The sequence below is a fragment of the Burkholderia aenigmatica genome, from assembly GCF_048627025.1.
Taxonomy (GTDB): domain Bacteria; phylum Pseudomonadota; class Gammaproteobacteria; order Burkholderiales; family Burkholderiaceae; genus Burkholderia; species Burkholderia aenigmatica.
Genome location: NZ_CP184472.1, coordinates 54,903 through 161,663, shown reverse-complemented (window position 1 = coordinate 161,663; position 106,761 = coordinate 54,903). Strand labels below are relative to the sequence as shown.

Below are 106,761 nucleotides of genomic sequence, written 5' to 3'. Positions count from 1 at the left end.
AAAGCGACGTCCTTCCGTCCAGAGGCCTGTTTGAACAGGGCTTTCAGCGTCGGCTCAGGCATAGACGTCGAGATGAATACGATCGTCGTCATCCCAGCCATAGCGCTCGCGTCCGGATTCTCCTGCCCGGCCGAGAGATTCTGAACAACGTAGCGGCGTGACGGCTCCAACATGGCCTGCGCCGATTGAAGCAGCGTCTCGGGCACATCCTGCTTGAGCCGCGGAACATCCGTGAGCAGCCGTGCGTTACCGGAGAGTAGCGCGTCAGCCTGGCGATTCAAAACATCCGCAAGGCCGGAGTCGATGGTGCCGGGTGGCGTTGCCACACCCAACCCAGCACGAGTGCCATCGGGCGCCGAAGGCAACTGCGCCTGTGCTGTGATCGAAAAGATCACCGGCAACACGATCAAATACAACCTAGAAAAGAACGGAAAGCGTGCCATCGACTTGATCATCTCGAATGGGGCCCCAGTAACGGGAATCAAAGCTACGCGGCTCGGTGCCGAGCACGAAGAGCTCGCCAGGCGGGACAACGAAGTCCCGATCGAAATACCCGGCCGGCTTCTTGTAATAGAAGAGTCCGCGCGCTACGGACCCCCAGTACCGGTCGTTGATATAGAGCCGATCACGGCGGATCGTGATGTGGTCTCCTGGGAGACCGGCCGCGATCTTCGCCATCGGAGTGCCGTCTCGGAACATCGGCGCAATGCCACGCGCACGAAATCGAACGACATCCCCTCGCCTCACGACGTGGTGAGCATCGGTCACTGGGAGGTAGAAGTCCCACGGAAGGCACGCGACGGCCTGGGCCTCAAAGTACACACGCGGGATCGTCCCACTGGTGACCGCCCAATGCATACCGCCGCACACCCCGATGGCGACGGCACCGAGCACGAGGTTCCGCAAGGGCAGACTAGTCCAGCTTGCTAAGCGCCGAAGCATCGGAAGCTCCAGTGGCGGGCTGAGGTTGGGCAGATGCGCCACTCGCCGCGACTTGGGGGACGGCAGACGCAGGAAGAACCGACGCGACTTGCGGCGAGTCGGCAGCAACGCCCGACGCGCCAGCAATCTCCTGCTGGTATGCGGCCGCGCGGCTGGATAGGCGACCGGGCACCTGGGAGAGCTCCGCGTGCAACCCGAGCTTTTCGGCGACCCGCTGCGTGATGTCGATACCAGCGACCGGACTCAGCACCGCATCGGCCCGTATAACGACGATTCCTCTTTGCGAAAGCGACCGAATGATCTCGCGCGTATCGCCCATGAATTTCGCCATCGAAGCACCATACTGGGCAACGTCAGTCGTCTTTTCCTGCTGGATACGCTTCGCTTCGATCAAGGTGTCGACGTCGAGTGTGTAGAATGCCGGCGCTCCTGCATTCGGAGTGAGCGTCCGATACACGGCAAACGCCCCGAGCGCAATCGCGAGCAGGAGCGAGACGATCACCCATGTCGACGTCCCGATCATAGCCGGAGGTGTCGCAGCGGACTTCCCGGGCTCCTCTGCGGGTGCCACATTCGCTTCGACATCTTCAAATTGGTCTTTAGCCATGCTCATCCTCGTTCAGCGATAAATTCGTCGATTGCCTCAACGACGTTCTCTCCTCGATCGCACGCCGCGAGGATCTCCGTCCGCTCCGCGCCTTCCGAGCTGAAGAGCACCTGGTTGAAGCGCGACTCGATCAGGCGTGCGATCCCAAATCCGCCAGGCGTATGAAATGCAATTTCCGAGTAGCCATGCGGGCCTTTGACGGTCGTCACCGACTTGAGCAGGTCAAAGGCAGCGTCAGGCAAGTCCATCCAGCGCTTGGTGCGCGCGAGTTCGATCGCCTCACCCTGCTGCTGCATGATCAGCTTCGACGCGGCCGATGCAGCGATTTCTTCCCCAAAGGCGCTGTTGTAAAGCTGCGAAAGGTTCTGGAAGACCAGCCCGAGCGAGCCACGGTGCTTTCGAATCTTCGCGTTGAGCTCGGCGGCAAACTTCGAGAAGTAGTACTGCTTGAACAGGTCGCCACACTCCTCGGCGATCATCATCTTTTCGCGACCGTCGTCGCCTTTGAACATGCCTTGCTGCACTGTGATCATCACCTGAAGCAACACGACTTCCTGAAGAATTTCGTTATCCTCCAGGTCCTTCAGCTCGAGTGTGACGATAGGCGCATCCGGATCCAGATTGTTCCGACCGTTGAACCACGCGCCATACGGTCCAAGCTTCGAAAATGGAAAGAGGCGGTTCGCGAGATCGATCGCGACATCGTTATCTCGTTGGTTGAGGAGCCACTCGTAGACGTTATGGGGCGTCATATCGCAGCTCATGTTTGTCCACGTGCTCTGAATCGCCTGCATGATCATCGATTCCTCGCGGTCGCCCAACTGCGAGCGCGGGGCAATCATTTTCCCGATGATCGCCGTGAGCATCCCGATGTCTTCCTCGATCTCGACGACCTTCGTGAATGGGTTCAAGCAGATCTTCGAATCGCGGTTGAACGCAATGACCAGCCCGCCGTTGGCCTTCGTAACCTTCGTGTGCGTTCGCCCTTTATCGACGATCCAGATCTGCGCCCCACGCGCGAGATAGTCCTGGATGATCCGATCAGCGGCAAACGACTTGCCGGCGCCTGACTCTGCAAAGAGTAGCCAGTTGAAGTTCGGGTTGAAGCTGCTGAAAAAATCGTAGAAGAAGAGCGCCATCCGGCGCGTGTGCAAGACGATGCCGTCGCCGTACCCCTGCCAGTCACCGAGGACCGGCAACAGTTGCGCTGCATGCTCCGCCGCCATCGTGCGAAAGCGTCGCGAATTCTTGATCGACTCGGTCGACGGGTGAAACGGGAGCTGGTTGATGTACGTCGGCAGCGTCAAGTACTGCTCGCCGTATGCCTGTGCCTGCAGCGCGTTGTAGTAGGTGGTGATCTTCGACGCGCGCCGCTCGAGCTCCCGCGGTGAATGCCCATAGAGCATCAGGACCGTCGACGCCTGGACGATTTGCTGACGTCGATCTAGCGCGGCTCCAAGCACGTCATGACCTTCCTTCTTCGCCGCCAGAATTGGTACCCATCGCAGCATCGGCCCGAACGCCTGATTGTTGATGAGCGCATGCTTCGTGCGAAATCCATTGATTGCAGGCGACTGGTCGGGGATGTGGATCGTGGTCGTCAGAATGTACGGGATGCCAATCTGGGTACCGAGCCCCGTCAAATCACCCGCGAACATGTCGGTAAGACCGAGGTTCATCCGCTTCGGAAACCGATTCATCGCAATCTGCTTCACATACTGGTGACGTTTTCCGGGAATGGAGATTCGAATCTGCTTTCGGCTTGGAACAATCCGTGTACGCGGAGCCAGGACCTGTTCTCGCAAGACCTCGTTCTCGTCGTAGTGAGTGTCCCAGTCGCCAAACATGTCGAAATACCGCCGCATCACCGCAAGGTAGTCGGACGGCAAGATGATCGTGCTCGGGATACCCGCAGCTTCCAACGCCCCCCTGAATCGCTCGCGGAGATCCTTGAAGTCCTCAACTTCTTGATCGGTCGGATACGGCACACCGGCGAACGGAATCGCAATCGCAACATAGTGTCGAGAGTCGAGCGTGAGTGCTTCATTTACGCGCGGCCTCACGGGCCGCATCGCGGCCTCGTGGAGAAATTCAATCCGTCGAAAGCATAGGTCTCGAGACACCTCCGGCGCGGGGTTGTCCGAACGCTCCCGCGACAGGTGAAACCCCTCCAAGGACTCGCTCAGGTCTGGCACACCCATCTTGATGTTCTGAATCATCGTGCCCGGGGGATACGGTTGATTGACGAGGTTCCCGAGCATGTCTTGAGTACGACTGTCGGCTCCCGCAATTGGCACGTAGCGAAGCAACGTCGCGATTCGACCGTCATCGAGGAAGTAGATCCCGTCGGTCGCCGCCATTGGTAGAAGAAGGTCGGAAGGCTTTTGCCTCTCCATCATGGCTTGAATCTTGTCGATGACGCCCATATGGCCGCTCCGCGCTCGTGCAGTCGTGATTGCGTGAAGCGTCTCACGCAATACCGGAATGCAGAAACGAAACGACGCCCGATCCGGCCGAATGAAATGAAAAGGCCCCCGACGTAGAATCGGAGGCCTTCTCGTGTGAATACCGGCGCACGCCGGCGGGAAATTAGAACGTGGCGGTGAACAAACCCGTGAGGACGGTCGGGCCGTACGTAGCCGAGAGGGCGAGGCCGAGGCCGATCGCGACACCCATGATGCTGCCTCGCACCAGACCGGCACCCAGTGCGATCGCAAAGCCAACGAGCGCCAGCACCTGGCCGAGCGACCCGGTCAACCAGCCCTGCACCATCGTCACGATCGCGTTGAACGTCGTGTCGGTACCGGCCATCGCCGCCGACGACATGAAGACCAGCAGCAGCGAGAAGGCGACGACCGAAGCGAGCGCGAAGGGCGAAAAGCCGGCCATTGCGATGGCACCATCATCGCGGAGCATGGGCTGCTCCAGCTCGTCGCGCTTCCGCGCGATCGCGGCTGCGGCTTTCGAATAGAGTGCGGTTGCGCGACTCGCGCACGAGCGGACTGCAAATGCCAGAAGTTTGGTTTTCATGTATACCTCGAGAGAGTGATTGAACGACACCCGGACCCCCGAAACAACTCGATCTCGGAGTTTCGCCATCGTAGAAAGAACTCCCCCGGTAAGTATTGAGCTTTCAAAGCCCCCCTTTGTCATGCGGACATATTGATTCGCGCGCGGACAGAGGGTATCCAGCTTGGTTAATGAACCCGGGGCAAGAATCGCGCACGCTTCCCGCACTCGGTATCCCTTTCGGGCTTTTCGGATTAGCGTGTGGCTCGCTGCAAATCACTGGTGCGCCAGTATCGAATGCATGGCGCAGCTCTCGCGCTCGTTCTCGACCGTCGATGTCATCGGGGTCCGAACTGTCCGTACGTCGAATAGGTGTTGCGTCCTGAGGGGCGTTGGGACGAGAAGGAGGATCCACCCGAGAAATTCCGGGAGAAAGGAGAAGACGACGAGCTGCTCGAGTTCGTCGTCGTGCGGTCTGGAACCGGAAGGCCCGGGACGATCGGCCCCGATGACGCACCCGGTGACCCAGAGCTCGTCGAGTTCGAGTACGGCTGGACGACCGCTGCCGGCTGCGCGATCACCCCACCGGGCATGCTCGGGTCCCCATCAGGTGTTCCGGTATCACGTGCAGCCGGATCGTCAATCTGCACTGGCGCGAGCACCTGGCCCGACGACGTGCCTGCGATGTTGCCAACGGCCCACCGGCGCGGTGTGACTTCGGTGTAGACAAACCCCGGGTAATGCAGGTCGCCGTTCTGGTCGATCCAGGAGTTGATCCAGATCCGCATCACCTGCGCAGGTTCCAGGATCGGCATCGGCTGCTGGATTGGTTGGGGCAATGTGACCGATGCGCCTCCCTTCAGAGCGCCTCCGCCGCTGCCCGAATCGGCATCAGCCAACGCGGTCTGCTTCCCGTTGTCGTGCATGGTGATCAGTGCATCTCGATGATTTGTCATCTGGTACACCTCACGGGGGGTCTTGCAGATCACCCCTTGCGGAAGGCCGGGACAGTCGAAGTCAGACTGCCCCACGCTCCAGAACGAACTACAACCGGAGAGCGTCGCAGCGACGAGCATCGCGGCCCCGGAGGTGCGCATCGCGCGCGTGGCTACGTGTTTCAAGGCTTCCCCCATTCTCAATGTTGGCCCATCTTCAAGCTGACCCCGTGCACGAGAATGATGTCGGCTTGCCGGCCGGCGTCGATCTCAACCACCGGCACGATTTCCTTCGCAATGTCGAGGTAGAAATTTGCGACGCGATCCAGAGCGTTGCCAACCCCCTGGCCAGCGGCGTCGCGGATCACCGTCGACATCGGCATCTTCTGGCCGCCGGAAATGCTGAAGCCGCCGTACTGGGAGGCGCCGGACAGGCCGGTTGACAACCCCTGCCCGAAAGCACCGATAAAGCCCGCGGCGAGGGAGCGAGCAATCACCGCGCCCTCCTTCGACACAAGGCGTCCGCGCATCCCGACCTTCCCATCCTCACCCGTGATATACCCATCGAGCGCGACCTCGATGACACCCTTGTCCTTTCGAATGCACGTCAGCCGCTCGGTGCGCATATAGGCACGCTCGGTCGCCATGGATCCGTATCCACTCGCCAGAACAAAGCATTCCTTGACATCTGCGGTGTAGAAGTTCGGCAAGATCGCATCCTTCTTTACTCGAATCAATACGGGTGTCGGCTGGCGTTGAGATGCCTGCGACGCGGGCGCGTCCATACCGTTGATCAACACCCCCGAGAACATACCGCCCGCAGGCAGCCACGTTTGGTCCGAACTGTTCGCTTCTCCGTTGTTGACGCGATCGACCGACGGCGCATTCGGGTTGCCGCTGAAGCTCGTCTTGATAGGCGCTACAGCACCGCTTGCCCCGGTCGCCACGCCTGCCGCACCGCCTTTCCCGCCGGAGCCACCGGCCGGCGACTCGTCATCGGACGAGATACGCAGTCTCGGACGCGCAGGTTCTGTGGATGAGGCTCCGTCGGCACCAGCGGCAGGACCGAGTGGCAATGCCGGATAGCTTGGGTCTCCGCCGCCCGGCGCATTCAAGTTGGAACCGGGCGCGCCGGGAATTCCGACCATGCCCGGCGCGCCCATTGCCCGTTCCTTGTCCAACTTCGACTGCACCGCCTTGTCGATCGAATCGTCGATGTGGGCCTGCAGGTTCTTGTCAGTCAGCTTTCCGGTTGCAACTTCATTGATTCGATTCGCGAAGTTCTGCTGCAGCTGCGTCATCTGCTGGTCCGTCGTGCCAGCGTGAACATTCAGTTCTTGCAGTTGGCGCTGCACACCGGTAAGCGCTGCCGCGAGCGACTCGAGGTCGGTATTGCGCTTCGGCGGCGCCACCACCGAAACATCGAGCGTCGGATCGACAGCCGGAGCGGGCTTCTTAGACGCTTTCGTCATCAAGAAGAAGAGCAAGATGATCAAGACACCAGCACCTGTCACGATGTAGCGTCGCTTCTTCGTCGCGTCAGCGAGCTTCCATGTGCGGAGGACGTTGTCGATGAGCTTCATTGGCCACTCCCGTCCTCAACTGCCCGGTCATCGTCCGGCCGGTCTGCAATGATGAACACACGCGTGGATTGACCGGGCGCGAGCATCACCAGCGGGAAGAAAGAGACCGCCCGTACGCCCTTCGTCGCGAAAGCCTCCTCCGACAGCGTCACGGGGGTGGAGCCTCTATTGGTCAATGCGTACTCGTATATGTCGAAGCGCGAACCACCATACAGGCTGACCGGCTTCGCCTGGATCCCGTTCGAGATTGCCATCGGAACATCCAGGCGCTCAACACTGAAGCCCCGAGGGATGATGTGACGAGCGAGCGACCGCATCAATGTCCGCAGCTGAATCGAGTACTGCCCCTCCCGCCCAGTCTCTTCAGAATCAGGGCCGGCTGCAGGTGCCGCGGCGCCGGAAGGTCCCTCGAGCTGGAGAATCACGTTCTGGGCAGGGATATTCTGCGGAATCAACGTAAGCGAACACATGGGTGCATTCGGTTTGCTGTCCGTGATCCAGATCGCGATCGGCGTTTGCTTGCTTGGAAGGATAAATCGGGAGTTCCCGACGCGAAGATTCTCGTCATCGCCTTCCGTGTCGATCACCTTCGGCTCAGCAAAAGGTGTTTCGAAGCGGTTCATGAATCCGGAGGCGACCGGTACCATGGCATTCACTCCGGGCCGGCACCGAACCACCGTCGGTTTGACGGGCCGATCGGATCCCGGGACGAACCCAAGCACGGGCAGTGGCGCGTCAAGGGGAGTTGCCGGAATCGGGCGTGCAGATAGCGCTGCGGTCGTGTCGAGAGTCGAAGGAGCGACCTTTGATAGTCTCCGCATGCGGCTCTTCGTCTGCACCGCCGCAGCGACCGCCGGATTCGAGCCTGAGGAAGCCGTGCCGGCAGCCGCCGGCAACGGCGACGCCACAGCAGCGCTGGCCAGCTGGCCACCCTTTACCGGGCTCACCGGCTGCTTCTCGGGCAAAGGCGTACCACCGAGGCTACCGCTAGTCTGCACTGCACGCGTCGCCGGCCCGGCAGCCGGCGGTTGCACTGGAGATCCCTGGGTACCCGCGCGCACCGCGCTAGCAGCGAGCGGTATGGGAGGTACGGGGGCAGTTACAACGCCGCCCACCCGCGCGTCTGCTGGAACGGTCGGCGCCTGCGCATGCACACTAGCAGCAGCCGCGATACCCGCAAGTACGGCCAGCCGCAGCACCGATGCGAGACAATGGATCGGAGTGGACTTCACAACTGGCCTCCTGGGTTGGATGCTGCGCTCGCAGGCGCAGCCACATGCGCGTCTGGCATGGCGGCCGCAGACGGAACCGACGGCGCGCTGGCTCCACTAGCACCAACGGCACCGCTAGCGGCTGTGCCGGACGCCGCCTCGGCCGCAAGCGCCTCTTCACGGGCCCGCTCGATCTGCGCACGGAGATCCGACTCTTGCGGAATGATCGACGTCGCAGCGGACGGGTTCGGCTTCTTCGCAAGCGAAGGATCACCTTGATGATTCGAAAGCCACTTGAGTGTGCGCGGTGCACCCGTGTACGAATTGAAGTACGAAACCTTCGGCATCCCATTGACCATGTGGAACTTCATCTCATACGTGACGATAATCTCGGCCACGGGAAGCGAGGAGTTTCTGTACGCAGTGGTGCTAAGCATTCCAGAAACATAGACCTTTGACGTCGATGGCTCCCACATGACGTCCCGCGGCGTGAACACGTTCAGCATTCCGTTGCGGGCGTAGTTCGGATCCTCCGGAATCGACATGATCTGCACGGCGATCTTCGGCCAAAGCGCTGAGTCGAAGAATGGTTCAAGTTGTTGGGTGATGAACGCCGCGTTCCGCGGCGTGACAGAACCGAGGGTTGAGGCAATGTAAAGACCCCATCCCTTGTAGTATTCGGAATTCGCAGAATTCCAGCCGACCTCGGCCTTCTCGGTCAGGTGCGGGGGCACAAGCATCACCCGCTCGTGGTCGCTCACGATCTTCACCACCAAAAGAACGACGACAAGCGTAAGGACGGTGACCGAAAAGGCGAGCGCCTTTGCTACCGCTGTCGTGTCATCCCAGTTGAGGCGGAATTTGGTGATTTTCACTCGATCCACTCCCGCATGAGTCCATTCCTGAAGACCTTGTTCAAGCTCATAAAGCCCCACCAGAACAGCATGTGAAGCAACGACCCGTCGAGCGACGTCCGCTTGTGCTTCATGTAGAACCACGTGATCGCTGAGCCGATCGCAAGCATCGGTGACATCTGATGCAACATCGTGCCCGCGCCGAAGCACGCAACAAAGGGCATCACTTCGTCGATCTCAAACCACATCAACTGCGCATATGAGTCGATGTACTGGGGCATGTCGTAGGTTCTCATTGCATGACCTCTGTCACTTCCGCGCGCCGATTCTTGGCGCGCCCCACAGCGGTACGATTGGAAGCCACTGCCCCAGCGGCTCCATGGCCACGAGCGTTGATGCGCTCGCCGGGCACGCCGCGCGTCATCAGGTAGTGCTTAACGGTGTTCGCGCGGCGCTCGGACAATGTTCGGTTGTAGCGTTCCGCGCCGACGCTATCGGTGTACCCATCGACGTCGATACGCGATGCGTCAACTGGCAAGACGTTAAGGCGCGCCTGGGCCCTCGCGTCGAGCTGGGCGGAGTCGAAGTGGAAGTAGACCGTGCTCGATGCGGTTTCCGCTTCGTGCGGTGGCAAAGCGCTCTGCATAATTCCGGCGAGATCGGGCTGCGGGACCTCCCAACTGAACTGCATTGGCGCGTTCGAGACAGCCGCCCCCTTCCACACGAAGAAGCGCGGCGTTTCCTGCACGACAGCGATGTCTGAAACGACTGGAACGCTCATCACCTGAAAGTCGCCGCGCCGAGCGGCGTAGACAGGACGAGACGACGGCGGTTCGTGCACGCACCCTGCCATCAGCATCAATGCGACCGCAGCTGCAAGACCATGAATACCGGTCGACCAAGAGAGACGGGACATCGGGTTACCCTTTAGCGGATGACTGCGCGGATTGTCCCAAGCGTCGGCGAAATGCAGAAACGATCACAATCCCGACAACGCATCCCCAAAAGGAACGAAACCGTCGAAATGCTGGGTATGCCTTCGCGCGCAGCAACAGATACTGGTCCCAGGTCCAGCCATCCTGATACGGACCGACGGCCACGACGTCGCTTCCGAAATCCCGTGGCCAGACGCCGAACGTCAGTGCGCTCCCGAGGCCGGCCAACGCGACGTGTTTAACCTGGTAGGACCTGACCATGACCAGCCCAGGGCGTTCGGCTAGCGTCGAGCCGCTCGACGGCCCCGCTACCGTCTGTTTGGTGCCTTCAGGGCCGAGCGGTTGAATATCGGATAGCGGCGCGGTACGAATGGCCGAACCTCCGGCCAAGATGATCGCCGTCCCGATGATCATCGTGGCCAGGAGCTGCCTTAACCTGTTCATCTTCAATGTCCGAACGCCTCGACCCCACCCCAGCCCTCGATCCGACGGGCGGTAGTCGCCCCCTTGGGCTGCTCGTAGAAAGTCGGCGTACCGGTATCACCCAATTGCTGAAAGAGCGCCAGGTTCTGGGTCAACTTCTGCGTCGTCGGGTTCGCCTGCACGTCGAATGGTTTCGCGGGCGAAAAGATCTGCGCAACACGCGCCCGACCGTCGCCGGTCCCGCTCAGTGCGGAGATACCCTGCTGGGCCGCCTCGTCGGAGAACGCGAGCGGAATCCAACGGATCGTTGTCGACGACAGCGGTGTGCCCGGCGTCCGCTGAGCGGACATCATCGCGGGCGCTGCACGCTGACACCAACCGCAGTTGGGCTCAACGAACGCATAGACCGTGCTACCACCCGCCGACACGCCCTTCGTTTCGATGTAGGCCGAGCTCTCGAGCCTCGCGATCGTCTTGTTGTCGACCAGATCCGACTTCTGGGCGGTCGCCGCCTGGATTGCAGCGGGCGGCGCCCCGAAGTTGGCGCCACTCGCGCCGAACACGGTCTTCACGACGTCGGCGCCGAGGAGCGTATTCGACTTCAGATCGAAGCCCAGCCCGTACAGGACCATCCGTCCTTCCGGGTCAACAAACAGCATCACGGGGCGCGCAGCGCCCTGTTTGTCCGGCGCCTTGGCTACGACGCCGATCATCCCGTTCGGTGTGTTGAACGTCTTCACGGAGGTCATTCCCTTGGTGAGCCGGCTGATCAACGCGGAGGCGGGGCCCGCCGGTGCGTTGACGCCCCCTCCCGCAGTCGGAAGATCAGCCGCGAGCGCGCATGTAGAGGCCGTAGCGACGATGAGTGAAACCGCGAGATGTTTGAATCGCATCATGTTGTAGCTCTCCCAAACGAAGTGGTTGTGCGCGCACTACGCGCGGGTTTTTCCCTGTTCGATCTGCCGGGAGACAAGTCCGCTCAGAAGCTTCGCGAGCAGTACATAGTCTCCACCTGTAAAATTCGCGTTGGTCTCGTACTGCCCGCCGATACCGAAGCTCGGCGTGACTTCCACGCTGTAGCGCTGGGTTAGCTCTACAGCCCGGCGAACCCGATCGCGCACGTCATTCGAGCGGATGGCTTTGACGAGAACGTCGCGCGCGAATCCCATCGATCTGAGAATCGAACCGAACTGTGCTGCATTGGCCCGGCCGCCTTGGGCTGCGGAATACGCAAGGGTCTTGAACTCATCTAGACGCGCAGGTGCAAGCACCTTCACGGCATAGAACGACGCGGCGGCGGCCTTGCTGTCGGGAGTGTCGAAAATCACAGGCACGTCGATGAACCGAAACGCCTTCGGGAGCGTCGCGCCCCAAAGCGTCATCGCCCTCCAATTCGCCTGGCAGAAGTGGCAATTGAAGTCGAAGAACATGAACACCTTCCCTCGGTCCTCGGCGTAGTCCCCGACGACCAGGTAAGGGGTGAGCGTTTCCGGGAGCCCGTTGTTGCCGCCCCCGCTGTTGAGCTGCGCGAGCACGCGCATCGGGGATGTAATGCCCGCAGCCGCAAGTCCCAGCAACAAACGCCTGCGATGGGTCCGGGTCATTGCGCGTCTCCTTCCGACACTTCGATGGCTTCGTGGAAGTCCACAAGCCCCTCGGTGCACATGTCGAGTGCGGTCATGGGCAAGGATCTGTATTGCGGCTGTTCAAGGCAGGCCGCCATGATCGCGGGGTGGTCGGCGCGTTGGACCGCAGCGCGCAGCGCATTACTACCTCTTAATATCGCGATCGCGGGTATGCGCCCACGAAACCCAACGCCTAGCCGATGGGCGAGCGCGCGACGAACTTCGAGCGGATGCGCCTCGAGTTCCTTCGGACAACACTTTGAGCATCCTTCACGGTTTGCGCGATAAAACGGTCGATCGGCCGGATAGCGACGCTCTGCAAGCACGTGGCGCTCGTGCTCATTGGGCTGATAGAGCGAACGGCACTCGCAAAGCCTTTGCAGCAGCCGCTGCGAAAGAACGGCGACGATGGCCGACCCCAGTGCGTATGGTTCGACACCCAAATTCAACATACGCGTAAAGACGGACGGGGCGCTGTTGGTGTGGATCGTCGACACCATCATGTGGCCGGTATTGCTCGCCTCCACCGTAATTGCAGCTGTCTCCGGATCACGTATTTCGCCGATCAGCCCGGCGTCGAAGTCCTGCCGGAGAAATGCGCGCATCACCTTCGCGTAGCTGCGCTGCGGTGCTTCGATCTGCACTTGCGTTGTACCGGGAAGGTCGTACTCGATTGGATCCTCTGCGGTCACGATGTGCCGCTCGCGATGATTGAGGTGATTCAACCCGGCATAGAGCGTCGATGTCTTGCCTGACCCGGTGGGACCTGAGACGAGTGCAAGGCCCTCGCTTCGCGCGAGTGCCCAAACGAACACCTCGCGCACATCGTCCCTCATGTGGACCTGTTCGATCGAGCGTCCGGCATTCGCCTGGTCGAGGAGCCGGCAAACAATCGATTGCCCGTGCTTCGTCTGGAGCACATTCACCCGCACCTCGAGCATCCGGTCGCCGAGGTCGAACCAGAACTTGCCATCCAGTGGAGCAAGGCGCTCAGTCGGATCGAAACGGCACCGCGCCCGCATTTTTTCGTCGATTTCCTGACCGACCTCTCGGTGGAGAAAATAAGCGTCGCGCAACGTCCCATTGAGTCGATACCGAATCGTCGTGTAGCGGGCGCCGTCCTGAAAGTGGATGTCGGAAGCGCCCATGTGGACCGCTTCATCGATGACGTGATTGAGCAGCGAAATCAACGCTTCGTCACCACGTTTGGTATGCGCGAATCGGCGGCTTGCCAGGTTCGACAACGGGTTCGATGCAGTCGCTGGGTCGATGAGCAGATTGCCGAAGATCTCGGCGGGCTGAAGCGCGGCGTTCATAGCGAACCTGGATTGCCGAGATTCGGAATCGTCGACGGCGCCGGCGTCGAGGGCGTACCCGTAGCGCCGCTGGCTGCGGTTGCCGACGAGCTTCCGGCCGAAGCGGACGGGTACAGCGCGGGACTTGCGGCTTTCCGCGCAAGCTCCTCCCGGCCGGCCAGGTCGGAAGCTCCCTGCGTGAACCCGTAGATCATGGAAGCGCAGGTTTCGCGTGCCCCATCTCGTTGACCATAAATCAGGTCACCGACACTCGGCAGCGGCTCGTGGAGCATCGCGCCGACGCCGGCGACGATACGGTAGCAGCCGCCCGCGACTTGTTCGATGCGGTCGGCCTGATTGGGGACGAAGTAGCACCACGTGAAGTAGCCGCTCGCCGCGATCAGCAAGGTCAATAGCCATCGTTGCATCTCAATCTCCACTTACACGCAAGACGGGGCGCGGCACCACCGCTGGTGACGTGGCAGCCGTCATCGCACCCTGGCGGTCCGCCTGGGCTCGGTATGCACGCATCACTTTCGATATGTACTTTTGGCGCGCCGCGGTGCATGCATCGCCCTTCAGCCGCGAGCAGCCCGCGTTGTACGCACCGACCGCTTCCCATGTGGGTCCGACCTTCCGGATCTTGGTCTCGAGTATCCAGGCACCAACGTGAATGTTCATGCAAGGGTCACTGAGCAACTGCTCTTCCGTGATCCGATAGCGCTTCAGGAACGGGAAGATCGCCGAGTTAATCTGCATGCAGCCGATATCCCGGCTTCCGTTCTTGTTGGTATTTACAAGATTTCGGCATCCGGACGATTCGACGGTAGCTATCGCTGCATATAGACCCGGATCACGACCGTACCTCGCGGCCGCGTCTTCAAAACACGCGGTGTACGGACCGAGGTCATCCGCATACGCGGAAGAGGTTACGCAGATCGCTGCGGCCACGGCAACCATCGCCTGGCATCCGCGGCTTACCTTCCGAGGGTTTTCGATCATGCTCGAGAACAAATGATTTCTGAAATACGGGCCCGGGCGCAAATAATCGAATTGCGTCAATGCATCGGTTCGTTGCGGCCGGATGAACTTGAATTCATCGCGCTTCAGGGCGAAGTGTCCAAGATCGAAGCATTTTTCAGAAATCATTTTCGGCGCGAGGATCTCGGGTCCGGTCGGTCGCCGGACTGCGCCGTCATCTCAGTAGGTGGCTCGATGACCGTTCACAAAATCGGAGCAGTGGGCCGCGACGCCTGCAGTCAAATCGCGCCCATACTTCGCTGGGACTTCCCGCATGCGGGAAAAGCGGCTCACGCCGTGCTGACACTCGCGATTGCGTCGATGGCCGTGGCGAGCACGATCGCATCGGCGCAGCTCGTTTCGAGTACACAAGGGCCGGCTGCACGCGATCCCGCCTACTACGCCGGCAAGAACGATGGGTGGTTCTTCTATAACGACCCCAAGCCGAAGCACCCGCCCGTGGGTGCAGAGCCGGCAGTCGCGACGCCCCCCGAGACCTCACCGACGATTCCCCCTGAGAAGCCGAAGTTGTTTTCCGTGGAATGGTTGCGAGCCTCGATGCCGAAGCTCCTAGACAATGCGATGAACAACCCGACACCGGAGAATGTGGCCGCGTATCTCTGGTCTCAGCGGATGATGCTGGACATGACGGATGACTTTAAGTCGACCGCGGAGAAGGTGGTCGCGTCGGATCCTTACCTCAACGAATCGGTGCGCATTCCGTCTGCGACATTCGCCAAACGCGACATGCTGTTCGCCATCTCGAAGGCCAAGACACAGATCGTTGCTGACCTTGCAAAGTCCTCGGGGCTCTGGTTCTTTTTCGACAGTCAGTGTGCTTTCTGCCGCACCCAGTACGCGACCCTGCAGCGCGTTCAACAGAACGCCGGCTTCACCGTCAAGAATATCTCGCTCGACGGCGCGTCCCTGCCCGGCATGCGTGACTTCGTGACCGACAAGAGTCGTAAGGTATTCAAGTCGTTCGGTCTCGTGCTGACACCGGCCGTCGTCATGGCAGTTCCACCGAATCGATTTCTGGTCGTTGCTCAGGGTGCCATGGCCGAGTCTGACCTCATCGACAAGATCGTCGTAGCTGCGGCGGATCAACAGTTGATCCCGAAAGAGCTCACCGATCTAGTGAATCTCGAACGTCGCGGGATCCTGACACAGCAGGACTTTGCCGAACTCCGCGCCAACAATGCCGATGTCGACGACCCGAAGGTCCTCGTGAAGATGATGCGAAACGCCGTACAGGGCCGACTGCAATGAGGAAACTCTCTATGAAGCGAAGCTTTTCGTCTCGACCCATTCGGATCGCAGCGGCTGCGATCGCGGCGTTGATCACGTCCTTGGTCGCGGTCGGACCGGCAGTTGCCAGTGTCTCATCTCAGATGGATGTGATGTGGAACACGACAGCTGCGCGGGTCTACAACAGCAACACGAGTACAGGCGTGTACGGCGGAAACTTCTCGATGCGCGCGCCTATCAACACGTTCGCGATCGTTGCGTTTGATCCTCCGCACTTCAACGCTGGCTGCGGTGGGATCGATATGTATCTTGGTGCGTTCTCCTTTCTGAACGGGCAGCAGTTCAGCCAGATGATCCGGATGATTATCCAGAATGCGGCGGGCTACCTGGTTCACCTGGCGATCAAGGCGATCTGCGACCCGTGCGAATCGATCATGAGCAAGTTGGAAAAGATCATGCAGGAGATGAACTCGGCCCAAGTCAATACTTGCAAGGTCTCGAAGACGCTGATCGCGTCGGCCGTAAAGGCTGTGGGTATCGAGGACGTGATGAATTTTTCGGATAATGTGAAGTCCGATATCAACCAGAATGCCTTGACGATCGCGGGCGGCAACAATGACTGGTTGGGTTCACAGATGCAAGCCTTTTCGAGTGGAAGTGACCCGATCACCCAATCTCAGTCGAATAGCAGTACAGACTACGGCAACGTGGTGGTCAACGCCATCATGACGACGGGAGCGCTATCGACGTTCTCGAATCCCGGTATCTTCGGTGGTCGCCTCGGTACCGTGGAGCTCGTCATCAACATGTTCGGGACGAGTGTCCTCGAGACTGTCCCGGCCCCGGGACAGTCGTCTCAAGGGCCGAACAGCAGCCTAGCCACGCCGAAGTACCGTCCGACGCTCAAGTTCGTTGACCTCGTGAACGGATACGACGGAACGCCGAAGCTGATCAATACCTGTGTGGAGTGGGACGATGGCAACCCCCTGACGTGCCAGCATCTGGACAAGCGAAACGACTTCCGGTCACTGGGGTTCCCCGGGACGCTACGGTATGTCGTTCAGCAACTTGCGGGCGACCAGTCGTATTCGACGTACCTCGGAGCCGATGAAAACGCGGACAGGCTGGTCACGGTGATCATGCCGGGTAGCATCCTCTCAAATATGCGCACCGGGCAGCCATTGTCGGCCGAGCAACTTGCTTTCCTTCGCTCGATGCCGGTCGGCTACCAAAAACTGCTCCTTGACGCGTTCCGCAGCGGTACGCCGATGGCGATCTACAACCAGATTGCGCAGCTGATGGCAGAGGATTTGGCGGCATCCCTCGGTGAAGGGCTATTGACGATCCTCAATACCGCATTTGTGCCCGGTTCGATGACGAGCCAGGCGAATGGGAAGGCAAATGCTCCAATGCCTTCCGAGGTCGACGCGGCCCGGCTTACCTTTTCGAAGGACCTGGTTCAATTCGAGGGAGAGCATCAGCGCGATCGCCTGGCCCGCATTAGCCAGATCGTCAGTGCCATCAAGATCGAAGCGGAGTTCAACGGCCCGATGAAGGGAGGTTCGAAATGAGTCGACTCCGTTCACGCGCCGGGTTGGCGCTTGCAACGCTGGCCGCGGTGTGCGCACCGTCTGCATCTGTGGCAGGTCTCACGAATATGCAGGCGCCGGCCGTCGGGGGTTTCCCGACACTCTATGTCGCAGGCGACCCGGTCCCGATCGTGGCCGGCGTGAACGCTGTCGCGATGCTCTTTGGGCATGGCGACACGATGGATTCGGTCGTCGTCGGTGGAATGTCGTGCATGGCGCTCGTCGGGCTGATCGCCATTCTTGGCCAGTCGATCTTCCAGCAGCGTTTCCTGATCGGACAGTATTTCCTGATGCTGCTGGTTGCGATCATGCTCTTTGTGCCGACAACGTCCTTGCAGGTGGTCTCGTACTTTGGAGACTCCGGAGGGGCAATCAACGGTACGCCGCCGCGCTATGTGGACAACGTCCCAATCGGCATGGCGTACGCGGCAGGAATTGCGGGTCTGGTCGAGTATACGGTCACGACGAAGCTTGAGACCGCATTCTCGATGGCAAATGCCGATAGCAATTACATGTCACTTGGCACGGACGGTTTTGCGAAGCCGCTGAAGATTCTCCTGTCGATGCGGACCTTGTACGACCCCAACGTCCATCAAACCACGACTGAGAACATCCAGAAGTTCATCCACTACTGCCAGCGCGGTGGCATCGACGGCAGCAAGAGCCTGGATTTTTCCCAGCTCGATAATCCGAGTGCAGGTGCCGGGATACTGGGGCTGCTGGCCTCGCAACCGGGGGGCTACACCGAATACGTGGATCAATCGGTCGATCCACTTCCACCAGCTGCGCTTGTGCCCTGCTCGGTCGCAGCCAACGGCATCGCGGCGGTGATGCAAGCCTATGTCCAGAATCAACCTGTCCGTGAGCGTTTCGCAGCTCAACCGGTGACGATGGGAAAGGACTTGCAGATCGTTAGCGCTGCAACCGACAACACGATCGAGACACCGAACTCGACGTTCGGGGCAGGCGGATCGGCATACGACACTTACTCGACGTTTATCCAGAACATGGTGGCGAGAATAGGTGCGGACAGCAACACGTTCATGATCAATCACACATTTTCGCCGACAGTGCTCGCATCAATTCGTGCAGACGCGAGTCCGAATGCCGCTGCGCAGTTCTCGATGATCATGGGTGAGGGTGTGGAACGCGCCCACACGTCGATGGCGGCAAGCGGCTCGATGTTCGTCACTTTCATGACGAGCTCGATGAACGTGATGACGTTTCTGTTTGTCGCACTCACGCCGATCATCGCAATCATCGGTGTCGCGGTCGGCCTGGCGGCGTTCCGCATCTACCTTACCTACTTGCTGTTCGGTATGTGGACCCAGTCCTGGATGCCTTGCGCGGCGATTATCAGCTATTACATTCAGGTCAGCTGGCAGAACATGATCACTGGGTCGCGTATGCAGGGCGCGCTTTTTGCCCCAAGTCAAATCGACACACTGTACAACCAGACTGCGAACATGCTCGCGTCTGCTGGGTCCCTGATGGCCGAAGCCCCATTGATCATGCTGATTGTGATGACCGGATCGATGTTTGCTCTGACAAGCCTCGCGAACCGGGCGAACGGCTCTGACACCGCTGTGGATACGAAAGAAAGCGCGCCGTCGCTCGATGCGGCGACGAATGCGGCTGCGGTGTCCGGCGCCTATGCCATGAATACGGGCAAGGCCCTTGCAGGGCCGTCGTATCAAGGGATGTTGGCGAGCGGCTCTGCGCTAACCAATGCCGATGTGGCGTCGTCGCCGACACTCACGACTGGTGCGGGTTTCGCAGAGGGCTTGCGAACGAGTGCGGCGGCCACTGCGAGCGCACAGACATCGGTTGGTGCGTACGCCGACGCCATGTCAAGCATTGCTGCGCGATTTGGGCGGTCGGCCGCGACGTCGCTTAACTCAGCGATCACTCGGCAGGCAGGAATGGATCATCGGGTCTCCGACGCTGCTCAACAGGCGATCGCTCAATCAACGAGCTTGAATGATCAGGCGAGTGATTCGAGCAACCGAAAGACGAGCATCAATGCTGGCGTTGGGGTGAGCATTCCGAAATTTCTTTCGGCCTTCAAGAAGGATGACGGGGGTGGCAGTAGTGACGGTGGCGGTGGCGCTATGGGTGTCAATGTTGGTGCCGGTACGGCAAAAGAGATTGGACACAAGATTGACACGAGCACTGCTGCAGGGACTTCAATCTCTGACGCGTCTAACTCTTCGCAGGGGGACAGTGCCAACCACGGAACGTCGTCCACCGTGACGACCCAGGGACAAAGGACGACGCAGGCAAGCTTCGACCGGGCGGCACAAGAAGCGTTACGACTGGGAACCACTGCACAGGAATCGCTCCAGCGCGCCAATAGCGCGGAGCACTCTCTGCAAGCCCAAGCCCAGGCTTCTGCCCAGACTGCGATCAAGATGGGCGCGCTGACCCAGAACACTCAGATGGCGTCCCAAGATGTGCAGCAAGCGGCCGTGGGAAGTGCACTCATCGGCGCCCAAAACACTGCCCAGCAGGCCTTTGGCAGTGATATTGCCGGTGCTCGCGCGGTCATGTCCAAGCTGACGGAAGGGATGAGCACTGACGGGGGGTACTCACCGATGAATACTGCGCGGTTGATGCGCAATGCGACGCGTCTTCTTCGATCGAGCGATTTCGGTGAACAGGCAGTCGGCTATCGGGTCGCTGCAGCGGTGTCGAGTGCTACCGGATACGGTGACAGCGAGGGCCTGGGGCGGACAGCATCCGCCTACGCGGATTCGGCGCGAACGCTCAACCAAGTACGGACAGCACTTACTCCCGGGATGACGAGCGGGGAGCTCTCGAAAGCGTCTACGTTGAGCCAGGAAGTCCACGCGCAGATCCACGGCGCCGGGGGCAAACTGGGCGTCCGTGATCCGGAGAATCCTGCTTCGGTCGCCGGCCGCGTCTCGCCTGGAGGCCTACCTGGGATGATGGGTCAGTTTGGACATGTTGATAGCGCGGCCGCCGGAATAACCGACTCTGCAGAGGCTGTTCAGACCGCTGCGAAGGGCGATGAAAATCGCCTCGAGCGACAATCGCTCGAGCGTCAAATTAAACAACGCGAGACCTTGTCGGATAGTCCCAACAACCCCGCGAACGCATACCGGCAAGGCGATCACTACGACGAGCACGTGAGGTCCGGGAAGATTCGAAAGGAAGGGGAAAACTAGGTAGAGAACCGCAAAGCGGACGGTGAGCACGATGCATTTCGACGCAGGTGCTCGCCGGCGTGAGACATCACCATGCCGTGTAAACCAAAAAAGGGCGACAAACTGTCGCCCTTTTTCGCACCGGCTCCTGCTCGTTACCTGACGATCGGATTCCCCTCCTCGTCGAAGAAGCTAAAGGGCTGCACATATGCACCCGTCGTCGGGTTGTAGACCACCGAATCGTCGTGGCGGCCGTTGACATCGCGCAGGAGACGGCCCTTCGAACGGATGATGCTGACGACACACGCAAGCCCGCACACGGTCACCAGCAGCAGGACCGGGTCGGACATCAGGTTCGAGAGCACTTCATTCATGACTGCACCATCGCGTTCGTGGACCGCGACCCAATCGCGGCTTACGGATTCATTCCAGCACACGCGCCTGAAAAATGCAAGGACCCGACATGGCTTGTTGCGAAAAACGCGCCCTCCGACGCATGGGCTGGCTGGAGGACTGGTCGGTCGCCGATCCCACAATAATGCGCGAGTCTGCCCCTTCGCCGGCTAATCGGAAGTTGGTGACGGAAACTTGTTTGCAAAGAGCGGAGCCCTTCTCTCTTTTCGGTATTCCCGCATGCGGGAGCGCCGTCTCCGCACTTGAGAGGTGGGTGACCTCGAAAATAGTCCCTGAGGTGCTATTTCAGGGCATGGAAATGAAAAAGCCCAACATGAATGTTGGGCGTGAGGTCAAACGGCGGGGAGAAAGTCTTGCAGGTCACCAGCGACCCAGGACATCACACCTCGCTCCGACACCCAGCAGTGGTCAGTAAGCTGGACATCTATCATCTTGAGTGGCTCGACAAGCATCTCGTGAGTTGCCACTGCGACATCCCTATATTCCCGATCTGGTGGTCGCACTTCGTGCATGACAAGCATCATCCCGGCGGCAAAGCCATGCATGGCCACCTTCACGACCTCGCGACGACGGATTTTCATCTCCCTCGGACTTAACTTCATCTCACCGGAGGTCGGATCCGCGCGCGCGAGTTCCAAAGCACCGACCACCGTGTGCTCCTTGCAGACAAACAGCGTGTACAAAGCCGAGTGCCGAACCGCGATTAGCGACTCTTCGAGGTACGACGACGCGAGATCTGGTCTGCCTATCGTCCGCGGTCGCATCCCGATCGGCTGATGGCGATGCATGAACACTTCGGTACCTGCTTGCCAGCGATTCACGCTAACCGATCGTGGCAGCTGCTCGCCGAACAGATAGCGGTTCGCTGCGCCAATAGAATGGATCATGATTTTCTCCGGGAAAAGAACGTAGTTCCTAGAGATGCGCATCAATCCGTCGAATGGACACTCGATGCTGTCCAGGTGCGGATCAGCCTTAATCAGTCGGCGGTGGCCCCCAAATAGGCCCGCGGTTCGTGACCTCGAACTGGTGGGAATGTTCGCGCAGGTAGCGCGCAATAGAACGGAACACCCTTTCACTGCCAGGATCGCAGAGCGCTGCCCCCTTCTCTTCAAGGCTTCGCGCTGCGAGTTCGACGGCGATAGCCTCGCGTGACAAATTTGTCTGATCGCCACATCCAAGCTGGTTCATGTCGCGAAAGTGCATTTGGTTTGGATAGCCCATTTGTCGCCTCCATGCGCCCGAACACATGACGTCAACTTACCGCTTGGCCACTCAATGCAGAAACGGCGGCCTTGCGAATGATTTCTGATAAAGGCACACGTCCCTTAGATTCGGCTTGCTCGACGTCTGACGTTGGGCGCTTCGATCGAGTTGATCGGCCACAACCGACGCTCGGACTCGTCAATCGCATCGGTAACGGGACGGACAATCATGAGTACGGAAATCGCCTCGCACGCGCGCGCGCTTGGCCGCATCAATGGGCTGCTGCAGCACAAGGACTACACGGGTCACCAGAAGGGAAAACTCATCGTCGACTACGTCCGGGTCATGGAACTCGGCGAAGGGCAGGCTTCCGAACAAGCGACCGAGCAAACGGCCTTCGCGCTTTCAGCGATCTGCTCCGTATGGGATCGACTCGGTGTCAGTTACGATCTGAAGGCCTTTGTGGACATGGTGACGAGTGGCGAACAGCTCACACAACTCGAGGACACCGCAGTGCGATCGGTTGGCGGAGCTGACGCGGACTTCCTTCGGGAGTGGCTGGGCCCGTTCCAACGCGCAACGAGGCCCGGAGACCCGCTCGCGAGTCGGATCGACACCCTGAAGATCCGCGCGGCACTCGGGCCCTACCTCGAGGCGTTCAAGGGCTTTCTCGCGTCAACCGACACGGTCAAGCCGCAGCTGAAAGTCGAAACGGCTACACACACCCAGGAGCCGGCGGCATCTCCCTCGCGCGAACGGGCCGTTGCACCCAAAATTGCGCTGACGATCCGAAAGAAGACGATCCGAAAGAAGATCGTGATCGGCATGCTGGTGCTCGGCGTGGCAGCGGCATGGACGCACAAGCTGTGGTCCGATCGCGCGGCCGGCAGCTCCGAGCAGGCCACGGCTCATGCCGAGTAAATGGGCCGACGCGGCGAAGGGGCGGTTCCTGACCGCCCTGACCCGCACGAGCGCTCGGCGCGCACGGCAACCGCACGAGGGCGAGCCGTTTCGCTTCTCTACCCTTGTACAGTCCCTCTACGAGGTCAGATTAGGGGGATTCAAAGACGCCTGGGCGCTCGCTTCCACTGGACTGTCGGTTGTCGCGGCATGGCGGCCGCTCGAACTGCTGTTGCCCCCCGTGGTGACTCCCTTGCTCGGTGGTGGCCTGCTGTCGACGCTGCTTGCGTTCGGAGGTAGCACCTATCTCACGAATCGATTTCTCGAGCCGTGGGAGACACACTACTTCCTGAACAGCAGCGTCAAGATTCATTCGGATCCGTCTCCTGCGTCCTACGGCGACGGTCTCCTGTTCGGCTATTCAACGGACAAGGGCGAGCCGATCGTCATCCCGAACAGCGAGCTCTTCCGTCACGTCCAGATTCTCGGTATGTCAGGGGTCGGCAAAACGGTCGCCGGCTCGTACCTGATGCTGCAGCAGATCCAGCGCGGTGGCGGGGTGATCTTTATCGACGGTAAGCTAGACTACGACAACATTCTCACGCTCTACCGATTCGCTTGTTGGGCAGGACGCGGACACGAATTTGACGTCATCAACCCCGGCGACCCGAATCTTTCGAACACCTACAACCCGCTCTTCGACGGTGACCCCGACGAAAAAGCGACGCGTTGCCTGGTGCTCGTACCTGCGTCTGCAGCGGCCGACTACTACCGCGGCGAAGCCTTCGACGCGCTGAAGACCCTTTTTGCAGCATTGGACAAGGCGGGCAAGACCTACACGATGCGTGACCTGGTCATCCTGCTGAACAACGGTACCGCGCTCGACGATCTCGCAATCCAGCTCGAGAAGAAAGGTCCGAGCGAGGAGCTCGACACACTTCGACTATGGTTGAACCGCTTTCGCCGCGCGCTCAATCCGAGGGATCCCCTGTCTGGACAGATCGACATCAATCGACTGCGGCAGGTTCTCGGCGGGATTGCTGGAAAGTTGTCGGTGTTCGCATCGGGCACGTTCGGCCAGGTCATGAATTCCTACGCGCCAGACGTGCGTTTGTACGAAAGCGTCAAGAGCGGCCGCATCACGTACGTTGCGCTTCCGACGATGGGGAAAGGCGAAACGGCAGAGCCGTTCGCGAAGATGTTTGTCGCCGACCTGAAGACGGCGTGCTCGTGGCTCCAGATGCGCCCGGCCGATCGACCGAAGATCCCATTCCTGACGTTCCTCGACGAGGCGCGCAGTTACCTCGAGGAGAACTGGGGGCCATTCTTCGAACAAGCGCGCTCCGCCGGCCTGTTCCTGATGCCGGCGATGCAGACGCTTCCGACCACGTCCGAAGAGCGCGAGACGAACGAGCGGGTGGCGGGTAACGCGACGACGAAGATGATCTTCCGTGTTGGATCGCAGAACACCGCTAAGGAATGCGCGGAGCTCATCGGTTACACCAAACGGATTCAGCGATCGATGAGCACGTCGTCGGCACAGAACAAAAGCGCCGAGCTACTCAAAACGACACCGGGCCACAACGTGGGGGATTCCGAGGGCGAAAGCTATGGAGAGCGCGAAGTCGAGGAGCACCGCGTATCGCCCGACGATCTCAAGAAGCTGCAGAAGGGCGAAGCGATCGTGCTGTACGAGGGTTCCCAGTTGTTCAATATCCGAGTGCCGATGGTCATGCTGGACAAGGCCATGATCAGAGCAACGGCCGCGACGCTGAAGGACGTCAAGCTGAACTATCGGCGACACGACGGACAACTTCTCAAACGTGCCTACCGGCTGAGCGAGAGGATCGACGAGCTGCTCGCGCGCGAAGGCGGTGGGGGCTCTCCAAAGCCATCGGACGATCCCAAGGACTACCCGGGTCTCGATCAGTCGGCCTGATTGCGTGGCCGGCACCGTATCGACTTTCTAGAACCAGCAACAAGGAAGAATGATGTCATGGGGACTGGTGATACTAGTTTCGATCGTGATTTTGCTAATTCCGCCGCTGCGAGCGGTAATCGGCATGATCCTGGCCCAGATCTTGACTCCCTCGGCGATCTCAATTTCGAAGCAGACGATGATCTGGCTGCTCTATATCGTCAAGACGGTTGTGAAGAGTCACCGAGTGCTGCTACGCAATTTGATGTCGCCCAGGAAAGTGATATACAGGACGCTCGAATCAGACGACGAGGTGTAGTCGCGAAGCAGTACGACCGCATCACCGAGGAGGACTTTGACGATGTGGACGAACGCGACGCGTTCCTGCTCGTGAACGGGCATAAGTGCACGCTCTTCGCGAACGGCTATTCGGCGCGCGAGAAGGCAGCCGCAATTCGGTTTTTCTTCAGCGAGTCGAGCCACGACCTGGTGCTCAGGGACGCACTTCTCGCGATCAGCGAGTCGATTCGGATCGATGTCTTCCGGCTGCGGCTTGTTTACGAGATGTACTTGACCGAGTTCCGGCTGAACGTAGCCTTCGGATTTGATGCCGCTCCCTGCCCTGACCTGGTTATCGGCAACGCGGGATGGATCTGCGGCGAAGCCGGGAAGTGGATCGTCGCCGAGGCCTGGCGACAGCCCGGCATCTCGAAGCACGAGCTGCTCGTAGAAGCAGTCTCGCGCATGCCGCGCCCTTTCGAACATCGTCTGAAAGGCGAGGCAGATCATCAGTGGGTCGTGGAGCGGGTGAATGCCGTCGTCGAGCGACTCATAGAAGAGTGGATGATCGGTTCGAAGGTGTCGGTCCACGATGGCCGCGTCGACGACTTCCTCTACGTGATAGGCCGGAACCCCGTACTCGAGCAGGAAGAGTACATCCGGGAGAACCACTTCCAACCACGCGCGTTCAGCTACGCGTGGTCTCGCCTGTTCTAGTTGGCGTGTAAGCGTTCGGTCTCGCGGTTCATTGAGTCAGAACCGCACCGAGCGCGACCAATTCCGCCCGGGCGTCCTTCGGCAATGCCGGCACCGCCACCGGGGGCTCCAACGACACCGAATCGTACTTCGTGGCGGATGCACAGTTGCCTCCGAAGCATTGCGTCTTGCCCAGGTACTCACTGCGAACGACGAACACCAACTTCTCTTGCGCCACGCATGCGCTTTGTGTACCGGCACGACCGTCAATCGCGAAGCTTCGAACATTCAGTGTGCCACCTCGGGAAGCGCAGAATTGCTTATAGAGGTTTCCCGATCCAACCTGTGCTGTGCTCGCAGCGAGGTGCAGTGCGCTGAAGCCATTCCCCTTTCGGAGCGCACCGACCTGCGCAAGAGCGTCTCGGGAAGCACCGGACAGGATCATGTTGTCCGTGTTCGCCGGCGCGCCGGGTTGCTGCGCTTGCGAGCTGGCGAATGTCAGCTGTCGATGGAGCGAGTTCTTGATGATCGCCATTTGATAGTCGATCACATCGCGATACGCGCCGGCGTTCTGCTGCAGCGAAGGATCCACGGCCGCGCACGCAGACAGACCAAACGCTATCACGGCGGCCGTCAGTCGCCGCACGATTTTCCCCGAACTGCCCCGATCTTCCCCGTGATATTTCGCATCATGGTTAGCCATGTTGGCCCTCCGTTGGCGTTTATGTGTTGTTCCCTACGTGGAATGAGTATGAATGATCTAGCGTTATTTTGACAATAATTGGGCAGAGCACAGTCCTGTTTTCGAATGCTCATGTCAGTCAGCGCCGCGTCAAGATGGCAAATCTGGCCTACGTAGGGCAGCAGTACAGATTTCGACGACCTGTTTGCACGCAGCGACATTGAAGTAGCCGATGTGTGTCTTGTGGAATCTCAAACCCATCTCCTTCCCTAGCCATGAATATGCGGCGCGCGTCGCGTGTTTCTTCGACCATCCCTCCCTGCGCATTTTGGCCCGCCAAAGTGGGTCGAACACTTCGTGCGCCTTGATTTTCCATACACGCAGCTCAGCATTTGCTAGCCCGCCGAGTGGTTTGATCGTGCCCGGGTGGCAACCGACCCAAGCGACGCACGGCGCGCAAACCCACATCAATCCACGGTCGTGGGAGTAGGGATAGTTCTTCTCGCCGAAGCGCAGCAACTCAGCCCCTTGACGACAGTACCTGCACCGCTTCGGCCTGGTCATGACGTTGGAACCTCGTTGTCGAACAGCGCGGGTTGGGTTGGCTCGCTTAGCACTGGCAATTGAGCGCGATCAGCGGGAGTGGCGGCGACTTCTCTTGATCCCCCCTTCCCTGCCTTCAGGTACATCTCGACGAGCCGCCGCATGTTGCTCGTATCGTTGTCGACCTGTTGGACGCCGAGGTGCGGATCGACGATCTGGCGGGACTCGCTCGCCTTGATCCCAAGCACTTCCATAATCGGAGGATCGCTACCCTCGTCCGTCACCAGGAAGAATGCGGTGACCGGATCCTTCTGACCTTCACGGTCGACCCGCCAGATCACCTGTTGGTGAATCCCAGGGGACCAGTCGAGCTCCCCGAACACGACAACCGAACATCGATGTTGCAAGTCGTCGATCCCAGCGCCTGAGCGCAAGGACATGATCAGGACGTCCGTGTCTCCCGACATGAACCGCTCCTTCTCAGCGTTCTTCTGTCCAGCAGACTCGGTCCCGGTGTACATGCCCGGACGGAGATCTTTGAGCTCCTCGAGCCAGATGTCGTAGACGGCTCGATGCCAGCCCAGGAGCAAGACAGGTTGCCCTGCTTCGACCATGAGACGGACGAATTGAGCGACCGATCTTGCCTTCGACAATCCGGTGGCCTGACGCGCCAGCATGTCGAGGTCACGGACAGCCTGGCCACGTTCGAGAAAGCTCCCGGTCGTTGCGCGGATCGCGAGTGTCCGCGCCAGCTCTTCGATCGACGAAACCGTTTTCTCGTCGTAGTCGACGTACTCGATGATGCGGGATACTTTCGGGAGCTCAAGGCCAACGTCCGACTTCAAGCGCCGCAGGAGCACGTGTTGCTCGCGCAGGTAGGTGCCAAGTGCTTTGGGATCGGTTATCCGCCCTTGGTGATCGACCCATTCGCGTGCGAAGTCGTGGTACGAGCCAAGGACCGCGTCATCGATGAACTGCATGACGTTCCACATCTCGACACCGTAGTTGTAGATCGGCGTCGCCGTAAGCCCGAGGTGATAGATTGTGTGGTCATAGAGCACCTTCGCGGCCGCGCCCTTCGCCGTTGATGTCCCTGTTCTGAGGCTTTGCGGTTCGTCAATCACCATCGCCTTGAAGAAGTCCGTCCCGAAGATATCGGTCCACCCTTTTATCTGACTGATTCGGAAAACATAAACGTCAGCAGGCGGCAAGTCGTAGGGTGTGGCCTTCTTGATGACGTGCACCCGCAGATGTGTGAAGGTGGTCACCTTGTCCCGCCACTGCTTCTGCATATGCGGATCGCATACGACTGCGGCAGGGAGTGCGCCAGGCTCCGAACAGAGGAATCCAGCCGCGGTGTAGGTCTTCCCGAGGCCACCCTCGTCACCGAGCAAGAGGCCGCGCCGGCGACGCAGGACTTCGATGGCTTGCTGCTGGTAGAGTCGAATGACTTCTTCGTCGCGCAGGCCAATGATCTGAGGAGGTACGTAGTCGGGCAGGAAGATGCGCTCCAACTCAGCCTGCTGTACGTCGAACAGCATCTTGCCTGTCGTCAGCGCTGCACGATCGTCAGCGGACATTCGCAATGGATACCGCGCAAGAAACCAGTCGAGGTCGGAAGCAACCATGAGGTCGCGGGGCAACCTGAACGGACCCGCCGACTGCTTCGGAACGCGCGGGAAGATCTGCTTGAAGCGGATCGCCACGTGCGGTTCAAGCTTCGAAATCTCCCAGGCGCCTCCGTCATCGACAAGACGCAACTCCCCGAATGTGCGGATTACCGTGGTCGCCATTACAGCCACCCGTGGCTTAGGGACGCCGTGTAGACCGGCTTACCCTGAATCTCTCTCGGAAGGCCCATCGCGACATTCGACACAAGCACGATTGCCGTGACCGTCGAATGTTCGGCGTAGCGCTCGAGCTGCCGGAAGATGTCGATCTTGCGGGACTTCCCCCGCAATTTGCACTCCACCGCGACATGCTCGTCGACCAGGAAGTCGAGGATGTCCGCGGAAGAGAGGCGTTTCTCCCGTTCGTACAGGATGCCATTCAGGTCGAAGGCGCTTGCGATATCAGCTTGGAGGTGTTTTTCCGTCGATAGATCAAATTGGTGCGATCGAACAACTCGCACAATCTTTTCAACGACAAGGTCGAATTGGTGCATATAGATCCCGTTGCGTTCCGACGTGGGATCCAGTATCAAAGAGCGGAAGAAAATGCAGAAATCACGCTCGCGCTTGCTCTGCGATACGTCGACTCATCCGACTGCTTAAAGAGAGACGGCCCGTCTTGGACGGGCCGTCTCTGGCAAGAAAACCGGCCGGGCCCTCGCACCGTCCGTTGCATCTACATAGTCTTCGCTATGCGCTACCCCTACATAAAGGTGCGTGTCCGTGGCAACAGCCAAGCACCTTCAATGTAATTCCATCGTACCATTGGCCCACTCATCGGGCCATATTAAACGGAGCCGCAAAGTGATATGGACGGCTCCCCGGGCGAATTGCCGTCAGTCCCGATGCTTTCAATGCTCCAGCAGTCCGAGGTGCGTTGCTTGCTCGACCACTCGCGTAATGTGATTAACGCAGAACTTCTGATTCAACTGTCGGAAATACGAGTAGATCGTCGGCTTGCTCAAGTTGAGTTCGCTCGCGATGTGGCTGGCCGAAAAACCTCGGCGCAGCAGGTTCAGGATGCTGGTGTCTCGCTCGGTTAGCCCGATCGCCACCGTCATATCTCGACGCATCTGCGCGTGAAACCAGTCGAGCAGCTCGATCGCCAGCATTCGAAAGAACAGCTTGTTCGCAACAAGCGCGGGCTCACCCTCCCAGGTGTCGTCGTCGCGACCGAGATACAACACGCCTACCCGTCCAGCGACGGGTAGGTGCGCTGGGACGATGAGCTTCGAGCGGAAGCCATAGGCGATGTCGTGCTGCCGAAGAATCCTTTGGCCATCCGTCTCGTACGGGATGGTCGTAGCCCCCACTGGCGACGACGCGCGCCGAGCGTAACTTAAGCCAGGATCAGTCACGAACCACTTCCGTTCGAGATAAGACTTCAGCCAGTACTCGTCGCAATCAACCAAGACTTGACGTTCGGTGAGCGAGTCGTCCAGGCGGTCGACTGATACAGTCAGGAATACGAACCGCTCAGCGCCGAGTGCCCTGACGAGCGGACTCACGGCACTTTTCAATGCGATTTGATCCTGGGCATGGGAGAGCGCTTCGAAGCCAGTGATCCATTTGTCGCGCGCGTCACGATGCATGGTGCCTCCTCGGCGACCAGCGGCGTGGCATCCACGAAAGTGGTATCACAGTTACATACAGTAACAACAATACCCGATTGAAAGGAGCCGTTTCGGTGGATTCGTACCACCATTGATGTCTTAGAATACTCACAGCCATTCGATTGCTCTCTCGCTTTACGGTGGCCAGGAAGATGATGGTGTTGGAGCACTGTCATCTTCCGTTTCCCTCTGCCACTGCCTGTTTCAATTCCACCTTCAACACGTACTCGCCGAAATCGACCGTGATCGACGTCGCGGCCTTGCAATATACCGTTGCGAACGTCAAAACGTCCTCGAGCCGGCGCCACGTTTTCGGGTAGCCTCGTTGGGTTACCACCTCGAGCAGCTTCCCCGAGGCGAGGCTCAGCTTGACCTGCCAAGCTGAGACGGGCCCCTGATAGATCGTGGCTGAATAAGCGTCCTTCAGTCCGGCCAATTCTGGCTGCGCAATCCGCATGACTCACCTGTTTCGTTTCGAAGCAGGCTTTGTCGTACAGAGTGGCTCATTTATCAAGGGTCATGAATCAAAAATCGATTTTCGATAGTCATTTATCAAAATTCATTTTTGATTATTGATTTTCGGAGCGGCATTCCTCCCTGTCAAGGCACTTCCGGATTTGAGGTGGGGGGTGTGGCTACCGAATTACGGGCTGCTTTGCTGCAGCGGCGCCAGTTCCTTCTGCTCCGTCTCCAAGGCGGCCCCGTCGGAGACTTTCAGGGCGACCATCGTCGCTACGGTGCTGGCGTAGACGTTCAAGGCCGTACGACCCATATCGAAGAAGGCGTCGACCCCGAGGACCAGCACGATGGCTTCTGCAGGTAGGCCGATAGTGGTCAGGACGATGGTGATGGCCACGATCGCGCCACTTGGAACGTTTGCTGCACCGTCAATCGTGAGGATCGTCAGTACGAGGATCGTCAGCGCGAGCGGCCAACTCCAGGCGAGATGATAGGCGTCGACCAGGTAGCCGACGACGAGCGCCGTATAGAGAACCGCTCCGTCGCGGTTGAAGATATAGGAGAGCGGGAGGATGGTTGACGCGACCGGCTGCGGAACCCCCATCTCAGTGAGCTTCTTCAGGTGAACCGGAAATGTGATCTCCGACGACCGCGTCGTGAACGCGAGGATGAGCGGCTCGCTGACCTTTTTGATGACGGCGAGCGGTCCATACCCCGCCAGCTTGACGATCAGTGTCAGCAGCAACGCAAGCGCTGCCATGCCGAGGTAAGCGATGCCGAGCAGCTTAATGAGCGGTGCCAAGCTAGCGATTCCCTTCGACCCGATCAACGTTGCGACTGACGCGAAGATCGCGAGCGGGGCAGTGGCCACGATCCATTCGATCATCTTGAAGAGCCCCGCGAGGAACGATTCGAAGACCGCTATCGCAGGCGACGCTGACTCTTCGATTGTTCCAAGCGCGGCGCCCAGCATCACCCCGAAAACCAGAACCGCAATCGTGTTCCCGGAGCCGAGGGCGGCGACAATGTTCGCCGGAATCAAGTCGGTCAGGAACTTGACCCAGTCGATCTCCGTTGCGAGGTTTGGCGGGAGACTCGCGGCCCCTGACATGGCCGCCCCAAGACCGGGGTGAAAGATCATGTTGAGCAAGAGGCCGCTGGCGCTCGCGATGACCGTCATCACGACAAAGAAGGCGATGCTGACGGTAGCAGTCCGGCCGAGGTGCCCCTTCTGCGCAACGGCTCGATACGTGCCAATAGTGACGGACAGGAGAATTAATGGCATTACGACCATTTTGATCGAGTGGCCAAATAAAGTCGCGAGAAACGTGATCTTCTGGCCGAGCACTGGGTAAAACACGCCAGCCAATAAGCCGAGCACCAAGCTCACGATCATAAGAATTGAAAGCGATGTCGCTTTATTTCTCTGTTTCATGTTTTGCTCTAATTAGATTGATTCTTGCGTCCGTACCATCTACGATGTGGTTCCACATATTCAATCGCGCCAATTCCGGGTTTTTATCTCTAATGGCGATATAAATTTCGAGGTGCTCCTTTGTCCCTCGCCGAACCGTTTCCGAGTCATGCCGAGGAATCTCCGTCAATGCCAGTGTTTGATCGCGCAACGCAAGATAGGTCTTGTAGAGGCGCTCATTTCTAGCTGCAACAAACATCTCGTGGTGGAACACCCACCCCACCTTTTGTTCAACCATGATGTCGGTGTTTCCGGTCTCAATGTGCATCCGCATCTGGTTCGCGGAAGCATCCATCGCCGGCGTCGCGCCGTTCCGAGCAGCCAAGTACGCAGCCGTACTCTCCAGCGCCAACCGCACTTCGTAGATCTCTCGAAGGTCTGCGGTCGTAGGCTCGTTGACGAATGTGCCGCTTTTTTCGACCACTGTTACGAAACCTTCTGCGGCGAGCAACGCGAGCGCACTCCGAACGGGCATCTGACCAATATCGAGATCGTGTGCCAGGCCTCGGTGGGAAATCTTCTGCCCGGGTTGGAGCCGCCCGTTGAAAATCCGATTGCGAATCTCTTGATAGGCCCAGTTCGTGTCGGACGTAAGATTTTCTCTCATCTGTGATCGCAGTTTATTGTCTCGTTGTTGCGCGTTTCTCTTCTCTCAGTGAGGTTAACCCTATTGCGCAAGACACCCTCATGTCAATCGTTTGCGCGAAAAAAATCTAGTACGAACGCTCCTCCAATCGGATAAACGTTTTCAATACGATGACTACAATTCGTGACCTATTTTCGATATCGACCGTGCCGGTTGAAATGGTCTACCAAACTCGCGCTCTTCTGTTGCTCGACGGCAACGAATCGGCCGCACAATTTTCGGGCGATAGACACGCGGTGGCTTTCCACGTTGCAGTTTTCCAAGCAGATGCAATCGTCGCAGTGGCGTCTGTTTGTCCAGAGAAACGGATCCAGGACGGTACCGAAGGAGATTGGCGACTAAGAGGTCTAGCGGTGTCGCCGGAGCTCCAAGGCCTCGGGTTCGGGCGCACGCTGGTTCGCCTATGTGGCGTTCACGCATGCGGGAATGGCGGGTCTACTCTCTGGTGTACGGCCCGGGAGTCCGCGAAGAGCTTCTATGACTCGCTGTCGTTCACGCAGGTCGGGCAGGCATTCTCCATCCCGGGGCGCAACGATACGCGCTTCTACGCGATGACGTTCGACCTGGGCCGGTAGCCGAAGGCGGTCGGGTGGCGTGCGTGGCTACGTTTCAGGGTTCTGTTGCCGGCGCCGTCCGTTAGCGGGGTTCTACGGTGGCAAGGCATCGTCTTCGCCTTAGCGTGGGCTACGGGCATTTGCAGGCCCACTGCTGAACACCCCGGCTGACAAGTCAGCCGGTATATCGCGTCTTCGACGCTCAGATCGCGACCATGTCGCGGTAGATCGCGCGATGCGCGAAATATGGCGCTACGCGCCGGATATGCCGCTTCGCGGCACGAGATCGCGCATCGCGCGAGCGGCGCTGGTGGACCATCGTCCTATGGGCATTGCGTTATGGGTGCTGGCTGCCCGCTGCTTTCGCGATTCCTCCGGTTGCGTGCGGCCTCACTGATCACAGTTCGACGTCAGCCCGTGGAATGCCCTCAGGTCACGACGAAGCTCCACTCGCTCCAGTCCTCCCTCCGTGGGTTTGATGGTCTTCATGGCTGCCGCGTTTGGGTTGGTCAGTCGACCATCGTCGATACCCAAAAATAAAGGCAATAGATATCTATTGCGTTATGCCGTCTGCATAACGTAGGATTCAGTCATGGCGCCCCCGTCATCGCGTCTTTCCAGCAGCCGGCGCGAAACTCTATCGAGGATCTTGGACAATGGCTCGCAACAACTTTTACGTCATTAGCCTGAAGGCGATGTTTCTCTCCGACGTCGGCGACTCCGCACTCGGGACAGTAGTCTCGTCACATGCGGAGTCGTACAAGGCGTCCGAGCGCGCGCGCAAACTCAACCGCGACAGGGAGTGCTCCACCCGAACGCCAGGCTTTGGCTTCATTGAGCACGACACCCCATTGGTCAAGGGACAGGCCTATCCGGAATTGGCCCGACGTTATCTGGCGATGAAATTCGATGCGGACGCGATCTACGCGATGAAAGGGGTGCTCGACCCCTACTGGCAGAGCAGCAAGCCAGTGACCGAGGAGGACACCGCGTGGATGCTTGAGCACCTGCAGCTGACGCTGGGCGAGCTGCGTGAGCGCTACGAGGACAAGGCTCGCGCTGAGCTGGATGCCGCGCAGATCGGACGCCTAGCGAATGCCGAGCGACGTGCGCGCGTCGAGGCGGTGACCAACGAGCTCGCAACGGAGCGCAGCGAATTCACCTACGCATTTCCCGCCGTCGCAGGCATGCAAGCGGGCCGCAGCTACTATGCCGCGCAGGTGCCGTATAGCGTCCTGGTCAAGCTCTTCGTATTCGACGAGGGGGACGCCGTGCCTGCGCGTCTGCGGGCGCAGCGCCAACTCAACGAGCGCCGCGCTGCGGATATTGGCGAGTATCTGGTCGACAACCCCGATAGCTACGTGCTGCCGGCGATCACCGCGAGCGTTTCCGCCGAAATGTCCTTCGAGCCGCTGCCCGTCGCTGGTGCCGGCGGACGCATCGGCCTGCTACATGTGCCGATGGGGGCCACGCTGCTGATCAACGACGGTCAACATCGGCGCAAAGGCATTGAACTTGCGATCGCGCGCCGGCCGGCACTGCGTGACGAGTCGATCGTCGTGACGATGTTTTTCGACCAGGGCCTTGAGCGCTCCCAACAGATGTTTGCCGACATCAACGGCCGCCAGGTCAAGCCGTCATCGGCGATCAACGCGTTGTACGACCGGCGCGATCCCTTCAATGCCTGGGCGTTGTCGGTCATCGACATGCTGCCGGGGATCGACCGGCGCATCGATGTCGAGAACTCCGCGGTAGCGGCCAAGTCATCCAAGCTCTGGAGCCTGGTCGCGTTCAAGAAGTTCCTCTCGCTGCTCACAGGAGTCACCCCGAAAAACGTCGTCGACTTGGAACCCAAGCAGTTGGCCCAGATCGACGCGTTTCTGAAGACGTTCTTCGACGCGTGCGCGCAGCACGTTCCGCAATGGGCCGCGATGATCGACGGCGACCTCCCTGCCTTCGAGGTCCGCGAGGAGTTTGTGATCGGCCACGCCGTGTGGCTCGAAGCGCTGGGCATGTTCGCGCGACGCGCGCTCTTCACCGGCTACATAATGGATCACGGCCGCCCCGAAGAGGGCGTGATCCAGCCCGAGATCGCGAGGTGGGATCAGATGGCCGCGCTCGCGAAAGTAGATCCGCGGCGCGCCTCGCTGATGTGGGATAACCGCTGCGTGGTTCTCGGTAAAATGCAGAAGACGTCGGACGGCGTAAAGGCGACGGCCGCAAGGTTGCTGCTGTTGGCGCACGTTTCACTGCCGCCTGAGATGGCGGAGCTCGAGATGCGCCTGGATGGAGAGTTCCAAGCAAAGCTCAAATCGAGGAGCGCCGTGGTCGTGTGACGTTTTGCGGAGCGGCGGCCTCACTGGCGCCGCTCTGTCCCAACGAAGACAACGAAAGGTTTTGCCACGCCACCCGATGAAAGTCCCTGACTACCCCCTCACCGCCGAGACACTGGCCGCCATGCTCGAGCTCTCACGGATCGAGAACGAAAGCATGCTACTCGCGCTGCGTGATCATCTCGTGCAGGGAGTCCCGTTATCCGAAGCAGCGGAACGCTATGGTTACAAGCGACAGCAGCTCGCAGTCCATGTGAAGGCTATCCAGGAAAAATTTAAGCCGGCGTTCGACTTGTACGCGGCGTTGGTCCAGCGTGGACTCGCGAAGTCCCGACGCACACCCAAGCCCGCGAAGTAATGCTGGTTAGCACGAATCAAGCGGCGGCCGTTTCCGGCGCGGGTGCGATCCGATGCGCGATATTCGTTCCAGGGATGAGCTCGACTGGTCACCTCAAGCGTTGGGAACGACATTGTGACACGCAACGCAGAGAACGCGATGCTGGTAATCAGTACGCTGCTTGAACCGGCACACCCTGGTCCCAGAGTGTTCGCCACTCTGCCGTGTATCGTTCCGCGATCTCGGGGACACCCCAAAGGAGCATCGCGTTCTCCGCATTGCGTGTAGCAGCAGCACTATAGTTGAAGCTACCCAGTTCTACGTGCCGTTGGTCGAGCACCAAAAATTTGTGGTGAAACGCGTCGAAACGATCAATCACGCGCACTGCGACGCCCTGATTTGCAAGGTACTGGACCGCAGAGTAGGCCTTGCTGTTCTGCCGCGAGTCCGCCAGCACAAACACCTTGACGCCGCGATGTTGGGCGTTGACCAAAGCCTTGGCGATGGTTCGGCTGGTGAAGCTGTATGCGGCCACGAGTATCGATTCACGAGCGCCACCAATCGCTCGCAGCACGACAGCTTCAGCGGATCCGCCAGGCGAGAAGCCGAGCTCGAACCGAGCGGTCGGCGGCAAGCTCCCCGAGAGGAGCGCATCCGACTGAACGGTGCGTGCGCCGGCGGGCGCCGTGCAAAGGGCGATCACAAGCCCGAGCCACACCGAGTGACGATGTCGAAGCAGATCCACCATGGTTCATTCCCCTTTGCTTTCGACGGCCACACTGTGCTCCCATAGCCTTTGCCACTCCGCCCGATAGCGGATGGCAAGCCCCAAGTCCGCAATGAGCAACGCGCCGTCCGCGTCACCGAGTACTACGCTCCCGCTCTCGTTGTCGACGCCATCGATTAGAAGGAACTGGCGAAACGCTCCAGCCTGTCCGGTCGTTCGAATCTCAATGCCATGACTTGCAAGTGCCTGAAAAGGGCCGGCCGTCGGATCGACGTTGCGCGCATTCACCACCACCCGCACGTGCATACCTCGGCTCTTCGCGGCGACCAGTGCTTCAGCCATGTTCTGACTACTCAAGCTCTCCGCCGCGATGACGATCGACTTTCGAGCACTACCGATCGCACTTCGAACAATGGTCTGTGCGGCGTTGCCTGTAGAGAACCCGAGCTCGTAGTACGGCCTCACCATCACGTCGCGCTGAATGTCAGACCTTCCAGTATCCCGCGGGTACCAGAAAACCAGACCGGCCGATAATGCGAAGATGATAGTGACCGAAATTCCATTTGCATATCTAACTTTCACGTCATTGCTCCGTGGTCGACGTCAACCTTCAGTAGCCGAGAAGATCCCGCGCAGCTGATAGCGTTGCCGGAATCACTTGCTGCTCTCCGATAACAGTTCCATTGCGATCGGTGGCCGTCCACCAAACAGTGAGCGTGCCGTCACCGTTGTCGCGGACCGGTCGTGGTAGATGATGGGAGTCGATCCATCTCATCAGGTCGTCCACATTCATTCGCGGCAGCCAAACGCCAACGTGATGCCCCTGGATACGATCATCCAGATACCGCAGCAAAAGCCCGCGGCCGCAAGACACCACAGAGTCAACGTGAGCACAACGGGGAATTCTTCGACACTTTGGCTACGATCGGAAATCAATGCCCCAACGTGCAGGACATCGAAGACCGTTGGGCCGAAGAGCAGAATCGTGATCGCGCAAATCGGACCTGCGATAGCCGGCCAGCCGTCGCGACGAAGGACCATCGCAAGGTTCGCAAACCCAGCGACGCCGAGCGCAGTCGCACTTGCTGGTATCGGCGACCCTCGCAGAGACGAAACGGTTCCAACTAAACAAGCCACTCCGAGGATCGCAGCCTGCACGAGAATGCAACCGGCTACGCTCCTGAGCTTTCCGAGAGCTCCCTTCGCCTGTCGAGAATGGATCATCGCTTCTTCCTATTCACGCTGCGACCGCTTCCTGGTCCCGCGCGTCGATCGCTGCTACCTGGGTAGCAAGATCGTCGGTATCGAACCCACTCCCCGCGGATTCCGCACATGCCAATCGCGCCTTCGCGCACGCTCTGACGAGTCCCTCGCTGACTTCGGTTGCACCGGTAGCCTCGCTGATGCTGACCCACGGAGCGAGGCGGCCCGGCTCTCTAGCGATTTCCAGCATGTTGACGAGACGCCACCAGATCGCGGCACGCGTATTGGAATCGCGGCGCTTCAGCGCCGGATCGTTCATGACCGCCAGGAGCCCAGCTGCGAAAGGTAGGTCATTGATTGTTCGAATGCCGGCGCCGGCCAGAGAGGCCTTCGGCCGCTGCTGTTCCTTCGTAAATACGGACGCACAGTGCATGAAAAGGTCTTCTTCGATCGGGCGGGTCCACTGCAGGTCTTCGGCACGCAGGACATGCCGACGCCCCAACCGTTGGGGCTGCGTACGTTGCTGATCTCGATTCATCTGCTGCTCCCTGAGCAAAAAGGCGCAGCTCTCTCTTCGAGACCCGAGTGGATCATCCTTCAGAAATTGAGGAAAAACAGTTTCCCCCTGCGCCCACACAATGTAGACGCAGTCCCAGAATTGCAGAAATGGTCCTTCGGCTATCGAAGAATTCCCGCGTGGTAGCCGGGTCGCGCGCCACGGTGCGCGCGACCCGGCGGGCGGTCAGATCCAGTTAGGCAGCCATGAGCGCCCCCTTTCCCGATGGTTGATGTGCCTCCAGATCACTGCAGGATCCCCAGATTGCACGCCCGCCAGATCACGGTGTCGACGGTGCTGATTCGGTCGCCGCTCTCGCGCGCCAGGCGCTCGCAGAGCGCCTGCGGCGTCGTGTCAAAGCGCTCGGCGACGCGAACCAGGTGCCGATCAGGCTTCGCAACATCTACGCCGTAGTTCTTCGCGAGATGCCACTTCGTGATCGATCCGATCCACGGCATCGTCTCAAGAAAGGCTATCTGGTCATCGCTCGCCTCGAACCGCTCGAACCAAGCGTCGCGCGCGCTCCAAACCTCCCAGATCGCCGCGGCCTTCCCGGTATGGCCGAACACTGTTTCGGGGTGAAGCCCGGCATCAAGGGCGCCCATCACCTTCACGTAGATGCCACGTGCTATCTGGGCCTTCATGCCGGAGTTGCAGACCACGAAGATGTACTCGCGCACAAAGGCATCGGCGTCGTCTGGTTTCGCAACGGTTTGCGACCATTCGATGTCACTGGCGTATCCGGAATCGCAGACGGCCGCGCGGAGGCGGTGATACTCGGTCAGTTCCATGTCTCACCGTCCCCCAGCTGCGATCGTCGGGGCGTATGCATTCGGATACGCTTCGATTGCCGGGTGCAACGCGAACCCGGCACAAGTCCGGAAGCGTTCGGCGGCGACGCGAATGTAATCGAGCATCAGCTCAAAGCAGATCCACCGCCGCTGCCGCCTCTCCGCCGCCATGCCTGTCTTGACCGTGCCTCCAAAATGGTCGACAACCAGGTCGCCCGGTTCGGTCAGGAACTGGATGAAGAAATCCGGAATGTCGATCGGCATCATCGCGCCGTGCACTGGGAGGCCGAGTCGCTGCGCATCCTCGCGGTACTGCAGCGTGTCCGCGCAGCGATTACCTCGCTTCAGAATGTTGCGCGGGAGCCGGCCTGCCGTCGGCTTGCTGAAGCCGCCCGGACGGTGGCGATACGCACCATCACCGTAGGTGGCGCGCCTGGTGATGCCCCCCCCAGCGACGAAGCGTCTATGGGCTTCCTTGTGCGGCTCAAGCACCCGACGGTTGTCCGCGCGCACACACGCTGGATCGTTGGTCAGCCAAAGGATATGCTCGTATGCCCAAGCCAGCTGTACGTTGTTCACGCAGGCCCACTGAGTCGGGCCGGGCGGCTTTGAGCCCTCCCAGATGACGTCGTTCATTTTCCAGAGGCCGAGCCGATCGCGCAGGTCGACAACGAGCCGCTCGAAATAGATCGACTGAGCCGGCAAACCCGGCTCGTACGCATCAGCAGTCAGATTCAGACAAACAGAACCACCTGGCCGAAGCTTCTTCAGAAGCGGCTCGATCGAACGGCACACGAAGTCAACATACGCACGCTCGTCAGCAATCCCGCCGTAGGCGCGCGGTTTGCGCAGCAGATACGGCAACGAGCTGAAGACGAGCGAGATCGGCTCGTCGATGCCCTCCATCGCGTCGACGTTGCTACCCCAGACCGCCATACCGAGATCGGTCGAGAACGCGACGAGCTTCACGCCAGCGCGCGCTGCACGCAGCTTCTTGCCAGCGGCCTCGGAGAGCGTCCACACGCCGCGGCGATCCGCGACGCGCGAGAGGATATTCATCGCTTTCAAAGTCTGCTGCGCCCATCTGATCCGATGGCGCACTCGATTCTGCCCGGCGCAGCCGCCGATCGTCTCGCGCACCGCAAGCGCATCGGCATGAATGCCGGCGCGTGCTGCGACGCGCGTATACAGTTCGGCGTTGGTCAACGTGCAGCCGTCGGCGTCGGCATACGCCGCGGCGACGTGTGTGAAAAGGTCGAGCTGAATGTTCTTGGAAGAAAACATGCGTTCAGGGCCCAGGGAATTACGCCAGTTCGAAAGGGAATGCGTCGTGCAACTCGCCATCGAGCAAGCGCCCCGCTTCCTGCGTTCCGATCCGATACAGGGTCGATTCGTCGTCAACCTGGCGGTCCACAACGGCAAGGTTCTCGCGGCCATACCGCCATCCGTCTTCGTACCATCGTACGGTAGCGACGGAACCCTTCCGCGGCGTCACGTGCGTCCATGGCGCCCACATCCCCCACTGCTTGAACATGAAGGGCACGCCTGCGGACACGCATTGATCGCGAAGCGACTTAACCCACATGGGATGCATCGGTCGGGCATGCCTGCCGCTTTCGCCGCCAGCGATCACCCACTCGGGAAGCAATTCCGGCGCGAACTCGCCCAAGTCACCCAACATCGGCTCGACGCTCCAGAAGCGCAGGCTCACATTCAGCGCCTTGAGCTTCGATGCATCGCGCAGCAATTCGGTCCGATCGACTATCGTCGCACCGACCCACACGTTGTCGGGCGTGCCGTCCGGGAACATCTCGGCAAGCATCGACGCCGCATTGCCGATTCGTTTCGTCAGGAGCAGCCAGATGAGATTCGGCGTGTCGAGGATCAGTTGCGCAAAGCGCATCCGCTCTCCCGCCGGCGAGGCGTTGTCGAACGGATCGCACACGCTCGGAAACACCTGCACACGCCGTCGGGCATGCTGAGCGGCGGCGTCCCAGCGCATCGGCTTTCGCCAATGCGCGTCACCATACGTCCGCCGCTGCGCTCCCGGGCCCCAGTTCGCGCCGCGGCGCAGCCACCTGTTCATGCTTTCCGCGTAGCAGTGGTCGCAGCCAGGCCCCACTCTCTGACACCCTTCCCACGGCGACCACGTCAGTGCCGACCAGGAAATTCCGCTCTTTTCGCCCATCGCGCCCCCACTGTGTCAGTTAGCGACCGCGCCCGGCCATGCAGAGGGACACTCGACGCGAGATCTCCCTGTCGTAGCCTGTCAGCGTCGACCTCAGGTTCGGGGCGATCTGGCGCCCAGCAATCGACGTCGTGAGCGGTTCACGCTCGACGCTCTCCGCTACGTCCCGCGTCTTGCGTCGATACTGATGATTGCCGTCGGCTTTCTGAATCAGCTCGAGATGCCCGCTGTACAACAGCGTATCCAGAATCGAATTGACCTTCGATTGCTTCGCATCCAGCACCACCGCGACGTGGTTCGCGGTCATCTGAGATTCGCCCAGCACCTTCAGCACCGCAGCCTTCGTCACTTGAAGGTTTGCCATCGCTCACGCTCCATGTCTTAAGACACTGTGGGGTTACTTCGTCGTTCGCTAATCGCGGATATCCGCGATCTCATCGATGAACAGCAAATCCTTGCGTGGCACGTCGAAGATGCCACGCTGGCCCTTGTACGGGATGAACGGCAGCTGGCGCGCGTTGCGTAGCGCGAAGCCGTGGCAACCAGCCATGTGCCACGGCGACGTGCGGTCCGCCGGCGGCACGCAGTCGAACAAGTCGGCGATGCCCACGATGCCGCCGCGCTCCATGGCTTTCTGCCCGGGCAATTGAATGCCACCGATCTCGATGTCCAGGTATGCGCAGACGTCGAGGTATTCCCGGCGGGTCATGCCCGCGGACGCGTGGATCAGTAGCGCCCCGCGGTAATGCGTGCGCCACGTCCGGTTCTCAATGTCCTTATGGCCGGCGGCTATCAGCCACGCCCACGGTTGGCGAATTGACAGGGCCTTCATTGCCTGGCTCCTGCGCGGGCGGTGAAGTGATTGACGAGCGCGGTTGCCGATTCGATCGCTTCGACGGGGAGAGTGATCCCATGCGCGTCGCAGGCCGTGATGATGTCGTCGTCCGTCACCTCGGCGCGCGGCTCCGGCTGAAACTCGTCCATCAGCGCGACTCGAAGTGCCGTTCGCGTGTCGCGCGTCGGGTTTTCGTGGTACGCATCGACCAGACCTAGGATTCGCTTCGAGCGTGCGATCGCGTCCGGCGGCTGCGACTGGCCGATTGGGATGACGTGTTCACACGAGCTGCCCGGCTGCCCCGGATCGTTGCTGTCGGTGCAGGCGTTGCGATGGTCGGTCGCGTGCGGGCAGCGTTTGTTTCCACACGTTGGGCACAGCACCATGCGCATATCGGTCAGCGTGATCGGCCGGCATGTTTCGCACCAGCAATCCGGCTGGCCCGGATGGGCGGCGAGAAGGGCATGGATCGCCCGCGCTTCTCGCCAGACTGCGTGCGACTCGCCCATATCCTCAAGCTCCATGTCGCAGCGATCTTCATCGACGCGGCGGATCGCCCATATTGCGCGCGCAATCCGCTCGACCGTCAGCACGTTGTTATTCGGCATGGTTGGCACTCCGGTATTGCCTCGACCGCTTCACGCCTACGCGAAAGACGGTCATCAGGTTGTGATACAGCGGCACCTTCAGTACGTCGTCGTAGAACTCGCCCTTGCCGGTCACGAATCCGACCTTGCACTTGCTGCGCTTTCGGGCGAACTCGTTATAGGCGAACTCGCTGCACCAATGTTCCTGATCGCGCTTGCTCAGCTCGGACCACTTCACCGTGTACGAATCGCTGTCGGGGATGTCGCAAATGCGCATCCATGCCGGGTTCTTCCGACAGAACTCGACTGCGTGTCGCGACGCTTGTTCAACCGAGTACGTTTCGCCGTCGCGCGGCCGCTCAAGCATGGCTGTCTCCTTGGAGAAGGGTGCGTATTTGCGCTTTCACCCAAGCCGTAATCATTACCTCACCTAGAATGGCCTCAAGCGCCTCGCGCTGCTCGTCCGTCAGCCCCTCGCGAGCGTCTGCCTGCGCGGGGCCGGGCAGCGGCGAATGCTTCGGCTTCGCTACCTGCTTCGCGCGGATCTTCTCGATCGTCTCGGACACGTTGATGCGCGCGAGCTCCGTCTCGCCGGCCGTTTGCATGTCCAGGCCGTTCGCGAGGCACAGCGCGGCGAGCGTGACCATGACGCCGCCGACCTCCTGCGCCGGCTCGCCGACCGGCCGCGCCCACGTGTAGTCGACCAGTGCGCGTGCTTCCTCGCGCGTCATCCCGCACGCCTGAACCAGTTCGCCGGCCTCTTCGAAGAACCGGTGATTGCGCTCGGCGCGGTCGGCCGCGATCTCGGCGCCGAAGCAGGCCAGCATCCACGGCTGCACGCGGTTCTGGAACGGTGCCTGTGCGGGAGGCTGCGGGGCGGCGTAGACCGGCGTGAGGAAGCCGTATCGTTTGGCGATTTCCTCGTTGCGCGTGCAATAGTTCCCCTCGCCGATCCATCTGACCGGTTCCGCCGCCTGCGCGGGGGCGCGAGATTCGAGTGCTTCGATTGCAGCGAGGATCGGGTCGTTTGCGCTCGACCATTCGCCGACATCAACGCCAAGGAATTCGCCGACGGCGTTCGCGAGCCGCGTGCCATCTTCTTCGAACCGGTCGCGCTCGTCGATCGTGTCAGACAAGGCGCGTTCGGTCGCCCCTTCCGCCTCCGTCTCGTTGGCAGATGCGGCGCGGGCCGCTTGCCATGCTTCCCACTGACCACCGAAGCGCTCGACCCGATAGGAGTTCAAGTATTCGTCGTCCACGACGTATTTGGTGCCGTTCCAATGGACGCCGCCGGGGATCGGGAATTTCGCCTCGAATGCCGCCCGCTCGTCCGCCGGCGCGGGTGCGGTGGCCGTACGGGCTTCATCGCGCTCGTTGATGAGGTCACTGACGATCTCGGTCGGGCAGTCACCCCAGCTATAGCCTGGCGCCATCTGCGCGATACGCTGCAGCAACGCGTAGCCGATGTTCGCCATGTCCGCGACAGCGTGCTGCGCGTCGGGCTCGAAATTTAGATCGCTGTCGATCAACGCGGGATCGGGCTCAGTGGTCTTGACCGGGTTCGACGCGAGCAGATCTCCATGCCTCGGCCCGAGCAACGATACATCGTCGCCGCCGCAATGGCGGATGACCTGACGCCACGTATCGTCGAGCGCGCGACGGTGCACGTTGACGAGCGGCCGGTTCTTCACTTCGGCTTCCCAGCGCTCGACAGCCCAATCCAGCCACGACGGCGCTGCTGCGGGCTGCGCGACAGGGGATGCGGCGACTCGGTTGTTCCACTGGCGCACGGCGACAGCTTCGTCGTACCAGAATGTTGCGATCCGGCACGATCCGCATTCGACCTGCACACGGCCGAAGAAGGGGCCATCGCCCGTCATGATCTGCGCTGCATGGCCGCAATGCGGACACGGCAGCAGGTCCGTCAGCTCATCAGCGCGGCTCTTATCGGTGGTCATGGTGTGGTCCTTGGTTATGCCGCGGCGAACGCGAGTTGTTTCTCGTGTGCGAAGTTGACGCGGCCGAGCGCCTCGGACTGGGCCGGGGACACGCTGTTGCCGCACATGCGGATTCGCGCAGTGATCGAAAGCGGAATGCGCGGTAGGTCGCGCGGATCGCCCGGAACCTGTACGCCGTCCACGAACAGCAGTTTCGGATCGGGGATCTCGTGGATGATGTAGCTGTCTGGGAAGTCCTGAGCGCGATACAGCTCGCGATCCTTCAGCATGCGCAACGTGATGTCGACGAGTACCCACCAGGCGCCGGCGTGGTACATCATCACCATGTCCGCATCTTCGGTGAAGTCCTCCGGCAGGTGCTCGCGCAGCAGCGCTGCGCACTTGCGCGCTTTCTCGGTATGCTCTTCCGATAGGTAGGCTGCCGGCACCTTTACCGCTTGCACGAGCCCCATGCGCGCCTTGGTTGGCAGCGTGTGCATCGGCGCGCCGATGTCCTGCCATTGACCACCCGAGCTGTAGTACTTCACGAGGTAGGCGGTAACGAGGCGCTGATTGGCTCCCTTCGACGCGATCGTCGACAGTGGTGCGGCTGCGGGCCGGCCATCGTTGTCTTCCCAGAATCCGCCATTTGCCTGCTCGAAGAACGCCGCGGCCAGCGCCTGCTCGCCGCGATGCGCACCAGTGACGGTCGGCAGCGGATGCGCCGGCGTGCTTCCTGCGCGATCGCCGTGATGGGTCACATGCATCAAATGCGCCGAGACGATGCCGAGCGGCGCCGAGCCGCCCGGGCGCTTCACAAAGCTGTTGGCAGTGACGGTCGGCATCGGGTCATCGAGCGAAGCGCCGGCGCTGCCGGTGCGGAACTTGGTGATGTGTGCGGCGACGATCGCCTGCTTCACTCCTCCGGCGACGACAGTGCCGAGCGGGGAGGTGATTTCCTGCGTGCGCGGCCGCTGGCCGGCGCGCTCGCCGTAGCCGATCGTGATCAAGTGCGCACTGGCGAGCGCGTGATGATTCCCGCCGGCGGACACGGTCGACAGCGGCTGCTCAACGCTATCTGCGTGGAGGTGTGCTTCGCTCGTTCCGCGCAGCTTCACCATCGTCGGAGCGACAACGGAGAAGTGACCGCCTTTCACCTGAGCGCAGATCGTGCGCAGCGGCTCGTCGGCTCGCATCGTGCGCTGGTTGCTGGCGTTCGCGTGCTCGTTGACGAATGGCGCCGATACGCCATCGGCGGTCGGCACGATAAACGGCGTCGGACTCGCGAGGACGTGGCGCCACATTCCCTTCGCGACGCGGCGCAGGGTATTGCGCACGAGTTCTTTCTGTCTGTCGAAGATGCTGGGCGCGGTGATGCTGAAGTCGATGCACTCCGCTGCCGTACGGTACGGCGCGAGGATGCCCGCGAGCACCTGAGGCGACGTAGGCTCGGCATGCGTTGGCGCTGGGAAGACAACTGGCAGGCCATCGCAGCGGCCGACGATGAACAGTCGCTTACGCAGCGTAGGGGCGCCGTTATCGCAGGCGCGCAACTCGCGCCATTCGACGGCGTATCTGAGGCCCTCTATCAAGCGCATCGCCGCCGGGCTGTCGATTGAAATGCCCAGCGCTTCGCATGCCTCGGCGAGCGCGGGGTGCGCTGCGTCGACGCCCGTCGTGATCATCCCGATGAAGCAGCGGAAGGTCTCGCCTTTCTTCGACGGGTCTGGCATCCAGATTCCCGGAGACACCTCGATGAGATCACCCCAGGTAACAAACTCTTCAACGTTCTCGAGCATAAAAATGCGTGGCTTGGTCGACAAGAGCCAGCGCAGCAAGACGAACGCCAGCCCACGGATGTTCTTGGATACCGGCGTGCTTCCTTTTGCCTTGGAGAAATGTTTGCAGTCCGGCGACAGCCAAACAAGTCCGACGGGCCGATTATTCGTCACGGCGACCGGATCAACCTCCCACACGGACTCGCACAGGTGCTTCGTGTGCGGGTGGTTCAGTGCATGCATCGCCAGGGCTTCGGGATCATGGTTGATCGCGATGTCGACGTGCCGCCCTAGCGCGCGCTCTAGGCCGGTCGAGGTTCCACCGCCTCCTGCGAAGTTGTCGATGATCAGCTCGTTGCCAAGGTCGAGCGATAAAGAGAACCGGTCACGCTTCATTTCAGGCCCTTGAGATGGAGTTCCAATACTTGCCGTTCAATGACTTGCCCTGCCCCCGGAAAAAGCTGCTGGCCCGTGCCGGCGCCAGCTCCAAAAGCACCGCGGACGCGGCGCTTACCGAGTGCACAAGAACGCTCCAACAGAGCGCAGTTCCAAATCTATTTCTCGTGAAATAGTTTGTCAATAGTTATTTTGAGCACGCACCATTCGGCGACCCTGCAGCGCCTGCTCTGCGACTCGACTCCAGAGCCGCAAGTTGACGTTCTCGCGACTCCGTTGCGGCCGCACGCATCCCGGCCGGCAAGCAAGCCATTTCTTCGTCCGTCAAAATTCGAATGCCCCCGCTCGGGGCCTGGCCGGCAGCACAACCGTGCGCCGCGCGATTTGCCGCCTCATCACACGCCAGCCGTGCCAGTTCGTTTTCACGGCACGCGCGTATTGCGACGCCCAGAGCAGGTATGAAGGTGTTGGTCCGATGAACCGAATTGATGAGTCCGCGCGCATAGGACAGCGTGCTGCGACGGATCGTCCCCGGCTTGGCAAGCGCACCGGCGATCTCGTCCAACACGGACTGGCGCGCGAACGAGGGACAGCCCTCGATCATGGCTTCCAGCTGCTCGCGCTCCTGGACGTACAGCTTGCTCGGGAAGACCAGCGCGGGAGCGACATCTGCGACGCTCGCGGTATCCGCCTCCGCATGGGAGGAACGGTGGGACGCTGGCGGCTCGATGACCGAGGCCGGTGGGGGTTCGGGGTTTAACGACTTTTCTTCATCACAACAACCACGGTTTTCACAGGCCGCCGAGTCCGCGGCGACCCTATCCACAGTCGAATCACTGTGAGGCACAGTGGTTGTTGTTTTTATATCTGTAACTAATCTCTGTTTACATATTAGATCACCTTCCGAAAGGGAATCCACTGGAAGTACCCTTTCGGTATCTGGAGCAAAATCAATAGCTTGCGGTACATTTGCTGTAAATGCCCTTTCGGCATCTGCAAGTGAATCAATGACTTGCGAAGCATGTGCGAAATCCGCCGCCTGTGGATAACTTGAGCCGGAGCGGGTCGCTTCCGAGGTCGCACTTACTGTAAATGCCGTTTGGTCATCTGGAATAAAATCAATGACTTGCGTCAGCGATTCGATTCTGTCGGAATCAACATGTGAGGCCGGAATGGCCGCCGCCGCCGCACCCTCGCGAGCGGCAATTTCGCCCCTCTCCAGTGCGCTTTTCAGCGCTTCGGGCGTCACCGGCGGCTCGCCTTGCGTCGGCGCCGCACCACCCGATCCGTCAGGCATCGCCTTACCTCGAGTCGCCGGCGGCTCGCGCATCAGAACGTCAAGAGCGGAATCGACGAGTGCATGGTTACGGAAGTACCACGTCGTTCCTTCCCGCTTGTCCGTGTAGCAAGCGTAAAACAACCCCTTAAAGTCACCGTTGCCGCTTACCCACTCGGACTTCGATGTGTAACGCACGCCAATGTTGTCGAACGCGGTGCGGAATTCCTTCACGCTGAAACCAAGTTCCTCCGCCCAACTCGTACCGGGCCTGTACCAGGGGTGCTTCGGCGCGACGTCCTGGAATTTCCAGAACCCATCGGGGTATGTGCTGAACCAGTAGTCGAGCTGCTGCATCAACAGACATGACGTGACGGAGCGCGCAAGCGGCATCAATTCCTTCACGTAAGGAATTGTGTTTCGTGTGATTTCGAGAATGCGGTTTTTCATTGCGAACGAGGCGCGCCTCAGAGAGAAAGGTCCAGCTGCACAAAGGCCGGCTGAACGCTCTCGGGCTTAGGTGTGATCGCAGTTGCGCCATAGCGAGCGCGGATCGTGTGCGCCATGCGCTCACGTCGCGGGCCCGTTATGGCTTGCTGGAAGGCGAGGTAGGCGACAGACGCCGGGGTGACGCGAAACGGCATTTCAACGACCCTCCCAGGATCCACGCCAACCGATTCGCACAAGGATGGATCGGGCGGCGACATGGCCGCGAGCGCAGCAGCCGAGATGCGGTAGTACTGCACGCAGGTCATTCGTCCGTCGGGTCGTTGAACGCCACGGCGCCGACCGTCTTTCTCGATCTCCTCGGATTTCAAAAGCGCGGACAGTCCATGTGCGAGTTGCCCGGTGTCGTAGACACCTTTGAAAGCCTCGGCTAGTTCGACGATCGACAGGCTGACCTCGGGCGCGCAGGCGAACTGCTCGACGATCCCCTTTTGGACGGTTCTCGGGCGTGTCATGACGTCCCTCTCACAACGATATGCGTGAAGTGGCCGTGCCGTGGCAGTCGGCTAGCGGTCTTTTTTAATTTGCACTGCGAATTGTTCTATTCCGTTTTCGAACGCGTGCGCGAACGCTCGCGAAAACGCGAGAGCGTCGACGCTCAGAGCGAAGAAACGGTCAAACGATCAAGTGCTGCCAGCGGTGGTCTGTCGCGAAAGCGCAGCGCGCAACGCCGCACGATGCGCGGGTGGCGGTACGGTGTAGCGAAAGGGACGAACGAAATCGTCGGTCAGGCGGAGATGTGTCGGTCTTGCGCGCGCAACAACGGCAACGCAAACCGAACCCGATGGGTGTCGATTGGATCGCATGGCTTCCCTCGAAGCATGTTCATACGGCGTCCGGTCCCGTGGCAAGCGGTTCCGAACGGTCAGTCCAAAAATGAAAATCGTAGCGTATGAAGGATAGTGCAAGAAGGGGGCAATTCGCAAGTCATCGTAGGAAAAACGCAAGCACGAAGACGACGGTTACAACAGAAGGGAATGCCCCATGCGCCATTCATCCGCTTGCCAACGGTTGCGCAGCGCTAGCCCAGTAATGGGTCCATCTAGGGGCAGACGGTCGACTCTTAATCGATCGCTGCGAGGGCAGTCGTCCGATCAGGGCGTCGAATTTCGGAGAAGCGCTCGCGAGTGGAGCACCTCGAAACAGAGAGATCTTCAGGAGCGGACTATATCACAGCGGACACCATGCGCCGCCGCCGGCGGCGGTCGGTATCACGTCATTCGCGAGGCACTTCGCGATGCTTGAAATACTCAGCCTGCCCCCTATTCTCTGTCAATAAACGGATGGACTCCATTCGTTTCATCTCCACGAGTTACGCCCTCCGCGCGTGATGCACGGCGCGTCATTTCTGCTTTTTCCTCGCACCCGATAGCGTAGCCGGCACCGCGCGAGCATACCGCGCCGTTCAACGCTGACATGTCCATCGAATTCGGCCGTTCCACGCGCATGGCGGCATCTCCTTTCGCTATGCATTCCACAGCGGCCCGCCGCAACCACTACCTCTACCAAAGGAGATAACGATGATCGACTTCGCAAAATTGAAAGACCCGGAGCACCGCGCCCGCGTTCGCCAGGAGATTGACGAACAACAGGCAAAAGCCGAAGCGCACGAGAAGATGTTGCGTCGTGAGCTCGCTGTTTGTCTCGAGGCACTCGACTACGAAATGCTGCGAGAGGACGAACGCAGTCTTGTGCGCAACTGCCGGACGCGGCTGAACAGCTACCTCCAGTTGTCCGAGAAACAGGAAAAGTGGTTGCTGGACATCGCGAAGCGCGTACGTGCAGCTGCGGCCGTCAGCATTCTGGCGCTGATCGATCTTCACGCCAACGGCAGCAAGTTGGGAGAACACCCGGCTTACCCGCGTCACGACTGGCCGCTCTTCGGCGAACCCGACGTGGATCCCGACGACTACTGGTTCTGGGTCTTGCGCCTAGTGAAGATCTTCGGCAACGAAGAGTGAAGCCGATTTTTCGATACTGGAGAACCACATGTACCAGCTCTACCGCTGCACACGTTGTGGGTGCACTACGAAGAACAGCCACGACGGAGACGGGTGTCACAACTGCGTCGTCGGAACAATGCGCCCAGCATCTGGCTGACCAACCGCTCCCGCTACAGGAGAAAAACCATGCGATTTTCGATTCAAAAGACTTCCAAAGTCTTCAGCGACAAATCCGCGACGTTCGATTGCTCGATTAACGACTGGGGCCAGCTCACATCCATTCAACTGTCGTTCGATAGTGAGGAGAAGTGTGATGCCTTCGTCGACGCGGCAAGCGCCGCAATGAACGTGCGGAAGTGTGACGCCTTTCGCTGCGACCGCTCCACGAGTTGCTTGACACCCTCACCCGATCGCTTAGCACCTCGCGACATCTGACCCAACCGCCCTCGCAGTTTGAGGGCATTTTTTTGCCTGGAGAAAACGTCATGCAGAAATTCATCGTCACGATCGAAGAGATCGTGCGTTACCGCGTTCCCGTCGAAGCCCGTTCGCCGGCAGCATCCGAAGCGATCGCGATCGCTCACGCCTCTTCAGACGGCTTTCATACCTTCCTCGACAGCGTGACCGAGCGCGAAATCGTAGGCGTCGAATTGCTAGTCGATTAGACAGGCCGTCTCCGTTCCGCACGATCGCGCACATCTCCTATCACGATGCATTCACCCTGCGGCAAGCCGCACCTTCATTTCATAGAGGATCCACGCCATGGCGCACACCGTCGAAACCGATGCAGCCTCAGAGAAAGGCATGCTCAGCGAAATCGACCAGATGATAATCGTCGCGTCGCTGAACAAAATGGTCGAGACCGGCTTCTTCGACATCATCACGCTCGAGCGTTGCCTGGAGCTTGCCGCGATATCGGCACCGGATAACGTGATGAAGCGCTTCCACGCACTGCATTGCGTGAAATTCAGAAACATGCCGGAAAAGCTAAGGACCGCCGTTTTCGAGTCGATCCGCTCCTGCTTCCAGGAAGCTTCTTCTCGGCCATTCGACGATCTCTTTAAGGAGGAGCGCCCGCCGAAACCGACGCCACAACGTCGGATTCTAGCGTTACTCGGATTGACGGTATCGCCTGCTATTTGACGCCGGCGCGCCTTTCTCTTGACCTACTAACCCTCAACTTTTCCGAAGTCGAGGGTTTTTCTTTGCCTGGCCGCCGGTGCTATTGCACCGAGTCACTGGCTTTCGCCTTCTCACGATCACCGATCCGCACTTCCTTCAATTCGGGACGGGTGAAGCTCCCCGAATACACGCCCAAGTACAACAACCCGACGCCAACCGCCATCATCGCGTCCGTGCCATCGGCTGGAAGATACCTGAATCCGTGAACACGATACATGCGCTCATAATCGAACCCACGCACTATCGCCGGTACCGCATCTGCTCTCGGCGTCGCCCGATTTTTTCCGAGATCGCCTTCACACTCGCCGCGGGATCCATCCAGTCGTGGACGAGATGCTTCATTACATCGGGATACCTTCGTTCAATAATCGACAGCCTCTGGTGAACACGCCGCATCACACGACTCGTGATCGCAAGCGATTCCCTCACGCCCAAAAGCGCCTCCTTTCTCAGCTCAAGCAACCCCTCCATCTCGTTCAGGAGCCTTGCAGTCACTCGGTCGTTCTCGAAGGCCTTGCCGCCCTTTATCTTCGAGCGAACCCGCAATTCCGAAAATCCACGTTGGGTCGAAAGCTCGCGCGCCATCATCGGTTTGTCCGTCGCGGGAATCATCTCGCCGGTTCTCGTTTTCTTGTGGGTATGCGCCCATTTAGTCATCCACGGCCGACGCTGCATCATCTTCTTTGCAGGTTTCCGAAAAAATCGGACTGACAATTTCCCGTCGATGTTCGGCTGCGATTTATGCAACCCCAAGTTGTATTGACGAATCACTTCATCGATCGCGGCTATCCCACTCACCATTTCTTCCGCCGCACTTCGCAACTTCCCTTCTAAATCAGTTTCACGTTCGGGCCGTTCGTAGTCGCTCTCCAAATTGCGGGCAATCCGCTCTTTGATGTCGCTCTTTGTTGCCATGCCGACTCCACGGTCATTTCAGTGAGATCGCAGTATCGAGGGCATCCCACGAAAAGCAGAAACGCTTCACCGCAACGGAGACGCCTCGGTACTAGCCCGGCAGTCCCCGCGGGAGCGGGGACTGCCGGGCGGGCAGCGCGATGGTTTCGGGATCTGCCCGTGCTGCGGGCCCAGCGAACTGGCACCCCGCGTCGTTAGGACGGCGAGATGCGAGCCGGCCGGCGCCGAAGGCGACGGCCGGCGAAGCCACACCCGGTCGGCCCCTACGTGGGGTGCGGCCCTACTAAATGCGCATGGAACGCGTCTCACTCACAGCTTTCGACATCGTTTTTGGAAGCAATATGCTTCTGCATTTTTTTGCGCTGTATCGGTAGTGAGAGGACAAATTTCTATTAAAGAACTTCTCGCGTAGTGGAGAACGTTCTACAAGGCATTTCTGCATTTCGCCCTTCCCTGCGAAACTTTCCGTAGCACCCAACCTTGTAGAAGTTCTTCTTTAATTTCGTCAGACCGGGACCCGCGCATGAACCTAGCACTTGGCGTCCACCGCGGCCACAGAATCGGCCTCGTGGCGTCGACCATCGAACAGCCTTCCGAGCGACACCAACAGATCGTCGCCCATACCCTGCGCCTGGACTCTAGCGACCCACCCATCCCGAACGGCGATCACGCGGAGGCCGTGGCGATCAATACTGCGGTTCAATCACTCGTCACGAAATTCAGTGGCCAGCCGCTGTCGATCACGTTCGTTCTGAATGCGCGAGATAATCGAGATGAGGCCCCGAACGGCACCGTCGAATTAATCAGCAGCCTGAGGAGCACGTTGGCGGAGCAGATTCCCACGGCGCAAGGCCGCATTTCGTTCCGCGTCCAGCCTATTGCACACGGAGCGCTTCAAAATCTGGTCTTTCTCCCGAATGGGCAGGTAAATACCGCTATCGATTGTGATGCTCAAACATGGGCAATCGCAGTTGTCGGTCCCTCATCTTCCGACTTCCTTTTTGTGAGCAAAGGCGCCCTCACCGCACGTCGCGCTGTCGGCGGCAAGAGTACGGCCGACTCTATATCGAACGAGATCCAGTCGTCGACCGATCAGCCGAATATGTTGAACGGCACACTCGTTGTCGCCGATCCCGAACTCGGTGCCTCAATCCGACAACTGATGCCACGGGTCATACTTCCGCAGTCGCCCGAGTGGACTGTTGCCGAAGGCTTTTGCAGATATGCACTCTTTTGTGCGTCCCGAAAATCATCCTGACGAGCTCGAAATGGCACGCGCACCTCGCGACTGGAAAGATGTCCGTCTATTCAACTTGCAGATCAATTACGACGCCGACCCGGATGTCGCAACGTTCATCTACAGATACAAGGACGGGTCGCTTTCAAAGCTCATCAAAATGCTGATCCGCCAGCATATGACTACGACGGGGGACCCCGCTCTAAGCCTCGAGTATTGCCGGCGCACGCGTACAAATGCACTTCTCGATTCAATTCAGAGGGACGGTGGCTTGGAAGCGGATGAGGCTATCGGCGAGCCCGCCCTCGACCCCAATCGGGGCGGTCAGATTCCCGGACCTGCTGCGGATTCCCAAATCCTTCAGCCGGATAATCCCACTGCCGAGGTGCGCCTTACGTCCCCGTACTCGGGGCCAAACGAAAGCGTCATACGTGCCTTCGATTCGGCGTGATCAACCGAGGTTGCCGAGGAATTACCGCATGCGGGAAGGTTGACGGCATTGTCTCGTGTCTGAACGCACCATCTTAAAAATGGATACCGCTCTACAGATCGACCCAACGCCCGTGGCTTTTTCGCTTTGCCGTGGGACATGGACCAAACCGGAGAGCTACCCGATTGCTGCACCGATGATGCATGATTAGACCTTTCCTATTGGGAGGTGCTAATGCCGCGCGCAATACAGGTCGATGATTTCAGAGCAGGAACTCTTCCGCTTAGGAACTGGAACGTTCCGCTTCAGTTGTTCTACGACGAAACAAACAACGTCCGGCGCTTGAGACTCAGTGAACTCGGTCTTAACGTACCGGACAACAAGACCTTCGTAATCGGAGGTGTAGCGCTCATGCCTGGCCGTGAAATATCCGACTGGCAGCAACTGCGGAAATTGATCCAGGCTCAGCCCAGTGCTACTGAAATCAAGTTCGAGCACGTCGCGAAGAGCAACTACGAGGATGCGCTAGGTTCGCGCAAACTCGCATCCTTCTTGCAGTGGGTCCTTGATCAGGAATTCATGATCCACTACTCGGCTCTGGACCCCTTGTACTGGTCAATCCTCGACATCATCGAGTCGCTGCAGGTCGACCCGAGAATTCAGATCAATGCGTACCACATGGAGCTCAAAACGGAGTTGCATCACGCCGTGATGCAGAACACGAGCGGGTTTCTGAAGCTAATGCACGGCTTTGGCTACCCGAACGTGCAGCGCGATCACGTCCGCTCCTTCTTACTGGTCGTTTCCGAGTTCGTTGACCAATATGTACCCGAAGATCGAAGCACCGCCACTCATTTCCTACGACAGACCTTACGGCACGCTGCCCGCATGCCAGCTTTGGAACTTCCATTCCTCCACGACAACGATCCGGGTGAGCTGATCTCCGATTTCAGCACTCAGTTCATGCATAGCATCACCGTGTTCAAGAACGGAGCGCATGTCTTCGACCGGGAAACGTTCGTAGAGAAGGTATTTGCGCGGTTTGAACCGCACGACGGTGAGCGCCGACTGAATTACCGATTCTCCGACTCCAAAGCGGAGGTTGGAATCCAGCTGTCCGACGTGGTGGCCGGACTTGTGGGGCGCCACTTCAGTTACCTGAAAGACCACTCGCTGACGGAGTTGTTGCGAAGGCGGGCCGATTTCACTGAGATCCAGCGCGCCAACCTAGCCAGGTTGCGAGCCTTGATCGACCGTTCGGACGATTTTAGCGACGGACTCTTTCACGTGGTCATACCCCTGGACACGGCCTTCAAGAACAATGCATTCCTGTACGAGATTGACGTGCCGCCCTTCATGTATCAGTGAGGGACCTCGGGGACAGGCGGTCGGAATCGGCTGTCCAGTTCGCGGCCCCTACCGGGGGCCGAGGCCGCTTGGTCACCGCCCCGACAGTGGAACTTTCAGGGAGAAAGAAGGTTGGTTCTCGAAAACCACCGCCGTGCCGAGGACGTCACGACACCCGTCACGACGCCGACGGCTCGTCGACGACACATTCGAAACCTGCGTCTCGCAGCGCTATGCACGCAGCGTCGTATTGCGCTCGATCATCAAATTGCTCCGGCATGACGCGAACCGAACCCAGCGGGACTTGCTCGATCCCTTCATAGCCGCGGCGGTACGGTTGATCTGACGCGGTGAGCGCTGTGTTGTCTGCGAGCACCAGCACGAGTGTTCCCGACGCCGCATCTGTCGCGGTTGCTCGCTGACCGCTGAATTCGTGGTCGCTCTCTCCCAGGATCTCGACCGTGAAGCTCGTGCCGAACACCAGGTGACGGCGCTCGTCCCATGGCCGATCGACGATCGACACCTCAGGCACGACGAAACCGCTCGCCACAAGCCGCTCAGCCACATCGGACCAGATGAAGCACGGCGCAATGTCGGCCACCGCATTGATCACTCGACGGACCTCCATCTCAGGATCGGCAACTCCACTGCCAGCGAGGACATACCGTACGTTATTCGGGTCCCCGTCAATGGTCGGCAGGATCAGCAATCTCATCTTCTTTCCACCTTTCGCTCTGAATAGTTTCGAACAACTGCCGCACCGCTTTCGCCTGCGTCAACATGAAAGATCCCCGCACAGCGTCGGGATAGTCACGCCAGCACCCGTGGGGATCGCGCACCTTCCGGCCGTTCGCGTTGATCGTCCTTACGCGCAGTGTGCCGAGCCCGCGCCATACAAACATCCCCTCGGCACGAAGTTGCTCAATGATGTGGTCTCGCACCTCATCGAGAAGCGCGTCCGCGGTCCCGACCGGGATGCGGAACTTTGCCGCGAGCTTCGGCGCCAGAACGTGCTTCTTCACCGGGCTTCTCCTCGGTGCTTGGTACCGTTGACGGCCGCTCGCACAAGCCGAAGCGGTGCATCGAACTTCCCGCACTGGTATGCCAGCATCGAAGCTCCGAAGGGATCCTGGTCCGGACCAAGCTCGAGTGTGACATCCGCACGTTCATCGCTCGGATGGAACATGCCCGAGTGCATCAGCTCACCTTCGTCGACTTTCATCACCTGGCCGCATCTCGACAGCAGATACCAAAGCCGGCCGTCCTCGGAGTGCTCACAATGCACCGCAAGAACTCTTGTGTCTTCATCGACCGCCGCTACCTCACAGGCCGTATACAGGACCATCCCGAGCGTGCATTCCATGTCGTTCCTTCACCCACAGACTGTTGTTATGTGCCGCACACGCGTATGCAGTGTGGCGACTCCGTGAGCACGATCTTCCAATGGATGGGAGTTTTCCGGAAACGATTCGCGCGTCGCGTTGATCGTGTCGGTTGCGCCAGCTGACCGGAGTTGCCCGCGATGCGGAAGGCCGCCGGTAGCCGCGATGCACGCGTTGAGCGAGCCGATGACGGTTCCGCCGACGATAGCCACGGCATCGATTGCTTCCATCCTGTCTACGCGGAATACCGGCGCGTACAACCGTTTCTGCTGAATTCGCTCGCGTGCCAATATGCCCCGCGGTTGTCCGCGGTCTGGGGCGTCACCGGCGCGACGCCACCTCAACTCCATGGGGCCCGGCGTCTTCCGGCGTCGTTGGATCGATACTCGAGGAAAAAGGCCATTTATGAGCTCGCACATCCACAGAACGTCACATAAGGGCCGAGCTGTGCGTATCCAAGCCGGTTGGGATCGTCCGTTGCACCAGTACTACCTGATCATCGAGATCGTCAATCCGGCCGAGACCGAACCCGAAGCGGAAGACGCCGGGTACCTGTACTCGAACCTCTCCGATCAAGGCGCATGGGGATGTCGTGACTTTTCGTACTTCGAAGGGAAGCTAGCCGAGCTAGGTCTGACAGTTCCTGCAGCGCTTCTCGATGGCGTGCGCGCCGATTGTGCCAGCAACCTCTCCAACCACAACGTCGACTATCCGTAGAACCCGAGCATGCAGCCAACGGTTCTCTGCCATTCCAAAGCGCCTCCGGCATTTCCTCGGGCTACGTCTATTCAAATGAACCCGGTTCTCCGTGTTCGCTTTCACTACCCCAGGAGATCCACTTTGGAGCACGCGTTCTACACCCCGCGCGACCTGGCCGAGCGCAATGTCGACCCCGAAACCCCGTTCTATCGACTTGTGGTCTACAGCGGCCTCTCTATCTGTAAACAATGCAACCTCGCCGAGGCGACGCTGACCACGGAATGCCCCGGCCATCACGTCAGGGATCGAACTGCCCGGCTCATCAACGCTGGTCGTATCGATTTCGAGGACGGTGTTTGGAAACAGCAAACGCCGTGGCTCGTTGATAGGCGAGGAGCCTTGCCATCATGACGCGGCGATCAACCGATCGCTGGTCGTTCTGCCGACACCTGCATGCAGCTGGGACTCATCCCCGCGGATGCCGCATCTGACCCAACCACCCTCAACTTCGCTGAAGTCGAGGGTTTTTTCGTTGGTGCTTCGCTGCAGCCTTTCTGAAAAACGCTGCCCGCCGGTATCCTCTCTTCAATCGCCGACCGCACTCTCGAAGTGCCAGTACGCTACAGTTATCCGGTCAAGGTCCTTGGAGCCATCTGAAATGACGAATGACGAGTCCTGCGAAGCCCCGTTCTATCTCGGCGGGAAGGTGTGCAAATCCGGGGTCGATCTGACCCATCCGAATGATCACCGCATGGACAGCTCCGCCTATCTATCCGCCGTCGTCGTACGCGATCATGGCGTGAACGATCTTCTTCCCGACCAGATTGACATCCGCATCGGGGGCATGGCCAAGGCTAGCGACTCTCTTCAGGCGCTTCAATTGCGGACGTTGAAGTTCGCCCGTCAGATGCTGGACGAGACCATCAAGAACATGGAGCGATCGCTGTAGGTTTTGCCCCCTCATAAATGTAGGCGCAGATGTCGAGTTCTCGCTGTAGGCGGGCCTGAGGTATCCTGTTGAACATTGAGATCGCGTTTTGAACCTATGCTGATTCGTGAACACGGGCAAACGGTCAAGCTGTTGCGTCTTGAGGTGCGTCCCGGCACCAACCGAAAACGCCAAGTGGTCATTGGCACATTTAGATCCTCGGCAGCACCGCCCGGCGCGCTCCTCGCGGAGCTTTCGTCGGTCGAGCTAAAGGCCCTGAACAAGTGGCTCGACGCTCAGCAGCAGCTCAACGAGTACGCAGCCATGCGCGAAGTGACGCACTCGGCGCCGAACGCGCTCGGAGAGCTTGCTCGGGCCCTTGAGGTCGCCGCAGAAACTCTGTCGGCCGACCAAGCTGACGCCATATGGACCGAGATTGGTGCAATCGCACGTGCGCTCAAGCGCGCAGATCATCAGCGGCCGCGGCGATCGCGTGTAGCTCACTCGGTACCTGGGCAGTTGGACTTGGTGGAATTGCTCTCCGAGCTGCCGGGTAAGTCGCTTTCGTAGCTGCATGCATTCCCGACGTCGTCTCAGACCGTGCATATTTTCATGCATGCGCGAAAATGAGCGGACCCGGGACCGGACGATAGCTCGCTTGCTTGACGGTCAGGCTGTTTTCGCCGTCTTTCCGTTACGGACTCGTGTTGCGGTCGACCCGACCGTGTACAGTCGAATCGGGGGGCTTGTCGGCCCCACCACCGGTCGCCAGAGCGACGAGCTCGCCGAGCATCCCCTCGCTCGCAAGGCGGCCGCCTACAGGTGCGACATCAGCAGCGCCGACGAACCTTCGAGCATCGCGCGCAGCACCTGCGCGACGCCAACCGGTTCGACTGCGTCGGGGTCGCAGTGCAGGCGCTCGATCGTCTCGATCGGCGGCCCTTCGACACGCGCACCGTGCCGTGAATTCAGTGCTGCTGTAAGTACGCTGCTGCAGCCGTTCCTACTGCCGGGGACGGTTGGCCATGATGGTCAATAAGGCAGTGCTTCCGGATAACGCGGGTTGTCGAGTTGCGTGCGCAGCCAGCCGTCATCGGCCAGCGCGTCGATCACGGCCGGCGGAACAGATTCCCAGTGCAGCCGGTCTACGCGTGTCGGCAAACCGACGCACCGCCGCAACCGGTTGGGCCAGCCGCCCGGCGCCGGAACCGCTACGGCCGCTTCGCCGTCCAGCCTCCAGTAACGGTATCGCTTCGCCGAGCGAGTGCGGATTGCCATGGTCACGGAGTCCTTGTTGTGCAGCGCCTCGACCAACTCCCCGCGCCGATGTGCTTCAGTCATCACGGCGACGGCCTGCTCGCGCAACGGGTGATACTCGACGCGCACCTTCCGAAAGGTCGCGTTATCGCCCTGGCGGGCCGCCAGCCAGCACGCGCCAGCGACCAGTCGGTGCATGCCGTTCGAGCACACGAGCGCACCGCCCCACGATCGTAGACGCAGCCCATAGGCGCTACAGGGCGCCGGGAAAAAATCATCACCCAATTCCGACTCGAAATAGCGCAATGTCTCCGGCCCCCAGCCTTTGCCGTGCAGGCCGGCGAGCAGTTCGCGCCAGGTACGCGCGTCGGGTGCAAAACTGCGGTGGAACAGACCTACGATGCTCCGTACCGGGACGTCGAGATACAGCGTGCGAGTCGCCTGCGCTCGCCCCTCGTTCCTGGTAGCCGCGTACCACGACAGCCCGAAGGTCGACGCGATCAGATCCCGGTCGAGTTCGACTGGCCGATCAATCAGCGAGGTCGACGCATCCACGAGAGCCGCCCGGATGGTGGTGAGCGCGGAGGCGGAACCGTGTTGCGGGTCGAGTCGGTCGTCCATCACTCAGCCGGCAGGGATCGGTGACATGATCGGGTCAGCAGTGCTGGCGCGCTGCAACTGCTCGATCGCCGCACGCTCGAGATCGGTGACAGCCCACGGCTCGCCACGCTCTGCGCGCGCAACGCATTGATTGACGGCTGCCTCAGCGCGCCGGGGCGGCGCAGGGTCGGTCCGATCAAGGAAGTACGTGAGATAAATCGCGTTCATCAACGTCGCCAGCTGCGCGACGTCCGCCTGACCGCCACGCAGTGCGGCAAGCGCGACGTGGTGTTTCAACTGGATCCGACGCAGCTCGGCCGGCGGCAGCGGCAGCAGCTGCGCCCGCGTCATCGGCCGGCGGTTACGAGGGGCCGCTTTACTCATTGGTTCGGGACACCCGACGAGCGAACCTTGTCACACCGCTCGCACTGATACGCGTGAAGCCCACTGTCATTCAGGATGTAGTGGTAACTCGAATGCTGCACCCAGCGATGCAAGCCCATCAAGCATGTCAACCGCGCCATCCAGCTGCGAAACATGATGTCCTCCGTGATCGTCGACTATTCCGCAGGGGTGCCGAGTTTTCGGCATGCCAGAATCATTGCCATGTAAGCGTTGGCGGTCATTGGATCTCCCCAACGTTCGGGATTGTCGGTCATGTACTTGTCGACGATCGCCGCCATCTGCACGTTGGTCATTCCATGGCCGACGGCACAATTGTGAAGCTTCACCGAGCGCGGTAGATCCTTCATCGCAATGGCCGGCGCATAGAAGATTCCGTCGAAGACTCCTTCCAGATAGCGCTGTCTTTCCAACGTGCCAAACTGCTGATACGCATTCCCGTCAACAAACCCACCCGGCACGAAAATAGGCCGCGAGGCGTTCTGCGCATGGCAAGCCACGGACGCAGCAATCAGTGCGAGGCCGACAATCAATTTTTTCATGAGCGTGCTTTCTCCGGAAGGAGCATATCGGTCCTACATTGGGAAGGGTCTCAAAACCAGTACGTGTCGTCGCCCCAGCGCCGCAGCACCTGATAATCGTGCTCGGGCAGAACGATCAGGCCGGCCTCGGCCGCCTCGAGCACGCGCGTCATCTGCCCTTCCTTGATCAGGTTGCCGTGCACGCCGTAGAAGAACCAGGCGAAGCGATGGCCGATCCGCTCGTCAAACTGCGTGAGCTTGCCATACAGGCTGTAGGCGTCGAGCTTCGCCGTGTTCTTCAATTCTGCGATCTTCCTTGTGTGCGCCCACCACGGGATAAAGTCCAACTGCCGATCGTCGGCCGGGCTCGCGTAGTCCGACGTTGCGAACGCCCAGCGCAAACACGCGCGCTCGCCGGCGCGGCCCGCGCTCGACGTGGCCCAGTCGTCGAAGAAACGGCGGCCGCGCCACTGCTGCCGGTCGTAGCCGGGCGAGAGGTCGCGCACGCTGATCACGCGCTCTTCGCCGGTCTCCCGGTTCGTCTCGACGAACCGGCGATCGCCTTCGCGCTGACGTCGCTCGCGATAGGTCGCCTCGGCGATCGCGGCGAAGCGCTGCATGTCGATCACCGCCGCGAGGCGATAACGTGGCGTGCCGAGTTCGCGTCGCTCGAACTGGGTGACGGCAGCTCCGCGCAGGTAGCCCCGGCGAAGCTCATCGGCATCCGGCAGGCCCCATGCGGCGTCGCGCGGGAACACCTCGCGTTCCACGAACTCCTGCTCTTCCCAGACTTCGATCTGCACGAAGTTGTCCTGGTCGCCGCCGCGGTCGTGCGCGAAGTAGTGGCGCCGCGGCTGGATCTCGACTAACCGGTAGCCGCTATCCTTGTGCGCGTACCACACCTCGCGCACCGAGCCGTGCGCGGCGAGCTGCGCGTCGATCCACGCGCGGTAGTCGGCCGCGATCTCGCGCCCGTCGGCGTCGACGACGCGCGCCGGCTGCTCGCCGAAGTCGTCTCGGGTCATCACGTAGCGCGCGGCACGAAACTCCGTGCGCGTCGCGAGCGCCGTCAACAACTCGGCGTGCTTCGGAGCGACGGGCGTCGCCGCGACGATCGTCGCGAGCACGTCGGTCTGCAGGTCGTATTCCTTGCGCATCGCGGAACTCCGTTCAGGGTTGGTCGTCCGGCACCGCGTCCGGATGAATCAGCGCCGATAATCGGCTGCGGTCGGCCAGATACGTGGGGGCGTGCCGCGCATCGAGCTCGGCGACGAGTCCCTCCCACAGAGACAGCACGCCGAGCGCGGCGCCTCGCGCGATCGCCTCGCCACTGGGATCATCGGCCGCGTGGCGCTCGGCCGCCATTGCGAGGTAGTCGCGCAGTTCCCGCTCGGCGCGCGCGGTGATCGCCGCGTAGTTCAAAGTGTTGTTCACGGGTTCACGCTCCGATCGATCGCGGCGCCGCGGGCGGCACGCGCTGCTCGAGGTGGATCACATTCGCGCGCGCGAACGTCACGCGCTCCGGAATGAAGAAACCGCGATATGCGTCGCCGGCGCCGGCGGCGCCGACGAACTCGCTGACGAACGCGCCATAGCTGTCTTCGTCGGCCAGGCCGTCGTGCGCGCGATCCAGGCATACGGTCGCGCGCAGCAGCGGGCCGTCGACCGGCTGCAGCTCGACCACGTCGCCGCGCTCGATGGTGTCGCGCGGGCGATCGCGCAGCGGGTCGCAGCCGCGCGTCATCGGGCCCGGCGCAGGCGCGAAGTCGCACGGAAACCGATAGCCCCACGAACGGCGCAGCAGCAACCAGGCGGCGATCGGCATCGGCGCCTGGCCGGCCTCCCAGCGCTGGACCTGGCGCTCCTTCACGCCGAGCAGCGCGGCGACCTGCGCCTGAGTGCGCCGGCCGCGCAGGCGGGCTGACTTGATCTCGTCGGACGTCGGCCCGCCGTCGTACGGCGCCACTTCGAGGGTCACGCCCCCGTCCCACTCCAGCGCGACTGGGCCGTAGCATTTCTCGCAGGTGGCCGCCGCGCCGTCGTAGCTGTCGTCCGGATGATGGACCTGGCCGCGTTTGCCGCAGGCCGGGCAGCGGTATACGTACAACACCGACATGATGCCTCCTGAACCGAACCCGTCTTAAAGACGTATGACTCAGCATAGCACGTCTTTAAGACGTGTCAAGGACAGGCATAAACCGCCCCTACGGGGTTTTGAGCCATTAAACGCAATGCCGCTAACAGGAGTTAGCGGCATTGGTATATAGGGTACGGCACCTATAGCGTGACCTCCCCGTCGATTTCGGTCTGTTCAGCGGGCACCCGGCGGCGCTTTCAAGCCCAGGGCAGCTAGGCATTGACCGCGATCGCACGCATCACGGACGGTCAGCACACCACCCATCAAAACAACGACTACTGCGATGATCGCAACCAGCTTCATGAAATGTCCCTCCTAAATCGTACCGGCCGTGTGCGGCGCGCCTTCTCCGCCTCGCGTGCCGGCGGAGCCCAAGTCGTGCGTTCAGCAATGGTGTTACGGCCCATTAACGGTATGCAACAAAAACCCGGCCGCAGCCGGGTTCGTCTGTCGTTCAGGACCGCGTGATCTCGTCACGCGTCACCGAATAGCACGCGTCGCGAACGCGGTCAGCAACTCGGCGTGCTTCGGAGTGACGGGCGTGGTCGCGACGTTTGTCTCGACCAGGTCAGTCCGAACGTTCTCGCGCGCGAAGGTCACGCGCTCACTCAGGATCTGCTACCGTGCGGTGCGAATTGAGAAACGCGAGCGGCCCGTCGATCGGAAAGAACATGCCATCGCTCGTCAAAGTCCCGTCCACGAGTTCGCCGTCCTTGATAAGCTGAACGTCTAGATCTGGCTCGACATAGCAACCCTCTTTCGCGATCTCTTGTTCTTGCGGGGACAGCAGTTCCTCTGCCTCGCCGTTCTCCAGACCCACCCATTGACCACTCGCCAGAAACAGGCCGATCCACTCCAGCTTCCGACCATCCGCCGTCGTTATCATCACGGGCCGGCGCAAGGTCCCTTTTTTAATCGCCATTTGAAGCGGCGAAGCATCGAATATCGACTCCAGCATCGAATCGTGCTCGATCAGATAGTGAAATGCCTCGGACCCCGGCTGGGCATTGAATTGTTCGAGGAACCTGGAAGCGAGTGCGGTCAGTTCCTCAAGCAACGCGTCCTGGTGGGAAATCGCCTGTTCCACCTCTTCGTCCGCGTCCGGCCGAATCAGCACCGCGGGGTTTTCTTCGCTCTTGCGCTCCTGAAGCGCACCCCGCGCCTTATAGGCGTCGTAGAAGCGCTTGCGGAGATTGCGCAACTCCGTCCGAGCCGCCTCCATGTCCGGCGTGTCCTTGCCTTGATCCGTTGTCATCTTCTCTCCTTTTTCGCTCGGAAATTCCGAGCGCCGCGATCCATTGTCGGTGCACGGCACGAAATTCAGAAATCGGTTGCTCGTGCCCGACCTGCCCGACGCCGTTGTCCACGCCTCGGTGCTGCGTAAGCTCGGGCTTATCCCGTGACGTAGGCAAGATCTCGCGGAGACGATCGCCGCAATGCCCATCGCTCCCGCGCTGATAGAACCGGCCGTCCTCTCACCAGGTCCAGCGCTCGCCCGCGACGACTGCCCAAGCCTCACACTCCGACGTACAACGATGCTGCTCGGCCGTCAGCGCGATCGCGACCAGCAAGTCGTCGACGCGCCGGTCGAACGCCTCATCGTCATCGAACGGCACTTGCAGCACGGTCGCGCCGTCTCGAGTCGGGGTGCGTGTCACGCCGGCCAGCACCTCGCGCTCGACGCGCTCAATCACGCGAGCCCGGCCACGGCCGCCGTCGCGCTTCGGCTCGACCTTCAGCGTCACGTGCACGGCCACCATCGGCACTGCCCCGGCGGGATCCGCCTCGACGGCGTGCGACACTTGGCTCGGCGCGGGGCGCGGGGCGGCCACCGGCGTCGCGATCGCAGCCCCGCCCGCTTCGTCGGCACCATCGAGCGCCGCGTTGAAAAACGTCTCGACCGACTGGAACTGGCGCACCGCGTCCGCCTTGGTGTAGAGCGTGGTGGTGCCCAGGCTCGCATGGCCGAGCAGCTCCTGCATATCACGGATGTCGGCGCCGGCGTCCAGACCGTGGTTCGCAAAGGTGTGGCGCAGCCAATGCGTGCTGGCGCGGCGCAGGTCGGCGGCCGCGTTCGGGTACGCGATCGCCAGTTGGTCGGCCGCCCGCGCAAAGATCCCCTTGAAGAGCCACCCTACCCCGTCCGGCTGCAACGCTTCACCCGTCACCAGGTGGGCGATCAACGGCGTGTCGGGCGGCGCCGTCTCGAGCGTGAGCGGCACCGGTCGGTTGCGCAGTTGCTCACGCAGCGCGTCGATGAGGCGCCGCGGCATCGGCACGGTGCGCGCGCGCCGGCCCTTGCCCATCACGCGCAGGCTCCACGCGTCGTCCAAGGCGCCGTCGAGCGCGGTGCGCGTCAGTGCACCGATCGTCGCCGCGGCGAGCTCGGCGCGACGCAGCCCGGTTGCATAAGCGAACAGCAGCAGAAACGCATCGCGCGTGTCTGCTGCCCGATTCGCCGCCTGATTCGCTGCTTGTTCGCCCGACACGTCGAAAGCCGACTGCGGTCGCAGCACGGTCTGCAGCACGTATTGCCACTGCGCGCGCGTCAGCGTGCGACCGGTCGCGTCGATCGGCACCGACGGCGCGGCCGGCAGTCCGCCGAACGGATTCACGCGCAGGTACTGCTGGCCGACCAGCCATGCGCCCATCGCATTGAGGATCCGCCGCGCGGTGTCGCGGCTGCGCTCCGACAGCGGGCCCACGAACGGCCGCCAGGCCGGATTAAACCGCTCGACGCGGCCGCGCCCGATCCAGCGCGCGGCGGGTTGCGGATCCCGCAGGAATCCGTCGAGGTAGTCGGCGCAGTCCAGCGTGTTCAGCGACGACAGCGGCTTGCCCTTCACGACGATCGCCCACAGCAGCAGCCGTTCGGCTTCGCGCCGGTACGCGCGGCGGGTCGCCTCGCTGCGCGCGCCCCGCGTCGCGATCCACGCGTGTACCGCCTGCAGGTCGGTGTTCAGTTCGGCCTGATGCGCGGGCACCGGTGCGCGGTTCAGGCCGGCCGAGCCATCGAGCGCGGCCGGCACGCGCAGCGCCTCGAGCGGCACCACGTCGGCGAGCGCGCCCGGCACCGGCTGCAGCACGGGGTGGCCCGCGGCCAGCTGCCGACGCGGCGTAACCGCAAGCGGCGACAGGTAACCCAGCGTGTCGGGGTGCTGCAAGAGGAAGTCGGTGAGGCGCTGCGCGCCGACCTTGCCCAGGCGCGGCACCGCGCGATACCAGCGCTGGCGCCGCGCGCGCATCAGCGCGAGCAGCTGCGCGAAGGTCGCGACGCCGGCATCCGCGAGCCGCGCGACCAGCCGGGCATCGAACCAGCCGTCGAGCATGTGGTCCAGCTGCGGCGCCTCGACGAGACTCGCTTCCATGCGCGCGAGCGCGGCATCCTGTCGATCGCGCAGACGCCGATTGCGCGCGACCTTGCGGTCGAGCGTGACCGACGACGCCGGCGGATAGGTTTCGACGTACAGCGCGACCAGCTCGCGCTCGCTGTAGAACGCGTCCGGATCCACCGCGGCGCGGAACGCCTCGAGCGTCGGCACCTCGACCGCCCCACCCTCGGCGCCCCCCGCATGCGCGTCGCGCGGCAGGCTGCCCGGTTTCAGGCGCAGCAGGTGCGCGGCATCGACGTCGCGCGCGCGGCGCGCGGCAATCGTCAACGTGTCGCGCAGCGTCGCCAGCGTGCGGCGCGTTACGCGCACGTCGGTGCCCGGCACGCCGTAGTGCGCGTGCAGCACCGGTTCGTCGAGCCCTTCCAGATACGCGCGATACAGCGCGAAGTGGGCCGGCGTCAGGCGCCGCAACGACCGCGATGGATTCGCAACCTGGGTGGCGTCGCGCCGTTGAGCCGACGCCTTCACAGGTCGCCCTCGGACTCGGCAGCTAACCGGTCGGGATGTCGGCCCTTCATTCGCGGTTCGAGTTCGGGAATCAGTTCGAGACGCCCCTGCCTTTTCGCATACCGCCGCGCCAACTTGTCGAACTGAGCGTCGAAGGCTCCGAGATACTGTACCGTCATCCGATATGGCTCGATACCGACCTCGGCCCGAATGGCGTCCGCTAGGCGACAGGCCTCCGAGCCGAAATAGATCGCACGTTGGATTTCGAACTCGTATTGGTCGTCCTTGCCCGCCCACGCGGACTGCCCCGACACCCATGCAGCGCTCCGCCCCAGCCCCTCGCGAAGATGTCGAAGCTGGTCGACACGTTCGGCATTCAACTCCGACACCACTGTTTCCGAGGGCAATTCGAATCGCAGATGGATGGAATCCAGCGTGTCGAATGCCTCCATATCGTGCGCGCGGTACTCGGGCAACGCCTGGTCGATGGCATCACAGTAGTCATCGGCCTGCTTCGCGAATGCCTCGAGCAAGTAGGCCGCATCGCGATATGCGAGCGAGCGGCGTTTCGTTTTCGCTTCGTCCTCCCGCTCGCGATCGCCTCGTTTCAGCCACCACGACACCAACCCGTTCACCGCTGCGCTTAACACGGTACTCGACATCACGATTCCCACCACGCTGCCCGTCGTTATTTCGACTGCCATCACTTTTCCCTCGTTCAGATCGCCACGCCAGACGCAGCAGCGGCCGCGATGGATCCTGTCGCGCCTCAACCGCCGGCTGGGGCGAGCACCGGGTCCGGCGCCATCGCCACCTGCGGGCATTCCCGCTGCAAGCGAGCCTTCATATCCGGTATCAGGTTCACTTTTCCGTGTTTGTCGACATAGTGGCGCTTGACCTCATCGAACTCGCTGCGCAGCCGAACAATGCTTTCTGTCTGGTTCGACGCCGGCGCCGCGATCTCGGCGCGGATCTGCATGGCCAGTTCGCTGGCCTGCAATCCGTACAGCGTGGCCCGTTGGCTGTCGAGCCAATCCAGTTCTGCGAAATCGGCCCATTCATCGTAGGCAGCGCCAACCCACTTGCTGCTCGCCGCGAGTGCCACTGGCAGGTCGCGACACGGCGACTGGATCTCGACCCTTACGGCTGTCCAATCCGTCACGAGCGAGAAGTCGAGGGTCAATGACGGCCACGGGCGTGGTTTGGCCCGAGGCCCCTCGTGCTGCTCCACGAGCCAGTCGTCGAATCGCGTGTCCCACTCGTCGAGGTAATCGACCGCTTGTCGCGCGAATGCCTCGAGCATCAGTGCGACCTCGAGGTGCGCTGGCGCGCGCTGTTCGGCGAGCTTCGCCTTCTCGTCGCTGCGTGCGGTACGGTCGCCCCACCATTTGAAGGCGCCGTTGACCAGGGCGCCAATCACCGCGCTGGACGCGACGACGCCCCACCAATTCACTGCCGGTGCTTGCGCCACGACTTTTGCGACTTCAGACGCCGCCACTGCTACTTCAGATGCCGCCATAGAGATCCTTCTACGTTATTCAGCGAGCCGTCATCAAGGCTGCGCCGGCCGCAGCCGGTGCGGCTTTCGGCGCGGCCTGCAGATCGGTGGTCAGATGGTCAATCAAGACCGGTAGGACTCGGCATAGCCCGGTCCGCTCGCCAAGCTCGGCTCGGTACCCGGCCAGCTTGGCAGCCTCAAAGTGCCCGCCAATATAGAAAACGCCGGGCACGTCCAACGCGGCTCGGGCGGCGATCGTCACCTTCCCGCAATGGCTGAACGCGTTGTAATGCCTCTTGGCGCGCCGCAGCGTGTCGACTGCTTCCGCGGTGAAGCGCAGCACCTCGCGGTTCCAGCCGAGTTGCTCGACCGCGCGATGCCCGTGCACCCGGCTGTCGTCCGCCCAGACCTTTTCCCAATACCGCGCACGGATCGCCCCCTGCTTCTTGTTCCGTTCGATCACCAGCAACTGGTCCGTCACGCACATGGCCGCCATCGCGATCCCCTCGATCACCTGACGCATCACATTGCCGGCTGCCGGCGTCTTGCCGGCCAGCAGCAGCTTGGTGGACACGACGAGGTCGTCGAGCACGCCCAGCAAGAACCCGTCGACCAGCGCACTTTGAATCGTCCCGACCTGCGCAGCGGCTTCGCGGAACGGTGGAATGCGACGAAAGCAGTTGGCCAGCGCCTCGGCCAGCGAGCCGATCTCGGGCTCGAGCTCCCGGGCGAACGCGTCGCGGACAGCACGATCGTCGTCGAGCAGTTCCTGCTGCACATTCTTCGGGTCAGTCAGGTCAACGGGAGGGGGCAGCATTACGGCTCCTGGCGGTACGCGATCGGTGGACGGTGTATTGGGCGAGACGGAAAGCGTAACGGGCCGCACGGGGCTGCTCGTGCGCGGCGTGCGAGGCGATGGCGGCCGCCCCTCTGCCCGGCCCCGCCCGTCAAGGGTCAGACGAAAGTATAGCCAGGAACCGGCAATCTGACAGCAAAAAGTGTCACACCTGATAAGCCTAGTTATCAGAAGTGACACTTTTGCACCCGACTCGACGACTGAAATTCCGTGCTGTATAAAGATATATCTCCATAGAGCACGGTTGGACCATGCCCTTCTTCACGCCAGCCGATCACGACGACGCCGTGCAGGCCATGCTCGCGCACCCGGAGATCGGCAGCCGCCACCTGCGCGGCCTGATGAGCGGCATCAAGCGCCGCGCCCGGGCACGCGCGGTGATCGCGTTCGTGCAGGCGATCGCCCCGCCCCCGCCCGACGTGACGATCACCACGACGCGGCAGCTGATGCGCGTGCTGTTCGGCCACGCGGTCTCGGTCAACGACCTGCATCGCCACTTCGCCACGCCGGGGCGCCGGGCGGACGACCGGGCCGACCCCGAGGCGCTCGCCGTCTGGCTGGAGCTTCACCGGGAACGGCTGGCAGCGGACGCCGAGGCCCGGATGATCGAGCTGGAAATCGCCTGGCAGGCGTTCACGGCCGCGGCCGCCGAGGCGGCCGGCGAGATCCGCACCGCCAGCCGACCGGAACGGCGCGGCGACGCCTGAGGGTCCACGTCCAGTGGCGGACCAGGCGCAATGCCGCTTAGAGATATATCTTGATACAGCACCGAATAGCCCATGAAAAACCCGGCCGGAGCCGGGTTCGGGATGCGTTTGCATCGATCATGCGGGCTGTCTTCTCACGCCGATAATGAGCGTTCGGGTATTGAACGCGGACAAAAAACGGGCCGACCGGCCCGTCCTGGTTAGATCTCTTTGCGCCATTCCGGCAGCTCCGGCGTCACCCGCGTGCTCGGCCGGCGGGCCGCCGCTCGCAGTTGCGCTTTGCCGGTCGCCGTCAGCGGCGCCGGCTTCTTCTGACGCTGCGTCACGCGCACGACGACCTTCACCGCGGCCGTCGTTGACGCGGTTTTCTTCAGCGGTTTCGTCACGTGGCTCATATCAACCCCTTGTCCAGCAGATAGTCTAGCAGCTTTGTCCACGACCGGCTGTCGGCACCGAGGTCAAATTCCATCAGCCGCTGCGAGCCGTGGTCGGCCCACCACGTCGGGTCGACCTCTAGCAGATCCTGCACGGTCTGGCAGGCGGCGAACGCAGGGACGCCCTGCTCGGCCGCATCGAGAGGCGCGTCGAAACCGAGCTTGGGCCAGTACCGGTAGCCGATCATATGCGGGTCGTACCCCTGCCCTCCCCCTGCGATCAGCGTGATTCGACGATAGCCCAGGCGGTGTGCGGTCATTGCACACAGGGCGAAGGCGACGGTGCCGAGCCAGTCCGGCGCCTGGTGCCGCAGAAACAGGTGATCAATGTGCAACGCATGCACGGTTCCGGGCTCCTGGGCGTCCTCCGCGTCATCGTCGCCGTCGCTGAGATACAACGATATTCCATCGTCCGCGTCCCGGTACACGCCGATCCGGTTCTTGTGGGGGTGCTGCAGGATGGCCGGCTGGACCGAGGTGAAGTACACGCCCGGCGGCGCCTCGTCGGGCCCTACCCCGTACTGGGCCTGCTCGTGGACGCGCGCGTCCGTAAAGATCATCAGCAGCTGCGCATACTCGGCGCTGGTGAGTTCCATGTCGTCGAACTCGACGAGGGTCGCAGCATCGAACACGGTGCCGTCCTGCCGGAACGCACCCGATAGAAACTGCTTGGCGAGGACAGACCCCTTCAGCCGATCATAGGCATCCTCCAAGACGCGATCGAAGAAGTCAGTGCGGGGCAGAGCCATGGTGTTAGCGGGAAGCGAAAATATTCGATTCTAGCGGACAGCCCAGACGGAGCGCCATTCATTGGGCTTGCGCGGGCTGAAGTCCGGTAAAAACATCGGCCACTTCTCCACGCTAAGCTGGCGTCGGTGCTGGAGGCCAGGCCGGAGTAGCGGATCTTTACCGGTATGGCTATAGGAATTCTGAGCGTGCATTACGTTAGCGCGACGTCGCTCACCGTCAGACGAGAATCTTGGCTCGAGCCAAGATGGATCGATTGCGACGGGCTCAGGCCAAAGTCTTCACTTCTGCGCGCCCTATTCGCCCTGGTTCCGGGAGCTTAAATTGTGCCGCCTTTCCCCCTGCCACCAGACCTTGGCTCGAGCCAAGTCCATCGAAAGTCAAGTCATCGGCACGGACCTTTCGTGCATCGACCGGGGAATCTTGGCGCGAGCCAAGATCGTCCGAGTTCATTCAATTTGAGTTTGTTGTTTGTCGGCAACAAATTAGCAAAAACAAGAAATCATTGCGTAATTATTTGACATGTTTTGGCTGACGAATAACAATCCGACTGTCAATACTTCGACGCTTCGAATGGAGAGAAAATGGTCATTACGATTGGGGCGGAAAAAGGCGGTGTCGCTAAGACGCGGCTAGCAACACACATCGCAGCCTTAGCTGCATCGGAAGGCGTTGATGTCGTTCTCCTCGACACGGATAAGCAGGGATCTGCGATGAGTTGGTCGCGAATTCGGAATGAGGAAGGTGTTACGCCTGCAATTCCGGTGCTTGCTCTGCCGGCAAATCCGGCGCGGGAGCTAGCGAATCTGGCAAACAAATACACCCTCGTTGTTGTGGACATCGGCGCTCAGAACTATCGAACGATGCTCGAGTGCGCACTCCTGTCAGATCTCGTTCTTGTGCCATGTGGCGCGGATCAGCAAGAAGTCGAGTCGACTTTGAATGTATTTTCGACCCTGAAAGACATGGGGCCTCGGCATGAAAGCGGTGATATCCCCGCATACGTGGTGCTGACCCGGGTTTCGCCGATCGAAGGGTCTAAGGCGACTGCCGACCTCCGCTCCTATTTCGAGAGCGAGGAAATTCGACTTTTCGACGCACAAATCCCCCAACGAGCAGCCTGGCTTGCCACCGGAAAAACGGGCAGGGCAGTTCATGAATTGAAGGGCCGTGACCGGTCGAAGAAAGCCATTGACGAGATGGAGGCTGTCTACAGGGAGATCCTCGTGCGCATCAATGGCGGGGAGAAAGAATAATGGCTACTTTTCGAAAAAAGGTCGTGGCGGCCGACCGAGTCGCTGCAGTCGAGGATGCTGCCTCGGCGGCACCAATCGTGGGTGATCCTCGCATGACGCCCGCGGCGGTAGCCAGCGCCCTGCCTAAAGGGAGCGATCTTGGCTCGAGCCAAGGTCCGGCCAAATACGAGGTAGGTCAGGTCTATGACGTTCCGATCGGGAAAATAAAATCAAATCCGTTCAATCCGCGCGTCGTATATACGGCTTCAGCAGTTTCTGAGATGGCTGCTTCACTGGTGGCTCGTGGACAGGGTATGTCGGCAATTGGGTACGCCAATGGGGAGGGGGATGTCGTGCTCATTGAAGGCGAAACTCGTCTTCGCGGGGCCCGTGCGGCAGGGCTGCCCACGTTGCGGCTCGAAATTCGTCCAAAGCCGGCGAGCGACCGGGAACTGTATGAGGAAGCCCGTGCCGCGAACGTCGAGCGTCGAGATCAAAGCCCGCTGGATGATGCGATCAAATGGAAGGAATTGATTGCAAAGAAGATTTATCCGACGCAGGCAGCCTTGGCCAAGGCACTCAACCTCGGGGAAGACCACGTGAGCAGAACCATGTCGCTCGCTCAATTGCCGAGCAAGGTCGTTCACACTGTTGCCGAGTATCCAGAGCTCCTGTCTCTCAAAATGCTGAACGCAATTCGAGAATTCTGGGATGTGAAAGGGGAGGAGGAGACCCTCGACCTGATCGCCGAGGCTGCCAAAAGTGGCATGGGCTACCGCGATGTTGCGGCTCGACGTCAAGCGGCCGCGAAAGGGACGGTTAAGCGGCCTCGGTCGACTCGCGAGCAGCTGACGTTCCGCGGAGCGAAAGGGGAGTTTAAATCGTTCGAAGAAGACGGGCGGATTGAGCTGAAGCTGAAAGGCTTAGCTCCAGAGATTGCGCAAGAGATCAGCGAGAAGATCTTGGCGTTGTTTCCGAAAGAATAGTGTGGCCGCGACTGCTGGTGGCCGATGCCGGCGGTGGACGTCTCTGCTTCTGTCGCTGGCGCGCGGCGTGCCCCAGGTTTGATGGGTGGGGCAGTTTCATAGAAGCACAACACCTGTGGGTGCCTTTAAAAGACAACCCCTTTAAAACCTTTAGATCCGCGAGAGCCTTATTCAGTAAGGGTTTTGGGAAGGATTGGTCATGCTTTATGGGGCGAAAGGTCAGGGTTTATGGGGCGTTGCGGTCATGCTTTATGGGGGAAGGTCATGCTTTGTGGGGTCTCGTGACCTTGCCTTAAAAGAACGATGCAACTGTTTGATTTACAACAGTTTTTTTCTGGAGCCAAGCAAGGGATGTCGAGGACTGGTCGTACTTTGTGGGGCGTAAGGTCGTTATTTGTGGGGCGTGTACGCGGGGTACGACGGCGGCACCTGTTTATCGAAGCTTAAAGGTCATGGTTTGTGGGGGGAGAGGCGAACCGTGAGTGAGTAGATACTTCCTTGTAAGCCCATGAAATTAAACGAAAATATTCTGCGTCTTTGGAAAGGTCATCTTTTGTGGGGCGTCGTCCGTCCACTCTCGGTCCCCGAAAGGTCATGGTTTGTGGGGAGGTTCCACCGTGGCTAAATCCCTTGTCCTCGAGGTCGTGGTTTATGGGGAATGGAAATATGCGATGTAGTCGGGAGTGCTGCGGCGTGTAGGTCGGGTGGCCGGGCCCGGTACTTCGGTGGGCTCGAGGCTTAAAAGTCATGGTTTGTGGGGCCTCGATGCTTCTTAGTGGCCTGTTGGCATGACCGGTCATGCAGAAAGGTCGGGGTTTATGGGGTGTACCTGTAGGTCGCTATGATTTCGGGGCAGGCAAAGGTCATGGTCTATGGGGAACGGTCGTCAACGAAAGGTCATGGTTTATGGGGCTGGGCCGTCAGTGAGACTCGGGAGGTCATGGTTTGTGGGGCGATGGAAAAGTCGTGGTTTGTGGGGGGATATTTAAAGGTCATCCTCGATGACTTGCGAACATGACTTTTGCGACCTAGAATGCTCCTCAAACTATGAGGACCGTATGGCGGTAGCAAAACAAAAATCCGGTAGCGCACTGATTGCCAATGTGCCGTCGAGCGAGCTTCGCAAGCACGTCGGTACGGTGCATGTCGGGGGCGACCTTGGATTGCTAGGGCGGAAGTTGTCGAATGTCCTTTTGTTGAACGCCTACGACAACCTGCTGAAGAAGGCAGTTCATGAGATTCCTGTCGGGATCATGAGCGAGATGCTTGGGTTCGACAGCAAGAATACGACCGCACTCAAAGAGGCTCTAAAGAAGATCTCCACCACACCGATCGAGTTCGATATTTTGCACGCGGCAGGAGATGAGGAGTGGGGCGTTACAACGCTCCTGAGCTCGGCAAACATTCGGAATGGGATCGTCACATACGAGTACAGCAGCACACTTGCGAACAAACTCGCAAACCCTGAGATCTACCTGCTCATCAACATCAACGTCCAGAAGCAGTTCAGTGGCGCTTATGCCCTCGCTCTCTACGAGAACTGCTTGCGATTCAAACGCACAGGGTCGACAGGTTGGATATCAGTCGATATCTGGCGAAAGCTTCTTGGTGCTGAAGCGTCAACGTACGATGAATTCAAGCACTTCAATTCGGAAGTGATCAAAAAGGCCGTGAAAGAAGTGAACACGGTATCGAACATTCTCATCACACCAGAGTACGAACGACAGAATCGTCGCGTCGCTAAAATCCGTTTCCTGGTCGAGGACAATCCTCAGCGATCGATGTACGACGAGAGCGATAGTGAGGAGCAGGCAGCGATCCGTGATTCGGAGACTTATCGTCGGCTCGTGAAGCTTGGGATCTCTGGTCGGCTCGCCGTCGACTGGATCCAGCATGATCCGGATCGAGCAACCAAGACTGCCCATTATGTTGAGCAGCAAATTCGCAACAAGAAGATCAAAAAGAATGCTGGCGGGTACGCGCGCACCGTTTTCGAAGGTGGGGGGGACATCGAGACAGTAGAGGTTATTGAGGAATCGGCGCGGCGGGCGCAGAAGGCTGTGATCGACGAAGCGGAGGCTGCGGCAGATGCAAGGTCGAAGCTGATCGCAACTGCGATTCGTGGCCTGTCAGCGGACGAGCGGAGTGAGTTTGTGCGCCAATATGCAGCGTCTGGGGGAGCCGTCGGGTCGTATATCGAAGCAGAGGGGGCGTTTAAGAACGTTCTTGAGAAAACGGCGTTCACCGCATGGCTTGCGGGTAGGATCGGCGAAACGCTTGCCTAAATGTCCGGCACGCTAGCTTTCGCTAGCGTCGTGCAAACACAACTCCTGTGACGTCGTCGGCAGTGTATCGAGCAACTCGGACTTTTCGAACGGTTGCTCTTGACATGAGCGGCCGCGATAATAGGCAGGCCGTCTGAGAGCGGCCATCAAAAACAGGAGAAAATACCTATGCCGTGGCAATACAGCCAAAGCACCGGGCAGTTAACGCAAGGCACCGGTCCCGTCGTCGGGCGGGGTTATTCTGGCCGTGGGGCGGGGCAAAACAATCCGCAAATGCAGAACCAAGTTGGCATGGGGCCCATCCCGACCGGCTCGTATTCGATCGGAGCGCCTTTCCATCATCACCATGCGGGCGGTTACGCGATGCGCCTGAGACCCAATGCCGGTACCGATACACAGCATCGTTCCGGTTTCATGATCCACGGCGACAGCACAGCTCATCCGGGGCAGGCGTCGGACGGCTGTATCGTCCTAGACCGTCGCGTCCGTGAACGGATCTGGAGTAGTGGTGATCGTCAAATTAATGTCGTGCCATGAAGCGCCTTTTCCTCAGCTTGATTCTAGCCGTGCCGCTGGCCTGTTTCGCCAAGGCTCCCGCATGCGCCAGTTGGCCGACCAAGATGGCGATCTCGAGCCTGAAGAATGCCGGCATCACCGATCCGACGAAGCTGGATGAGTCCAAGACCAAGGCGGTATTGTTGGTCTCGGAAAAGACGGGCAAGGATCTGTATCGCCAGATCTACGACATTACGTTCTTCGAGAAGTCTGGCGCAAAGATTCAGGTCATCACCAACAGCGAAGCATCGTCAAGCGAGTGCTCGATGAGCGGTGTTGACGTGTATGTTGTGTCTCAGAAAATCGACGGTGGCCAATAGCGCTACGGACCCTACGCGTCGCGAGAATGGCTCGGCATTCGCCGCCTCGTGACGCGACTGCCGATCCTACGCTGTCATTGGTATATGTCGCGGCACCTCGAGCACGGCTCCTGCCGTCGCGTTTCGCAAATAGGATGGCGCCCCCCTTCTTGGAGACATAGGGCGGGTCAAGAGGAGGGGAGTAAATTCTGGGACTGTGAGAATGTAGACGGTTAGTTGCGTTTTAGTTTTGAGCGGACAGCCCTCAAACAGTCACGGTTCCCCACCTGATCCGCAAGCGCCTTGTCCACGTTCAGCAAAACTCCCGCGCTGTCGTCGGCAGCGCGCCGAGCAGTTCGGTCCGGTCTACAAGCTTGCTGGCGATCAGGTGGCGCACCTTGCCCTCGGCCTGCCACACCCCATAGACGGCCAGTAGCGACGCACCGAGCGCTTCCTTGCGGTATTTCTCCAGCAGACCCGGCCACAGGATCACGTTGACCTGGCCGGTCTCGTCCTCGAGCGTCATGAACAGGACGCCATTCGCCGTGCCTGGCCGCTGCCGCACCGTGACCAATCCGCACGCGCGCGCGAGCTGCCCGCTACGCAGCGCCGCAAGCTGTTCCGCAGACTGCAGGCGATCGAGCGCCAGTCGATCACGCAGCAGCGCCAGCGGATGCCGACCGAGCGTGAAGCCCATCGCGCGATAGTCAGTCACGATCTCCTTGCCTTCGGAGGCCTGCGCCAACGCCGGCACCGCGTCGTCGCGTTCCGTGCCGCGAAGGAGATCCCGATCGGGCACAGCAGCGGCCGCCAACCAGAGCGCCGCACGGCGATTGCCGCCGGCGAGCGAACGTAGCGCGTTCGCGCGCGCGAGCACCTGCAGGTCGTGCCGATCGAGCTGCGCTCGCCGCGCGAGATCCGCCACGTCGACGAACGGCCGCGCAGCGCGCGCGAGCTCGACACGGCCGGCGACGTCCTCGCGCATGCCGCGCAACAGTGAGAGGCCGAGCCGCACGGGCGCCGACGTCGACGGCCCTTCGATCGCTGAATCCCATGTGCTCACGTTGACGTCGACGGGCAGCACTTCAACGCCGCGGCGTCGCGCGTCCTGCAGCAACTGCGAGGGGGTATAGAAGCCCATCGGCTGGCTGTTGAGCAGGGCGGCCAGGAACACGGCCGGTTCGTGTCGACGCAGCCATGCGCTCGAGTAGACGAGCAGCGCAAAGCTGGCCGCGTGGCTCTCCGGGAATCCGTACTCGCCGAAGCCCTTGATCTGCGCGAAGATCGACTCGGCGAACTCGCGGTCGTAGCCGCGCTCGAGCATGCCGTTCACGAGACGTTCGTGGTACGGCTCCAGTCCACCCTTACGCTTCCATGCCGCCATCGCGCGGCGTAGCTGGTCGGCCTCACCGGCAGAGAAGCCGGCCGCCAACATCGCGACCTGCATCACCTGCTCCTGGAAAATCGGCACGCCGAGCGTCCGCGCCAGTGCCTTCTCCATGCCTTCCGACGGAAACGTGACCGGCTCCAGCCCTTGGCGCCGGCGCAGAAACGGATGCACCATCCCGCCTTGCACCGGGCCTGGCCGCACGATCGCGACTTCGATCACCAGGTCGTAGAAGCACTGCGGCCGCAGGCGCGGCAGCATCGACATCTGCGCGCGCGATTCCACCTGGAAGACACCCATGCTGTCGCCGTCGCACAGCATGTCGTAGGTCGCCTTGTCCTCGGCCGGAATGTCCTGCAGCTCGAATGTCTCGCCGCGCTTTTCCGAGATCATGTCGAGCGCGCGGCGCACCATCGACAACATGCCGAGCGCCAGGACGTCGATTTTCAGGATACCGAGCGCCTCGATGTCGTCCTTGTCCCACTGGATGATCGAGCGATCCTCCATCGCTGCGTTCTCGACCGGTACGAGCCGCGTGAGCTTGCCGCGGCTGATCACGAAGCCGCCCGAGTGCTGCGACAGGTGCCGTGGGTAGCCGAGCAGCTGCGCGGCGAATCCGGCCCACTGCTGGTTAAGCGGTGCTTCGGGATCGAGGCCGGCCTCGGCAAACCGCTGCAGCAGATCGGCGCGCGAATCGAACCAGTGGTGCTGCTTGGCCACGCGATCGACGATCGTCGGATCCACGCCGAGCGCCTTGCCGGCCTCCCGCAACGCGCTGCGCGGCCGGTACGTCGTGACGGCGGCCGTCAGCGCCGCGCGATCGCGACCGTACTTGCCGTAGATGTACTGCATGACGATTTCCCTACGGTCATGTTCGAAGTCGACGTCGATATCAGGGGGTTCGGCCCTATTTTTTGAAACAAATCGCTCAAAGAGCATGTTGGAGCGGGACGGGGATCTACGCCGGAACCCCAGAAAATTCCGTCGTTCCACATTGTGAACATTAATCGGCTTATTCCAGCCGAAGAATGTTGGAGCGACGTCCGGTGAGTGACATGACGGTCTCGGTCACACGGACCATCAGGACCGTTACGCGGGGCCCAGTTCGATTACATTGTGGGACAGGTCGAGACAATCTTCGCAGTCCCGGCAAACCCAGTGCAGCATCGGCCCGACCGGATCTGGATGGTCGCTGAACGTTGTCAGCGCCGCGTCGTACTGAGCATCGGACGTGCTCGAGCGCAGTATCCGCTCGAGATTAGACTCGATGCTGTCCAGGCTGCATTCACCGATGCCGGACTTGAACACCGTCACACCGCCTGACGGGTTGACCGCGAAGAAGAAAAACGCCTTCGTGTCGACCATGTGCGACAGGATTGTCCTGGCGATGAAGTTGCTCGGATTGATCAGCGCATTGAAGATGCGGTAGCCGTAAAACTCTAAGCCGAAGTGTACGACCTCGAAGTCGTCGGTGCCGCGTATCGAGTGGCCAAAGTTGAAACCGCTGCGTGTTACGTCGTTCGGAATGTCATCCACCGGCCGCAGTGCCAGGCAAGCATAGTGCGTCTGGCCCTCGGCCACGAGTCCCATCGCAAAGCAGGGCGCGCGCTCGGCCAGCAAGGCCTCGACAAAATTCCGGTTCATGCGGAGCGTTGGCAGCATCGGGCATCCTTCATCGTGAATCAAATCAACATTTGCCGACCTGGCTGTGCGGTGCGTCGACGTCGAACATCAAAGGCTATACATCGTCGAGCTCGAACAGCGCGCGATCGGCGGGCCGCGACAGATAATCGTCCATCATCGCGCGGAAATCGGCTTCATCCCACTCGCCGCGATCGACACGCCGCAGCAACGCCTCGCCGGCCAGCATGATCTTTCGCTCGCGATCCGCGCGCGTTTGCTTGACCTGCTGGCGCTGCGCCTTAGCTGCCGCTTTGCGGGCTGTTTTCAGCTCCTGCAGCTTTTCGTCTGTCGCATCGAGACGACGTTTCAGCATGTTCATTCTGGCGTCCTGTTCGAAGAAGCGGTTTGCGCGGGAAACCGGCGCGCCGGCGTGCGCCGGTTCGTTACATTCGCGCCGTACTGTCGCGCCCAGGTGCGTACCGAGGGAGCGATATCGACTAACGTCGGCGGCATGTTCGGCAACACATCCATCGTCCAGCCACCCAGCCGCTTTGGCGCAATATACGCCGGTCGCCAGCTGCCGTCGGCCAGGATATCGATCACGAACAGCGACGTGCCGACGCTCAGTCGCCAGGTGTTGACCACGGCTGGGGGTAAAGGATTACCTGGTTGTGGCATCGTATTCCACCGTAACAGGAATAAGGGATTCCAAGCCAGAACCGCCGAAAATTCGATCACTCCAATTCGAGCCCTGCAATGAGCGCGTCCAGGTCGATTTTGTTGTCGCTTTGAAAAGTGTAGTGCCCGTTCAAAAGGATATGCCGCCAGGCTGCCGGTGATATCTGCGTAAGCCGCGCCAGCGCCTTGGCGTTGCCACTGGCCTCCCATTTCGTCAGTAGATGCGACAGAATCGCCGAGTTGTAAAAAATGATGACGTTGGCGATCAGCCGGGCGCACTGGTTGCTGATCTCGATTTCGATGTCGGTGCGGCCGGTCAATTCCTTCTTGCCGCCGACCTGGGCGATGGTCGAACGAAGCTGATGGTAAGACTCGAGGCGGTTTTGGGAGCGATGCACGTTTCGCTCGAGCTGCGGGTCGCGCAGGTAACGCAACGTGTAGATGGTACGAATGAGCTTATCGAACTCAAAAATCGCGCGACGTGTCGGGTTTTCCTGCGAGTACGTACATAGTTTGCGGATCAGCGAGCCCTGCGTGATCTCTTTGAGGCCCAGCGTGGCGACGATCTGATCGATATTTGTCTTCTCACTGGTGATGAGCTGCCGATCGATTTGTCCGATCGGCTGAATCAGGCATTTCTCGTACAGCGCCGGGTCGTCGATACAATACAATTCCTGCAACTGGTCATCGAGGTTTGTGAAGCGAGGCTCGAAGCGCAACCCGAACCAATACAGGATAGCGAAGTTGGCTTTGTTGATGCTGTGCATGTCGCCGGTGATCGCAGTCGGCACTATATCCGACGTGTTGCGATACCAGATGTCGAACACGTGATGCGCCTCGTACTCGTGCGCGCCGATTAGGTAGCCGTTCAACGGGACATGATTGCACAGCAGCGTGTAGGCGACGACGCCTTTGCCTCGTCCGAAGTATTTGCGCGAGTAACGCGCCTTCACGGTCGGTCGCTCGACGCCGAATTTCTGCCCATCGACGGCGCTGTACAGCGCATCGAGATCGAACGAGTAGTACGGGAAGATCGGCAGCGCGGCGATGGCGTTGCTGATGCAGTCGTTGGCCGCATGCAGCGTCGCCTGACGCAGATACTGCTGGTAGGTGCTATCCAGAACGTGGTACGGAATGTCGCTGGTGCGCGCCATGACATGGTTGCCATGGTTCATTGCCTGAGCGATGATAACCGCCATCAGGCTATCGGCGTCCGCTACCTTCTTCGCGTAGCGCGGCTGCAATGGCGTCAGCGCCGACAGGAACTGGCACTGGCCGTTGACGAAGCGGAACACGTCGGCAACATCGCAGAATGGCAGTTGCTCGTAGAATGCCTGCTCACGCACCTTCTGGTTCTCGGTTTTCGGTTTGCGCCAAATCAGCTTCTGCGTATCCTTGTCGTATTCCAGGTGCGTAAGCTTGCCCTGTTTCAGCTCTCGGTTGAAGGCCAGCCATTGTGCATGCAACTCGGCCGCTAACGCATCGAGTTGGGCATCGATTGGCTGCTGCAGGAACGGGATCTCCATCTGCGCCAGCGCGTCGGCCTTCTCGTTCATCGAAACAAGCTCGTCGGAGAAGTGACGATGTTGCAGACTGTCGTCGAGATAGATCTCTCCCGACTGGAAGCGCTTCCGGATCTGGCGGTACAACCAGAATTCGTAGCGATCGGCGTGCAAACCGGTCGGCTGACCATCAGCGCCGAAGATCAGCAGGTACGGTCGCAGGCGCTTCGGCAGCGTGGCCGCGGGACATTCGGCGAGCGGTCGTTGTGACAGGCGCTGCTGTTTGGCGAAGGCCCCCTTGACCCAAGCCAGCGCCGCGAGCCACGGGTTGTCTGGGGAGGTGCCGACGAAGTCGAGCTCGACGTACAAGGGGCGCAGGTGACGGCGAATACGTTTGGCTAGGCCGTCCACCGCCAACCAGTGTAGTGCCAGTTGACTCAGCGGCTTGACCGTCATGCGTTGCGCCGTGTTTTGTAGCACATCTTTGGCCATGATTTTATAGGCGCGCTGACGCACCTCGCCGAACGGCGTCGGATCGGCTACGCTGTCGTCCACATAGAGCGACAACAGGCGGCCGATCTGCGGCGTTTCCCGATGGCGTTTTACTTGCTCGGCGATGAGTGACTGTTTCGCGCCCGCGCTGCTTTCTTCCTCGAGCTGCTTCATGTGGAAGGCCATCGCATCGACCAGGTTGTCGGTGAGCTGTCGGAAGCGCACCCAGGCGTAACACAGCAGGTAGAGCTGCGCCTGATCCGCCTTCAGGTTGCGCAGGTCGTGGACGGTATAGAAGTTCGCCAGGCTTGCGTAGTACAGCACGTTCTGCTGCGAGATATCCAGCCGGGGCAGCAGCGTCCTGGCGATTTCGTGCAACGGCTGCAGCGTGCCGCGCTTTTCGCGTTCGCGGACCATCTGACGCCAGCCGAAATTCTTGGCATCCTGTTTCAGCGCCGCCAGTTTCGACAGAGTATCATCGCGCACCAGAAGTTGGTCTAGCGCGGTTTGGGTCAATTCGTCCAATACGCCGGTGAGCAGGTCGCCCAGCCGCCGACGTTCGACGGACAGGGCTTCGCTGACTAGCTCTTGCAAGGTCGTGTAGCCGGGCCGGATCATCTTGTGCTCATTGAGCCACACGATGAGCTCGGCGGCGACGAATCCCGGTGTCACGTCGCGACGTACGATCTGCGCGGCCTGCTGCATGAGTTGCGGCAGGAAGGCGGCCACCCACGGTCGATAGCCGTACAGTTCAGCGATCTGTTCGCGCTGGGCGTAGTACTCGTGCCGGGTGATCGGCTTGCGTTCGAACGGCTCGCCGTGGAAATAGCGGCTCAACACGAAATCGTAATCGTCCTCAACCTCGTCCCAATCGAAGCGGAAGAAGGCGTGCTTGGACTTGAAGTAGCCAATCTGCAAGATGCAATAGACCTGCGCGGGTATGGAGGGCCGGCTACTGGCGAGCGCCAGTTCGGATTCGGTCAATGCCAGGTATTCCAGCCGCTGCGCATCGTCGAAATCAGGCAGGCCATACAGGGCTTCCTGTTCGGCGTCGGAAAAGACGCTGAGCAGCTTATTCTTGTTGATCATCGACCATCCTCTCCACGCAACGTCAGATCCTTCAATTTTGTGATATCACGACATGGGGTACGACAGAAATATTGAACTCCCGCATTCTACAGAGATAAGCTTTATTATCTCTGTGGCATTGTTTCCATATTAAACTCGATGACATGAAAACGCGCCCCACGAGCCCGTCCGCCGCCGACATCCCGACCGACTTTCCTGATGCTGATGCACTGGCAGCGCTGCGTGCCTGGTACGAGGGCGCATCCTCGCGTGAGGCGGCACACCGGTACATGCAAGATCGGCTCAGCCACAGCCAGTCAGCCCGCGGCGTCATCGGCCAGATCCGCCGGCAACTGGCACTTTATGCCCGTAACCGACAGCGGGCAGATCTGGCCACGCTGTTCGAATGCCCGGCCCAAAAGCGTATGCATCATGCGCGCGCCACCACGCAGGCTGTCGAGCTACTGCGCATCATGCCTGCGCCAGCTCCGCAGATCGGCGACGACATTGCGCACTGGCTGCCGAATCGCGCTGCCCGCACCCTGCACGCGGCCGGCATCCGGACCCTGGCCGATCTCACGGTACGGATTCCGCGTCGCCGGCAGTGGTGGACCGTCATTCCGGGTCTCGGGCCGGCCAGTGCAAGAAGGATCGAGGCCTTCTTTGCCGCGTACCCGGCGCTCACGGAGCGGGCCCGCGCACTGATCATCGCGGATCGGCAGTCAGTCGTGACGCCTTGGGAGCAACTACGGCTACCGCACGAGATCGACGGATCCGCCGGCGCCTTCCGCGCACCGGTGTCGGCCTGCATCCTCGGCGTCGACAACGATTACGACGCTATCCAGGCATGGCTCGCGTTGCACGAATCCCCGGCCACGCAGCGGGCCTACCGCAAGGAAGCCGAACGGCTGATTCTCTGGGGCATCGTTGCTCGCGGCAAGGCGCTGTCTTCGCTGACCACCCGGGATGCCACCGACTACAGGGCGTTTCTGCGCAGACCTACACCGCGAGAACGCTGGGTCGGGCCACCGCGGCCGCGCACATCAACGGACTGGCGCCCGTTTGTCGACAACCTCTCGGCCCGTTCGATTGCGCATGCGCTTGCCGTGCTCAGCGCCATGTTCCGCTGGCTGGTCGAGCAGCGCTACGTCGTGGCCAACCCATTCTCCGGCATCAAGGTACGCGGCAGCAAGCGCGCCATGGCTCTTGAAACCTCGCACGCTTTCACCGAAGGAGAATGGATGCTGACGCGCACCATCGCCAACGGGCTCGAGTGGTCGTACGGCTGGCAGGCGCCCGCTGCGCAACGGTTGCGGTTCATGCTGGATTTCGGCTACGCAACGGGACTGCGGATCAGCGAACTGGCTGACGCCACACTGCGCAGCATCGAAGTCGACGCAGCCGGTGATCACTGGCTGCACGTGGTCGGCAAGGGCGGCAAGCCAGCCCGCGTTACCCTGACACCCCTAGCGCGCACAGCGCTGGACCGATATCTGCAGGAGCGGGGGCTTCCTGTCAGCCGTGCTCACTGGAATCCGACCACGTCCCTGATTGGCAGCCTTGACGACGCCGATGCCGGCATCAAGCCCTTGCGGCTGTGGGAAGTCATGCGCCGGTTTTTTCGGCTCGTCGCGCAGATTATCAAGAACGACCATCCGGTGCTGGCTGAAAAGCTGCATCGGGCCTCTCCGCACTGGATGCGGCACACCCATGCGACCCACGCGATCGCCAGAGGGGTTGAGCTGAGCGCCGTACGAGATAACCTGCGTCACGCGTCGATTTCGACCACGTCGATTTACTTGCATACCGACGATGTAAAGCGGGCACGGCAGTTCGGGCAGGCATTTACCGACTGAGTTACTCGCTCGGCACGTCAGGCAACAAACCGATTGACGTTCACAATGTGGAATGACGGAATTTTCTGGGGTTCCGGCGTAGAACCCCGGGACGGGTCTACCTCGGTCACACCCAGGCAATAGCACACCGCCGAGTTCGCGGCCGAGCCGCGCCCCTGGCACAAAATTCCCTGTCCGCGGGCGAATTGCACAATGTCGTAGACGGTCAGGAAGTACGGCTCATAGTGCAGCTCCGCAATCAACCGCAGCTCGTGCTCGATCTGCGCCTGAACGTCGACCGGGATGCCGCCGGGGAAGCGCCGTCGCGCGCCGATGTAGGTCTGATCGCGCAGGTACGTCGCCGGGTCGGTGCCGGCCGGTACCAGTTCATCCGGATACTCGTACTTCAGATCGTCGAGCGAGAACGTGCAGCGCCGCGCGACGCGTACGGTTTCCTCGAGCGCGCCGGCGGGATAGAGGTTAGCGAGCCGCAGACGCGATCGCAGGTGACGCTCCGCGTTCGGCGCGAGCTCGTACCCGCACTCCGATACCGGCCGGCCGACCCGGATCCCCGTCAGCACGTCCTGCAGCGGTTTGCGCGATCGCACGTGCATGAGCGGCCAGCTGGTGGCCACTACCGGCACGCCGTGGCGCGCGGCGACGCGTTCGACCACGCCGCGGTGGATGTCATCCATCGCGCGTGCGTGCAGCGTCAGCGCAACCCATGCGCGATCGCCGAACACGCGCGCGAACCATTCGACCTGCGCGTCGAGGCGCTGCTCGTTGGCTGGGAAGTCGGGCGACAGTATCGCGATGCAGTAGGGCAGGCCGCGCAGGTGCGTGTACGGCGCTTCCGGGTGTTCGAGATCGAGTGGTGCCAGCCGGTACGTGCCTTTCTTGCCCCGCATGCGACCGAGCGAAATGAATTCGCAGAGGTTGCCGTAACCGTCGCGATTCATCGCCAGCGCGGTGAAGGCGAGCGCGGGCGAGCCGTCGGCGGCCGTCAGCCGGAAGTGCGAGCCGACGATCAGCGGCATGTTCGCCGCCTTCGCTTCGACGTGCGCGCGCACGACGCCGGCGAGCGAGCACTCGTCGGTGATCGCGATCGCGCTGTAGCCGAGCTGCGCCGCGCGCGCGACGTATTCCTCCGCGCGCGACGCGCCGTGCAGAAACGAAAAATCGGAGGCGACCTGCAGTTCCGCGTACGCGGGCAGGGCGCCGAAACTGCCGGCGTCCATGACGGATCAGCCGAATAGGCCGTGCAGGAAGAAGCGCGCTTCGCTCTCGTCGCTGGCCGTCGGCCGCTCCTTGTATATCCAGTAGCAGACGCCGTGGTCGTCCTCGGCGACGAAGTAGTCGCGCGTCACGGTCAGCCCGTCCTGCCAGCCGCCTTCGATGCGCTCGCCGGGCGACACCATGCGCAGCGGCGTGCCGTAGAACGGCCGATGCTGGCGCGTAAGCAGCGGCACAGGCTTCGCAAGCAGCCACGCCGGGCGCGGCAGATCCGCCGGTAGCGGCGACGGCTTCGGCGCGTCGCGCATCGGCACCCATCGGGCGGCCGGCTCCGGACGGTAGTCGGCCATGGGAGCCGGGACGAGCACGTTCTCGGCGCCGAGTCGCGCAGTCAGCAGTTCGAGCAGCCGCGCGTGATCCTGCGGCGTGCCGCCGGGCTCCGGGAACAGCGAGTCGCTCGGCGCGGCCGCTTCCTGCACGCTACGGGCGACCAGGCGCATCGCAATCACGGGCCCGGCGAGCTCGACGTGGCCGAGCCGTTCCTTGACGAGCCGCGTGAGGTGCTCCTCGAAGCGGGTAGGGGCGCCCAACGCGATCTCGATCTCGGTCGGCGCGATCGCGTCCCGCCCGCGCTCGTGCTCGAGCAGCAGCGCGAACGCGGCGACGTCCAGCTGCTTCGCGGTAAGCCAGCCGGTCAGCTGCAGGATCAGCCGGCGCGCGACGAACAGCAGCGCCTCGGCATGTTCGACGCGATCCATCAGTTCAACGCGCGTGTCGAACGACGGCGGCATTTCGAGCCAGTCGTAGGCGGCCGGCGCGGTGCCGGCGACTTGGTCGAGCCAGTCGAGCAGCTGCGTGCCGCACCGCTTCTTCAGGCCGGCGCGCGGCAGGCGCTGCAGATCGGCGAGCGTTGCGCAGCCGAGCTCGTCGAACCACGTTGCATAGCGTCGGGCATCGGGAGCGACGGCGAGAGACACGCGCGCGAGCGCGCGGCGCAACGACCGGGCGGACAGGGCGAGGCCGCCGCGCAGGCCGCGGGCCACCACCCATGCGGCCGGGCCCGTCGACGCGACGGATACAACCGCGGTAACGCCGAACGATACAACGACGTCGCGCACGCGCTGGCGCAATGCGCGGATGCCGTGGAACAGGCGCAGGCTGGCCGTCACGTCGAGCAACACCACGGCTTCGTCGGCGTCGACGACGCTCGGCGTGAACTGCAGGAGCGCATAGGCGACGCCGAGCACGAGCTCGCGCTCGCGCGTGATGTCGCGCTCACGGATCTGCGCGTCCGGCGCGAGCGACAGCACGCCACCGCGGCGCATGCCGGCGACCACGCCGAGCGCACGCGCGGCGCGATCGAGCGCCACGACCCGGCCGCCCTCGAGCACGACGAGCCCGCGCGCATCGTCAAGCGACGGCGCCGGCGATCGCGGCCGGAACACTTCGAGGTTGAGGTGCGGCAGATGCACGCCGATCCAGACTTGCATGGCGGTTCAACAAAATCGGCGAGGGGGACAAGGGGACGAACAGCGGCGTATCGCGTGCCGGCCCGCGGCGCTTCAGGAATGTGACGTCGATGCCGTCGCGCTTCGGCGCCAGCGCGAGCCGCAACGGCGCCGGTGACGCGTCGCGCGCAGCGGCCGCCGGCCGGAACAGGAAGAACAGCGCCGAGCCGCTCTGCGCGGCCAGATTGAGCCGCCGCAACGCGTCCGTGCGCACATGCGACTGCCAGAGCAGGACGGCGGCACACGTGCCGGCGCGCAGCGCTTGCTCGGCCGCCCATAGCGCGTCAGCCGTGCGCGGCGCCGGCAACGACACGAACCCGGATGCTTCGACGCCCCAATATGCGAGCGCCAGTGGCTGCAGCGCGTGCGGCGGCTGGATCAGCACGACCGGCCGACGGGCCGAGCGCGCGAGCACAGGCGCCAACAGCCGAAGCTCGCCGATACCAGGCTGCTGTGCGAGCAGTTCGACCAGCGCGCCGGCCGGCCAGCCGCCGCCGGGCAGTTCGGCCGACAACGCCGGATGACCGGTATCGACGCCGCGCGTGCCCGATCGAGGCAACTGCGATGCCTTCCAGAGACTCGGATGTATCGCTTCCGGATGCGCGAGGGCTGGGTTCATGGGGTCGCTCACAAAATACTGTATAAACATACAGTGATAGTGTAGCGCGAATTTTGGGATGCGAGGAAGCGCGTCGACGATCGCAGCCACGTTATCGGCGTCACCTGGCCGGCAAGGACGGTTGAATCCCGCCGCAGGTGGCATTGCTGAGCACGCGGCGTATCATCAACAGGGAACGCAGAAAAGGGGCTCGAATGTGCACGAATTACGTTGCGACGCAGCGCAGCCGGTACGCGGCTCACTTCGCGATCGATCCACCGGCTGCTGATTGGCCGCCAGAGATCTTTCGCGACTACGCGGCCCCCTTCGTCCGGCGCTCGGCTGACGGCGGCCGCGAGTCGCTGATGGGGACATTCGGCATACGGCCGCGATCGAAGATCAAGGGCCACGATTTCGACACGATGAACGCGCGTAGTGAGACGGTCGGCGAGAAGGTGAATTTCAAGGATTCGTGGTTGAACTGCCGCTTGGCGCTGTTGCCAGCCGACGTCGTGTTCGAGCCGCGCTATCCGGCGCTACCGGATCTCGACGTGCCCAATCGGCCGGACGTCATCAATGCTGTCCTGAAACAAAAGTCGGAGCGCTGGGGCATTCGCGTGGCGAACGACGAACCGTTTGCGGTCGCCGGCATATGGCGCGGCTGGCCGGAGCCGGACGGGGGCGAAACATTCGGCCTGTCCATGTTGACGGTCAATGCTGACGATCACCCGGTGCTGCGCCAGTTTCACCGGCACCTGAATGACGATGGCACGTTCAAAGAAAAGCGTGGCGTTGTGATCCTGCGTCCGGATCAATATGACGACTGGCTGAACTGCGAGGACCCGGAAGTCGCGCGAACGTTTCTGTCGCTGCTACCGCCCGACGAATATGCGGTTGCAGTTGCACCGCGGGCGTCGAAACGCAAAACGTCGATCGAGGGGACACCGAGCAATGGCTCGCTCTTTTGACGGTGCTTCATACAGGATCTTGACGCCGCCGATGACCAAGCGTGCAGGCAACTGGACGTATGGTTGAGCGGGCTCGTCATGCCTTTGATTCAGATAGCGTTCCCACCAGATCCAGCTTTCTTACCGGCTCGCGATTTCCCTCTGGATATCTGACCGGGGAGAAGACCGCGCAGAAAGCCGCTTGATCTAAGGAAGACTTCAGAGGACAGAGACATTGAAATTGCCAGATGCAGTATTCGACATCGTCTCGATGTCGTTCGATAGCATGACACCTCAACAGATCCGCGACCAGGTCAAATCGAAATACCCTCAGTTCTATGGTATTGAATCGGCCCAGCGCGCTGTCGCCGCCGGACATTCGAAGGATCTAGATCATTCCCTGCTTCAATCCGTTTACACTACCGTCAAAAACGATGATCGTTACGCAATCGATCGCTCGACAAAGCCGTACAGAGTCTCGGTTCAATCAAGTGATGCGATCGACGAAGCCCTAGATTTGGATGCAGGAGAGGATCCCGAGAAGACGACCGGAATTGTCTATGTCTTGGGAACAGGGGTATATACAAAAAGCGGGAAGCGCATCGTCAAAATCGGCTACACGACTCAGGATCTTCCCACCCGTATTCGGCAACTCTATACGACCGCAGCCATGTTCAAGTTCGAAGAGATCGCATCATACGAAGTCGAGTGCTACGATCTCCTCGAGCACGCGCTTCATAAGCTCCTGGCTCCGTTCCGGCTTAACAATGCGCGCGAATTTTTCGCCGAAGACGCGATCCCGTTCGTAGTCGAGGTTGTCGAGCTCCATCGCAGAATTCAAGCCGCGCCTGGCGCATGGGGTGCTACCTAGGGAAACGAAGATGACAAAAATTAAGCCTAGCAGAGAGCAGCGCATTTCACGCATCACCCTTGACTTAGAGACGCTTCGCGGCAAGATTGCGCGAGGTAACCCCGTCACTCACAAGAAGTCAATCGAGCGGTGGGGAACCCAATGCATCTCGTTGGAGCAGGCGATTCTCAGAATTCGTAACCCAAAAGCTGCAAAGAAAGCCCGCGACAATCAACTCATTGCTCAAATCCAGCAAGAACACGGAAGGCCGATTCGAGTTGAGTTTGTTGGGACGAGACCGAAAGCTCGGTCGGTTTGGAATTCCGCACAAGCAGGCGGGCCAGGCACTGGCAAGCGTCGCTAGCCAGCGTACACATTATGAAACAGTACAGCATCGAAGTTTCGGCCAAGAGAGATACCGTTTGGGTCACAGCGCACGACGGTTCATGCGTGGGCCGATTCAGCAAGCGTTTCGGGATCGACGTGCATCGAACCACAGAAGAAATGATGGCCGGCGCCTCTCAGTGCCTGTTTTGCACACACGAACCCGCGGGCGAAGCAGAGTGGACCGAGTTTCGCGATGCGATTCGTCACTACCACGGGATCGACGTTCCACCCAGTACGATTACGTTCTGATGGCAGCGATTATGACGCCCGCCAATAGCGTTTCACTAGAACACGGCGCATGCGCGCCCCGTACGTCGGCCGGTCGCCGGCGGTTAAAAACAACAGGAAATTGAGTGATGGCAACCACAAAGCGTACCTATTCCGAAGTGAAGGCAGAGATTGACGCGTTGGCCGTCGAAGCCGAGGCGCTGCGAGCAGCGGAAATCGAAGTGATCCTCGCCGACATCCGTGCCAAGGTGGCCGAGTACGGGCTTACCGCACAGGACGTCTTCGGTCGGAAGCGTGGACCGCGGGCAACGACCACCCCGGGGGCGAAGTCTCCGAGCACTCCGAAATATCGCGACCCGAAGACCGGTGCAACGTGGTCTGGAAAAGGGCGTGCACCAGCATGGATCACTAAAGCCAAGAATCGCGATCGCTTCTTGATCACCGAGTAACTGCAATACGGGTTCACCACGTCGCGGCACAAATCGCGGAGACAACGAATTCCGAGCCTGCTCCTGGCGCTCCGTCTAAGAATCCATCACACAAGCCCACATCCCCAGCGGGACCGGCCAGCGGCGCAAAAAGTCCCTCCACTCGAGCGAGGAGCACCGCGCCGATGGCCGCCTCCAAAACCCAGTCGTCCCTCACCCGGCACACGGCAGGGTTGCGGCCTCTGTCGTCCAACCCACCCTTCAACCCCCGCTCGCGCAGGGCACACATAGGCGCCACCAAGAAGCCGGACGCGGACAACCTTCAACCCCCGCTCGCGCGGGGCACACAGGATCGTTGCCAGCAACTGCGCGCTGGCCTACCGTCAACCCGCGCTCGCGCGGGGCACACCGCAGCCTGCTCGGCAAGTGGTGCAAGGCCTACCTTCAACCCCCGCTCACGCGGGGCACACCAGTGGGTCGTCTCGCAGGGCTTCGACGCGCAGCCTTCAACCCCCGCTCACGCGGGGCACACCAAAGCCCCACTGGTCCGCTTGCGCAACTGTCCCATCAACCCCCGCTCACGCGAGGCACACGCCTTGAAAGCAATCGGAAAACTCACAATCAACCATCAACCCCCGCTCACGCGGGGCACACCTGTTTCCTTGCTGTCACGCCATTCCACTTTTCCTTCAACCCCCGCGCTGCGGGGCACACCTGTAGCAGGAATGCGTGTGGCTCATCCGGATCCTTCAACCCCAGCGCATGCGGGGCACACCGAGTCACCTCAACTCCGCTCGCCTGCGCCATCCCTCAACCCCCGCGCTCGCAGGGCAAACGTGTTTCACACGGCTCTGCCGCTCAAATACACCCTTCAACCCACGCGCTTGCAGGGCACACCATGATGGGCATCCTTCCGGAGAGTCAGTCCTCCTTCAACCCCCGCGCTCGCGGGGCACACGGTTGCGGCGCGCGCCCCTCCCTCACCAGCTTTCCTTCAACCCCCGCTCGCGCGGGGCACACGGTTGCATACTCCCACGATTGGCATGCGCTCTCCTTCAACCCCCGCTCGCGCGGGGCACACGACTGCCCTCGAATATCCGGAGGATCGTCTCCCCTTCAACCCCCGCTCGCGCGGGGCACACTATGCCGGTCCGATCCGCCTGATCGTGCACATCCTTCAACCCCGCTCGCACGGGGCACACGGCAAGGTTGCGGCCTCTGTCGTCCAACCCACCCTTCAACCCCCGCTCGCGCGGGGCACACCGACTTTGGCATCTGAAATGGGGCACACAACTCCTTCAACCCCCGCTCGCGCGGGGCACACTCTGCCAGAATTCAGTTGTATCTTCGACCGCTTAGAAAACTTCGAAAAATCTACCGAGAATCACCGTCTCCATCCCGCCGGCCCTCGCGACTAGCGCGTTGCCATCGCACTCGACGACATGTTGATCGAGGTAGAGCAGGGAAGTGCGGTTGGCAACCGGAATCGGAAATGCAAGCTTGTCCCTCATAGCGCCACCTATGCCAACAAATCCGGACAAACATACGCGTCCGCTCTAGTCTCGATCGCCCAATAGGGCGGCCGAGTCGCCATCCGAACAAGCTCCGCACCGTCATGCGGCCACGGCAGCACGCGACGCTTCCACCTCTCACTCGCATCCGAATCTCGCTCGATGTGAAAAGAGGCAATACGTCCATACCCCATCCGCCCCTTTCCGCCCAGATGCGTCACATAACCACTTTCAGGCGCGAGAAGATCAAGCAGCCGATCCTCGTCACCGATGCACCAGGCCTGCAGTCGCGCAACTTGGCGAACCGGGAAAAACTTGAACTGCTGTTTGAAAAGCCCACGCACCGTGTCTACCTTGTAGGCGTACGGCTTGAGAGGGAAGCGGTATCGCCCTTCGATTTGCCCGGACTCGATCCGACGCGCCATGTCGTAGGCGTCGGTTTTCCGCGTCCAGAAGCGCATCGAGTGCGGCCCTGGGTCGCCATCCGGGGTAATCGCCGACGCCTTCCAGCACCAAGCATCACCCCGTTGCTCCCGCTCGAGCGGAAGAGGGGACTGCGCGAATTCAAATAGCGTCCGATGATCGCGCGCGTCCTTCCCCAGTGCACGGAGACCTTCCTCAGTGATCGCAAATGCAATAAGCGCATCAAGATGGAGCGGATGCGCTCCGGCCACCATCGGCGTCGCGAGCGTCCATGTCAGCTTGAGCGGCACCATGTCACGCCTCCTCTTCAGCGGACTGGCGCGGTGCGAAGAAATCCATCATCCCTTCCGCGGAAAGCGTCGCCAGCGCATCTTGCGCGGCGGTCACGTACCGACCGACACTTTCCGACAGCGCCGCGTCCGCACCTGCGACATCCGTGTCGAAGATCGGGAACGACTCCCCGTCGCGATCGAGGCGCAGCCGCGCGCCGAACTGACCGAGCCCCGTTCGTACCCAACCGCCCAGACCCTGCTCACGAACCAACGCGCGAATCGACAGCAGCATCAGACCGACGTGGGCATCGGAGACATCATCGGAGAAGTCCAGCTGGAAGTACATCGGTGTGCCGGCCGCGATTGCCTGGATGGACATCATGTTGCCGACGTCAGATTTCTTCTGAACATCCTTCGCGGCGATCTCCTTGTTTTGGGCCTTCTTTTTATCGTCACCGCGCTGCACCCGCTTTTGCAGCAGGTCACCCTGGTACGCCTCCACGACAGATTGGGCACTCTCAACATACTTCTCGAGCTCGTCGGGACGCAATACTCGCATCACATCGTCGACGCGAAGCAGATGCTGAACGATCAACAGCTGGTCTCCGCGCAGCGGGGCCGATCCCGAGAAGTCCTTCGGGAGCCACGTCGTATCACTTTCTTCGCCATACTCCGCCGGAACGGCGCCGGATTCGATCGTCGAACCGATGATCGGCAGCAAATCGGCGACGCGAAAGCGCGAGCGCAGGATTCGCGTGCCTCCACCGAAGAGTCCCATATAGACGTTCTCGCGCGCCCTCAGTACCTCTTCGATCGTTACGTCATTCTCCGGCTTGCCACTCACGGCGCCACAGTTGAGGCCCGCGTACAGCTCAAGCCTGACCTTGCGCGACGCAGTAACGTGATCGAGCACGATCGATGCAGCCTTCCGACGCAGCCGGCCCCGCAAATCGTTGCCCGGGAAGTACGGGACACGTTCCATTCCACGTCGCGTCAAAATTCGTTGCTGCATGGTCGGTGTCGCCGTGTTCGCCTCGACACCCGGCATGGACGACTTCAGCGATTCGTCCGGGGTTGCGCAGTGGAGCGGGCGGGTCAATTGCAGGGTGCCGGTAATGCGGTTCGTGATCGTCATGCTATTTCTCCAGAAAGAATGCGGATAGCAACCATGGTCATTTCTGCGCGGCGGTCGCCGGCAGCTTTCGTTCGGGGCGCTGGGGATCCGACACGTACAACGTCGCCGTGAGCCCCCAGATTTCGCCGGCCGTCAGCGAGTGAATGAATGCGATGTCCTTCTTCACCTCGGAATCGCTCTCGGCGAGCTCGTACAAGTCCGCACGAATCGCTCCGTGTGCCGGGTCACTCAGATCCCGGGAGAGGCGAACGAAGGGGCTTTTCAGCGCGGCACCCCTGACTTTTCGATTGGTAGTCGCGGCAGCCGCGAGACGCTTGGCAGCTGCGGTTCCCTCCTCGAGGTAGCTGCGTCGCACCGTCAACAGCAGCTCGCCATACCGAACCGTGAAGACCTCTCGCGAGGTATTCACCGGCATGCGCCACACCAGGTGCTGCCGCTTTTGGTCGGACTGCATGAAGATCCACTGTCCCGCCGGCGGATTGAGCAACCAGTACGCGATATGCTCATTGCTTGCAGCCGGGAAAACACCTTCGCTGCAAATCACCGACTTCGTGTACCGCTGAGTGAAGTCCGCGCTCCATGTGACCGCACACCAGCCGCAAATCACGCGCGAGGCAGGCGCGCGAAGCGCGCCGTAATCGGTAAACGATGCGTCCGGTTCAAACGGAGCCACCGGGTCGCCGATCGCATGACCGTGACCGCACATTGCGCAGCACCCCGGCGTACGAGCTGCCGCTGACTCGATGGGACCAAGGCCGGCGGCGGTCGCCGCGAGCCGTGACGGGCTGATCATGGCGTTCATCCTGCAAACCTCCGGGGTCGTTGAAGCTCGCGTTTCAAATTGACCGCAAGACTGGCGAGATCGCGACCAACACGTCCGTATCCGCGCGATGTGAGATTGCCCACAAACCAGAACCCATCGAGCTCGAGGTGAGCAGTGAACGCAACGTCGACGAGAGTGACCCACTCGTTGGTGGGCCCGTCGACCGTTGACAGTCGCAGTCCGATGTTTCGCTTGACCTCCACCTCGATCCCAAGCTGCTCATCGGTGGGGCAGTCGATACCGTAGTACGCGGCCATGCGCTCGATCCCGGCAACCAACCGACGTCGGACGAGATCCTCTAGATCGGAACCTCTAGCAGAGGGCGAGCGACGCTTCAAAACCATTTCACGAACCCAGTATTGTCGGGGCTCGTGACAAGGTTTGAGGCTCAGCTCATGCTCCTCGACGTGAACGGGAATGTTCTGCCCCGCGAGCTGACTGGCTGCACGAACCGCGGCGCCCATCGACTCGTAAACAACACCGGCGTTCTGCTCATCAGCGAGAATGCCCAACCAGCGCTTGCCACCGACAACCCGAACGCCCGGTATACCCGGCGCCGGGGTCTTGTTCTCGGCAGAGTAGTGGAAGAGCGCTGCCGAAGCGCCTGCCTCCTTCGCCAGAAGCTCGCGGTACCGCGACACGTAGATCTGGGTGTCGGCCGGCAGACCGATCCGCAGCAACGTCTGTTTTCTCATCGAATCCTCCAGCGTGTTGTTCAATCCCACTCACCGCAATTTCGTGCGGAAACAGAGGCGAGCATAAAAACCGAATCCGTTTTGCAGAAATGATTTCTGCAATTTCCTCGACACCTCGACACTGCCGATGTCCCCGCATCGATCGCCTCTATGTCCGTCACATCATGCGAAAACGAAACTGATCGTATTGGGCAACCCGAAATTGCAGAAATGATTTTTGTCTTGACCCGGAGAAATTCTGATGAGCCTGAACATGACGCTCGCCATTCCCGATGGATGGCTTTCCGCAGCCATCCCCGAGTACCTTGGCATGCAGGACGACGAGGAGCGCGTACGAGGCGCGGTGAAGTCCCTTGTGGTCGACGCATTGGGTCGAGGACAAGAGATCTCCCAGTTGCCGGAAGAAGAGGGCGCGCGGCGTCGGATCTTTATTAGCCTCGCTGAGCCTCACGCCGGCGTGCTGCGCGCGCGCGCGAGTGAGTCCAGGCTCGGCGCCGCACCGTTTGCACGGGCCTTGATCGGCGCGGCGAGCCAGCACGAGCGGACTACAAGGACCGAATCGTGGGACGAGGGTGATCCGATCGTCGCGCTTAACCGCGCGCTGCAGGTCACTGATCCTCAGGTCACGATCCGGCCGGAGCAAATTCGGGTTGGCGGAATGATTCGAAACTGTCTGGCTGAGGGCGGGATTGGCCTGGTCGAAGCAGGGACCGGGGTAGGAAAGACCCGAGCGATCGTCGCAAGCGCGTTCGACTGGGTCTCAACGCGCGGCAAGCGCGCGGCGATCGCCGCACCGACCATCGCGCTAATCCGGCAGTTTGCAGCCGAGGCCGCGCTTCAACAACGCTGCCGCACCGATGCACCGACGGTGCGGCTCGTGTTCGGCCGCCGCGAGTTCGTCAGCGCACGTGCGCTCGAAGCGTTTCTCGCGGATGCTCACGCGCGTCGGCGAGAGATTGCAGATCTGGACGCGGTACGCGAATGGCTAGCGGCCGCCGGGAAAGTCGTGGATCACCAGGCCGGCATCGATACAAGGTGGCTAGCCGGCTCTCTCGAAAGCATCGCTCCCGGTTTCCCGGTGGACGAAGTTCGCTTGTCAGACATCAATACTCCCGATGACGCGGGGTATCGTGCGTATCGGGCGCAGTTCCTTGTATCCGATGAAGGCGATGAGAACGAGGTCGTTCTCTGCACGCATGCAATGCTTGCGCAGGACATGCGGATCCGCCTCTACGCTGCCGGCCGGGATGAAGACTTCCGCGCGATCGATCGAGAGATCCGAGAGACGGTCAAAGGCCTCCGGGACGCGAACGCAGACGCTACCGCAATCCGAGCCCAGCTCGCCGAGCTCGACGCAACTCGAGGCAGTCTGTTTGACTCGATCACCGAGGACCGAGGGCTCCTCCCAGACTACCGGGCCTTGATTGTTGATGAAGGACACCTTCTCGAGCAAACCTTCTCAAACTCGCTATCCCGATACGTATCGCTCAAAGCGTGTGCTCGACACCTTCGCGAGTACAAGCGAAGCGGCGGGAAGCTCCCGGCACAGTCGATCGAGAGGCTCGACCAACTGGTCACTGAAATCTCCGCCGTCGGCGAAGGTGTCCGAAATGACTTCGTAAACCTGTCCGGCAATGACCCTCAGATTCGACGTCTGGGCGTGCTGCTCCAGCGAGTGGCCGAATGCCTGGAAGCCCTTCCGGATCCTCGACTGATGACTGTTGCCGATCCGACTCGCGTTAGAAGCGCTCTGCACGCACAAGTGGCCGCAGCAACCATCCGAAATGCCACGGGTGCAGCTCTTTCACGGTCATTCTTGCGCTTCTCCCCCATGCGGATCTATCCGCAGCTATACGTAGGCACCGGTCCTGTCGAGCCAACTTTGCGGGCGATGTGGGGTCGACTCGATGGCGCTGCAGTCGTATCGGCAAGCCTGTATCTGAAACGTGTGAGTGGTCCGTCAGCCGGATACCAGCGGATGCTTCTGGCGATACCTGAGCAACGCGCTATCGAGTACCCTCCGGTCCACGCAGCATGGAGCGCAGCTCCTGTCGCCGGGTTGTGGACGGCGGGGGAGCTCGCGGCAGCACTTCGGCCGCCGACGCGCGCGGACCGTCTTTCCGACCACGCCTTTCAGAAGGCGGAAGAGGAATGGCTAGACAACCTCGCGCCGGTCATCGAGTCGAATCACGCTTCAGCAAAAGGGGGAACGCTGGTATTGCTGACGAGCTACAAGGCAGCCGACGGCCTCGCGAAGCGAATGTTCGCGGCGAACACGATCCTTGTCCACGCCCGCGAAGAATATCCGTTGCGCCGCCAAGTACATGACTTCTTGAAGTTGCGCAGGGCCGGTCTGCGCCCGATATGGCTCTCAGTCGGGGGAGCATGGACCGGACTCGATGTCGGTGGACACGATCCGTGGACGCGCCTCTTTGACGGCGAGGCCATTTCGGCCGACGAGGACAACGTGCTCACGGACCTCGTGATCCCACGCCTGCCATTCGGGACGAACCAATCCATCACCCATCTATGGAGGATCCAGAATCGGCCCGGAGTACCGTGGGACCTCCTCGAAGCGGCATTCCGCTTCAAGCAAGGGCTCGGGCGACTGGTCCGGCGAGCAGGTCTTCCGACCAATCGGCGGATATTCGTTCTGGATGGGCGACTCGAAGATGCATGCGCCGACTCGGCATACGCACTGTTCAGGCAGGCGATGTCGTCCTATCGGGTCAGGGCACTACCCGCCGAGTAACGACAAGAGGCCCGGGGATCGGTACGGATTCGCGCATGCGGAACCGAAGTCCCGGCGGGGCAGGTGAAGCGCTCCCCGTCGGCGACCCACACGTTGTAATTCAACGTCCGTCTCTCCATTCCACTTGCGACAGCACATCTCCGAATACTACGACTTTGCCGCAAGGCACCTTAGGAGATCCACCATGCTGAAGCAAACCTTTGTACATAAGGCAGTTCCGAACTATGGTGTCCGACTCGCCCCGCGCTCGGTAGCCCCCAAAGCAGGAGGGAGCTTCCGAAACATCCAACCGGAGACGCCCGCACCTTCGACGGTTACGCCCAAGGAAAGATCGGCGCCGCGACAACGTCCGGGCACGCCCGTGCATTCGAGCGATCAACGGACCGTCTGTTTGTTCGAATCCGGAGGTCGCCGCTCCGGTGCAGCTACCGTCTTCGAGGGAGGCGTGATCAGCGGTGTGCTGAACGCGGACAACTCGGTGACACTTCATACCAGTGCGTTGAGCCACACCGACGCTCGATTGTTCGCTGACGGTCAGCTTCTTCCGGCGCCGAAGAGAACTGGCCGTTCACCGGACTTTCGAGGTCATCTCGACGTACCGTTCGACTCGAATTTCGAGACGATCGAATACACCGACGACGTTGCTGGCTGGTGGAAGGTAACGAGGGGAGGGACGCTGTATCTCTTCCTCGTGCTGACTCGCCGTCAAAAGGTGACGAAGCGCTAGGGCACCTCCAGCGCAAACTGTCTTGACCCATAGCCCGCGCGATACCTCGGTATCCACGGGCTTTTTTCATTTCCCGTTCCACTCATCCCCCCGCATTTCAGGTCGCTCTGCCTTTCAACCTCCTCGGGAGATCGACCTTGACCCTTGCAGCCCACCTGACCGCTGAACACCATGAAAAGCGCCTCCTCGGCCTCCTCAACCACTTCTCATATAACCACCGCGTCTCGACCGTCTTCTCAGACTTCATCGAGATGTCAGCGCTCGCAATCAGCAACGCCGTTGATCGTGCCCAGTATCACGCGCGCGAAACGCAATGGAGCAAGATCAACGGACGCTATTCGAAAGAAGAGGCCGCACGCTTTCCTGCGATGCTAGGCGAGCTGACGATGGCCTTCGAGCGGCGTGTCGAAGCGCTTCAGGCATGCGGCGAGTGCGACGGCGCGATCCCCCTCTCGTGTGACCTTGCCGACGTCCTCGGCGCCACTTTCATGGCATTGGAGGCGGGAAACACACGGGCAGGGCAGTTCTTCACCCCATACGAAGTATCGGTGCTAATGGCCGACATGACGCTGCAGGACGTCGGCCGGACGATCGAGGAGAATGGTTTCGTCACTCTCCTCGAGCCAGCCGTTGGGGCGGGTGGCATGGTGATTGCGGCCGCCGAAGCAATTCACGCGCGTGGCTTCAATTACCAGCAGGTGATGCATGCGACCTGCGTTGACGTGGATCTGCGCTGCGTACATATGACGTATCTCCAACTCTCGCTGCTACACATCCCGGCGATAGTCGTCCATGGGAACTCGCTGACAGTGGAGGAGTGGAGTACCTGGTACACGCCAGCGCACGTGCTCGGGGGTTGGAGCCGTAGATTGCGACGTGCGCCGGTCGCAGAAAAGCTTGAAAGAGCTCGAGCAGCCAGTCCCCAAGGACCATCCGATGCATCGAATAGCGAAATCGAGACATCGACCTCAACAAGATAGCCCATGAAGACCTAAGACCCGTCCTCGGAAACGTCCGTGGCGGGTCATTTACTTGCCGGGCGGACACCTTCATCAGCCGTGCTGCGAAACTACCCAGACTTCTTCGAACGCGCCTTCGACTTTCCAGAGGCTGGGGGATTTGTGAAGTATTCGATGCGTCGCGCCTCGACTCTCTCCCGAAAATCTTCCAGCAGGTCGGCAGGCGCAATCACCTGCGCAGTGATCCACTCCGGCGGGTACATCGCGTGCGCGAGGTAGTCTGTGTAGACCTTCGAGGCAATCTGCCCCAGTCGCTGCCTAGTCAAACCGTAGGTCTCCACCAGGTCAGTTGGACGCCGGCCCTCAACGAGCAGAGCTTTTGCGATCGCTCGGGTTTTCTCGCTCATGCGAGGGCTCTTCGCGATCGCCAGCGCGAATTGCTCCTCAGATAGCCTGATCGTGGAAAAATTTTCGTAGTTCAGCATGCGTGTCGGGCTGATGCGCGCAAGCCGGCGTGGGTTAAGCGAATGCCACCGGACACTCGACCTCGATCTTCGTGAGGCCCACAGCCGCCAAGCGCAGTAGTAGATCCTCAAGGTTACCAAATTTCTCCTCCGCTGAACCGAGCACCGTCTCCGCTACCCACAAGCCGTCAAGCTTGCGCACGACCGCGGCTTCACCCTCGACCACCGCCTTGGCAAAGGACGCAAGTGAAAGAGTCGAATCTCCCGCCAGCGCGCCTTCGTCCCCTGAAGTAAGGTTGGGCAGTTCCCGAGTGGCCGCACCGAGGTCGTCGACCGGCCCGGCCGCCCCGGCGGATTCAACATCCCGCGTTCCGTCATGCGAACTCGGCGCGGTCTCGACTACGTCGGTGGCGTCGCTGCGCGGGCTATGGGCGCCGCTGGCCTCCTCGAGCGTCGACGCACGGCTCGCCAGAACCTCCCCACGACCACTTCCCGCCACGGCAGCCGAATCGGACGCGGTTGCCTGCGTCGCACGACTATCCGTGTTCCCTCCGACCTGAGTCGTTCCACCGGCCTGCTTGGTCTGCTTGGTCTGCTTGATCGCATTGCGCACGGCCTGCCGCACGTTAAGGCTCGGATCCGCTTTTGCTGCGTCAACGACCTGTTTTGCTGCATCGACGTCACGCTTCTCGAGCTTCGCAATCTCGTTGATGGTCGACACGTCTCCGGTGACGCCGGCGGTGACTGCCTCTTTCGCGACGCCGTCTGCCTCGATCGCCTCGACGAATTTCAGGCGTTCGTGAATCCAGTTGATCGACTTGGTCCAGAGCTCGGCGACTTGCTCCAATGTACCCAACCGATCGTAGTCGTCCTTGACTGCCTCCGCGACTTCCGCTTGTGTGAGGTCTTCACGTTGCAAGTTCTCGGAGATCTGCACCCTGCGGGCTTCTTCCCACGTTAGATTCCGCACAACTGCGAGGAGGTCAAAATTGCCCAACTCACATGCAAGCTTCCGACGTTCTCCCGCGACAAGCAGGAATTCCGAAATTCCTTCCGGATCCGGGATGACGGTCGCGGCCTGAATTTGCCCGTTCTTCTCTATGTCGGCCGCAAGTTCAAGAAGCGCCTCGCGCTTGAACCCGGGATTCGCTTTACCCCGAATCTGCTTCTGGACGCGAATACGCGAAGGATGGATCAGCTGAGGGATAGAGACCCCGGCGGCGGTCGCCTCGATCGAACGTTGAACTGACGACGCCTTCTTGATGCTTCGCGCAAATACACTTTCTTTCATTTAGGCCTCCTTCGTGATACCGAGACGACCGAAGACCTCCGCGCACGCGGCGATCATCTCTTTCGCGGCCACGCGCTGCGCGCCGGCGCTCGCGCCACGCCAGACGGGGCGTCCTTGCGCGAGCGACGTGGACACGCTCACGCGGTCCATCACCACCTGCTTGAGAATCAAATCACCGAATTCCTGGCGCATTGCCGCTACACCCCCGAGCTCGCTCGGCGACTTGCTGTTGATCTTGCACATCAGAAACCCGACCTGCTTCAGATTCGGGTTGAACTCCCGCTTGATCGAATCAAGCGTCTGTTGCAACTTCGCAATCCGCGCCATCGTAAAGACGGAAATATTCGTCGGCGTAACGACAGCATCCACCGAGCACAGCACTCCGAGTGCCCGCCGCGCGAGGTGGGGAGGGGTATCGATAATGCAAATGTCAAAGTCAGCCGCCATGCTCGCGAGCCCGTCGTCAAACGGCAGTGTCAGTCGCTCCTGAATCTCGCCGAAGAGACTACGCATGCGAGTGATGTCAAACGCGCCATCCGGCTTGCCGAGCTCGACCTCGAGCTCGGCAAGTACGTCGACCGGCAAGTCATGAAGGTCAAGCAAATCCGGCTCAGCGTCGACGACGGACAAGCGATCGCCCACCTGGCGAGGCCGGAGCCCACGCGGGTTCCCCCGAAAAATCTCACCTGTCGTCAGTGCGTGCGCCGCGGCAGAAACAGCGGTCTGCGGAAACACCTCCGACACGTCACCTTCGTCGGCATCCACGAGCGCCGTTCGCAAACCCAGCTCATTCGCCGCGTAGTCAGCGAGGTGCACCGCCGTTGTGGTCTTTCCAACGCCACCCTTCTGATTCGTCACCGCTACTTTAAGCATCTGGAGTTCCCCGGTTAGGATCCGCCGCCAAACGCGGCCTGACGGTTGAATACTATTTCTCGCGAAATAGTTTGTCAATATTTTGTGCCGCGATCTTCGCCGAGGCGAAGCGAGTTCCCGCATGCGTGAATTCGGAGGCGACTCTATCGGAGGATGTCGAAATGCAGAAACGCCGCGCTGTGCGCGGCGTTGAGGAAGCACAATGGGCTAAATCGCACGGGGAACGCGTTTAGGAGGCAACTATTCCGACCACGTTCGACGCACTGTGTCAGGAACCTCTGCTTCGGCCCGTCTAATCCGACGCTCGGCGTAGCCGGCCGCGGTCGACACCACTGCTGTTGAGAAACTCGCTGCCTGATCGAATGGCAACTGGTCTTTTCTAACACTCACGTATGCGGCCAACTGGTCGGGAGAGGCTCGCTTGACAGTCACTCTCAAGCCTGATGCGTCAATTCGACCGAGATCGAAGCCTTCGGGTACGATCCGCGGCGCCGCGGCGTCAAGATGGTCGGACCAGGAATAGTAGGCAACGCGAAGCCCCCACCGAAGCTCGCTCGCCCCGACAACCTGCGCGGCTCGACCGACTAGGGCAAAAGAGCACTGGGCGTCACCCTGATAATCACTCGAACGAAGGAACCCCGGACGCGCGTTGCCCCAACAGCTCATCTCTTTCACACCGTCCGGAAGCACAACTCGACTCTGTCGCATCACCTCCGTCAGCGCAGCGCTGTACTGCGACGACAGTTCGTTCGAACCGTGCCCAGATGCAACGTCGCCTTGTCCGGAGCTATCATTTTTGCAGCCAGCGACCAGTGCCAACATGCAGCATGCGGCGATGAGGGTGTTCTTCACCAATTCAATCACCTCTTCCCTTGTCCATAAGGAACCCAATCAGCTTCAGATTCGGGTTGAACGCCCACTTGATCGAATCAAACGTCCGCTGCAGTCCTCCGATCCACGCCCCGGATCGATATCGGCCTAACTCGGGCCAACTCGTGGCAGTCCGGACCGAGCCGGAAAGTGACGGGAGGTCCCAATGTCCACCGACCTTATCGTTTAAACGCCTTCCCTACCTCGTCTTCGAATTCCTTACGTTGCTCCGGTGTCCAACTTGCATTTCGGATCTCGAATTCGATACGAGCCGCCGCAAAGACGTTCGCGAGCATCATCTGGCGCCCGATATACCAAAGTGCTGACCCTACCAAGATGCCTACCGTAAAAATCGCGATACCAACGTCCATTTCCTCGATCTCCTATCGTTCAAAGGCTTTCAATGGGTCAGCCGGTCAACAGATCCGGCACATCTTCGTTCAACGGCGCGTTGTACTCGACGTGTGGCGGAATCTTCATATGTCCGGTAATCCAGAGGCGCGCAGATTGCTTGACTCGTTGCTGCATCGGCTTCTCGAGGTTCTCCAACATCGCGTCTGCTGCTGCGCGATAGCGGGGCGCACCGGTCGCCGCAATCCAGAGCCACTGGGCCGCGGAAAATAGATTGCGCTCCTGATAGTCGTTGCCGGTGGCATTCAACGAAGCAAGGTAGTACATCGCGTCGCGGTCCCATTTCTCCGCAGAACGCTGCAGTTGCACCAGTCCGTCGAAGTAGTTCTTCTCCGCGCCATTTCCTTCGATGAGCGCCACGCCCCATTTGAGCAAGGCTGTCGGCTCGCCGGCGCCCGCCGCTTTCCTGTACCAGAGCATCGCTTCCCGCAAATCGACTGGCACCGTCCGAAACCCCTTCTCGTAGATCGTCGCAAGGTGCATCACCGCGGGAAGGAACACCTTGTCGGTCGACGTGATCGCGGCCGCCCGAAACCACCGGACAGCGAGATCCGGCTGGGGCGTTCCAGAGTTATCGAGCCCCCACAGGAAAATCAGCCCAAGGTTGTACGCTGCGAATACGTTCCCAGATATCGAGCCCTCCGGCGTCATCTTCCCGGCAGCAATCGAATACGCCTTCTTCGCGATCGGAATGCTGCCACCAGCCGGGTATCCCGGCTGCACCGCGATCGAAGTGCCAGGTGCGCGACCGATTTGATAGAGGTAGCCGAACTGCATCGTCGCCCATGGGTCGCCAGCCCGCGAGCTCTTCAGCAACTTGTCAAAGGCCTCTTGCGATCCATTCTGCGCGGCACGAAACAGCGCGAGCGCGTCTTTCTGATTCCCGCCAACAAGCCGATCAAGTAGGCCCGCCGCGGCCTGTCCCGACACGCTTGCGAGTCCCCACCCCAAACCACCCAGCACGACGCGTCGCCGGGTGATCGAAGCGTTTCTGCAATATCGCACCGCCGGATACCATTTTCTCGCTTTCATAGGGTAGGGGAGGCTGCCTTGGCCAAGAAGAACACTGTCACGCGCCGCATTATCGACCTGGTAATCGAGAATCCAGAAATGACGAGCGGAGAAATCGCAGCGCAGTTGTATGGCCGCGATCTCGAGCCTCGATCCGCGGAGGTGAAGCGTGTACGCGTCGCCTTGAACACTCTATGCAAGTTTCAGTGGCTCCGACGGTGCGTTATCGACGGGCGTGGCCGCTATCGCTTCAACCGCCGCCATCCACCGAAGAAAGACGCTGTCATCCATCGGCAACCCGTTTCGCCCTCGCCAGCTGTCGGCCGCCTCGCGTCGACTATGGCGCTATGGGGGCAGAGCAGGGTCAGCCGAACACACACCGAAACCATCGAGACCATCGAATGAAAAGCG

109 protein-coding genes, 3 pseudogenes and 1 CRISPR repeat array (1 of these 113 cut by a window edge) are annotated in these 106,761 nt (G+C 60.8%); of the genes and pseudogenes, 35 read left to right on the top strand and 77 right to left on the bottom strand.

What is annotated here, in order from left to right; translation table 11 throughout:
- The 17 genes and pseudogenes from ACN8ZM_RS40560 to ACN8ZM_RS40480 all read right to left on the bottom strand — a co-directional run.
- Positions 1 to 443, bottom strand: a pseudogene (locus ACN8ZM_RS40560) (hypothetical protein); the annotation flags it as partial.
- On the bottom strand, positions 418 to 699 hold the full coding sequence (lepB, locus tag ACN8ZM_RS40555) for a signal peptidase I (protein ID WP_420213511.1): 282 nt from the start codon (positions 697 to 699) through the stop codon (positions 418 to 420). The gene lepB and the pseudogene ACN8ZM_RS40560, both read right to left, overlap by 26 nt.
- Before the next feature lie 214 nt (positions 700 to 913).
- Positions 914 to 1,549, bottom strand: a complete 636-nt coding sequence (locus ACN8ZM_RS40550) for a hypothetical protein (protein WP_420213508.1) — start codon at positions 1,547 to 1,549, stop codon at positions 914 to 916.
- A gap of 2 nt (positions 1,550 to 1,551) precedes the next feature.
- Positions 1,552 to 3,975: a TraC family protein gene (locus ACN8ZM_RS40545; RefSeq protein WP_420213507.1), complete on the bottom strand. Its 2,424-nt coding sequence runs from the start codon at positions 3,973 to 3,975 to the stop codon at positions 1,552 to 1,554.
- Positions 3,976 to 4,138: 163 nt separating this feature from the next.
- Positions 4,139 to 4,579 carry a TraA family conjugative transfer protein gene (gene traA / locus ACN8ZM_RS40540; RefSeq protein WP_420213506.1) on the bottom strand — a complete coding sequence of 147 codons (441 nt, stop codon included), beginning with the start codon at positions 4,577 to 4,579 and terminating at the stop codon, positions 4,139 to 4,141.
- Between the two features lie 317 nt (positions 4,580 to 4,896).
- The gene (traV, locus tag ACN8ZM_RS40535) at positions 4,897 to 5,679 is read right to left on the bottom strand and encodes a type IV conjugative transfer system lipoprotein TraV (protein ID WP_420213505.1); all 783 of its coding nucleotides are present in this window, start codon (positions 5,677 to 5,679) and stop codon (positions 4,897 to 4,899) included.
- Positions 5,680 to 5,693: 14 nt separating this feature from the next.
- Positions 5,694 to 7,076 carry a TraB/VirB10 family protein gene (locus ACN8ZM_RS40530; RefSeq protein WP_420213504.1) on the bottom strand — a complete coding sequence of 461 codons (1,383 nt, stop codon included), beginning with the start codon at positions 7,074 to 7,076 and terminating at the stop codon, positions 5,694 to 5,696.
- Positions 7,073 to 7,723 carry a hypothetical protein gene (locus ACN8ZM_RS40525; protein ID WP_420213503.1) on the bottom strand — a complete coding sequence of 217 codons (651 nt, stop codon included), beginning with the start codon at positions 7,721 to 7,723 and terminating at the stop codon, positions 7,073 to 7,075. Before ACN8ZM_RS40525 ends, ACN8ZM_RS40530 begins: the two co-directional genes overlap by 4 nt.
- 581 nt (positions 7,724 to 8,304) lie before the next feature.
- On the bottom strand, positions 8,305 to 9,162 hold the full coding sequence (locus tag ACN8ZM_RS40520) for a TraE/TraK family type IV conjugative transfer system protein (protein ID WP_420213502.1): 858 nt from the start codon (positions 9,160 to 9,162) through the stop codon (positions 8,305 to 8,307).
- A complete protein-coding gene (traL, locus tag ACN8ZM_RS40515; protein ID WP_420213501.1) occupies positions 9,159 to 9,437 on the bottom strand; it encodes a type IV conjugative transfer system protein TraL in 279 nt (92 codons plus the stop codon). Before traL ends, ACN8ZM_RS40520 begins: the two co-directional genes overlap by 4 nt.
- Positions 9,434 to 10,057, bottom strand: a complete 624-nt coding sequence (locus ACN8ZM_RS40510) for an OmpA family protein (RefSeq protein ID WP_420213500.1) — start codon at positions 10,055 to 10,057, stop codon at positions 9,434 to 9,436. Before ACN8ZM_RS40510 ends, traL begins: the two co-directional genes overlap by 4 nt.
- A 4-nt stretch (positions 10,058 to 10,061) precedes the next feature.
- A complete protein-coding gene (locus ACN8ZM_RS40505; protein WP_420213499.1) occupies positions 10,062 to 10,526 on the bottom strand; it encodes a hypothetical protein in 465 nt (154 codons plus the stop codon).
- Entirely contained in the window at positions 10,523 to 11,395 is an 873-nt protein-coding gene (locus tag ACN8ZM_RS40500) for a disulfide bond formation protein DsbG (RefSeq protein ID WP_420213498.1), read from the bottom strand. Before ACN8ZM_RS40500 ends, ACN8ZM_RS40505 begins: the two co-directional genes overlap by 4 nt.
- A gap of 36 nt (positions 11,396 to 11,431) precedes the next feature.
- Positions 11,432 to 12,103, bottom strand: a complete 672-nt coding sequence (locus tag ACN8ZM_RS40495; RefSeq protein WP_420213497.1) for a disulfide oxidoreductase — start codon at positions 12,101 to 12,103, stop codon at positions 11,432 to 11,434.
- Positions 12,100 to 13,440, bottom strand: coding sequence for a GspE/PulE family protein (locus ACN8ZM_RS40490; protein ID WP_420213496.1), 1,341 nt, complete (start codon positions 13,438 to 13,440; stop codon positions 12,100 to 12,102). Before ACN8ZM_RS40490 ends, ACN8ZM_RS40495 begins: the two co-directional genes overlap by 4 nt.
- Positions 13,437 to 13,847: a hypothetical protein gene (locus ACN8ZM_RS40485; protein WP_420213495.1), complete on the bottom strand. Its 411-nt coding sequence runs from the start codon at positions 13,845 to 13,847 to the stop codon at positions 13,437 to 13,439. The genes ACN8ZM_RS40490 and ACN8ZM_RS40485 overlap by 4 nt, the downstream gene beginning before the upstream one ends.
- 1 nt (position 13,848) lies before the next feature.
- Positions 13,849 to 14,568 (bottom strand): lytic transglycosylase domain-containing protein, encoded by a 720-nt coding sequence (locus ACN8ZM_RS40480; RefSeq protein WP_420213494.1) that lies wholly within the window; start codon positions 14,566 to 14,568, stop codon positions 13,849 to 13,851.
- Positions 14,569 to 14,634: 66 nt separating this feature from the next.
- Here ACN8ZM_RS40480 and traF point away from each other — a divergent pair, with 66 nt between their 5' ends.
- The 3 genes from traF to ACN8ZM_RS40465 are packed head-to-tail and all read left to right on the top strand — an operon-like array spanning position 14,635 to position 20,464.
- The gene (gene traF / locus ACN8ZM_RS40475) at positions 14,635 to 15,708 is read left to right on the top strand and encodes a conjugal transfer protein TraF (RefSeq protein WP_420213493.1); all 1,074 of its coding nucleotides are present in this window, start codon (positions 14,635 to 14,637) and stop codon (positions 15,706 to 15,708) included.
- An 11-nt stretch (positions 15,709 to 15,719) separates the two neighbouring features.
- Positions 15,720 to 17,258: a conjugal transfer protein TraH gene (locus ACN8ZM_RS40470; protein ID WP_420213492.1), complete on the top strand. Its 1,539-nt coding sequence runs from the start codon at positions 15,720 to 15,722 to the stop codon at positions 17,256 to 17,258.
- A complete protein-coding gene (locus ACN8ZM_RS40465) occupies positions 17,255 to 20,464 on the top strand; it encodes a conjugal transfer protein TraG N-terminal domain-containing protein (protein WP_420213491.1) in 3,210 nt (1,069 codons plus the stop codon). The genes ACN8ZM_RS40470 and ACN8ZM_RS40465 overlap by 4 nt, the downstream gene beginning before the upstream one ends.
- Before the next feature lie 134 nt (positions 20,465 to 20,598).
- Here the strand turns inward: ACN8ZM_RS40465 and ACN8ZM_RS40460 are convergent, their stop codons facing one another.
- The 3 genes from ACN8ZM_RS40460 to ACN8ZM_RS40450 form a co-directional block, all read right to left on the bottom strand.
- Positions 20,599 to 20,817, bottom strand: a complete 219-nt coding sequence (locus ACN8ZM_RS40460) for a hypothetical protein (RefSeq protein ID WP_420213490.1) — start codon at positions 20,815 to 20,817, stop codon at positions 20,599 to 20,601.
- A gap of 372 nt (positions 20,818 to 21,189) precedes the next feature.
- Positions 21,190 to 21,744: a hypothetical protein gene (locus tag ACN8ZM_RS40455; RefSeq protein WP_420213489.1), complete on the bottom strand. Its 555-nt coding sequence runs from the start codon at positions 21,742 to 21,744 to the stop codon at positions 21,190 to 21,192.
- A gap of 88 nt (positions 21,745 to 21,832) precedes the next feature.
- Entirely contained in the window at positions 21,833 to 22,081 is a 249-nt protein-coding gene (locus ACN8ZM_RS40450; RefSeq protein ID WP_420213488.1) for a hypothetical protein, read from the bottom strand.
- A gap of 210 nt (positions 22,082 to 22,291) precedes the next feature.
- Between ACN8ZM_RS40450 and ACN8ZM_RS40445 the strand changes: the two genes are divergently transcribed.
- From ACN8ZM_RS40445 to ACN8ZM_RS40435, 3 genes are read left to right on the top strand one after another with little or no spacing between them, the layout of a single operon-like run.
- On the top strand, positions 22,292 to 22,984 hold the full coding sequence (locus tag ACN8ZM_RS40445) for a hypothetical protein (protein ID WP_420213487.1): 693 nt from the start codon (positions 22,292 to 22,294) through the stop codon (positions 22,982 to 22,984).
- Positions 22,974 to 24,902 carry a type IV secretory system conjugative DNA transfer family protein gene (locus ACN8ZM_RS40440; protein WP_420213486.1) on the top strand — a complete coding sequence of 643 codons (1,929 nt, stop codon included), beginning with the start codon at positions 22,974 to 22,976 and terminating at the stop codon, positions 24,900 to 24,902. The genes ACN8ZM_RS40445 and ACN8ZM_RS40440 overlap by 11 nt, the downstream gene beginning before the upstream one ends.
- A 57-nt stretch (positions 24,903 to 24,959) precedes the next feature.
- A complete protein-coding gene (locus ACN8ZM_RS40435) occupies positions 24,960 to 25,877 on the top strand; it encodes a hypothetical protein (RefSeq protein ID WP_420213485.1) in 918 nt (305 codons plus the stop codon).
- A 28-nt stretch (positions 25,878 to 25,905) separates the two neighbouring features.
- On the opposite strand, the gene ACN8ZM_RS40430 is transcribed toward ACN8ZM_RS40435, so the two are convergent.
- The 8 genes from ACN8ZM_RS40430 to ACN8ZM_RS40395 form a co-directional block, all read right to left on the bottom strand.
- Entirely contained in the window at positions 25,906 to 26,559 is a 654-nt protein-coding gene (locus ACN8ZM_RS40430; protein ID WP_420213484.1) for a hypothetical protein, read from the bottom strand.
- 129 nt (positions 26,560 to 26,688) lie between these two features.
- On the bottom strand, positions 26,689 to 27,102 hold the full coding sequence (locus ACN8ZM_RS40425) for a zinc-finger-containing protein (RefSeq protein ID WP_420213483.1): 414 nt from the start codon (positions 27,100 to 27,102) through the stop codon (positions 26,689 to 26,691).
- Positions 27,099 to 28,874: an SNF2-related protein gene (locus tag ACN8ZM_RS40420; protein WP_420213482.1), complete on the bottom strand. Its 1,776-nt coding sequence runs from the start codon at positions 28,872 to 28,874 to the stop codon at positions 27,099 to 27,101. The genes ACN8ZM_RS40425 and ACN8ZM_RS40420 overlap by 4 nt, the downstream gene beginning before the upstream one ends.
- Positions 28,874 to 29,245: a hypothetical protein gene (locus tag ACN8ZM_RS40415; RefSeq protein ID WP_420213481.1), complete on the bottom strand. Its 372-nt coding sequence runs from the start codon at positions 29,243 to 29,245 to the stop codon at positions 28,874 to 28,876. Before ACN8ZM_RS40415 ends, ACN8ZM_RS40420 begins: the two co-directional genes overlap by 1 nt.
- Positions 29,246 to 29,602: 357 nt before the next feature.
- Positions 29,603 to 30,343 carry an autoinducer binding domain-containing protein gene (locus ACN8ZM_RS40410; RefSeq protein WP_420213480.1) on the bottom strand — a complete coding sequence of 247 codons (741 nt, stop codon included), beginning with the start codon at positions 30,341 to 30,343 and terminating at the stop codon, positions 29,603 to 29,605.
- 193 nt (positions 30,344 to 30,536) lie between these two features.
- A complete protein-coding gene (locus ACN8ZM_RS40405; RefSeq protein ID WP_420213479.1) occupies positions 30,537 to 30,821 on the bottom strand; it encodes a hypothetical protein in 285 nt (94 codons plus the stop codon).
- Between the two features lie 186 nt (positions 30,822 to 31,007).
- Entirely contained in the window at positions 31,008 to 32,258 is a 1,251-nt protein-coding gene (locus ACN8ZM_RS40400; protein ID WP_420213478.1) for a dicarboxylate/amino acid:cation symporter, read from the bottom strand.
- Positions 32,242 to 32,904: a GntR family transcriptional regulator gene (locus tag ACN8ZM_RS40395; RefSeq protein ID WP_420213477.1), complete on the bottom strand. Its 663-nt coding sequence runs from the start codon at positions 32,902 to 32,904 to the stop codon at positions 32,242 to 32,244. The genes ACN8ZM_RS40400 and ACN8ZM_RS40395 overlap by 17 nt, the downstream gene beginning before the upstream one ends.
- Positions 32,905 to 33,053: 149 nt before the next feature.
- On the opposite strand from ACN8ZM_RS40395, the gene ACN8ZM_RS40390 reads away from it, so the two are divergent.
- The 3 genes from ACN8ZM_RS40390 to ACN8ZM_RS40380 all read left to right on the top strand — a co-directional run bounded on the left by ACN8ZM_RS40390 (position 33,054) and on the right by ACN8ZM_RS40380 (position 36,188).
- The gene (locus ACN8ZM_RS40390) at positions 33,054 to 33,518 is read left to right on the top strand and encodes a GNAT family N-acetyltransferase (protein ID WP_420213476.1); all 465 of its coding nucleotides are present in this window, start codon (positions 33,054 to 33,056) and stop codon (positions 33,516 to 33,518) included.
- 635 nt (positions 33,519 to 34,153) lie between these two features.
- Entirely contained in the window at positions 34,154 to 35,833 is a 1,680-nt protein-coding gene (locus ACN8ZM_RS40385; protein WP_420213475.1) for a DNA sulfur modification protein DndB, read from the top strand.
- Positions 35,834 to 35,909: 76 nt separating this feature from the next.
- Positions 35,910 to 36,188: a hypothetical protein gene (locus ACN8ZM_RS40380; protein WP_420213474.1), complete on the top strand. Its 279-nt coding sequence runs from the start codon at positions 35,910 to 35,912 to the stop codon at positions 36,186 to 36,188.
- 148 nt (positions 36,189 to 36,336) lie between these two features.
- Here ACN8ZM_RS40380 and ACN8ZM_RS40375 read toward each other — a convergent pair whose 3' ends face one another.
- The 14 genes from ACN8ZM_RS40375 to ACN8ZM_RS40310 all read right to left on the bottom strand — a co-directional run bounded on the left by ACN8ZM_RS40375 (position 36,337) and on the right by ACN8ZM_RS40310 (position 49,403).
- Complete coding sequence (locus ACN8ZM_RS40375; RefSeq protein ID WP_420213473.1) at positions 36,337 to 36,915, bottom strand: phospholipase D family protein; 579 nt, start codon at positions 36,913 to 36,915, stop codon at positions 36,337 to 36,339.
- 3 nt (positions 36,916 to 36,918) lie between these two features.
- Positions 36,919 to 37,476, bottom strand: a complete 558-nt coding sequence (locus tag ACN8ZM_RS40370; protein ID WP_420213472.1) for a phospholipase D-like domain-containing protein — start codon at positions 37,474 to 37,476, stop codon at positions 36,919 to 36,921.
- A 655-nt stretch (positions 37,477 to 38,131) separates the two neighbouring features.
- A complete protein-coding gene (locus ACN8ZM_RS40365) occupies positions 38,132 to 38,635 on the bottom strand; it encodes a hypothetical protein (protein ID WP_420213471.1) in 504 nt (167 codons plus the stop codon).
- A gap of 263 nt (positions 38,636 to 38,898) precedes the next feature.
- Complete coding sequence (locus ACN8ZM_RS40360) at positions 38,899 to 39,444, bottom strand: hypothetical protein (RefSeq protein WP_420213470.1); 546 nt, start codon at positions 39,442 to 39,444, stop codon at positions 38,899 to 38,901.
- 3 nt (positions 39,445 to 39,447) lie between these two features.
- Positions 39,448 to 40,728 (bottom strand): DNA methyltransferase, encoded by a 1,281-nt coding sequence (locus ACN8ZM_RS40355; RefSeq protein ID WP_420213469.1) that lies wholly within the window; start codon positions 40,726 to 40,728, stop codon positions 39,448 to 39,450.
- Positions 40,729 to 40,747: 19 nt separating this feature from the next.
- On the bottom strand, positions 40,748 to 41,632 hold the full coding sequence (locus ACN8ZM_RS40350) for a DUF5131 family protein (RefSeq protein ID WP_420213468.1): 885 nt from the start codon (positions 41,630 to 41,632) through the stop codon (positions 40,748 to 40,750).
- 19 nt (positions 41,633 to 41,651) lie between these two features.
- A complete protein-coding gene (locus ACN8ZM_RS40345; protein ID WP_420213467.1) occupies positions 41,652 to 41,996 on the bottom strand; it encodes a DNA-binding protein in 345 nt (114 codons plus the stop codon).
- A gap of 48 nt (positions 41,997 to 42,044) precedes the next feature.
- Positions 42,045 to 42,464 (bottom strand): ASCH domain-containing protein, encoded by a 420-nt coding sequence (locus ACN8ZM_RS40340; RefSeq protein ID WP_420213466.1) that lies wholly within the window; start codon positions 42,462 to 42,464, stop codon positions 42,045 to 42,047.
- Positions 42,461 to 43,075, bottom strand: a complete 615-nt coding sequence (locus tag ACN8ZM_RS40335; RefSeq protein ID WP_420213465.1) for a hypothetical protein — start codon at positions 43,073 to 43,075, stop codon at positions 42,461 to 42,463. The genes ACN8ZM_RS40340 and ACN8ZM_RS40335 overlap by 4 nt, the downstream gene beginning before the upstream one ends.
- Positions 43,065 to 43,421, bottom strand: coding sequence for a hypothetical protein (locus ACN8ZM_RS40330; protein ID WP_420213464.1), 357 nt, complete (start codon positions 43,419 to 43,421; stop codon positions 43,065 to 43,067). The genes ACN8ZM_RS40335 and ACN8ZM_RS40330 overlap by 11 nt, the downstream gene beginning before the upstream one ends.
- Entirely contained in the window at positions 43,414 to 45,012 is a 1,599-nt protein-coding gene (locus tag ACN8ZM_RS40325) for a Lar family restriction alleviation protein (protein WP_420213463.1), read from the bottom strand. Before ACN8ZM_RS40325 ends, ACN8ZM_RS40330 begins: the two co-directional genes overlap by 8 nt.
- A 14-nt stretch (positions 45,013 to 45,026) precedes the next feature.
- The gene (locus ACN8ZM_RS40320; protein ID WP_420213462.1) at positions 45,027 to 47,165 is read right to left on the bottom strand and encodes a DNA cytosine methyltransferase; all 2,139 of its coding nucleotides are present in this window, start codon (positions 47,163 to 47,165) and stop codon (positions 45,027 to 45,029) included.
- Between the two features lie 187 nt (positions 47,166 to 47,352).
- Entirely contained in the window at positions 47,353 to 48,891 is a 1,539-nt protein-coding gene (locus ACN8ZM_RS40315; RefSeq protein WP_420213461.1) for a hypothetical protein, read from the bottom strand.
- Positions 48,892 to 48,908: 17 nt separating this feature from the next.
- Positions 48,909 to 49,403, bottom strand: a complete 495-nt coding sequence (locus tag ACN8ZM_RS40310; RefSeq protein WP_420213460.1) for a hypothetical protein — start codon at positions 49,401 to 49,403, stop codon at positions 48,909 to 48,911.
- Between the two features lie 1,065 nt (positions 49,404 to 50,468).
- Here ACN8ZM_RS40310 and ACN8ZM_RS40305 point away from each other — a divergent pair.
- The 4 genes from ACN8ZM_RS40305 (at position 50,469) to ACN8ZM_RS40290 (ending at position 52,034) form a co-directional block, all read left to right on the top strand.
- Positions 50,469 to 50,909 (top strand): hypothetical protein, encoded by a 441-nt coding sequence (locus tag ACN8ZM_RS40305; RefSeq protein WP_420213459.1) that lies wholly within the window; start codon positions 50,469 to 50,471, stop codon positions 50,907 to 50,909.
- A 168-nt stretch (positions 50,910 to 51,077) separates the two neighbouring features.
- Complete coding sequence (locus tag ACN8ZM_RS40300) at positions 51,078 to 51,326, top strand: hypothetical protein (RefSeq protein ID WP_420213458.1); 249 nt, start codon at positions 51,078 to 51,080, stop codon at positions 51,324 to 51,326.
- A 50-nt stretch (positions 51,327 to 51,376) separates the two neighbouring features.
- Complete coding sequence (locus tag ACN8ZM_RS40295) at positions 51,377 to 51,556, top strand: hypothetical protein (RefSeq protein ID WP_420213457.1); 180 nt, start codon at positions 51,377 to 51,379, stop codon at positions 51,554 to 51,556.
- Between the two features lie 97 nt (positions 51,557 to 51,653).
- Positions 51,654 to 52,034, top strand: coding sequence for a hypothetical protein (locus ACN8ZM_RS40290; protein ID WP_420213456.1), 381 nt, complete (start codon positions 51,654 to 51,656; stop codon positions 52,032 to 52,034).
- A 279-nt stretch (positions 52,035 to 52,313) separates the two neighbouring features.
- Here ACN8ZM_RS40290 and ACN8ZM_RS40285 read toward each other — a convergent pair whose 3' ends face one another.
- A complete protein-coding gene (locus ACN8ZM_RS40285) occupies positions 52,314 to 52,988 on the bottom strand; it encodes a hypothetical protein (protein ID WP_420213455.1) in 675 nt (224 codons plus the stop codon).
- Between the two features lie 523 nt (positions 52,989 to 53,511).
- On the opposite strand from ACN8ZM_RS40285, the gene ACN8ZM_RS40280 reads away from it, so the two are divergent.
- The 3 genes from ACN8ZM_RS40280 (at position 53,512) to ACN8ZM_RS40270 (ending at position 56,023) form a co-directional block, all read left to right on the top strand.
- Entirely contained in the window at positions 53,512 to 54,246 is a 735-nt protein-coding gene (locus tag ACN8ZM_RS40280; RefSeq protein WP_420213454.1) for a hypothetical protein, read from the top strand.
- A 10-nt stretch (positions 54,247 to 54,256) separates the two neighbouring features.
- Entirely contained in the window at positions 54,257 to 54,676 is a 420-nt protein-coding gene (locus ACN8ZM_RS40275; protein WP_420213453.1) for a hypothetical protein, read from the top strand.
- 213 nt (positions 54,677 to 54,889) lie between these two features.
- On the top strand, positions 54,890 to 56,023 hold the full coding sequence (locus ACN8ZM_RS40270; protein WP_420213452.1) for a DUF3800 domain-containing protein: 1,134 nt from the start codon (positions 54,890 to 54,892) through the stop codon (positions 56,021 to 56,023).
- 157 nt (positions 56,024 to 56,180) lie between these two features.
- On the opposite strand, the gene ACN8ZM_RS40265 is transcribed toward ACN8ZM_RS40270, so the two are convergent.
- From ACN8ZM_RS40265 to ACN8ZM_RS40255, 3 genes are read right to left on the bottom strand one after another with little or no spacing between them, the layout of a single operon-like run.
- Entirely contained in the window at positions 56,181 to 56,717 is a 537-nt protein-coding gene (locus ACN8ZM_RS40265) for a hypothetical protein (RefSeq protein ID WP_420213451.1), read from the bottom strand.
- A complete protein-coding gene (locus ACN8ZM_RS40260; protein WP_420213450.1) occupies positions 56,689 to 57,024 on the bottom strand; it encodes a hypothetical protein in 336 nt (111 codons plus the stop codon). The genes ACN8ZM_RS40265 and ACN8ZM_RS40260 overlap by 29 nt, the downstream gene beginning before the upstream one ends.
- Positions 57,021 to 57,365 carry a hypothetical protein gene (locus ACN8ZM_RS40255; protein ID WP_420213449.1) on the bottom strand — a complete coding sequence of 115 codons (345 nt, stop codon included), beginning with the start codon at positions 57,363 to 57,365 and terminating at the stop codon, positions 57,021 to 57,023. The genes ACN8ZM_RS40260 and ACN8ZM_RS40255 overlap by 4 nt, the downstream gene beginning before the upstream one ends.
- Before the next feature lie 424 nt (positions 57,366 to 57,789).
- On the opposite strand from ACN8ZM_RS40255, the gene ACN8ZM_RS40250 reads away from it, so the two are divergent.
- From ACN8ZM_RS40250 to ACN8ZM_RS40235, 4 genes are all read left to right on the top strand, one after another.
- The gene (locus ACN8ZM_RS40250; protein ID WP_420213448.1) at positions 57,790 to 58,101 is read left to right on the top strand and encodes a hypothetical protein; all 312 of its coding nucleotides are present in this window, start codon (positions 57,790 to 57,792) and stop codon (positions 58,099 to 58,101) included.
- Between the two features lie 123 nt (positions 58,102 to 58,224).
- Positions 58,225 to 58,494 (top strand): hypothetical protein, encoded by a 270-nt coding sequence (locus ACN8ZM_RS40245; protein WP_420213447.1) that lies wholly within the window; start codon positions 58,225 to 58,227, stop codon positions 58,492 to 58,494.
- A gap of 247 nt (positions 58,495 to 58,741) precedes the next feature.
- On the top strand, positions 58,742 to 59,032 hold the full coding sequence (locus tag ACN8ZM_RS40240) for a hypothetical protein (protein ID WP_420213446.1): 291 nt from the start codon (positions 58,742 to 58,744) through the stop codon (positions 59,030 to 59,032).
- A 96-nt stretch (positions 59,033 to 59,128) separates the two neighbouring features.
- A complete protein-coding gene (locus tag ACN8ZM_RS40235) occupies positions 59,129 to 59,581 on the top strand; it encodes a hypothetical protein (protein ID WP_420213445.1) in 453 nt (150 codons plus the stop codon).
- Positions 59,582 to 60,043: 462 nt separating this feature from the next.
- Here ACN8ZM_RS40235 and ACN8ZM_RS40230 read toward each other — a convergent pair whose 3' ends face one another.
- The 12 genes from ACN8ZM_RS40230 to ACN8ZM_RS40175 form a co-directional block, all read right to left on the bottom strand.
- Entirely contained in the window at positions 60,044 to 60,889 is an 846-nt protein-coding gene (locus ACN8ZM_RS40230) for a hypothetical protein (protein ID WP_420213444.1), read from the bottom strand.
- Positions 60,890 to 60,892: 3 nt separating this feature from the next.
- The gene (locus ACN8ZM_RS40225; RefSeq protein ID WP_420213443.1) at positions 60,893 to 61,219 is read right to left on the bottom strand and encodes a hypothetical protein; all 327 of its coding nucleotides are present in this window, start codon (positions 61,217 to 61,219) and stop codon (positions 60,893 to 60,895) included.
- 209 nt (positions 61,220 to 61,428) lie between these two features.
- Positions 61,429 to 61,812, bottom strand: coding sequence for a hypothetical protein (locus ACN8ZM_RS40220; protein WP_420213442.1), 384 nt, complete (start codon positions 61,810 to 61,812; stop codon positions 61,429 to 61,431).
- 50 nt (positions 61,813 to 61,862) lie between these two features.
- The gene (locus tag ACN8ZM_RS40215; protein ID WP_420213441.1) at positions 61,863 to 62,948 is read right to left on the bottom strand and encodes a hypothetical protein; all 1,086 of its coding nucleotides are present in this window, start codon (positions 62,946 to 62,948) and stop codon (positions 61,863 to 61,865) included.
- A 13-nt stretch (positions 62,949 to 62,961) separates the two neighbouring features.
- The gene (locus ACN8ZM_RS40210; protein ID WP_420213440.1) at positions 62,962 to 63,225 is read right to left on the bottom strand and encodes a hypothetical protein; all 264 of its coding nucleotides are present in this window, start codon (positions 63,223 to 63,225) and stop codon (positions 62,962 to 62,964) included.
- A 4-nt stretch (positions 63,226 to 63,229) separates the two neighbouring features.
- Complete coding sequence (locus tag ACN8ZM_RS40205; protein WP_420213439.1) at positions 63,230 to 63,907, bottom strand: helix-turn-helix domain-containing protein; 678 nt, start codon at positions 63,905 to 63,907, stop codon at positions 63,230 to 63,232.
- Positions 63,908 to 64,102: 195 nt separating this feature from the next.
- Positions 64,103 to 64,231, bottom strand: coding sequence for a hypothetical protein (locus ACN8ZM_RS40200; protein WP_420213438.1), 129 nt, complete (start codon positions 64,229 to 64,231; stop codon positions 64,103 to 64,105).
- Between the two features lie 301 nt (positions 64,232 to 64,532).
- Positions 64,533 to 65,183, bottom strand: a complete 651-nt coding sequence (locus ACN8ZM_RS40195; protein ID WP_420213437.1) for a hypothetical protein — start codon at positions 65,181 to 65,183, stop codon at positions 64,533 to 64,535.
- A 220-nt stretch (positions 65,184 to 65,403) separates the two neighbouring features.
- Positions 65,404 to 67,788: a phage integrase family protein gene (locus ACN8ZM_RS40190; protein ID WP_420213436.1), complete on the bottom strand. Its 2,385-nt coding sequence runs from the start codon at positions 67,786 to 67,788 to the stop codon at positions 65,404 to 65,406.
- Positions 67,785 to 68,471: a hypothetical protein gene (locus tag ACN8ZM_RS40185; protein WP_420213435.1), complete on the bottom strand. Its 687-nt coding sequence runs from the start codon at positions 68,469 to 68,471 to the stop codon at positions 67,785 to 67,787. The genes ACN8ZM_RS40190 and ACN8ZM_RS40185 overlap by 4 nt, the downstream gene beginning before the upstream one ends.
- A 65-nt stretch (positions 68,472 to 68,536) precedes the next feature.
- Complete coding sequence (locus ACN8ZM_RS40180) at positions 68,537 to 69,286, bottom strand: hypothetical protein (protein ID WP_420213434.1); 750 nt, start codon at positions 69,284 to 69,286, stop codon at positions 68,537 to 68,539.
- Between the two features lie 19 nt (positions 69,287 to 69,305).
- A complete protein-coding gene (locus ACN8ZM_RS40175; RefSeq protein ID WP_420213433.1) occupies positions 69,306 to 70,082 on the bottom strand; it encodes a hypothetical protein in 777 nt (258 codons plus the stop codon).
- A gap of 290 nt (positions 70,083 to 70,372) precedes the next feature.
- On the opposite strand from ACN8ZM_RS40175, the gene ACN8ZM_RS40170 reads away from it, so the two are divergent.
- Positions 70,373 to 70,828 carry a hypothetical protein gene (locus tag ACN8ZM_RS40170; RefSeq protein ID WP_420213432.1) on the top strand — a complete coding sequence of 152 codons (456 nt, stop codon included), beginning with the start codon at positions 70,373 to 70,375 and terminating at the stop codon, positions 70,826 to 70,828.
- A gap of 200 nt (positions 70,829 to 71,028) precedes the next feature.
- On the opposite strand, the gene ACN8ZM_RS40165 is transcribed toward ACN8ZM_RS40170, so the two are convergent.
- Both ACN8ZM_RS40165 and ACN8ZM_RS40160 read right to left on the bottom strand, forming a co-directional pair.
- Positions 71,029 to 71,214, bottom strand: coding sequence for a hypothetical protein (locus ACN8ZM_RS40165; RefSeq protein ID WP_420213431.1), 186 nt, complete (start codon positions 71,212 to 71,214; stop codon positions 71,029 to 71,031).
- Positions 71,215 to 71,219: 5 nt separating this feature from the next.
- Positions 71,220 to 72,011 carry a hypothetical protein gene (locus ACN8ZM_RS40160; RefSeq protein WP_420213430.1) on the bottom strand — a complete coding sequence of 264 codons (792 nt, stop codon included), beginning with the start codon at positions 72,009 to 72,011 and terminating at the stop codon, positions 71,220 to 71,222.
- 582 nt (positions 72,012 to 72,593) lie between these two features.
- On the opposite strand from ACN8ZM_RS40160, the gene ACN8ZM_RS40155 reads away from it, so the two are divergent.
- The 5 genes from ACN8ZM_RS40155 (at position 72,594) to ACN8ZM_RS40135 (ending at position 77,390) form a co-directional block, all read left to right on the top strand.
- Entirely contained in the window at positions 72,594 to 73,265 is a 672-nt protein-coding gene (locus ACN8ZM_RS40155) for an AAA family ATPase (protein WP_420213429.1), read from the top strand.
- Positions 73,265 to 74,230, top strand: coding sequence for a ParB/RepB/Spo0J family partition protein (locus tag ACN8ZM_RS40150; protein ID WP_420213428.1), 966 nt, complete (start codon positions 73,265 to 73,267; stop codon positions 74,228 to 74,230). Before ACN8ZM_RS40155 ends, ACN8ZM_RS40150 begins: the two co-directional genes overlap by 1 nt.
- A 1,058-nt stretch (positions 74,231 to 75,288) precedes the next feature.
- Positions 75,289 to 76,515, top strand: a complete 1,227-nt coding sequence (locus ACN8ZM_RS40145) for a replication initiation protein (RefSeq protein ID WP_420213427.1) — start codon at positions 75,289 to 75,291, stop codon at positions 76,513 to 76,515.
- Between the two features lie 168 nt (positions 76,516 to 76,683).
- Positions 76,684 to 77,052 carry a tlde1 domain-containing protein gene (locus tag ACN8ZM_RS40140; protein ID WP_420213426.1) on the top strand — a complete coding sequence of 123 codons (369 nt, stop codon included), beginning with the start codon at positions 76,684 to 76,686 and terminating at the stop codon, positions 77,050 to 77,052.
- Positions 77,049 to 77,390, top strand: a complete 342-nt coding sequence (locus ACN8ZM_RS40135; protein ID WP_420213425.1) for a hypothetical protein — start codon at positions 77,049 to 77,051, stop codon at positions 77,388 to 77,390. Before ACN8ZM_RS40140 ends, ACN8ZM_RS40135 begins: the two co-directional genes overlap by 4 nt.
- Positions 77,391 to 77,682: 292 nt before the next feature.
- Here the strand turns inward: ACN8ZM_RS40135 and ACN8ZM_RS40130 are convergent.
- The 5 genes and pseudogenes from ACN8ZM_RS40130 to ACN8ZM_RS40110 form a co-directional block, all read right to left on the bottom strand.
- Positions 77,683 to 79,713: pseudogene (locus ACN8ZM_RS40130) on the bottom strand (error-prone DNA polymerase); the annotation flags it as partial.
- Positions 79,714 to 79,845: 132 nt separating this feature from the next.
- Positions 79,846 to 80,418, bottom strand: coding sequence for a hypothetical protein (locus ACN8ZM_RS40125; RefSeq protein WP_007180433.1), 573 nt, complete (start codon positions 80,416 to 80,418; stop codon positions 79,846 to 79,848).
- Between the two features lie 76 nt (positions 80,419 to 80,494).
- The gene (locus ACN8ZM_RS40120) at positions 80,495 to 80,758 is read right to left on the bottom strand and encodes a hypothetical protein (RefSeq protein ID WP_007180432.1); all 264 of its coding nucleotides are present in this window, start codon (positions 80,756 to 80,758) and stop codon (positions 80,495 to 80,497) included.
- Positions 80,755 to 81,117, bottom strand: a complete 363-nt coding sequence (locus ACN8ZM_RS40115; RefSeq protein WP_156903410.1) for a hypothetical protein — start codon at positions 81,115 to 81,117, stop codon at positions 80,755 to 80,757. Before ACN8ZM_RS40115 ends, ACN8ZM_RS40120 begins: the two co-directional genes overlap by 4 nt.
- The gene (locus ACN8ZM_RS40110; RefSeq protein ID WP_007181927.1) at positions 81,114 to 84,140 is read right to left on the bottom strand and encodes a Tn3 family transposase; all 3,027 of its coding nucleotides are present in this window, start codon (positions 84,138 to 84,140) and stop codon (positions 81,114 to 81,116) included. Before ACN8ZM_RS40110 ends, ACN8ZM_RS40115 begins: the two co-directional genes overlap by 4 nt.
- A 143-nt stretch (positions 84,141 to 84,283) precedes the next feature.
- Between ACN8ZM_RS40110 and ACN8ZM_RS40105 the strand changes: the two genes are divergently transcribed.
- Positions 84,284 to 85,975 carry a site-specific integrase gene (locus tag ACN8ZM_RS40105; protein WP_007180429.1) on the top strand — a complete coding sequence of 564 codons (1,692 nt, stop codon included), beginning with the start codon at positions 84,284 to 84,286 and terminating at the stop codon, positions 85,973 to 85,975.
- 80 nt (positions 85,976 to 86,055) lie between these two features.
- On the opposite strand, the pseudogene ACN8ZM_RS40100 reads toward ACN8ZM_RS40105, so the two are convergent.
- The 3 genes and pseudogenes from ACN8ZM_RS40100 to imuA all read right to left on the bottom strand — a co-directional run.
- Positions 86,056 to 87,192 (bottom strand): annotated as a pseudogene (locus ACN8ZM_RS40100) (PHP domain-containing protein); the annotation flags it as partial.
- Between the two features lie 6 nt (positions 87,193 to 87,198).
- Positions 87,199 to 88,677, bottom strand: a complete 1,479-nt coding sequence (locus tag ACN8ZM_RS40095) for a Y-family DNA polymerase (protein ID WP_420213424.1) — start codon at positions 88,675 to 88,677, stop codon at positions 87,199 to 87,201.
- Positions 88,598 to 89,314, bottom strand: a complete 717-nt coding sequence (gene imuA / locus ACN8ZM_RS40090; RefSeq protein ID WP_420213510.1) for a translesion DNA synthesis-associated protein ImuA — start codon at positions 89,312 to 89,314, stop codon at positions 88,598 to 88,600. Before imuA ends, ACN8ZM_RS40095 begins: the two co-directional genes overlap by 80 nt.
- Positions 89,315 to 89,508: 194 nt before the next feature.
- Between imuA and ACN8ZM_RS40085 the strand changes: the two genes are divergently transcribed.
- The 3 genes from ACN8ZM_RS40085 to ACN8ZM_RS40075 all read left to right on the top strand — a co-directional run bounded on the left by ACN8ZM_RS40085 (position 89,509) and on the right by ACN8ZM_RS40075 (position 92,154).
- Entirely contained in the window at positions 89,509 to 90,261 is a 753-nt protein-coding gene (locus tag ACN8ZM_RS40085; RefSeq protein WP_420213423.1) for an SOS response-associated peptidase family protein, read from the top strand.
- Positions 90,262 to 90,475: 214 nt separating this feature from the next.
- Positions 90,476 to 91,111, top strand: a complete 636-nt coding sequence (locus ACN8ZM_RS40080; protein ID WP_420213422.1) for a GIY-YIG nuclease family protein — start codon at positions 90,476 to 90,478, stop codon at positions 91,109 to 91,111.
- A 722-nt stretch (positions 91,112 to 91,833) separates the two neighbouring features.
- On the top strand, positions 91,834 to 92,154 hold the full coding sequence (locus ACN8ZM_RS40075; protein WP_420213421.1) for an H-NS histone family protein: 321 nt from the start codon (positions 91,834 to 91,836) through the stop codon (positions 92,152 to 92,154).
- A gap of 237 nt (positions 92,155 to 92,391) precedes the next feature.
- A CRISPR array of direct repeats spans positions 92,392 to 92,787; the repeat unit is 29 nt; unit sequence CCTTCAACCCCCGCTCGCGCGGGGCACAC.
- An 865-nt stretch (positions 92,788 to 93,652) separates the two neighbouring features.
- Here the strand turns inward: ACN8ZM_RS40075 and csf3 are convergent.
- The 4 genes from csf3 to csf5 are packed head-to-tail and all read right to left on the bottom strand — an operon-like array spanning position 93,653 to position 97,016.
- Complete coding sequence (gene csf3, locus ACN8ZM_RS40070; protein ID WP_420213420.1) at positions 93,653 to 94,360, bottom strand: type IV CRISPR-associated protein Csf3; 708 nt, start codon at positions 94,358 to 94,360, stop codon at positions 93,653 to 93,655.
- Between the two features lies 1 nt (position 94,361).
- Positions 94,362 to 95,474: a type IV CRISPR-associated protein Csf2 gene (csf2, locus tag ACN8ZM_RS40065; protein ID WP_420213419.1), complete on the bottom strand. Its 1,113-nt coding sequence runs from the start codon at positions 95,472 to 95,474 to the stop codon at positions 94,362 to 94,364.
- A 37-nt stretch (positions 95,475 to 95,511) separates the two neighbouring features.
- Entirely contained in the window at positions 95,512 to 96,276 is a 765-nt protein-coding gene (gene csf1 / locus ACN8ZM_RS40060) for a type IV CRISPR-associated protein Csf1 (RefSeq protein ID WP_420213418.1), read from the bottom strand.
- Entirely contained in the window at positions 96,273 to 97,016 is a 744-nt protein-coding gene (gene csf5, locus ACN8ZM_RS40055) for a type IV CRISPR-associated endonuclease Csf5 (protein ID WP_420213417.1), read from the bottom strand. Before csf5 ends, csf1 begins: the two co-directional genes overlap by 4 nt.
- A 217-nt stretch (positions 97,017 to 97,233) precedes the next feature.
- Between csf5 and csf4 the strand changes: the two genes are divergently transcribed.
- The 3 genes from csf4 (at position 97,234) to ACN8ZM_RS40040 (ending at position 101,451) form a co-directional block, all read left to right on the top strand.
- Positions 97,234 to 99,744 carry a type IV CRISPR-associated DEAD/DEAH-box helicase Csf4 gene (gene csf4, locus ACN8ZM_RS40050; RefSeq protein WP_420213416.1) on the top strand — a complete coding sequence of 837 codons (2,511 nt, stop codon included), beginning with the start codon at positions 97,234 to 97,236 and terminating at the stop codon, positions 99,742 to 99,744.
- 184 nt (positions 99,745 to 99,928) lie between these two features.
- On the top strand, positions 99,929 to 100,471 hold the full coding sequence (locus tag ACN8ZM_RS40045; RefSeq protein WP_420213415.1) for a hypothetical protein: 543 nt from the start codon (positions 99,929 to 99,931) through the stop codon (positions 100,469 to 100,471).
- A gap of 137 nt (positions 100,472 to 100,608) precedes the next feature.
- On the top strand, positions 100,609 to 101,451 hold the full coding sequence (locus ACN8ZM_RS40040) for an N-6 DNA methylase (protein ID WP_420213414.1): 843 nt from the start codon (positions 100,609 to 100,611) through the stop codon (positions 101,449 to 101,451).
- A gap of 89 nt (positions 101,452 to 101,540) precedes the next feature.
- Here the strand turns inward: ACN8ZM_RS40040 and ACN8ZM_RS40035 are convergent, their stop codons facing one another.
- From ACN8ZM_RS40035 to ACN8ZM_RS40015, 5 genes are all read right to left on the bottom strand, one after another.
- The gene (locus ACN8ZM_RS40035) at positions 101,541 to 101,915 is read right to left on the bottom strand and encodes a TrfB-related DNA-binding protein (RefSeq protein WP_420213413.1); all 375 of its coding nucleotides are present in this window, start codon (positions 101,913 to 101,915) and stop codon (positions 101,541 to 101,543) included.
- 34 nt (positions 101,916 to 101,949) lie between these two features.
- Positions 101,950 to 103,185, bottom strand: a complete 1,236-nt coding sequence (locus tag ACN8ZM_RS40030) for a ParB/RepB/Spo0J family partition protein (protein WP_420213412.1) — start codon at positions 103,183 to 103,185, stop codon at positions 101,950 to 101,952.
- Complete coding sequence (locus ACN8ZM_RS40025; protein ID WP_420213411.1) at positions 103,186 to 104,058, bottom strand: ParA family protein; 873 nt, start codon at positions 104,056 to 104,058, stop codon at positions 103,186 to 103,188.
- A 1,049-nt stretch (positions 104,059 to 105,107) separates the two neighbouring features.
- Positions 105,108 to 105,299, bottom strand: a complete 192-nt coding sequence (locus ACN8ZM_RS40020) for a hypothetical protein (protein ID WP_420213410.1) — start codon at positions 105,297 to 105,299, stop codon at positions 105,108 to 105,110.
- A gap of 37 nt (positions 105,300 to 105,336) precedes the next feature.
- A complete protein-coding gene (locus ACN8ZM_RS40015) occupies positions 105,337 to 106,269 on the bottom strand; it encodes a tetratricopeptide repeat protein (RefSeq protein WP_420213409.1) in 933 nt (310 codons plus the stop codon).
- Positions 106,270 to 106,389: 120 nt separating this feature from the next.
- On the opposite strand from ACN8ZM_RS40015, the gene ACN8ZM_RS40010 reads away from it, so the two are divergent.
- Both ACN8ZM_RS40010 and ACN8ZM_RS40005 read left to right on the top strand, forming a co-directional pair.
- A complete protein-coding gene (locus tag ACN8ZM_RS40010) occupies positions 106,390 to 106,755 on the top strand; it encodes a hypothetical protein (RefSeq protein WP_420213408.1) in 366 nt (121 codons plus the stop codon).
- A protein-coding gene (locus ACN8ZM_RS40005) for a S49 family peptidase (RefSeq protein ID WP_420213407.1) crosses the window boundary here: on the top strand, positions 106,752 to 106,761 show its 5' portion. 926 nt of this gene lie beyond the right edge of the window; 10 of the gene's 936 nt are visible here — the first part of the coding sequence; the start codon lies at positions 106,752 to 106,754; its stop codon lies beyond the right edge, outside the window. The genes ACN8ZM_RS40010 and ACN8ZM_RS40005 overlap by 4 nt, the downstream gene beginning before the upstream one ends.

What these genes read in the sequence shown, in the direction of transcription:
- lepB (WP_420213511.1), bottom strand. Translation starts at nt 699, where the DNA reads ATGTTCCGAGACGGCACTCCGATGGCGAAGATCGCGGCCGGTCTCCCA.
- ACN8ZM_RS40550 (WP_420213508.1), bottom strand. Translation starts at nt 1,549, where the DNA reads ATGGCTAAAGACCAATTTGAAGATGTCGAAGCGAATGTGGCACCCGCA.
- ACN8ZM_RS40545 (WP_420213507.1), bottom strand. Translation starts at nt 3,975, where the DNA reads ATGGGCGTCATCGACAAGATTCAAGCCATGATGGAGAGGCAAAAGCCT.
- traA (WP_420213506.1), bottom strand. Translation starts at nt 4,579, where the DNA reads ATGAAAACCAAACTTCTGGCATTTGCAGTCCGCTCGTGCGCGAGTCGC.
- ACN8ZM_RS40530 (WP_420213504.1), bottom strand. Translation starts at nt 7,076, where the DNA reads ATGAAGCTCATCGACAACGTCCTCCGCACATGGAAGCTCGCTGACGCG.
- ACN8ZM_RS40525 (WP_420213503.1), bottom strand. Translation starts at nt 7,723, where the DNA reads ATGGTACCGGTCGCCTCCGGATTCATGAACCGCTTCGAAACACCTTTT.
- traL (WP_420213501.1), bottom strand. Translation starts at nt 9,437, where the DNA reads ATGAGAACCTACGACATGCCCCAGTACATCGACTCATATGCGCAGTTG.
- ACN8ZM_RS40510 (WP_420213500.1), bottom strand. Translation starts at nt 10,057, where the DNA reads ATGTCCCGTCTCTCTTGGTCGACCGGTATTCATGGTCTTGCAGCTGCG.
- ACN8ZM_RS40500 (WP_420213498.1), bottom strand. Translation starts at nt 11,395, where the DNA reads ATGATGCGATTCAAACATCTCGCGGTTTCACTCATCGTCGCTACGGCC.
- ACN8ZM_RS40495 (WP_420213497.1), bottom strand. Translation starts at nt 12,103, where the DNA reads ATGACCCGGACCCATCGCAGGCGTTTGTTGCTGGGACTTGCGGCTGCG.
- ACN8ZM_RS40490 (WP_420213496.1), bottom strand. Translation starts at nt 13,440, where the DNA reads ATGAACGCCGCGCTTCAGCCCGCCGAGATCTTCGGCAATCTGCTCATC.
- ACN8ZM_RS40485 (WP_420213495.1), bottom strand. Translation starts at nt 13,847, where the DNA reads ATGCAACGATGGCTATTGACCTTGCTGATCGCGGCGAGCGGCTACTTC.
- ACN8ZM_RS40480 (WP_420213494.1), bottom strand. Translation starts at nt 14,568, where the DNA reads ATGATTTCTGAAAAATGCTTCGATCTTGGACACTTCGCCCTGAAGCGC.
- traF (WP_420213493.1), top strand. Translation starts at nt 14,635, where the DNA reads ATGACCGTTCACAAAATCGGAGCAGTGGGCCGCGACGCCTGCAGTCAA.
- ACN8ZM_RS40470 (WP_420213492.1), top strand. Translation starts at nt 15,720, where the DNA reads ATGAAGCGAAGCTTTTCGTCTCGACCCATTCGGATCGCAGCGGCTGCG.
- ACN8ZM_RS40465 (WP_420213491.1), top strand. Translation starts at nt 17,255, where the DNA reads ATGAGTCGACTCCGTTCACGCGCCGGGTTGGCGCTTGCAACGCTGGCC.
- ACN8ZM_RS40460 (WP_420213490.1), bottom strand. Translation starts at nt 20,817, where the DNA reads ATGAATGAAGTGCTCTCGAACCTGATGTCCGACCCGGTCCTGCTGCTG.
- ACN8ZM_RS40455 (WP_420213489.1), bottom strand. Translation starts at nt 21,744, where the DNA reads ATGATCCATTCTATTGGCGCAGCGAACCGCTATCTGTTCGGCGAGCAG.
- ACN8ZM_RS40450 (WP_420213488.1), bottom strand. Translation starts at nt 22,081, where the DNA reads ATGGGCTATCCAAACCAAATGCACTTTCGCGACATGAACCAGCTTGGA.
- ACN8ZM_RS40445 (WP_420213487.1), top strand. Translation starts at nt 22,292, where the DNA reads ATGAGTACGGAAATCGCCTCGCACGCGCGCGCGCTTGGCCGCATCAAT.
- ACN8ZM_RS40440 (WP_420213486.1), top strand. Translation starts at nt 22,974, where the DNA reads ATGCCGAGTAAATGGGCCGACGCGGCGAAGGGGCGGTTCCTGACCGCC.
- ACN8ZM_RS40435 (WP_420213485.1), top strand. Translation starts at nt 24,960, where the DNA reads ATGGGGACTGGTGATACTAGTTTCGATCGTGATTTTGCTAATTCCGCC.
- ACN8ZM_RS40430 (WP_420213484.1), bottom strand. Translation starts at nt 26,559, where the DNA reads ATGGCTAACCATGATGCGAAATATCACGGGGAAGATCGGGGCAGTTCG.
- ACN8ZM_RS40425 (WP_420213483.1), bottom strand. Translation starts at nt 27,102, where the DNA reads ATGACCAGGCCGAAGCGGTGCAGGTACTGTCGTCAAGGGGCTGAGTTG.
- ACN8ZM_RS40420 (WP_420213482.1), bottom strand. Translation starts at nt 28,874, where the DNA reads ATGGCGACCACGGTAATCCGCACATTCGGGGAGTTGCGTCTTGTCGAT.
- ACN8ZM_RS40415 (WP_420213481.1), bottom strand. Translation starts at nt 29,245, where the DNA reads ATGCACCAATTCGACCTTGTCGTTGAAAAGATTGTGCGAGTTGTTCGA.
- ACN8ZM_RS40410 (WP_420213480.1), bottom strand. Translation starts at nt 30,343, where the DNA reads ATGCATCGTGACGCGCGCGACAAATGGATCACTGGCTTCGAAGCGCTC.
- ACN8ZM_RS40405 (WP_420213479.1), bottom strand. Translation starts at nt 30,821, where the DNA reads ATGCGGATTGCGCAGCCAGAATTGGCCGGACTGAAGGACGCTTATTCA.
- ACN8ZM_RS40400 (WP_420213478.1), bottom strand. Translation starts at nt 32,258, where the DNA reads ATGAAACAGAGAAATAAAGCGACATCGCTTTCAATTCTTATGATCGTG.
- ACN8ZM_RS40395 (WP_420213477.1), bottom strand. Translation starts at nt 32,904, where the DNA reads ATGAGAGAAAATCTTACGTCCGACACGAACTGGGCCTATCAAGAGATT.
- ACN8ZM_RS40390 (WP_420213476.1), top strand. Translation starts at nt 33,054, where the DNA reads ATGACTACAATTCGTGACCTATTTTCGATATCGACCGTGCCGGTTGAA.
- ACN8ZM_RS40385 (WP_420213475.1), top strand. Translation starts at nt 34,154, where the DNA reads ATGGCTCGCAACAACTTTTACGTCATTAGCCTGAAGGCGATGTTTCTC.
- ACN8ZM_RS40380 (WP_420213474.1), top strand. Translation starts at nt 35,910, where the DNA reads ATGAAAGTCCCTGACTACCCCCTCACCGCCGAGACACTGGCCGCCATG.
- ACN8ZM_RS40375 (WP_420213473.1), bottom strand. Translation starts at nt 36,915, where the DNA reads ATGGTGGATCTGCTTCGACATCGTCACTCGGTGTGGCTCGGGCTTGTG.
- ACN8ZM_RS40365 (WP_420213471.1), bottom strand. Translation starts at nt 38,635, where the DNA reads ATGAATCGAGATCAGCAACGTACGCAGCCCCAACGGTTGGGGCGTCGG.
- ACN8ZM_RS40360 (WP_420213470.1), bottom strand. Translation starts at nt 39,444, where the DNA reads ATGGAACTGACCGAGTATCACCGCCTCCGCGCGGCCGTCTGCGATTCC.
- ACN8ZM_RS40355 (WP_420213469.1), bottom strand. Translation starts at nt 40,728, where the DNA reads ATGTTTTCTTCCAAGAACATTCAGCTCGACCTTTTCACACACGTCGCC.
- ACN8ZM_RS40350 (WP_420213468.1), bottom strand. Translation starts at nt 41,632, where the DNA reads ATGGGCGAAAAGAGCGGAATTTCCTGGTCGGCACTGACGTGGTCGCCG.
- ACN8ZM_RS40345 (WP_420213467.1), bottom strand. Translation starts at nt 41,996, where the DNA reads ATGGCAAACCTTCAAGTGACGAAGGCTGCGGTGCTGAAGGTGCTGGGC.
- ACN8ZM_RS40340 (WP_420213466.1), bottom strand. Translation starts at nt 42,464, where the DNA reads ATGAAGGCCCTGTCAATTCGCCAACCGTGGGCGTGGCTGATAGCCGCC.
- ACN8ZM_RS40335 (WP_420213465.1), bottom strand. Translation starts at nt 43,075, where the DNA reads ATGCCGAATAACAACGTGCTGACGGTCGAGCGGATTGCGCGCGCAATA.
- ACN8ZM_RS40330 (WP_420213464.1), bottom strand. Translation starts at nt 43,421, where the DNA reads ATGCTTGAGCGGCCGCGCGACGGCGAAACGTACTCGGTTGAACAAGCG.
- ACN8ZM_RS40325 (WP_420213463.1), bottom strand. Translation starts at nt 45,012, where the DNA reads ATGACCACCGATAAGAGCCGCGCTGATGAGCTGACGGACCTGCTGCCG.
- ACN8ZM_RS40320 (WP_420213462.1), bottom strand. Translation starts at nt 47,165, where the DNA reads ATGAAGCGTGACCGGTTCTCTTTATCGCTCGACCTTGGCAACGAGCTG.
- ACN8ZM_RS40315 (WP_420213461.1), bottom strand. Translation starts at nt 48,891, where the DNA reads ATGAAAAACCGCATTCTCGAAATCACACGAAACACAATTCCTTACGTG.
- ACN8ZM_RS40310 (WP_420213460.1), bottom strand. Translation starts at nt 49,403, where the DNA reads ATGACACGCCCGAGAACCGTCCAAAAGGGGATCGTCGAGCAGTTCGCC.
- ACN8ZM_RS40305 (WP_420213459.1), top strand. Translation starts at nt 50,469, where the DNA reads ATGATCGACTTCGCAAAATTGAAAGACCCGGAGCACCGCGCCCGCGTT.
- ACN8ZM_RS40300 (WP_420213458.1), top strand. Translation starts at nt 51,078, where the DNA reads ATGCGATTTTCGATTCAAAAGACTTCCAAAGTCTTCAGCGACAAATCC.
- ACN8ZM_RS40295 (WP_420213457.1), top strand. Translation starts at nt 51,377, where the DNA reads ATGCAGAAATTCATCGTCACGATCGAAGAGATCGTGCGTTACCGCGTT.
- ACN8ZM_RS40290 (WP_420213456.1), top strand. Translation starts at nt 51,654, where the DNA reads ATGGCGCACACCGTCGAAACCGATGCAGCCTCAGAGAAAGGCATGCTC.
- ACN8ZM_RS40285 (WP_420213455.1), bottom strand. Translation starts at nt 52,988, where the DNA reads ATGGCAACAAAGAGCGACATCAAAGAGCGGATTGCCCGCAATTTGGAG.
- ACN8ZM_RS40280 (WP_420213454.1), top strand. Translation starts at nt 53,512, where the DNA reads ATGAACCTAGCACTTGGCGTCCACCGCGGCCACAGAATCGGCCTCGTG.
- ACN8ZM_RS40275 (WP_420213453.1), top strand. Translation starts at nt 54,257, where the DNA reads ATGGCACGCGCACCTCGCGACTGGAAAGATGTCCGTCTATTCAACTTG.
- ACN8ZM_RS40270 (WP_420213452.1), top strand. Translation starts at nt 54,890, where the DNA reads ATGCCGCGCGCAATACAGGTCGATGATTTCAGAGCAGGAACTCTTCCG.
- ACN8ZM_RS40265 (WP_420213451.1), bottom strand. Translation starts at nt 56,717, where the DNA reads ATGAGATTGCTGATCCTGCCGACCATTGACGGGGACCCGAATAACGTA.
- ACN8ZM_RS40255 (WP_420213449.1), bottom strand. Translation starts at nt 57,365, where the DNA reads ATGGAATGCACGCTCGGGATGGTCCTGTATACGGCCTGTGAGGTAGCG.
- ACN8ZM_RS40250 (WP_420213448.1), top strand. Translation starts at nt 57,790, where the DNA reads ATGAGCTCGCACATCCACAGAACGTCACATAAGGGCCGAGCTGTGCGT.
- ACN8ZM_RS40240 (WP_420213446.1), top strand. Translation starts at nt 58,742, where the DNA reads ATGACGAATGACGAGTCCTGCGAAGCCCCGTTCTATCTCGGCGGGAAG.
- ACN8ZM_RS40235 (WP_420213445.1), top strand. Translation starts at nt 59,129, where the DNA reads ATGCTGATTCGTGAACACGGGCAAACGGTCAAGCTGTTGCGTCTTGAG.
- ACN8ZM_RS40230 (WP_420213444.1), bottom strand. Translation starts at nt 60,889, where the DNA reads ATGGACGACCGACTCGACCCGCAACACGGTTCCGCCTCCGCGCTCACC.
- ACN8ZM_RS40225 (WP_420213443.1), bottom strand. Translation starts at nt 61,219, where the DNA reads ATGACGCGGGCGCAGCTGCTGCCGCTGCCGCCGGCCGAGCTGCGTCGG.
- ACN8ZM_RS40220 (WP_420213442.1), bottom strand. Translation starts at nt 61,812, where the DNA reads ATGAAAAAATTGATTGTCGGCCTCGCACTGATTGCTGCGTCCGTGGCT.
- ACN8ZM_RS40215 (WP_420213441.1), bottom strand. Translation starts at nt 62,948, where the DNA reads ATGCGCAAGGAATACGACCTGCAGACCGACGTGCTCGCGACGATCGTC.
- ACN8ZM_RS40205 (WP_420213439.1), bottom strand. Translation starts at nt 63,907, where the DNA reads ATGTCGGTGTTGTACGTATACCGCTGCCCGGCCTGCGGCAAACGCGGC.
- ACN8ZM_RS40200 (WP_420213438.1), bottom strand. Translation starts at nt 64,231, where the DNA reads ATGAAGCTGGTTGCGATCATCGCAGTAGTCGTTGTTTTGATGGGTGGT.
- ACN8ZM_RS40195 (WP_420213437.1), bottom strand. Translation starts at nt 65,183, where the DNA reads ATGACAACGGATCAAGGCAAGGACACGCCGGACATGGAGGCGGCTCGG.
- ACN8ZM_RS40185 (WP_420213435.1), bottom strand. Translation starts at nt 68,471, where the DNA reads ATGGCAGTCGAAATAACGACGGGCAGCGTGGTGGGAATCGTGATGTCG.
- ACN8ZM_RS40180 (WP_420213434.1), bottom strand. Translation starts at nt 69,286, where the DNA reads ATGGCGGCATCTGAAGTAGCAGTGGCGGCGTCTGAAGTCGCAAAAGTC.
- ACN8ZM_RS40175 (WP_420213433.1), bottom strand. Translation starts at nt 70,082, where the DNA reads ATGCTGCCCCCTCCCGTTGACCTGACTGACCCGAAGAATGTGCAGCAG.
- ACN8ZM_RS40170 (WP_420213432.1), top strand. Translation starts at nt 70,373, where the DNA reads ATGCCCTTCTTCACGCCAGCCGATCACGACGACGCCGTGCAGGCCATG.
- ACN8ZM_RS40160 (WP_420213430.1), bottom strand. Translation starts at nt 72,011, where the DNA reads ATGGCTCTGCCCCGCACTGACTTCTTCGATCGCGTCTTGGAGGATGCC.
- ACN8ZM_RS40155 (WP_420213429.1), top strand. Translation starts at nt 72,594, where the DNA reads ATGGTCATTACGATTGGGGCGGAAAAAGGCGGTGTCGCTAAGACGCGG.
- ACN8ZM_RS40150 (WP_420213428.1), top strand. Translation starts at nt 73,265, where the DNA reads ATGGCTACTTTTCGAAAAAAGGTCGTGGCGGCCGACCGAGTCGCTGCA.
- ACN8ZM_RS40145 (WP_420213427.1), top strand. Translation starts at nt 75,289, where the DNA reads ATGGCGGTAGCAAAACAAAAATCCGGTAGCGCACTGATTGCCAATGTG.
- ACN8ZM_RS40140 (WP_420213426.1), top strand. Translation starts at nt 76,684, where the DNA reads ATGCCGTGGCAATACAGCCAAAGCACCGGGCAGTTAACGCAAGGCACC.
- ACN8ZM_RS40135 (WP_420213425.1), top strand. Translation starts at nt 77,049, where the DNA reads ATGAAGCGCCTTTTCCTCAGCTTGATTCTAGCCGTGCCGCTGGCCTGT.
- ACN8ZM_RS40125 (WP_007180433.1), bottom strand. Translation starts at nt 80,418, where the DNA reads ATGCTGCCAACGCTCCGCATGAACCGGAATTTTGTCGAGGCCTTGCTG.
- ACN8ZM_RS40120 (WP_007180432.1), bottom strand. Translation starts at nt 80,758, where the DNA reads ATGAACATGCTGAAACGTCGTCTCGATGCGACAGACGAAAAGCTGCAG.
- ACN8ZM_RS40110 (WP_007181927.1), bottom strand. Translation starts at nt 84,140, where the DNA reads ATGATCAACAAGAATAAGCTGCTCAGCGTCTTTTCCGACGCCGAACAG.
- ACN8ZM_RS40105 (WP_007180429.1), top strand. Translation starts at nt 84,284, where the DNA reads ATGAAAACGCGCCCCACGAGCCCGTCCGCCGCCGACATCCCGACCGAC.
- ACN8ZM_RS40095 (WP_420213424.1), bottom strand. Translation starts at nt 88,677, where the DNA reads ATGCAAGTCTGGATCGGCGTGCATCTGCCGCACCTCAACCTCGAAGTG.
- imuA (WP_420213510.1), bottom strand. Translation starts at nt 89,314, where the DNA reads ATGAACCCAGCCCTCGCGCATCCGGAAGCGATACATCCGAGTCTCTGG.
- ACN8ZM_RS40085 (WP_420213423.1), top strand. Translation starts at nt 89,509, where the DNA reads ATGTGCACGAATTACGTTGCGACGCAGCGCAGCCGGTACGCGGCTCAC.
- ACN8ZM_RS40075 (WP_420213421.1), top strand. Translation starts at nt 91,834, where the DNA reads ATGGCAACCACAAAGCGTACCTATTCCGAAGTGAAGGCAGAGATTGAC.
- csf3 (WP_420213420.1), bottom strand. Translation starts at nt 94,360, where the DNA reads ATGGTGCCGCTCAAGCTGACATGGACGCTCGCGACGCCGATGGTGGCC.
- csf2 (WP_420213419.1), bottom strand. Translation starts at nt 95,474, where the DNA reads ATGACGATCACGAACCGCATTACCGGCACCCTGCAATTGACCCGCCCG.
- csf1 (WP_420213418.1), bottom strand. Translation starts at nt 96,276, where the DNA reads ATGAACGCCATGATCAGCCCGTCACGGCTCGCGGCGACCGCCGCCGGC.
- csf4 (WP_420213416.1), top strand. Translation starts at nt 97,234, where the DNA reads ATGAGCCTGAACATGACGCTCGCCATTCCCGATGGATGGCTTTCCGCA.
- ACN8ZM_RS40045 (WP_420213415.1), top strand. Translation starts at nt 99,929, where the DNA reads ATGCTGAAGCAAACCTTTGTACATAAGGCAGTTCCGAACTATGGTGTC.
- ACN8ZM_RS40035 (WP_420213413.1), bottom strand. Translation starts at nt 101,915, where the DNA reads ATGCTGAACTACGAAAATTTTTCCACGATCAGGCTATCTGAGGAGCAA.
- ACN8ZM_RS40030 (WP_420213412.1), bottom strand. Translation starts at nt 103,185, where the DNA reads ATGAAAGAAAGTGTATTTGCGCGAAGCATCAAGAAGGCGTCGTCAGTT.
- ACN8ZM_RS40025 (WP_420213411.1), bottom strand. Translation starts at nt 104,058, where the DNA reads ATGCTTAAAGTAGCGGTGACGAATCAGAAGGGTGGCGTTGGAAAGACC.
- ACN8ZM_RS40020 (WP_420213410.1), bottom strand. Translation starts at nt 105,299, where the DNA reads ATGGACGTTGGTATCGCGATTTTTACGGTAGGCATCTTGGTAGGGTCA.